This window comes from Erwinia typographi (assembly GCF_000773975.1).
GTDB lineage: Bacteria > Pseudomonadota > Gammaproteobacteria > Enterobacterales > Enterobacteriaceae > Erwinia > Erwinia typographi.
The window spans coordinates 1-115343 of sequence record NZ_JRUQ01000037.1 but is presented as its reverse complement, the minus strand read 5'-3'; the positions used below and the strand labels follow the sequence as shown (position 1 = coordinate 115343).

At 55.2% G+C, this 115343-nt stretch carries 112 protein-coding genes, 2 tRNA genes and 1 pseudogene (1 of these 115 running past the window's edge); 34 read left to right on the top strand and 81 right to left on the bottom strand.

Features of this window, described 5'->3' with window-relative positions; all coding sequences use genetic code 11:
- Positions 1-1294, bottom strand: partial view of a nitrate reductase subunit alpha gene (locus NG99_RS11970; RefSeq protein ID WP_034892728.1) — the 5' portion only. It extends 2468 nt beyond the left edge of the window; the window shows 1294 of its 3762 coding nt (coding positions 1-1294); the start codon lies at positions 1292-1294; the stop codon falls past the left edge of the window.
- A gap of 297 nt (positions 1295-1591) precedes the next feature.
- Positions 1592-2986: a NarK family nitrate/nitrite MFS transporter gene (locus NG99_RS11965; RefSeq protein WP_034892725.1), complete on the bottom strand. Its 1395-nt coding sequence runs from the start codon at positions 2984-2986 to the stop codon at positions 1592-1594.
- A 321-nt stretch (positions 2987-3307) separates the two neighbouring features.
- Here NG99_RS11965 and narL point away from each other — a divergent pair, with 321 nt between their 5' ends.
- Positions 3308-3955, top strand: a complete 648-nt coding sequence (gene narL / locus NG99_RS11960; protein WP_034892722.1) for a two-component system response regulator NarL — start codon at positions 3308-3310, stop codon at positions 3953-3955.
- Between the two features lie 102 nt (positions 3956-4057).
- Here narL and NG99_RS11955 read toward each other — a convergent pair whose 3' ends face one another.
- From NG99_RS11955 to NG99_RS11935, 5 genes are read right to left on the bottom strand one after another with little or no spacing between them, the layout of a single operon-like run.
- Positions 4058-5434 carry an NtaA/DmoA family FMN-dependent monooxygenase gene (locus NG99_RS11955; protein WP_034892719.1) on the bottom strand — a complete coding sequence of 459 codons (1377 nt, stop codon included), beginning with the start codon at positions 5432-5434 and terminating at the stop codon, positions 4058-4060.
- 21 nt (positions 5435-5455) lie between these two features.
- Positions 5456-7129, bottom strand: a complete 1674-nt coding sequence (locus NG99_RS11950; RefSeq protein ID WP_034892716.1) for a dipeptide ABC transporter ATP-binding protein — start codon at positions 7127-7129, stop codon at positions 5456-5458.
- On the bottom strand, positions 7129-8010 hold the full coding sequence (locus NG99_RS11945) for an ABC transporter permease (protein WP_034892713.1): 882 nt from the start codon (positions 8008-8010) through the stop codon (positions 7129-7131). The genes NG99_RS11950 and NG99_RS11945 overlap by 1 nt, the downstream gene beginning before the upstream one ends.
- Entirely contained in the window at positions 8007-9014 is a 1008-nt protein-coding gene (locus NG99_RS11940; RefSeq protein ID WP_034892710.1) for an ABC transporter permease, read from the bottom strand. Before NG99_RS11940 ends, NG99_RS11945 begins: the two co-directional genes overlap by 4 nt.
- Positions 9011-10636 carry an ABC transporter substrate-binding protein gene (locus NG99_RS11935; RefSeq protein WP_034892707.1) on the bottom strand — a complete coding sequence of 542 codons (1626 nt, stop codon included), beginning with the start codon at positions 10634-10636 and terminating at the stop codon, positions 9011-9013. Before NG99_RS11935 ends, NG99_RS11940 begins: the two co-directional genes overlap by 4 nt.
- A gap of 308 nt (positions 10637-10944) precedes the next feature.
- Between NG99_RS11935 and NG99_RS11930 the strand changes: the two genes are divergently transcribed.
- From NG99_RS11930 to NG99_RS27610, 6 genes are all read left to right on the top strand, one after another.
- Positions 10945-12174 (top strand): acyl-CoA dehydrogenase family protein, encoded by a 1230-nt coding sequence (locus tag NG99_RS11930; RefSeq protein WP_034892704.1) that lies wholly within the window; start codon positions 10945-10947, stop codon positions 12172-12174.
- Positions 12175-12252: 78 nt separating this feature from the next.
- Positions 12253-12735: an Hcp family type VI secretion system effector gene (locus NG99_RS11925; protein ID WP_034892701.1), complete on the top strand. Its 483-nt coding sequence runs from the start codon at positions 12253-12255 to the stop codon at positions 12733-12735.
- An 11-nt stretch (positions 12736-12746) separates the two neighbouring features.
- Positions 12747-13196, top strand: a complete 450-nt coding sequence (locus NG99_RS11920; RefSeq protein WP_034892699.1) for an STM2901 family protein — start codon at positions 12747-12749, stop codon at positions 13194-13196.
- A complete protein-coding gene (locus tag NG99_RS11915; protein ID WP_034892697.1) occupies positions 13181-13528 on the top strand; it encodes a DUF1493 family protein in 348 nt (115 codons plus the stop codon). The genes NG99_RS11920 and NG99_RS11915 overlap by 16 nt, the downstream gene beginning before the upstream one ends.
- Positions 13529-14203: 675 nt before the next feature.
- On the top strand, positions 14204-16765 hold the full coding sequence (gene mutS, locus NG99_RS11905; RefSeq protein ID WP_034892890.1) for a DNA mismatch repair protein MutS: 2562 nt from the start codon (positions 14204-14206) through the stop codon (positions 16763-16765).
- A 274-nt stretch (positions 16766-17039) separates the two neighbouring features.
- Complete coding sequence (locus NG99_RS27610; protein WP_157032618.1) at positions 17040-18380, top strand: hypothetical protein; 1341 nt, start codon at positions 17040-17042, stop codon at positions 18378-18380.
- 76 nt (positions 18381-18456) lie between these two features.
- On the opposite strand, the gene rpoS is transcribed toward NG99_RS27610, so the two are convergent.
- The 22 genes from rpoS to fliF all read right to left on the bottom strand — a co-directional run bounded on the left by rpoS (position 18457) and on the right by fliF (position 36241).
- The gene (gene rpoS, locus NG99_RS11895) at positions 18457-19449 is read right to left on the bottom strand and encodes an RNA polymerase sigma factor RpoS (RefSeq protein WP_034892693.1); all 993 of its coding nucleotides are present in this window, start codon (positions 19447-19449) and stop codon (positions 18457-18459) included.
- A gap of 51 nt (positions 19450-19500) precedes the next feature.
- On the bottom strand, positions 19501-20655 hold the full coding sequence (gene nlpD, locus NG99_RS11890) for a murein hydrolase activator NlpD (protein ID WP_034892690.1): 1155 nt from the start codon (positions 20653-20655) through the stop codon (positions 19501-19503).
- A 134-nt stretch (positions 20656-20789) separates the two neighbouring features.
- The gene (locus tag NG99_RS11885; protein WP_034892687.1) at positions 20790-21416 is read right to left on the bottom strand and encodes a protein-L-isoaspartate(D-aspartate) O-methyltransferase; all 627 of its coding nucleotides are present in this window, start codon (positions 21414-21416) and stop codon (positions 20790-20792) included.
- A complete protein-coding gene (gene surE / locus NG99_RS11880) occupies positions 21410-22171 on the bottom strand; it encodes a 5'/3'-nucleotidase SurE (protein WP_034892684.1) in 762 nt (253 codons plus the stop codon). Before surE ends, NG99_RS11885 begins: the two co-directional genes overlap by 7 nt.
- A complete protein-coding gene (gene truD, locus NG99_RS11875; protein WP_034892682.1) occupies positions 22152-23198 on the bottom strand; it encodes a tRNA pseudouridine(13) synthase TruD in 1047 nt (348 codons plus the stop codon). The genes surE and truD overlap by 20 nt, the downstream gene beginning before the upstream one ends.
- Positions 23198-23677, bottom strand: coding sequence for a 2-C-methyl-D-erythritol 2,4-cyclodiphosphate synthase (gene ispF / locus NG99_RS11870; RefSeq protein ID WP_034892679.1), 480 nt, complete (start codon positions 23675-23677; stop codon positions 23198-23200). Before ispF ends, truD begins: the two co-directional genes overlap by 1 nt.
- 12 nt (positions 23678-23689) lie before the next feature.
- Positions 23690-24394, bottom strand: a complete 705-nt coding sequence (gene ispD / locus NG99_RS11865) for a 2-C-methyl-D-erythritol 4-phosphate cytidylyltransferase (RefSeq protein WP_034892676.1) — start codon at positions 24392-24394, stop codon at positions 23690-23692.
- A 3-nt stretch (positions 24395-24397) separates the two neighbouring features.
- Positions 24398-24718 carry a cell division protein FtsB gene (gene ftsB / locus NG99_RS11860; protein WP_034892673.1) on the bottom strand — a complete coding sequence of 107 codons (321 nt, stop codon included), beginning with the start codon at positions 24716-24718 and terminating at the stop codon, positions 24398-24400.
- A 203-nt stretch (positions 24719-24921) separates the two neighbouring features.
- A complete protein-coding gene (locus NG99_RS11855) occupies positions 24922-25242 on the bottom strand; it encodes a DUF3561 family protein (RefSeq protein ID WP_034892671.1) in 321 nt (106 codons plus the stop codon).
- 181 nt (positions 25243-25423) lie between these two features.
- On the bottom strand, positions 25424-26206 hold the full coding sequence (gene fliR, locus NG99_RS11850; RefSeq protein ID WP_034892668.1) for a flagellar biosynthetic protein FliR: 783 nt from the start codon (positions 26204-26206) through the stop codon (positions 25424-25426).
- A 2-nt stretch (positions 26207-26208) separates the two neighbouring features.
- Positions 26209-26478: a flagellar biosynthesis protein FliQ gene (fliQ, locus tag NG99_RS11845; RefSeq protein ID WP_034892665.1), complete on the bottom strand. Its 270-nt coding sequence runs from the start codon at positions 26476-26478 to the stop codon at positions 26209-26211.
- Positions 26479-26489: 11 nt separating this feature from the next.
- Entirely contained in the window at positions 26490-27251 is a 762-nt protein-coding gene (gene fliP, locus NG99_RS11840; protein ID WP_052130675.1) for a flagellar type III secretion system pore protein FliP, read from the bottom strand.
- Complete coding sequence (gene fliO, locus NG99_RS11835; protein WP_034892662.1) at positions 27251-27655, bottom strand: flagellar biosynthetic protein FliO; 405 nt, start codon at positions 27653-27655, stop codon at positions 27251-27253. Before fliO ends, fliP begins: the two co-directional genes overlap by 1 nt.
- Positions 27655-28059 (bottom strand): flagellar motor switch protein FliN, encoded by a 405-nt coding sequence (gene fliN, locus NG99_RS11830; RefSeq protein ID WP_034892659.1) that lies wholly within the window; start codon positions 28057-28059, stop codon positions 27655-27657. Before fliN ends, fliO begins: the two co-directional genes overlap by 1 nt.
- Positions 28060-28065: 6 nt before the next feature.
- Positions 28066-29064 carry a flagellar motor switch protein FliM gene (fliM, locus tag NG99_RS11825; protein ID WP_034892656.1) on the bottom strand — a complete coding sequence of 333 codons (999 nt, stop codon included), beginning with the start codon at positions 29062-29064 and terminating at the stop codon, positions 28066-28068.
- A 5-nt stretch (positions 29065-29069) separates the two neighbouring features.
- A complete protein-coding gene (fliL, locus tag NG99_RS11820; RefSeq protein ID WP_034892653.1) occupies positions 29070-29585 on the bottom strand; it encodes a flagellar basal body-associated protein FliL in 516 nt (171 codons plus the stop codon).
- Between the two features lie 146 nt (positions 29586-29731).
- Positions 29732-31015, bottom strand: coding sequence for a flagellar hook-length control protein FliK (locus tag NG99_RS27605; RefSeq protein ID WP_052130669.1), 1284 nt, complete (start codon positions 31013-31015; stop codon positions 29732-29734).
- Positions 31012-31461: a flagellar export protein FliJ gene (gene fliJ, locus NG99_RS11810; protein WP_052130668.1), complete on the bottom strand. Its 450-nt coding sequence runs from the start codon at positions 31459-31461 to the stop codon at positions 31012-31014. The genes NG99_RS27605 and fliJ overlap by 4 nt, the downstream gene beginning before the upstream one ends.
- Positions 31462-31478: 17 nt before the next feature.
- Positions 31479-32852, bottom strand: a complete 1374-nt coding sequence (fliI, locus tag NG99_RS11805) for a flagellar protein export ATPase FliI (RefSeq protein WP_034892646.1) — start codon at positions 32850-32852, stop codon at positions 31479-31481.
- Positions 32849-33553, bottom strand: coding sequence for a flagellar assembly protein FliH (locus NG99_RS11800; RefSeq protein ID WP_034892644.1), 705 nt, complete (start codon positions 33551-33553; stop codon positions 32849-32851). The genes fliI and NG99_RS11800 overlap by 4 nt, the downstream gene beginning before the upstream one ends.
- A complete protein-coding gene (fliG, locus tag NG99_RS11795; protein ID WP_034892641.1) occupies positions 33540-34526 on the bottom strand; it encodes a flagellar motor switch protein FliG in 987 nt (328 codons plus the stop codon). The genes NG99_RS11800 and fliG overlap by 14 nt, the downstream gene beginning before the upstream one ends.
- Complete coding sequence (fliF, locus tag NG99_RS11790; RefSeq protein ID WP_034892638.1) at positions 34523-36241, bottom strand: flagellar basal-body MS-ring/collar protein FliF; 1719 nt, start codon at positions 36239-36241, stop codon at positions 34523-34525. The genes fliG and fliF overlap by 4 nt, the downstream gene beginning before the upstream one ends.
- A gap of 294 nt (positions 36242-36535) precedes the next feature.
- Between fliF and fliE the strand changes: the two genes are divergently transcribed.
- From fliE to NG99_RS11750, 8 genes are all read left to right on the top strand, one after another.
- Positions 36536-36862, top strand: a complete 327-nt coding sequence (gene fliE, locus NG99_RS11785) for a flagellar hook-basal body complex protein FliE (protein WP_034892636.1) — start codon at positions 36536-36538, stop codon at positions 36860-36862.
- A gap of 100 nt (positions 36863-36962) precedes the next feature.
- Positions 36963-37820, top strand: coding sequence for a CheR family methyltransferase (locus tag NG99_RS11780; protein ID WP_034892633.1), 858 nt, complete (start codon positions 36963-36965; stop codon positions 37818-37820).
- Positions 37821-37827: 7 nt separating this feature from the next.
- Positions 37828-38874, top strand: a complete 1047-nt coding sequence (locus NG99_RS11775) for a protein-glutamate methylesterase/protein-glutamine glutaminase (RefSeq protein WP_034892630.1) — start codon at positions 37828-37830, stop codon at positions 38872-38874.
- Between the two features lie 75 nt (positions 38875-38949).
- Positions 38950-39339, top strand: coding sequence for a chemotaxis response regulator CheY (cheY, locus tag NG99_RS11770; RefSeq protein ID WP_034892628.1), 390 nt, complete (start codon positions 38950-38952; stop codon positions 39337-39339).
- 5 nt (positions 39340-39344) lie between these two features.
- On the top strand, positions 39345-39986 hold the full coding sequence (gene cheZ / locus NG99_RS11765; protein WP_034892878.1) for a protein phosphatase CheZ: 642 nt from the start codon (positions 39345-39347) through the stop codon (positions 39984-39986).
- A 7-nt stretch (positions 39987-39993) separates the two neighbouring features.
- Positions 39994-41139, top strand: coding sequence for a flagellar biosynthesis protein FlhB (gene flhB / locus NG99_RS11760; RefSeq protein WP_034892626.1), 1146 nt, complete (start codon positions 39994-39996; stop codon positions 41137-41139).
- On the top strand, positions 41139-43235 hold the full coding sequence (gene flhA / locus NG99_RS11755; RefSeq protein ID WP_034892624.1) for a flagellar biosynthesis protein FlhA: 2097 nt from the start codon (positions 41139-41141) through the stop codon (positions 43233-43235). The genes flhB and flhA overlap by 1 nt, the downstream gene beginning before the upstream one ends.
- On the top strand, positions 43232-43633 hold the full coding sequence (locus tag NG99_RS11750; RefSeq protein WP_269745680.1) for a flagellar protein FlhE: 402 nt from the start codon (positions 43232-43234) through the stop codon (positions 43631-43633). Before flhA ends, NG99_RS11750 begins: the two co-directional genes overlap by 4 nt.
- A 68-nt stretch (positions 43634-43701) precedes the next feature.
- On the opposite strand, the gene NG99_RS11745 is transcribed toward NG99_RS11750, so the two are convergent.
- From NG99_RS11745 to fliD, 3 genes are read right to left on the bottom strand one after another with little or no spacing between them, the layout of a single operon-like run.
- Positions 43702-44049, bottom strand: coding sequence for a flagellar protein FliT (locus NG99_RS11745; RefSeq protein WP_052130667.1), 348 nt, complete (start codon positions 44047-44049; stop codon positions 43702-43704).
- Between the two features lie 20 nt (positions 44050-44069).
- Positions 44070-44450 (bottom strand): flagellar export chaperone FliS, encoded by a 381-nt coding sequence (fliS, locus tag NG99_RS11740; RefSeq protein WP_034892620.1) that lies wholly within the window; start codon positions 44448-44450, stop codon positions 44070-44072.
- A gap of 52 nt (positions 44451-44502) precedes the next feature.
- Positions 44503-45984: a flagellar filament capping protein FliD gene (fliD, locus tag NG99_RS11735; RefSeq protein ID WP_034892617.1), complete on the bottom strand. Its 1482-nt coding sequence runs from the start codon at positions 45982-45984 to the stop codon at positions 44503-44505.
- Positions 45985-46468: 484 nt separating this feature from the next.
- Here fliD and NG99_RS11730 point away from each other — a divergent pair, with 484 nt between their 5' ends.
- Complete coding sequence (locus tag NG99_RS11730) at positions 46469-47587, top strand: FliC/FljB family flagellin (protein ID WP_034892615.1); 1119 nt, start codon at positions 46469-46471, stop codon at positions 47585-47587.
- Between the two features lie 114 nt (positions 47588-47701).
- On the opposite strand, the gene NG99_RS11725 is transcribed toward NG99_RS11730, so the two are convergent.
- Complete coding sequence (locus NG99_RS11725; RefSeq protein WP_034892612.1) at positions 47702-48094, bottom strand: hypothetical protein; 393 nt, start codon at positions 48092-48094, stop codon at positions 47702-47704.
- Positions 48095-48189: 95 nt separating this feature from the next.
- Here NG99_RS11725 and NG99_RS29940 point away from each other — a divergent pair.
- Both NG99_RS29940 and NG99_RS29935 read left to right on the top strand, forming a co-directional pair.
- A pseudogene (locus NG99_RS29940) lies at positions 48190-48405 on the top strand (AraC family transcriptional regulator); the annotation flags it as partial.
- A gap of 93 nt (positions 48406-48498) precedes the next feature.
- Positions 48499-48960, top strand: coding sequence for a helix-turn-helix domain-containing protein (locus NG99_RS29935; RefSeq protein ID WP_232298276.1), 462 nt, complete (start codon positions 48499-48501; stop codon positions 48958-48960).
- 201 nt (positions 48961-49161) lie between these two features.
- Here NG99_RS29935 and cheW read toward each other — a convergent pair whose 3' ends face one another.
- From cheW to flgB, 19 genes are all read right to left on the bottom strand, one after another.
- Complete coding sequence (cheW, locus tag NG99_RS11715; protein ID WP_034892606.1) at positions 49162-49668, bottom strand: chemotaxis protein CheW; 507 nt, start codon at positions 49666-49668, stop codon at positions 49162-49164.
- Between the two features lie 34 nt (positions 49669-49702).
- Positions 49703-51655, bottom strand: coding sequence for a chemotaxis protein CheA (cheA, locus tag NG99_RS11710; protein ID WP_034892602.1), 1953 nt, complete (start codon positions 51653-51655; stop codon positions 49703-49705).
- A gap of 52 nt (positions 51656-51707) precedes the next feature.
- Positions 51708-52619, bottom strand: coding sequence for a flagellar motor protein MotB (gene motB, locus NG99_RS11705; protein ID WP_052130666.1), 912 nt, complete (start codon positions 52617-52619; stop codon positions 51708-51710).
- Positions 52616-53506, bottom strand: coding sequence for a flagellar motor stator protein MotA (motA, locus tag NG99_RS11700; protein ID WP_034892600.1), 891 nt, complete (start codon positions 53504-53506; stop codon positions 52616-52618). Before motA ends, motB begins: the two co-directional genes overlap by 4 nt.
- A gap of 104 nt (positions 53507-53610) precedes the next feature.
- On the bottom strand, positions 53611-54165 hold the full coding sequence (flhC, locus tag NG99_RS11695) for a flagellar transcriptional regulator FlhC (protein WP_034892597.1): 555 nt from the start codon (positions 54163-54165) through the stop codon (positions 53611-53613).
- 15 nt (positions 54166-54180) lie between these two features.
- Positions 54181-54522, bottom strand: coding sequence for a flagellar transcriptional regulator FlhD (gene flhD, locus NG99_RS11690; protein ID WP_034892595.1), 342 nt, complete (start codon positions 54520-54522; stop codon positions 54181-54183).
- A gap of 482 nt (positions 54523-55004) precedes the next feature.
- Positions 55005-55727: an RNA polymerase sigma factor FliA gene (locus NG99_RS11685; protein WP_034892592.1), complete on the bottom strand. Its 723-nt coding sequence runs from the start codon at positions 55725-55727 to the stop codon at positions 55005-55007.
- A 102-nt stretch (positions 55728-55829) separates the two neighbouring features.
- Entirely contained in the window at positions 55830-57494 is a 1665-nt protein-coding gene (locus NG99_RS11680; protein WP_034892589.1) for a methyl-accepting chemotaxis protein, read from the bottom strand.
- 132 nt (positions 57495-57626) lie between these two features.
- Positions 57627-58550 (bottom strand): flagellar hook-associated protein FlgL, encoded by a 924-nt coding sequence (gene flgL, locus NG99_RS11675; RefSeq protein WP_034892585.1) that lies wholly within the window; start codon positions 58548-58550, stop codon positions 57627-57629.
- Between the two features lie 50 nt (positions 58551-58600).
- A complete protein-coding gene (flgK, locus tag NG99_RS11670) occupies positions 58601-60268 on the bottom strand; it encodes a flagellar hook-associated protein FlgK (protein WP_034892582.1) in 1668 nt (555 codons plus the stop codon).
- A 106-nt stretch (positions 60269-60374) separates the two neighbouring features.
- On the bottom strand, positions 60375-61343 hold the full coding sequence (flgJ, locus tag NG99_RS11665; RefSeq protein ID WP_034892579.1) for a flagellar assembly peptidoglycan hydrolase FlgJ: 969 nt from the start codon (positions 61341-61343) through the stop codon (positions 60375-60377).
- Positions 61343-62461: a flagellar basal body P-ring protein FlgI gene (locus tag NG99_RS11660; protein WP_034892867.1), complete on the bottom strand. Its 1119-nt coding sequence runs from the start codon at positions 62459-62461 to the stop codon at positions 61343-61345. Before NG99_RS11660 ends, flgJ begins: the two co-directional genes overlap by 1 nt.
- 9 nt (positions 62462-62470) lie before the next feature.
- The gene (locus tag NG99_RS11655) at positions 62471-63169 is read right to left on the bottom strand and encodes a flagellar basal body L-ring protein FlgH (RefSeq protein WP_034892864.1); all 699 of its coding nucleotides are present in this window, start codon (positions 63167-63169) and stop codon (positions 62471-62473) included.
- A gap of 123 nt (positions 63170-63292) precedes the next feature.
- The gene (flgG, locus tag NG99_RS11650; RefSeq protein WP_034892576.1) at positions 63293-64075 is read right to left on the bottom strand and encodes a flagellar basal-body rod protein FlgG; all 783 of its coding nucleotides are present in this window, start codon (positions 64073-64075) and stop codon (positions 63293-63295) included.
- Between the two features lie 23 nt (positions 64076-64098).
- Positions 64099-64854 (bottom strand): flagellar basal body rod protein FlgF, encoded by a 756-nt coding sequence (locus NG99_RS11645; protein WP_034892573.1) that lies wholly within the window; start codon positions 64852-64854, stop codon positions 64099-64101.
- Positions 64855-64865: 11 nt separating this feature from the next.
- Complete coding sequence (gene flgE, locus NG99_RS11640; RefSeq protein WP_034892572.1) at positions 64866-66089, bottom strand: flagellar hook protein FlgE; 1224 nt, start codon at positions 66087-66089, stop codon at positions 64866-64868.
- 45 nt (positions 66090-66134) lie between these two features.
- A complete protein-coding gene (locus NG99_RS11635) occupies positions 66135-66851 on the bottom strand; it encodes a flagellar hook assembly protein FlgD (RefSeq protein WP_034892569.1) in 717 nt (238 codons plus the stop codon).
- Positions 66852-66862: 11 nt separating this feature from the next.
- Positions 66863-67258, bottom strand: a complete 396-nt coding sequence (gene flgC, locus NG99_RS11630; protein ID WP_034892566.1) for a flagellar basal body rod protein FlgC — start codon at positions 67256-67258, stop codon at positions 66863-66865.
- A gap of 8 nt (positions 67259-67266) precedes the next feature.
- Complete coding sequence (gene flgB, locus NG99_RS11625; protein WP_034892563.1) at positions 67267-67680, bottom strand: flagellar basal body rod protein FlgB; 414 nt, start codon at positions 67678-67680, stop codon at positions 67267-67269.
- A 316-nt stretch (positions 67681-67996) separates the two neighbouring features.
- On the opposite strand from flgB, the gene flgA reads away from it, so the two are divergent.
- The 3 genes from flgA to NG99_RS11610 all read left to right on the top strand — a co-directional run bounded on the left by flgA (position 67997) and on the right by NG99_RS11610 (position 69450).
- The gene (gene flgA, locus NG99_RS11620; protein ID WP_072017587.1) at positions 67997-68638 is read left to right on the top strand and encodes a flagellar basal body P-ring formation chaperone FlgA; all 642 of its coding nucleotides are present in this window, start codon (positions 67997-67999) and stop codon (positions 68636-68638) included.
- Positions 68639-68710: 72 nt separating this feature from the next.
- Positions 68711-68992, top strand: a complete 282-nt coding sequence (flgM, locus tag NG99_RS11615) for a flagellar biosynthesis anti-sigma factor FlgM (protein ID WP_034892561.1) — start codon at positions 68711-68713, stop codon at positions 68990-68992.
- A 14-nt stretch (positions 68993-69006) separates the two neighbouring features.
- The gene (locus NG99_RS11610; protein ID WP_034892558.1) at positions 69007-69450 is read left to right on the top strand and encodes a flagella synthesis protein FlgN; all 444 of its coding nucleotides are present in this window, start codon (positions 69007-69009) and stop codon (positions 69448-69450) included.
- Positions 69451-69509: 59 nt separating this feature from the next.
- Here NG99_RS11610 and cysC read toward each other — a convergent pair whose 3' ends face one another.
- Genes cysC through cysG form a run of 4 tightly spaced genes read right to left on the bottom strand, consistent with a single transcriptional unit; the run spans position 69510 to position 73890 of the window.
- Positions 69510-70118: an adenylyl-sulfate kinase gene (gene cysC, locus NG99_RS11605; RefSeq protein WP_034892555.1), complete on the bottom strand. Its 609-nt coding sequence runs from the start codon at positions 70116-70118 to the stop codon at positions 69510-69512.
- A 1-nt stretch (position 70119) separates the two neighbouring features.
- Positions 70120-71547 carry a sulfate adenylyltransferase subunit CysN gene (cysN, locus tag NG99_RS11600; RefSeq protein WP_034892552.1) on the bottom strand — a complete coding sequence of 476 codons (1428 nt, stop codon included), beginning with the start codon at positions 71545-71547 and terminating at the stop codon, positions 70120-70122.
- A gap of 9 nt (positions 71548-71556) precedes the next feature.
- Entirely contained in the window at positions 71557-72465 is a 909-nt protein-coding gene (gene cysD, locus NG99_RS11595; protein ID WP_034892549.1) for a sulfate adenylyltransferase subunit CysD, read from the bottom strand.
- A gap of 9 nt (positions 72466-72474) precedes the next feature.
- The gene (gene cysG / locus NG99_RS11590) at positions 72475-73890 is read right to left on the bottom strand and encodes a siroheme synthase CysG (RefSeq protein WP_034892547.1); all 1416 of its coding nucleotides are present in this window, start codon (positions 73888-73890) and stop codon (positions 72475-72477) included.
- Positions 73891-74145: 255 nt separating this feature from the next.
- Between cysG and NG99_RS11585 the strand changes: the two genes are divergently transcribed.
- Both NG99_RS11585 and NG99_RS11580 read left to right on the top strand, forming a co-directional pair.
- Entirely contained in the window at positions 74146-75168 is a 1023-nt protein-coding gene (locus tag NG99_RS11585; RefSeq protein WP_034892544.1) for an aminopeptidase, read from the top strand.
- Positions 75169-75179: 11 nt separating this feature from the next.
- Positions 75180-75464 carry a YciI family protein gene (locus tag NG99_RS11580; RefSeq protein WP_034892541.1) on the top strand — a complete coding sequence of 95 codons (285 nt, stop codon included), beginning with the start codon at positions 75180-75182 and terminating at the stop codon, positions 75462-75464.
- A gap of 96 nt (positions 75465-75560) precedes the next feature.
- On the opposite strand, the gene NG99_RS11575 is transcribed toward NG99_RS11580, so the two are convergent.
- From NG99_RS11575 to cysJ, 3 genes are read right to left on the bottom strand one after another with little or no spacing between them, the layout of a single operon-like run.
- Positions 75561-76292, bottom strand: coding sequence for a phosphoadenylyl-sulfate reductase (locus tag NG99_RS11575; RefSeq protein ID WP_034892539.1), 732 nt, complete (start codon positions 76290-76292; stop codon positions 75561-75563).
- Positions 76293-76304: 12 nt separating this feature from the next.
- Positions 76305-78020, bottom strand: a complete 1716-nt coding sequence (cysI, locus tag NG99_RS11570; RefSeq protein WP_034892536.1) for an assimilatory sulfite reductase (NADPH) hemoprotein subunit — start codon at positions 78018-78020, stop codon at positions 76305-76307.
- On the bottom strand, positions 78020-79825 hold the full coding sequence (gene cysJ / locus NG99_RS11565) for an NADPH-dependent assimilatory sulfite reductase flavoprotein subunit (RefSeq protein WP_034892533.1): 1806 nt from the start codon (positions 79823-79825) through the stop codon (positions 78020-78022). The genes cysI and cysJ overlap by 1 nt, the downstream gene beginning before the upstream one ends.
- Before the next feature lie 309 nt (positions 79826-80134).
- Here cysJ and queD point away from each other — a divergent pair, with 309 nt between their 5' ends.
- Both queD and NG99_RS11555 read left to right on the top strand, forming a co-directional pair.
- A complete protein-coding gene (queD, locus tag NG99_RS11560) occupies positions 80135-80494 on the top strand; it encodes a 6-carboxytetrahydropterin synthase QueD (RefSeq protein ID WP_034892530.1) in 360 nt (119 codons plus the stop codon).
- Positions 80495-80603: 109 nt separating this feature from the next.
- Positions 80604-81215 carry an inorganic diphosphatase gene (locus tag NG99_RS11555; RefSeq protein WP_034892527.1) on the top strand — a complete coding sequence of 204 codons (612 nt, stop codon included), beginning with the start codon at positions 80604-80606 and terminating at the stop codon, positions 81213-81215.
- 39 nt (positions 81216-81254) lie between these two features.
- Here NG99_RS11555 and queE read toward each other — a convergent pair whose 3' ends face one another.
- The 6 genes from queE to rlmD form a co-directional block, all read right to left on the bottom strand.
- The gene (gene queE, locus NG99_RS11550; RefSeq protein ID WP_034892858.1) at positions 81255-81926 is read right to left on the bottom strand and encodes a 7-carboxy-7-deazaguanine synthase QueE; all 672 of its coding nucleotides are present in this window, start codon (positions 81924-81926) and stop codon (positions 81255-81257) included.
- A gap of 256 nt (positions 81927-82182) precedes the next feature.
- On the bottom strand, positions 82183-83478 hold the full coding sequence (gene eno / locus NG99_RS11545) for a phosphopyruvate hydratase (RefSeq protein WP_034892524.1): 1296 nt from the start codon (positions 83476-83478) through the stop codon (positions 82183-82185).
- Positions 83479-83557: 79 nt separating this feature from the next.
- On the bottom strand, positions 83558-85195 hold the full coding sequence (pyrG, locus tag NG99_RS11540) for a glutamine hydrolyzing CTP synthase (RefSeq protein ID WP_034892521.1): 1638 nt from the start codon (positions 85193-85195) through the stop codon (positions 83558-83560).
- Positions 85196-85387: 192 nt separating this feature from the next.
- A complete protein-coding gene (mazG, locus tag NG99_RS11535) occupies positions 85388-86170 on the bottom strand; it encodes a nucleoside triphosphate pyrophosphohydrolase (protein WP_034892855.1) in 783 nt (260 codons plus the stop codon).
- A 97-nt stretch (positions 86171-86267) separates the two neighbouring features.
- Positions 86268-88496 (bottom strand): GTP diphosphokinase, encoded by a 2229-nt coding sequence (relA, locus tag NG99_RS11530; RefSeq protein ID WP_034892518.1) that lies wholly within the window; start codon positions 88494-88496, stop codon positions 86268-86270.
- Positions 88497-88528: 32 nt separating this feature from the next.
- The gene (gene rlmD, locus NG99_RS11525) at positions 88529-89845 is read right to left on the bottom strand and encodes a 23S rRNA (uracil(1939)-C(5))-methyltransferase RlmD (RefSeq protein WP_034892516.1); all 1317 of its coding nucleotides are present in this window, start codon (positions 89843-89845) and stop codon (positions 88529-88531) included.
- A gap of 126 nt (positions 89846-89971) precedes the next feature.
- Here rlmD and barA point away from each other — a divergent pair, with 126 nt between their 5' ends.
- Positions 89972-92698, top strand: a complete 2727-nt coding sequence (gene barA, locus NG99_RS11520) for a two-component sensor histidine kinase BarA (RefSeq protein WP_034892513.1) — start codon at positions 89972-89974, stop codon at positions 92696-92698.
- A 68-nt stretch (positions 92699-92766) separates the two neighbouring features.
- Here barA and NG99_RS11515 read toward each other — a convergent pair whose 3' ends face one another.
- The 6 genes from NG99_RS11515 to NG99_RS11490 form a co-directional block, all read right to left on the bottom strand.
- Positions 92767-93915, bottom strand: coding sequence for a glycerate kinase (locus NG99_RS11515; protein WP_034892509.1), 1149 nt, complete (start codon positions 93913-93915; stop codon positions 92767-92769).
- A gap of 74 nt (positions 93916-93989) precedes the next feature.
- On the bottom strand, positions 93990-94874 hold the full coding sequence (gene garR, locus NG99_RS11510) for a 2-hydroxy-3-oxopropionate reductase (RefSeq protein ID WP_034892506.1): 885 nt from the start codon (positions 94872-94874) through the stop codon (positions 93990-93992).
- 23 nt (positions 94875-94897) lie between these two features.
- Positions 94898-95668 (bottom strand): 2-dehydro-3-deoxyglucarate aldolase, encoded by a 771-nt coding sequence (gene garL, locus NG99_RS11505; protein WP_034892503.1) that lies wholly within the window; start codon positions 95666-95668, stop codon positions 94898-94900.
- A gap of 20 nt (positions 95669-95688) precedes the next feature.
- Positions 95689-97029, bottom strand: coding sequence for a glucarate dehydratase (gene gudD, locus NG99_RS11500; protein ID WP_034892500.1), 1341 nt, complete (start codon positions 97027-97029; stop codon positions 95689-95691).
- Between the two features lie 27 nt (positions 97030-97056).
- Positions 97057-98394 carry an enolase C-terminal domain-like protein gene (locus NG99_RS11495; protein ID WP_034892497.1) on the bottom strand — a complete coding sequence of 446 codons (1338 nt, stop codon included), beginning with the start codon at positions 98392-98394 and terminating at the stop codon, positions 97057-97059.
- A 9-nt stretch (positions 98395-98403) separates the two neighbouring features.
- On the bottom strand, positions 98404-99747 hold the full coding sequence (locus NG99_RS11490; protein WP_034892494.1) for an MFS transporter: 1344 nt from the start codon (positions 99745-99747) through the stop codon (positions 98404-98406).
- A gap of 522 nt (positions 99748-100269) precedes the next feature.
- Between NG99_RS11490 and garD the strand changes: the two genes are divergently transcribed.
- On the top strand, positions 100270-101829 hold the full coding sequence (gene garD / locus NG99_RS11485; RefSeq protein ID WP_034892491.1) for a galactarate dehydratase: 1560 nt from the start codon (positions 100270-100272) through the stop codon (positions 101827-101829).
- 112 nt (positions 101830-101941) lie between these two features.
- Here garD and NG99_RS11480 read toward each other — a convergent pair whose 3' ends face one another.
- The 4 genes from NG99_RS11480 to syd all read right to left on the bottom strand — a co-directional run bounded on the left by NG99_RS11480 (position 101942) and on the right by syd (position 104649).
- Positions 101942-102391, bottom strand: coding sequence for a flavodoxin (locus tag NG99_RS11480; protein WP_034892853.1), 450 nt, complete (start codon positions 102389-102391; stop codon positions 101942-101944).
- 25 nt (positions 102392-102416) lie between these two features.
- Positions 102417-103196: a tRNA pseudouridine(65) synthase TruC gene (truC, locus tag NG99_RS11475; protein ID WP_034892488.1), complete on the bottom strand. Its 780-nt coding sequence runs from the start codon at positions 103194-103196 to the stop codon at positions 102417-102419.
- Complete coding sequence (locus NG99_RS11470) at positions 103196-103522, bottom strand: YqcC family protein (protein WP_034892486.1); 327 nt, start codon at positions 103520-103522, stop codon at positions 103196-103198. The genes truC and NG99_RS11470 overlap by 1 nt, the downstream gene beginning before the upstream one ends.
- A 563-nt stretch (positions 103523-104085) precedes the next feature.
- Positions 104086-104649, bottom strand: coding sequence for a SecY-interacting protein (gene syd / locus NG99_RS11465; RefSeq protein ID WP_034892483.1), 564 nt, complete (start codon positions 104647-104649; stop codon positions 104086-104088).
- 92 nt (positions 104650-104741) lie between these two features.
- Here syd and queF point away from each other — a divergent pair, with 92 nt between their 5' ends.
- From queF to xni, 3 genes are all read left to right on the top strand, one after another.
- On the top strand, positions 104742-105587 hold the full coding sequence (gene queF, locus NG99_RS11460; RefSeq protein ID WP_034892480.1) for an NADPH-dependent 7-cyano-7-deazaguanine reductase QueF: 846 nt from the start codon (positions 104742-104744) through the stop codon (positions 105585-105587).
- A 190-nt stretch (positions 105588-105777) separates the two neighbouring features.
- Entirely contained in the window at positions 105778-107142 is a 1365-nt protein-coding gene (gene ppnN / locus NG99_RS11455) for a nucleotide 5'-monophosphate nucleosidase PpnN (RefSeq protein WP_034892477.1), read from the top strand.
- Positions 107143-107190: 48 nt separating this feature from the next.
- Positions 107191-107949 carry a flap endonuclease Xni gene (xni, locus tag NG99_RS11450; protein WP_034892474.1) on the top strand — a complete coding sequence of 253 codons (759 nt, stop codon included), beginning with the start codon at positions 107191-107193 and terminating at the stop codon, positions 107947-107949.
- A gap of 18 nt (positions 107950-107967) precedes the next feature.
- Here xni and rlmM read toward each other — a convergent pair whose 3' ends face one another.
- From rlmM to NG99_RS11430, 4 genes are all read right to left on the bottom strand, one after another.
- Positions 107968-109068 carry a 23S rRNA (cytidine(2498)-2'-O)-methyltransferase RlmM gene (gene rlmM, locus NG99_RS11445; RefSeq protein WP_034892471.1) on the bottom strand — a complete coding sequence of 367 codons (1101 nt, stop codon included), beginning with the start codon at positions 109066-109068 and terminating at the stop codon, positions 107968-107970.
- Entirely contained in the window at positions 109061-109456 is a 396-nt protein-coding gene (locus NG99_RS11440; RefSeq protein WP_034892469.1) for a DUF423 domain-containing protein, read from the bottom strand. The genes rlmM and NG99_RS11440 overlap by 8 nt, the downstream gene beginning before the upstream one ends.
- 58 nt (positions 109457-109514) lie before the next feature.
- On the bottom strand, positions 109515-110432 hold the full coding sequence (locus tag NG99_RS11435; protein WP_034892466.1) for a transcriptional regulator GcvA: 918 nt from the start codon (positions 110430-110432) through the stop codon (positions 109515-109517).
- Between the two features lie 345 nt (positions 110433-110777).
- Positions 110778-111002 carry a YgdI/YgdR family lipoprotein gene (locus tag NG99_RS11430; protein WP_034892464.1) on the bottom strand — a complete coding sequence of 75 codons (225 nt, stop codon included), beginning with the start codon at positions 111000-111002 and terminating at the stop codon, positions 110778-110780.
- 225 nt (positions 111003-111227) lie between these two features.
- Between NG99_RS11430 and csdA the strand changes: the two genes are divergently transcribed.
- Positions 111228-112433, top strand: coding sequence for a cysteine desulfurase CsdA (gene csdA / locus NG99_RS11425; protein ID WP_034892460.1), 1206 nt, complete (start codon positions 111228-111230; stop codon positions 112431-112433).
- Positions 112433-112885 (top strand): cysteine desulfurase sulfur acceptor subunit CsdE, encoded by a 453-nt coding sequence (gene csdE, locus NG99_RS11420; protein ID WP_034892457.1) that lies wholly within the window; start codon positions 112433-112435, stop codon positions 112883-112885. The genes csdA and csdE overlap by 1 nt, the downstream gene beginning before the upstream one ends.
- Positions 112886-112922: 37 nt before the next feature.
- On the opposite strand, the gene tcdA is transcribed toward csdE, so the two are convergent.
- Together tcdA and mltA are read right to left on the bottom strand one after the other, a co-directional pair.
- Complete coding sequence (tcdA, locus tag NG99_RS11415; RefSeq protein ID WP_034892454.1) at positions 112923-113723, bottom strand: tRNA cyclic N6-threonylcarbamoyladenosine(37) synthase TcdA; 801 nt, start codon at positions 113721-113723, stop codon at positions 112923-112925.
- Positions 113724-113772: 49 nt separating this feature from the next.
- Positions 113773-114918, bottom strand: a complete 1146-nt coding sequence (gene mltA / locus NG99_RS11410) for a murein transglycosylase A (RefSeq protein WP_034892451.1) — start codon at positions 114916-114918, stop codon at positions 113773-113775.
- A gap of 205 nt (positions 114919-115123) precedes the next feature.
- Here mltA and NG99_RS11405 point away from each other — a divergent pair.
- Positions 115124-115200 (top strand) — tRNA-Met (locus NG99_RS11405).
- A 66-nt stretch (positions 115201-115266) separates the two neighbouring features.
- Positions 115267-115343 (top strand) — tRNA-Met (locus tag NG99_RS11400).

The following is a 115343-nucleotide window of genomic DNA, read 5'->3' as shown; positions in this document are numbered from 1 at the left end:
CGTCGACCACCTCGTCATGGCTGCCCAGCAGGCTGAGCTGTAGCTCGACTTCCCGCTGATTTTTGCCTTCGCGGGATTCGAGGTTCCATTTGCCCTTCTCGCCCCAGCGAAAGCCGATCGAACCCTGCGGGGCCACCAGCTCGCCATCCGCCTCGTTGATGGCGACCGTTTTCCACTCGGGATTATTTTCCTGGCCCAGGCCATCGACCAGATCGCTGGCGCGCAGCTGGCGACCGGCGGCGTAAAAGCCCTCTTCGCGCGGCTCCAGCAGCACCAGCATTGGCATATCGGTATAGCGGCGAACGTAGTCGCGGAAATAGCCTACCTCACGATCGAGATGGAACTCTTTCAGCATGACGTGGCCCATCGCCAGCGCAATCGCGCTGTCGGTGCCCTGTTTCGGGTTCAGCCACTGATCGCAAAGCTTGGCGACTTCGGCATAGTCTGGGGTGATCGCCACCGTTTTCGTGCCTTTGTAGCGAACTTCGGTAAAGAAGTGGGCATCTGGCGTGCGGGTCTGCGGCACGTTCGAGCCCCAGGCAATGATGTACGAGGAGTTATACCAGTCGGCGGACTCCGGCACGTCGGTCTGCTCGCCCCAGGTCATTGGCGAAGCGGGCGGCAGGTCGCAATACCAGTCGTAGAAGCTCAGGCACGCGCCGCCAATCAGCGAGAGATATCGCGCGCCGGCGGCATAGGACACCATCGACATCGCCGGGATCGGCGAGAAGCCCATGATGCGATCCGGGCCGAAGGTTTTCGCCGTGTAGATGTTGGAAGCGGCAATCAGCTCGTTGACTTCCTGCCAGCTGGAGCGCACGAAGCCGCCGCGTCCACGGGCAATTTTGTAGCTTTTCGCTTTCTCAGGATCGCTGACAATCGAGCCCCAGGCGTCCACCGGATCGCTGTGCTGAACTTTCGCTTCGCGCCACAGCTTGATCAGCTTTTTACGCATCAGCGGATATTTCAGGCGGTTGGCGCTGTAAAGATACCAGGAGTAGCTAGCCCCACGCGGGCAGCCGCGCGGCTCGTGGTTCGGCAAATCCGGGCGGGTGCGCGGATAGTCAGTCTGCTGGGTTTCCCAGGTGACCAGGCCGTTTTTCACGTAAATCTTCCAGCTACAGGAGCCGGTACAGTTTACCCCGTGGGTTGAACGCACAATTTTATCGTGCTGCCAGCGGCTACGGTAGCCGTCTTCCCAGTCACGGTTAGCGTTAAGCGTCTGGCCATGCTGACCAGAAAAGGGTTCCGCTACCTGCTTAAAGTAACGAAACCGGTCAAGAAACTTGCTCATCCGGAATTCTCCTGAAGGCTTGATATTGTTAGAGGTGATGCAACGACATTGCTTAATCCGCGAGCAGAGTACTGAGCCCTCTCCGGCCGCAGATTGATGACGATCAACAGATAACCATGTTAAACCCAAGGGTTTCGGTCTAAATACCACTAAAGAGGCAGGGTAGATAACAACTACATCTTATTGAAAGATAAAGCTTAAATATAAAATCCTGCGTTCCTGTCAGGAGGATAACTACTCTCCTGACTTTTAAGGAGTACCCTTGCCCGGCCAGCCGAAACCGGCCGGGCAAGCCTCTCAGTTCGCTTTTTTGCGGCCGTAAACCAGCCAGGTAATCGCCACGCAGAGCAGGTAGAACCCAAGGAAGACTTTCATCGCGCCCGCCGGAGAGCCGGTCATCGCCAGCGAAGTGCCGAACATCTGCGGAATAAAGAAGCCGCCAGCGGCGCCAATAGCGGAGATGAAGCCAAGCGCAGCCGAGGTTTCGGTTACCGCTTCGCGCTGAGCATGCTCATCGCTGCCCCCCTGAGCCTTCACCCGATCCAGAGTTTGCTTACGGAATATCACCGCGATCATCTGGAAGGTGGAACCGCTGCCCAGTCCGGCATTGATAAACAGAATCATGAACACGCTATAGAAGGCGATAAATGAACCGGCATAAGTGGCGGTCGGCAGCGTCATAAACAGCAGACCGCTGAAAACGGACATCACGATAAAGTTGATTAACGTGACGCGTACGCCGCCAAACTTGTCAGAAAGCATCCCGCCAGCCGAACGGGCCAGTGCGCCGAGGAAAGGGCCAAAGAAGGCGTATTTGAGGATCACCACTTCAGGGAACTGGGTTTTGGAGAGCATGGCAAAGCCTGCCGAGAAGCCGATAAAGGAACCGAAGGTCGCCAGATACAGCACCGCCATAATCCACAGATGCCCGCGCTTCAGCACCGGCAGCTGCTCACGCAGCGAGGATTTGCTTGACGCCAGATCGTTCATGCCAAACCACGCCAGCAGCGTGCCGACGATCAGAAACGGCACCCAGAGCCACGCGGCGTTTTCCAGCCAGATAACCTCGCCGCTGGCGGCCGTTTGCGAGCCGCCGCCAAACAGGCTGAAAATGCCGAAGGAGATCGCCAGCGGGGCAAAGAACTGCATCACGCTGACGCCGAGGTTACCTAATCCGCCGTTAATCCCCAGCGCCCCGCCCTGCTGCGACTTAGGGAAGAAAAAGCTGATGTTGCCCATGCTGGAAGCGAAGTTTGCCCCGGCGCAGCCGCACAGCAGCGCGATAACCATAAAAGTAGAGAACGAGGTGCTGATGTCCTGCACGGCAAATCCCAGCCACAGGCAGGGAACCAGCAGGATCGCGGTGCTGAACGCGGTCCAGCGGCGACCGCCAAAAATGGGGATCACGAAAGAATAAGGCACGCGCAGCAGCGCACAGGCGACGGAGGGCAGCGCGGTTAACAGGAAAAGTTGTTCGGTCGTGAAGCTGAAACCAACCTTATTAAGGTTGACGGTGACGGCGCTGAACAGCATCCAGACGCAGAAGGCGAGCAGCAAACAGAACACGGAAATCCACAGATTGCGGCTGGCAATGCGCTTGCCGTGCTGCTGCCAGAATTCGGTATCCTCAGGCTGCCAGTCCTGAATCACCGTCCCACCTTTTACCGGCGGTGTTGAAGTATGTAACGACATAATTTTCTCATTTACAGAAGGTATTTCCAGACATCCTGCTTATCGCCTCCTGCTTCCAGGTTGACGCAAATCAACAAGTCAACGGGTAGTTGTCGCCGTGACTGGCCGGGAGACTCCCAAAGGAGTAGCCTGGAAAGAGAAAATAACTGCCTGTTAATTATCAGGTTTGTAAAATAAATCCTGCACTATACTTAACCCATGGCCTGACGAAGAAATAAATGATTACCCCTTAAGTGGTATAGGGATGCTCGCCAGGATACGTAAAATACAGTCCGCAACGCCCGCCTTGCCAGCCGACGTATTGACCAAAAGGATCGCCCTGTGAAAGAAGAAGCCGCCTCCATATTACTGATTGACGATCACCCGATGCTGCGCAATGGCGTAAAGCAGCTGATTGAGCTGGACGATCGGCTACAGGTGGTGGCCGAAGCCGGAAACGGCGCGCAGGGCGTCGCGCTGGCCGGAGAATACGACCCCGACCTGATCCTGCTGGATCTCAACATGCCCGGCATGAACGGCCTCGATACGCTGGTTCAGCTGCGAACCATTGAGCTGTCCGGGCGCATTGTGGTGTTCAGCGTCTCTAATCATGAGGACGACGTAGTCAATGCGCTAAAGCGCGGGGCCGACGGCTATTTGCTGAAGGATATGGAGCCGGAAGAGCTGTTGAAATCGCTGCACCTGGCCGCCGCCGGGCAGATGGTGCTGAGCGAAACCCTGACCAACGTGCTGGTCGCCAGCCTGCGTGAAACCCGTCCAGGCGAGGAACGGGACATTGAGCAGCTCACTCGCCGCGAGCGCGATATCCTGAGGCTGATCGCCCAGGGCATGACCAACAAGGCGATTGCCCGCAAGCTCTCCATCACCGAAAGCACCGTGAAGGTTCACGTAAAGCATTTGCTGAAAAAAATGAAGTTGAAATCGCGCGTCGAAGCGGCGGTATGGGCGTTGCAGAGCGGGCATGAGTGAAGGGTTGGCGTGCAATCAGAAAGGTTGCTCTCTGATTGCACAACGGGCGGCTATTTTTCAGCGCCAGCAAACATTCTTCTCTTTAAGGTCGCGGCGATAGCCCTATAACGAAAGTTTTCTTTGCGGATGTGAGGCTGCCAGCTGGCTGCCCTGACCGAAGATTTTCTCCCGCAGCGTGCCTTCCTTATAGTCTTTCTGTGCAAGGCCGCGCTTTTGCAATACCGGAACCACATGCTCTACCCACTCCTCCCACCAGCCCAGCGTGGTAATGGGCACCACGTTAAAACCATCAACGCCCGCATCAGCAAACGCCTGTACCTTGTCGGCAATCTGCTCTGGTGTTCCGGCAAAACGTCCTGGTAACAGTGCGTGTTTCAACAGGTATTCACGCCACGTCAGATCCCGGCCCTGACCGTAATCCGCGTCAACCGCAATGCGGAATTTGGAACGCATATGCTGGCTGAACTGTTCGCGTCGGCTTAATTCCTTCAGCGGCGTGTCGGGATCGATGCTGGAGAGGTCAATCCCCGAGCCGCCGCTGTAGAAGCCCTGCAGGGCATTGATATCAATGTTGTCGAAAAGGTATTGCTGTTTGCGCTTCGCCTCTTCTTCCGTTGAGCCAATCACCGTGGAAAGCATCACCAGCTTCTTCAGATCTTCTGGCCGACGCCCAAAATCAACGACGTCCTGATTTAAAATAGCGATGTCTTTCCTGGCCGTTTCAGGCGTTTGTGAAGGCAGGAAGGTCACTTCGGCATTGCGTGCCGCGAAGCGCCGCCCGGCCTCGGAGTTTCCGGCCTGGAAAAGCACCGGGCTGCGCTGGGGCGACGGCTCAACAATATGCGGTCCCTCAACGCGGTAGCGTTTTCCGACGTGGTTAATTTTGTGAATTTTATCGGCATCGAAAAAGCGGTTGCTCGCCGGATCGTGCAGTACCGCGCCCTCTTCCCATGACAGTTCCCAAAGTTTATAGGCCACGTCGAGATACTCCTGCGCCCACTCATAACGTTCGTCGTGGGGCACAATCTCATCGTAGCCGTAGTTGCGAAAACCGTTGGATAAATAGGAGGTCACGATATTCCAGCCGACGCGCCCGTGGGTGAATTCATCCAGCGAGGAGATTTGTCTGGCAAAGGAAAACGGGTGCGCCTGAATAACGTTGCTGGTCACCACGATACCGAGGTTTTCAGTCGCCAGGCCGAGTGCCGAGGTGATGGCGATCGGATCTGCCGCCGGAAACTGGGTCCCCGCCTGAATGGTGGTTTTTCCGTCGCCATAATCCAGGTCATAAACGCCGACAACGTCAGCGATAAACAGCGTATCGAACAGCCCTTTTTCCAGCGTTTTAACCGTCTTAACGTAGGCATCAAGCTGGTTATAGCCATACTGCACCTGCCCTTCCGGGGTGCGCCAGTAGCCGTGGCTGTGATGATTCGGGGTCAGGTGCAAAAAACCGTTGTAAATAAGTTCACGTAACATTATTACTCCGTTTTTCAGTCATTAAGCGAAGCTGGCCGCTTTCAGGCGCGGCAGCGAGTTGAGTAATTTCTGGGTATAGGGATGGCGGGGGTGATAAAAGACCTCGTCGGCCTCGCCCTGCTCCACGGCAACGCCGTTTTGCATCACCAGCACCCTGTCACTCATATGGTGAATAACCCCCAGATCGTGGGAAATAAAAAGGTAGCTCACGCCCAGCTGCGCCTGTAGATCCGCCAGCAAATCGAGGATCTGCGCCTGAACCGTGACGTCCAGCGCGGAAACCGCCTCATCAAGGATGATTAATTCAGGGTCGGTGGCGATGGCGCGCGCAATTGCGACGCGCTGCCGCTGTCCACCCGACAGGCGTACCGGCCACTGCTCCAGATGCTCCGCGCCAAGTCCCACCGCTTCCAGCAGGCTCACCGCTCTGCTCCGCAGAGACTGCTCATTGCCCGGCTGCCGGAGAGCAATCGCATCATAAAGAAGCGTGGAGACCCGCCAGCGAGGATCGAAAGAGGATAAGGGGTCCTGATAAACCACCGAGATATGGCGACGGATGGCCCGCTGCGCCTCTGGGGAGGCGTGGCTCCAGGGCTGTCCATGGAACAGGATCTCGCCGCTGTCAGGCTGTTCAAGGGCGAGCGCAATCCGCGAGAGGGTCGTTTTACCCGATCCCGATTCCCCCACGATCCCCAGCGTTTCACCTCTTCTCAGGCTGAAGGAGACATCGTCCACGGCGGTGCGGAGTTTACGGTCCGGCCCGCGAAACTGCTTGACGATATGGCGGGCTTCAAGCAGCAGTTCCGGTTGCTCTGTGGATGATTTTTGCGCCGGGGCAAAAAGCGGCCCGGCCGAAATCTTCTCACTGACTGAAAGCCGCTGCCCTCTGGTGTGCTCACTGGGGATAGCCTTGATCAGCGCCTGAGTATAAGGATGCTGCAGCCGCTGAAGCACTTCTTCAGCGGTGCCAGCCTCAACAATAGCCCCGCCCTGCATCACCAGTATGTGGTCGGCAATTTTCGCTACTACGGCAAGGTCATGGCTGATCAGAATCACGCTGGTGCCGCGATCGAGCATCTGCCTGAGCACGTCCAGCACCTGAGCCTGAACGGTTACGTCCAGCGCGGTGGTTGGCTCGTCCGCAATCAGCACGTCGGGATGCAGCGCAATGGCCGAGGCAATCAGCGCTCGCTGGCGCAGCCCGCCGGAAAGTTCGCCGGGGCGCTGTTTTGCACGCAGCGCCGACTCAGGAACGCCGACATCATTAAGCAGCGACAGGACTTTCTTTTGTCGGCTGGCGCGCGTGCCCCAATGGTGTACCGACAAAGCCTCAGCAATCTCATTCCCTACCGGGCGCAAAGGATCGAGTGAAACCAGCGCGTCCTGCAAAATAAAACCCACTTTTTTCCCCCGCACTTCCTGCCACCAGGCATCGCTGCGGTTCAGCAAGGTTTCCCCTTCAAGGGTAAGAATATCGGCCCCAACGCTAAGCTGATTCCCCGCCAGTCCCACCAGCGATCTTGCCGTCACGCTCTTACCCGACCCTGATTCTCCGACCAGCGCCACGCACTGGCCGCGAAAAAGATCCAGATCGACCTCTTTAACGATATGCCGACGCACGCCAGCCCTACTGTCATGCCAGACGTTCAGAGCGCGGACTTCGATAACCTTATCCGGTGCAGTAACGGTGTTCATTAATCCTGCCCTCCTTCAGAGCGCTGCTGTACGTACCGGCCAATCTGGGTAAATGAGAGCGCCACCAGCACAATCGCAATACCCGGCAGCACTTCCAGCCACCAGGCTACCGTCACGTTGATCTTGCCCGCTTCCAGCAGGGCCCCCCATTCAGGGGAAGGCGGGACAACGCCCAGTCCGAGGAAAGAGAGCCCCGATGCCCACACCACCGACTGGCCGATCCCAAGCGCCACCAGTGAGGAGAGCGGCCGGAAAACATTAGGCACGATATGCTGCAAAAAGAGTTTGCGCGGCGAATGCCCCAGGGCTCTGGCCGCTTCCACATACCCGGAGCCCTTAACCTTCAGTGCCTGCGCCCGAACCAGCCGCGCATAGCCTGGCGAAGTCCCAATCCCGACCGAAATCAGCAAACTGCTGGCCGAAGGGCCAAGCAAGGCCACAAACAGCAGCGCCAGCAGCAGAGTGGGAAAGGCCAGCAGGATTTCCAGCAGACGGTTGATCGGCCCGGCAATCCAGCGCGGGGCCAGCGCGGCGGCAAAGCCGAAAACGATCGCGCCGACCATGGCGATAGCCATTGCCCCTATCCCAATCAGCAGCGACTGGCGGGTGCCCCAGATAATCCTGCTGTAAAGATCGCGACCAATATCATCGGTGCCGAACAGGTGCCCCGCAGAAGGCTCCTGCAAAGCGTTGTACAAATCGGTGCTGAAAGGGTCATGGGTTGCCAGCAGCGAAGGCGTAATCGCTGCCACAATAAAGAAAAGCGCCAGCAGGATGGAAAGCAGAACCGAAAGCGGCGTGCTGATAATCGCCGTGAAAAAATGGCGCCAGAATGACGGTTTCACCGCGGTGCCAGCGTATTCAGAAAGATGTACGGTCATGATCTGCCTCGTAATCTGGGATCGACGATGAGATAAATTAAATCAACGGCCAGGTTAATAACGATGTAGAGAAAACTGATCAGCACCACGATGCCGGAGACAAGGGCAAAATCCTTGTTGCTGACCGCGTTGACCAGCACATTGCCCAGCCCCGGACGGGCAAAGACCGCCTCCACCAGCACCGCGCCGGAGAGTAAATTGCCGATAGCCCAGCCGCTGAGGGTGATCGCCGGGATCAGCGCATGGCGCAGAACGTGGGTCAGCCTGACGCCGCCCAGGCTCATGCCGCGGGCACGGGCCGAGAGGACGAAAGGCTCCTGAAGGCTGTGTTCAAACTCATCACGCAGGGCATGGCCGATAAAACCGGCGAGGGGAATAGCCAGCGTGATGGCTGGTAAAATAGTGCCCATCAGGCTGGTTCCGCCCACGACCGGGAACCAGCGCAGGCCGATAGCGAAAACGATCAGCAGCAGGATGCCAATCCAGTATTGCGGCAGCCCGGCCATGATGGTCTCAATGGCTGAGCCAGAGGCGCTCAGCCGCCTGCCGCGTCCCGCCGTCAGAAGGGTCCAGGGAATGGCGATCGCCCACGCCAGCACCAGCGAAGCCATCGCCAGGGTAAAGGTCGGCACCAGCTGTTCCACAATGACGTGCGCTACGGGCCGCTGCAGCTCAAACGAGAGGCCGAAATTGCCGTGCAGCAGCTGCCAGAAATACTGGAGATACTGTTCGCCAATCGGCTTATCGAACCCGTACAGCGCATTAATCGGCGCCAGTTCCTGCGGGGTTCGCTCGATAACCTGTCCGGAAGTAATGTTCAGCAGGATTGTGGCACGATCGCCGGGCAGAACCGACAGAACGACAAAGGTCACCGTTATCGTTCCCCACAGGACGAAAAGGGCGGAGACGATGCGCAGCGCAAGCGTACGCAATAAGCGGCTGGCTCCGCTGCCACTTGCCGAGCGGGTGGCGCGCTTAGCGAGCGAGGAAGAGGCTTCGGTCATGGCTTTTCCTTCACAAAATAGGCGTCGTTAAAATTCAGCAGTCCATTGCCCTGGTCCTGCCACAGCCCTTTGACGGTATGGGCCACGGCGACGTTATAGGTGAAGTTGTACCCCCCGATGGCGATCGCCTGATCGTCAAACCACTGCTGGAGCACGGCAAATTTCTGCTGGCGCAGCGCCGGGTCCGGCTCACGCTGGGCATCAAGGATCTGAGCTTCGATTTTCGGGTTATTGAAAAAGCTGGTGTTATTGCCATTGAACGCGCCGTTCAGCAGCGGGTTGTAAACGATGTCCAGAATGTTCGGGGAAGGCCAGACCCAGTAACCAAAGCTGATCTCCTTATCCGCAGGCCTGGACATCGCCCCGGCAAAGCCCTCGGTCTGCGTCAGCGGGATCAGATCAATCTTGATCCCCACCTGTTTGACCTGATCCTGCACCGCCTGTAGCATCAGCGCCCCTTCCTGGTCGATGATGGCCTGAATAAAGGGCAGGCGCCCTTCCAGCCTTTTCCCTTCTTTAACCCGATAGCCCTCGGCGTCACGGCCCGTCCAGCCAGCGTCATCAAGCAGCTGATTAGCCTTGGCAACATTCAGCGAGTAGCGATCGTCAACGTTGAGATAGAGTGGCGTGGTCTTGCTCAGCGAGCCGTTGCCTTCATAAGGCACCGCGCCTTTAAACACCGTTTTGATAATCTGTTTGCGGTCAAGAGCATAAGCAAAGGCCTGGCGCACCCGCTGGTCGGTGAACGGCCCGCGCTGCACGTTAAATGAGAACGCCTGGGGTCGACCTGTCGCCACAAAGGAGAGCGTCTGATACTCACGCTGCAACGCTTGCCACTGTGCGGAAGGCGGCTGGTAAATGACATCTGCCCCACCGCTAATCAGCGCTCCCCAGCGGGTGGTAGCGTCTGGCACAAACTTCCACTCAAGGTGTTTTATATAAGCCGGACCATTATGGTGTGCATTGGGAGGAGCCCAGCGATAATCATCATTACGCACAAAATCGATCTTCTCCCCGCGTGACCATTTCACCACTTTCCAGGGACCGGTGCCGACCGGCCTTAAGCATTTCTGTTCGCTGCTATTATGGATGAGTGAATCAGGAGACTGAAAACCGTAATGCCCGTTGGCGAGAATATTATATATTTCCGGATTCGGTTCGGACAAATGCAGCGCTACGGTATAGTCATCTATCCGGGTAAATCCGGTCATATAAGTGAAGCCGTGCCAGCCTATTCCTTTCTGCCAGGCTGGATAATTAGCGACTACCGCATCCGCATTGAATTTATCTCCATCGGTAAATTTCACGTCTTTACGCAGATGGAAAATAATGGTCTTACGATCTTCTGATTCCTCCCAGCTGGTCGCCAGCCACGGGCGAATCTGCCCGTTATCATAGCTGACCAGATAGTCGAAAACCTGGCGTGACAAATAGGCCTGCTGAACCCATCCGCCCCACAGGCAGGGAGGTTCCTGCTCATGCAGATAAACCAGTACGCCGCCGTCATCCGCTTGCCTGTCGCCTGTTGAAGGAGAGGCTTGTGCCTTCACCGGCGCGGTCAGGCATAGCGTCAGAGTTGCCAGGAGTGCAGTCAGCACTCCCGGCCTGAGTTGAAGGTTCATGTCGATTGCGATTTCCCTTGTAACAGCCAAAACCTCCCCTGACTCAAATGACAAGCGCAATAACGGGAGGAATGGGAAGCGTTAAGAATTATTTTTTAGAATATAAATCGAATAAAACACACTGAATAAGAGGTGGCAAATATCAATAGTGGAAGTCAATATGAGAAATTCAGATAGCTAAAGTTATACATTCAGCTGAATTAGCTTATAACTTAAAAGCGTTATCCTTGCAGGATTTGACATGTTACATCATCAAATTACTGTAAAGTCCTTTCCTTCATTGAGAATTAACCGATCGGGGTCGCGTAATGTCACAATTTGATTCAGGCTGGGGATCCGCACCTTCAACAAATTATGAACAGCTGGCGGAACGTTTTCGCCCTTTATTCGCCAGAATCCGGCAGGGGGCGATAGAACGTGAATTACAGCGTCAGCTGCCTTTTGAACAAATTGAGTGGCTCAAGCAGAGTGGTTTCACCGCGCTGCGGGTCCCGCCGGAGTATGGCGGCAGCGGCGTCACCTTGCCAGAGCTGTTCAATTTGTTAACTGAGCTGGCTGAAGCCGATTCTAATCTGGTGCAGTCAATTCGCGGTCATCTTGGCTTTGTGGAAAACGTCCTTAACGGCGAAAATGGACAGCGCCGTGAGAAATGGCTTCCGCTGCTTGGCAGAGGCGATATCGTTGGCCCGGCCTGGAGCGAAGCAGGCGACGTAAAGCAGCAGGAATTCTCCACCCAGGTGCGACGCAGCGGCAAGCAGTGGCGTCTTGACGGCACAAAGTTTTATACCACCGGCTCACTCTACTCCGACTGGATTGATGTCGGCATCACTGATGAAAAGGGCGAAACGGCGGCGGTCACCGTCTCCCGCACGGCGGATGGAGTTAGCGTTATTGATGACTGGAACGGCTTTGGTCAGACTCTGACGGCCAGCGGGACGGCGGTTTTCGACAATGTTCTTCTCACTGAAGATGAAATCTACTCTGAGAGCAAGTTCCGGTACGCTCCCGGCTTCTATCAGCTGATCCATCTGGCAACGCTGGCAGGCATTGGTCGGGCGCAGAGTAACGAGCTGGCCGGGCAGGTGGCGGCGCGTAAACGGACCTACAGCATTGGCAACGGCCCGCGCGTTGCTCAGGACCCACAAATCTTGCAGGTGGTGGGACGCGTACGCGGGGCGGCTTACGCCAGCGGGGCAATCGTGCTGAAAAGCGCCGAGGCGCTGCAACGCGCATTTGATGCCCGCTTTGCTGGAGACGAGCAGCAGGAAGTCCAGGTGAATGCCATCGCCGAGCTGGAGGTCTCCCAGTCCCTGAATGTGGTGAGCGACCTGATACTCAACGCCACGACGATTATCTTCGACGCGCTGGGGGCATCCGCCACTCTTAAACCTCTGGCGCTGGACCGCTTCTGGCGAAATGCCCGCACCCTCTCCTCGCATAATCCGCGTATTTATAAAGATCGCATCGTGGGCGATTTTGCGGTCAACGGCACGCTGCCCCCTGCCCAGTGGCGTATTGGGGTGGTTGATAAAGGCTAAATTAGGTTATTTACTCGCCAGCACGTAATAGTTACACTCCCTGTGTGGATTTTATAACAACACAGGGATAAAGAGAAAATGGCTATTCCAGGCAATATGTGGATCTATGATGACGGTGGCGCACTGATTAAAGGCGGCTGTGATGTTGTAAACAGGGAGTTCAGTATAGAGTTTAAAGGGTTTCACCATAATCTCTCCATTCCCACTGATAATGCCACAGGCAAGCCTACTGGCACTCGTCAGCACTCACCAATGATTATCGTTAAAGAATTCGACTATTCCAGCCCGTATCTATATAAAGCAGTTGCTACTGGTCAGAACCTGAAATCTGCTGAGATCAAATGGTACAAAATCAACTATGCTGGTCAGGAAGCCGAATACTTCAACATGCTGCTTGAAGGTGTTCGGATTGTATCCATATCCCCTACAATGGCTTCCCCAGAAGACAAGAACAACAACCATCTTGAATCTGTTGAGCTAAGGTATGAGAAGATCACCTGGAAGCATTGTGACGGAAATATAATTTTCACCGATGCCTGGAATGAGCGACAAACAGCATAATAGGTGATCGAATGGATACGACAGAAGAACTAAACGGAACCTACTTCTATCACGGACAATCCAACCTTTCGGCTGGTGAACTTTTTGATGTCATTTTTCTTGAACAATTTTGTGATGAGCTTGGCATAGGTATTGAATCAGGTGCTGCTATTCTTGCCGGGCAACCGTGGCTAAAAACCAGAACAAAGCCGGGAGAGGCAATTAAAGGAACAAGTATCGTTTCTAAGTACGGAAGAATGCTTCTGCGAAATGCTCGAACTCCATTTGGCATTAGGGTCTCCACACCTGTTGGTGTAAGAATGCGAAAAACAAATAGCCTTGCCGCTGTCATAGCTCGTTATGTTCCCTGGTTAGGTTGGATAGGCCTTGTAAACTCAATATATCAGGTGTCAAGGAAAACTCAGGAAAAATACAACCTGATAGCCCGTCCAAAAGACCGAATACAATGGACATCCTTTTAATGAAGAGTATTCAAGATCAGGTTTTAGACTTATTTAAAAATGAGATTTCAACCTGTTTAGATAAAAACTGGAAAGAAATCCCGTTGGAACTTGATTATGACTTATTTGATGCACCCGGTGATGATCTGCACGAGGCTTTGGATAAATTTGAGAAAAGATTTAATGTGGATTTATCAGGTATTAAATGGTCGTGTTATTACCCGTGGGAAAATACACCGCTACTAACGCGATGGTTCAAGGCAAAACGACGAGAGGTAGAGCGAACGCGTCTACCTTTAACCGTGAGAATGTTTGCTGAATCGGCAAAGGCAGGAAAATGGCTCTATGACTGAATAAAACCGCACAGCGCCACAATAAGAGCGAAGCCAGCAACTATCCTGGCTCTTCACTTCCCATCGTCCTCCTGAAACAGCTCTTTCGCTCTGTTTTTGAGCAGCACTTTTCGCTGCGGCAGTTCACCGTTGAGATAGTGAAAAGCTGCCCAGGCAAGAAAGGACGGTCAATATCAGCAATGGTGGCTTTATGTTTGCGAGCTCTCTCGCAGGCGCGATCAATATTAGTAAAATCAGATACATTTCCGATGGTTACTTTGATAACTTCAGGTGGCGTTTTCTCGCCAGAATACATCCTGACACCATTGGAGACACGCCTCTGGATGATACAGGGCTTTTTGGCAACACTGATTTCGACAGCAAAACCTACGGGTGAATCTCCTGGGTCGTCAGTGTTAAGATACGGCTTTCTATCTGGGTCAGGTAAGCAGACTCCTCACCCATCATGAGCGAGACCGGGCGTAACGTCGACAGATAACTTGTTGATTATAATCGACTGATTGGGTGTTATTTTCCTATAGTTATCCCTGTTGTATACCAGCAGTCTGCATGTGCATTTCAGCGAATGGCCAGGCTAGTTCTGGCATACAGGTTTGTAGATTTATGTGAGTTCGCAAGCGTTTCAGATGAGGCCACTTGAAGATACAAAAGACTTATAAAACGAGTAAAATCAATATGAAAGAGTCTACTGACAAGGATTTCACCAGCCACACCCCGATGATGCAGCAGTATCTTCGACTGAAGGCGGAACATCCGGAAATCCTGCTGTTCTACCGGATGGGGGACTTCTACGAACTGTTCTACGACGATGCAAAACGCGCCTCGCAGCTGCTGGAAATTTCGCTGACGAAACGCGGCGCCTCGGCCGGTGAGCCGATCCCGATGGCGGGCGTGCCTTATCATGCCGTTGAAAACTATCTGGCGAAGCTGGTCCAGCTTGGCGAATCCGTGGCTATCTGTGAGCAGATTGGCGATCCGGCGCTGAGCAAGGGGCCGGTTGAGCGCAAAGTGGTGCGCATTGTTACGCCGGGCACCATCAGCGACGAAGCGCTGTTGCAGGAGCGTCAGGATAACCTGCTGGCCGCCATCTGGCAGGGGCCGCGCGGCTTCGGTTTCGCCACGCTGGACATCAGCTCAGGGCGCTTCCGCCTGGCGGAGCCAACGGATCTGGAGACGATGGCTGCCGAGCTGACCCGCTCCAATCCGGCTGAACTGCTCTATTCCGAAGATTTTGCCGCGATGTCGCTGATTGAAAACCGTCGTGGCCTGCGTCGGCGCCCGCTGTGGGAGTTTGAGATAGAGACCGCCCGCCAGCAGTTGAATATGCAGTTCGGCACCCGCGACCTCAGCGGCTTTGGCGTTGAGCAGGCTCAGCATGGGCTACGCGCCGCTGGCTGCCTGTTGCAGTATGTGAAGGATACCCAGCGCACCTCCCTGCCCCATATTCGCTCGCTGAGCATGGAGCGCCAGCAGGATGGCATCATCATGGATGCGGCCACCCGCCGTAACCTTGAGATCACCCAGAACCTGGCGGGCGGCATTGAAAACACCCTTGCGGCGGTGCTGGATAAAACCGTCACGCCGATGGGCAGTCGTATGCTCAAGCGCTGGCTGCATATGCCGGTTCGCGATATCACTATCCTTGAACATCGCCAGCAAAGCATTGGCGCACTACAGGATTTTACCGCTGAAGTTTCCCCGCTGCTCCGTCAGGTGGGCGACCTGGAGCGGATTCTGGCCCGCCTTGCGCTGCGTACCGCCCGCCCGCGCGATTTGGCGCGTATGCGCCATGCCTTCCAGCAGTTGCCGGAGCTTGATGCGCTGCTGGCCGACGTCGCCACGCCTCATCTGCAAACGCTGCGCAAGCAGATGGGCCAGTTCGACGAGCTGCGCGAGCTGCTGGAACGGGCGATTATCGACTCCCCGCCGGTGCTGGTTAGGGACGGCGGCGTGATAGCGCCCGGCTACAACGCCGAGCTGGATGAGTGGCGTGCGCTGGCGGACGGCGCGACCGACTATCTGGATAAGCTGGAAATTCGCGAGCGTGAGAAGCTTGGGCTGGAGACGCTGAAGGTGGGCTTTAACGCCGTGCACGGCTACTACATTCAGGTCAGCCGTGGGCAGAGCCATCGCGTGCCGATCCACTACGTTCGCCGCCAGACGCTGAAGAACGTTGAGCGCTACATCATCCCCGAACTGAAAGAGTACGAGGACAAAGTTCTGACCTCGAAAGGTAAAGCGCTGGCGCTGGAAAAAGGGCTTTATGAGCAGCTTTTCGATCTGCTGCTGCCGCACCTGGAAGCACTGCTGCTGAGCGCCGCCTCGCTGGCCGAGCTGGATGTGCTGACTAACCTTGCGGAACGGGCCTGGACGCTAAACTACAGTTGCCCTACCCTGACCGATAAACCTGGCATTAAGCTGACCGACGCGCGCCATCCGGTGGTTGAACAGGTGCTGAAAGAGCCGTTTATCGCCAACCCGCTGTCGCTGTCGCCGCAGCGCCGGATGCTGGTGATCACCGGCCCGAATATGGGCGGTAAAAGTACCTATATGCGCCAGGCGGCGCTGATTACGCTGCTGGCCTACATCGGCAGCTATGTTCCGGCCGGGCAGGCGATTATTGGCCCCGTGGATCGCATCTTTACCCGCGTCGGTGCCGCTGACGATCTGGCCTCTGGCCGGTCGACCTTCATGGTGGAGATGACCGAAACCGCCAATATCCTGCACAATGCCACGGAGAACAGCCTGGTCCTGATGGATGAGATTGGCCGCGGCACCTCAACCTATGACGGGCTGTCGCTCGCCTGGGCCTGTGCGGAGAGCCTGGCGAACCGCATCAAGGCCATGACGCTGTTTGCCACCCACTATTTTGAGCTGACCACGCTGCCAGAAAAAATGGAAGGCGTGGCGAACGTGCATCTGGACGCCATAGAGCACGGCGACACCATCGCCTTTATGCACAGCGTGCAGGATGGCGCGGCCAGCAAAAGCTACGGCCTGGCCGTGGCAGCGCTGGCTGGCGTGCCGAAAGAAGTGATTAAACGGGCGCGGCACAAGCTGAAAGAGCTTGAGACGCTGTCGGGCAATGCCGCCAGCAGCAAAGCCGAAGGTCCTCAGCTGCCGTTACTGGTGGAGGAGACTTCCCCGGCGGTGGAGGCGCTGGAAGCGCTGGATGCGGATTCGCTGACGCCCCGTCAGGCGCTGGACTGGATTTATCGCCTGAAAACCATGCTGTAACCCGCTTTTCTCCGGCGAAAAAGTGGGGCGCGACTTCCCCCCTAAAAGGGGCGTCTGAAGGACTCGTTCATTCAGACAGCCCCTTGTCGCCAGCCTTACCAGTGCAGGCTCTCCGCCCATTCCTGCCATATTTCCCCCTGAATGGAACCATCTTCCACTCTTTCCCACGTAATGAGAGAGATAAAAGCGTTCAGTCAGGTCACGGCTGCCCTTTCCGCTGGCAGCGTGCGTCCGTTTTATCCATATCTGTTAACCTGGTCCAGTGGAGATTGTCATGAATATGAGAGTTAATCCCGGTGGGATGATGAATGAAGCCACAGGCGGTGTCGGGCAGTTCGCCAGCCGCTTTGGGGTAAAGCAGGATGGCAAAGGGAGCGATAGCGGCTCCGGCGCCATATCAGGAAAATCGAATCTGTTGCAGTATGGCGGCGCGTCAGGCACCACCAGCGAAAAATCGTCAACGTCCTCGCTGAGCTCCGATTACAAATCCGTGATCGACTCGCTAATTAAACAGGGACAGGAAGAGCTGGCAAAGCTGAAGGATCAGCTGTCTCAGCAGCAATCTTCCGCCAGCGGCGCTGACGGCAGCAGCGCGTCATCCGGCAATAACCAGATGTCGCAGCTCCAGGCGCTGCTCGACAGCATCACTAAGCTGATTAAACAGAGTCAGGAAAGCCAGCAGTCATCATCGTCCGGCAACAGTAGCTCTGGCGATGCTCAGCTTAATAATGTTATGTCGCAACTAAAGGATCTGCTCTCTTCTCTCAGCAGCGGCGCAGCCAGCGGAAGCGCGGCGACTTCCGACACGTCAGCGGCGACCGGCAGTGAAGGCAGCACCGCGCAGGCGATGCCGAAGGATGAGAAAGACACCAGCGTTCCCCCCTCCAGCGACACGTTGTTCAAAAACATGGACGGCGATAATCGTTCAGCCGACCAGATCATTAACGACAACCCGGTGCTGAAGAATCTGGGCAACCAGAAAGATATCAAGCAGGAGGATTTGAAGAAGCAGTTTGGCGACTGGACATCAAACAACCCGGATGAGAAAAGCCGGGCGCTGGCCGCCAAAAACATGTCGTACTTCCTGAATAACGTCAAGGGCCTGGATAACCGTGAAGGCGGCGATCGCGGCGATATTTCTACCAACGGCAAGATCGAAGGGCTGACCAAAGATGGCGATGCCCGCCACGGTACTGAAGCCGCCATTGTCAAAGACGTTGCCGAACAGGGTCTGGACAAGGCCTTCCCAAAAGATGGCAAGCTGACCCAAACCAAAGACGAAATGGTTAACCTGAACGGTACCAACAAAAGTGGTTTCCAGGGTATTTGCCTCAAAGTGGGAAAAGCGCTGGCGTTTATTCCAGTCATCAGTAACGTATTAACCGGTATGGGTAAATCAGAAAGTACCAACCCTTGGGATGTGATAAAAGGGGGTCTGAAAGGCTATATTAAGACGCCGATTGATGCACTGAAGGGCGTGGCGGAAGGCCTGATGAAAGGCAGGCTAACCCCGGTACAAATGCTGATGAGCGCTTACAAGGGCGCGGTGACGGATACCTACGCAGCACAGGACATAAAGTCTGACGTGAAGGACAAAATCAAGGATATCGTCTGATCAGGCTATTCAGGCCAATAAAAAAGCGGTGGTTTGCACCACCGCTTTTCGCATTCACATTTAAAAGTGCCTTCGCTTATTCGCGGAATAAGGCTTCAATATTCAGTCCCTGCGCCTGCAGAATTTCACGCAGACGACGCAGACCTTCAACCTGAATCTGACGCACACGTTCACGAGTCAGGCCAATTTCGCGACCCACATCCTCTAACGTAGCCGCTTCGTAGCCTAACAGGCCGAAACGACGCGCCAGCACTTCACGCTGCTTGGCGTTCAGTTCGAACAGCCATTTGACGATGCTCTGTTTCATGTCATCGTCCTGCGTTGTATCTTCCGGGCCGTTGTCTTTTTCATCGGCCAGGATATCCAGCAGCGCTTTCTCAGAATCACCGCCTAGTGGCGTGTCGACTGATGTAATGCGTTCGTTGAGGCGCAGCATACGGCTGACGTCATCAACGGGTTTATCAAGCTGTTCGGCGATCTCTTCTGCGCTTGGCTCATGATCTAACTTATGGGTCAGTTCACGAGCGGTACGCAGATAAACGTTCAGCTCTTTAACAATATGGATTGGCAGGCGGATAGTCCGGGTCTGATTCATAATAGCCCGTTCAATCGTCTGGCGAATCCACCAGGTAGCGTAAGTAGAGAAACGGAATCCTCTTTCAGGGTCAAATTTCTCTACCGCGCGGATTAACCCAAGGTTACCTTCTTCAATCAGATCCAGCAGGGCCAGACCGCGATTGCTGTAACGACGGGCAATCTTCACTACCAGACGTAAGTTACTTTCAATCATGCGTCGACGAGAGGGTACGTCCCCCCTCAGGGCACGACGAGCGAAGAACACTTCTTCCTCAGCCGTTAGCAGGGGAGAATAACCAATCTCTCCCAGGTAGAGCTGCGTCGCATCCAATACACGTTGCGTAGCGCCTTGTGACAACAGCTCATCTTCAGCTATTTCGTTATCAGCAGGTTCATTTCCGACAAGAGCCTTCTCATCAAAAACTTCAGCTCCGTTTTCGTCGAATTCCGCATCTTCATGTAACTCGTTCACTTTCAGCGTATTCTGGCTCATTAGCGGCTCCTACCCGTGATCCCAATGACAGAACACCAAGGTTCTGCCGGATTATCGCTGCGGTAAATAACGCAACGGGTTTACGGATTTCCCCTTGTAACGAATTTCAAAATGTAATCTAACAGAGCTAGTGCCGGTGCTTCCCATCGTCGCGATCTTCTGCCCCGCTTTCACTTCTTGTTGCTCGCGGACCAGCATCGTGTCGTTATGGGCATAGGCACTCAGGTAATCATCATTATGCTTGATGATAATCAAGTTACCATAACCGCGTAGCGCATTACCGGCATACACAACGCGCCCTGAAGCGGTTGAGATGACGGGTTGCCCTCGCGATCCCGCGATATCGATACCCTTGTTGCCCCCTTCAGAGGCAGAGAAGTTATCGATGATCTTCCCGTCTGTCGGCCAACGCCAGTTACCCACAGGGGTAGTGCTGTTCGTTGTGCTGCTGACGGTCGGAGCGGTAACCGGCGGTGTTGTCGTAGCAACACTATTTGTACCGGATGATGGCAACATTTTGCCTTCACTTGGTTTACCCGAATCCTCAGAATACGTAATAACAGGCTGCTGTGCAACCGCTCCGCCTTTGATTTGTGGTGCGGACGGCTGGACAGCTACGCCGCCAGCTTTGGCGTCCGCAGCGGTAATAGCATTGCCGCCGGTTAAGGTTCCACCGGAGCCGTTACTAACCTGCAACTGCTGGCCCACATTGAGCGCATATGGCGCAGCAACGTTATTTCGCTGGGCTAAATCACGGAAATCGTTACCGGTAATCCAGGCAATGTAGAACAGCGTATCGCCTCTTTTCACCGTGTAAGTTTCGCCGCTGTAACTACCTTTAGGAATATTCCCATAAGAACGGTTGTAGACAATGTGACCATTTTGGGTCTGCACGTTCTCACTGGCCGCGCTTGTCGCGCCGGTATTTGCACTGGTAGAGATGTTTTGCGGCGCGCTCACTACGTTCTGCGAGTTGGCAGAGATAGAAGCAGGCGGCGAAGTATAGCCGCCGTTGCCGCTGTCAGCGCTGCTCGCATTGCTGGTGGTGGTGCTGCTGGAACCCCCGCTCAGCATCCCGCCGCCGCCGCTCCCAACTGAACTGATAGGAGCCTGAGTGTTATCACTGGAACAGCCAGCCAACCAAAGACTAACAAGTGAAACGGCCGCAATCCGGCTTAACTTAAAAACTGGGCTTCCCGTGCTCATTTAACTCCCCCCTGAAGGCAAAACTGTGACCACTGCTGCGGCGCGCCGGCGGCAATAGATCGTGAAATTATGCAGATAGTAACAATTTCGTTACTCAGCCGCTATTTACAGATGTATGCAATTGCTAACATCCGTCAGGCTAAATCCCCTTTGACCAGCGGCACAAAGCGCACCGGCTCGACGGTATCGACCACGAATTCGCCGCCTTTACGGCGAATGCGTTTTAATTCCTGATGCTCTTCTCCCACCGGCAGTACCAGAATTCCGCCCTCGTCCAGCTGGGACATCAGCTCAACCGGGATTTCAGGTGGGGCGGCGGTGACGATAATCGCATCAAACGGGCCGCGAGCAGGCCACCCCTGCCAGCCGTCGCCGTGGCGCGTCGAAACATTATGCAAATCCAGCTGCTTAAGACGGCGTTTGGCCTGCCACTGAAGCCCTTTAATCCGTTCGACCGAGTAAACGTGTTCAACCAGATGCGCCAGGATCGCCGTCTGATAGCCCGATCCGGTACCGATTTCTAACACGCGCGATCTGGGGGTCAGCTCCAGCAGCGAGGTCATTTTCGCCACCATATAAGGCTGGGAAATAGTCTGGCCGGAGCCAATGGGCAGCGCCATATTCTCCCAGGCTTTATGTTCGAACGCCTCATCGACAAAACGCTCGCGCGGGACATCCTCAATCGCTTTCAGCAACCGTTCATCGTCAATGCCCTGCTGGCGCAGCTGCGCCAGCAGCGTATCAATGCGGCGGATCACCATTCGCTACTGACCTCGACGCTGGAGAGCCATGACGCCACCACGTCCTGCGCGGCATGGGCGGTTAAATCAACATGGAGTGCGGTCACCGAGACATATCCCTGGTCGACGGCGGCAAAGTCCGTGTCAGGACCGGCGTCCAGCTTTTGCCCCGGCGGGCCGATCCAGTACATCATATTGCCACGAGGGTCCTGCTGCGGGATCACCTGATCGCTGGGGTGGCGGCTGCCGCAGCGGGTAACGCGGATGCCTTTGATCGCCGAAAGCGGCAAATCCGGGACGTTGACGTTGAGTATGCGGCCAGTGCGAAGAGGCTCACGCAGCAGCGCGCGCAGCAGCGAACAGGTCACCGCCGCAGCGGTATCGTAATGCTTGTGCCCATCAAGGGAGACGGCAAGCGCAGGCAGGCCGAGATGACGCCCTTCCATCGCCGCCGCCACGGTGCCTGAATAGATCACGTCATCGCCCAGGTTCGGGCCAGCGTTGATCCCGGAAACCACAATGTCCGGCTTCGGCTGCATCAGCGAGTTGACGCCCAGATAGACACAGTCGGTCGGTGTACCCATCTGCACGGCGATATCACCATCAGGATAGGTGAAGGTCCGCAGCGGCGTCTCCAGCGACAGGGAATTAGAAGCACCGCTGCGATTACGATCGGGAGCAACAACCTGCACTTCGGCAAATTGCCGCAGCGCCGCAGCCAGCGTTTGAATGCCCGGCGCATGGATTCCGTCATCGTTACTCAGCAATATTCGCATCTTCACCTTCTTGTAGAAGAACTTCACGCACCAGAGTGGTGGCAAAACTGCCCGCAGGAAGCCAGAAACTCAGCTCAACGGTGACATCATCCCACCAGTTCCAGCACAAATCGCGCGGTTTCACCAACAAAGCACGACGGGCCGCGTCGACTTTTTCACGCTCAAGCAGTGTAATCAATTCTGCCTCGGCTGCCAGGCTTTGTTGTTCAAAAGCCAACGCGCAACCCAACGTTCCCCACGCGCCGCTGCCGGGAAGCGGTGCGGTAATACGCAGCTCGTCGTTAGCGACGCGCGCCTGCAACGTTTCCAGCTCGCCCTCTTCCGCCACGAACCAGCTTCCCCGTCCGGTAAGCTGTAGGGCATCACCGGCCATAATGGCTGACAGTTTTCCCTGCCCCAGCCTGTCGCTCGCAACCTGATTAAACAGCGCGCTGCGGGCGGCCGAGAGCAGGAAGCTGCGCTTGTTCCGCTCTTTGACGCGGATCTCACCGGCAGCCCAGCGGCGGGCCATCGTCAGGTTATTGCCGTCGTGACCAAAACGCTGCACGCCGAAATAGTTAGGTACGCCGGACGCCGCGATCTGGCGCAGGCGTTGTTCAACGGCATCACGGTCGGAAATCTGCCGGAGAATCAGGGTAAAAGCGTTGCCCTGTAGCGCGCCAGTACGCAGTTTACGACGATGGCGGGCGCTTTCCAGCACCTCGCAGCCTTCCAGCTGAAATGCAGATAAATCTGGCGTTTCTTTACCGGGAATACGCAGGCAAAACCACTGCTCGGTTACCGCGTGGCGGTCTTTCATCCCGGCGAAGCTGACGTCGCGCGGGTGTATACCGGCGAACTTTGCCAGCGCTTCGGCCACGAAGCGGGTGTTGCAGCCGTTTTTACGGATGCGCACCAGCAGCTGTTCACCGTCGCCGTCCGGGTGGTAACCCAGATCTTCGATGACGATAAAATCTTCTGGATTGGCCTTGAGCACGCCGGTCGCCGTGGGCTTGCCGTGCAGCCAGTGCAGGTCCTCAACGGCCATTACGCTTTCGCCCTGAAGATCAGCGCGACGGCTTCACAGGCAATACCTTCACCGCGACCGGTAAAACCGAGCTTTTCGGTGGTGGTGGCCTTCACGTTGACGTCGTCCATGTGGATGCCCAGATCTTCGGCGATATTGATGCGCATTTGCGGCACATGTGGCAGCATTTTCGGCGCCTGGGCAATAATCGTGACGTCAACGTTGCCGAGGCGATAGCCTTTCTTCTCTATCTGACGCCAGGCTTCACGCAGCAGTTCACGGCTGTCAGCCCCTTTATAAGCCGCGTCCGTATCAGGGAACAGCTTACCAATGTCGCCCAGCGCGGCGGCGCCCAGCAGCGCATCCGTCAGCGCGTGAAGCGCCACGTCGCCATCCGAGTGCGCCAGCAGGCCTTTTTCATAAGGGATCCGCACGCCGCCGATAATCAGCGGGCCTTCGCCGCCAAACGCATGAACATCAAAACCGTGGCCAATACGCATTATGCGTTCTCCTTAATTAGCTAATTGAGTCAGGTAAAACGCCGCCAGCGCGAGGTCTTCCGGTCTGGTGACCTTAATATTATCACTGCGTCCCATAACCAGTTCAGGGTGATAGCCACAATACTCGAGGGCCGAAGCCTCATCAGTGATCGTTGCCCCTTCGCGCAGCGCCCGTTCCAGACAGGTTCGTAGCAGCTCCAGCGGGAACAGCTGCGGCGTCAGGGCGTGCCAGAGCGCTTCACGATCCACGGTATGCGCAACCGCCTGGCGGCCCGCTTCGGCACGCTTCATGGTGTCGCGAACCGGCGTCGCCAGGATGCCGCCCACGCGACTGGTGGCGGTAATCGCCAGCAGGCGAGTGAGATCGTCAAGATGCAGACAGGGACGGGCGGCGTCGTGCACCAGCACCCAGTGGGCGGAACAAGCAGCCTGAAGCCCTGCCAGCACCGAGTCCGCGCGCTCTTTGCCACCGTTCACTACGGTGATGCGCGCATCGCTGGCTATGGGGAGCGTGGAAAAGAAAGGATCGTCAGGGCTGATAGCGACGATAATGCGGCTAACCGCCGGATGTGCCAGCAGGCTGTTGAGCGCATGCTCCAGCAGCGTTTTACCGTCCACGGAAAGATATTGTTTGGGGCACTCTGACTGCATCCGGCTGCCTATTCCGGCAGCAGGGACGACAGCAATGACGTCCGCAAAGGAGCCTGCGATGTTCATGGGTTATCGTTGCTGATGAGGTGAAGTAGCCTGCTGCGCGTTTCGTTTATTTTGATCCGGCACAAGGCGATAGAAGGTCTCGCCGGGTTTAATCATCCCCAGCTCGTTGCGTGCGCGTTCCTCAATCGCTTCAGAACCGCCGTTAAGGTCGTCGATTTCTGCAAACAACTGATCGTTCCGTGCTTTTAGCTTCGCGTTACCGCCCTGTTGCACCGCAACATCGTCTTTAACGCGCGTATAGTCATGTATGCCGTTCTTGCCGAGCCAGAGCGAATATTGCAGCCAGCCCAGTAAAACAAGTAACAGCAGCGTAAGTTTTCCCATCCCCGCCCCCTGAAAAACGGCTCAATCATCCCATAACTTTTCATCCGACTCCACTTTAGCGATGATTTAACCGCGTTTTGGTGAAATGGTGAGCGTTCTTCACCCTGAAATCAGGCCTGTGAGCAAAGTTTTGTAACCTCAGTGGGAATTCAGACATCAGACAGGGCCAGTCGGGCTGGCGACAAATCCGATCGAGAGACCGGTTACCATCCGGTCAGCAGAGTAAACAGCAGCCAGAACAGGCAGACCACTATCGCGGCGGTCATTAATATGGTCCAGATTAAATGACCGCGCAGCAGCACGCTGGTTGCGATGCCAATCAGCACCGAAACCGGCAGCAGCGCCAGGAAAAATGGCCAGGTATACAGAAAGAAAAAGAGCGTATTAGAGCCATACAGCACAAAGGGGATCGCCAGCGCGAGCCAGTATGAGGCGAAGCCAACCACTCCACCGGGGAATGACCAGGAGGGTTCTTCCTGGTCCCGATCGTCTTTGCGGGCGAGCATGGGCGTAACGTTATGCATAAGTATCCTGTTAAAGCATGATACGGCCCGCTCTGAGGCGTTTTGCCGTGGCTATCTCAGGGGTTGATAATATCGCGACCGCGCAGCAGATCTAACACTTGAACCAGCAATATTGTTACCAATTGTTCGGGGTCAATCCGTACCACAGGCAATACGCGCCAGCCTGCCAGTTGGCTTCAGGTCAGCCGCCCATTATCGCCAGCATTCTGACCGCCTGATCCAGCAACTGCGCCAGCAGGTTTTCAAAATAAGGGGCCAGCGAGTACATCATCATCGACAGAGCAAACATGCCCACCGTCAGCGTCAGCGGAAAACCAATGACAAAAATCGACAGCTGAGGGGTAAGACGGTTAATCAACCCCAGCGTGAGGTTAAGACAGAGCAGCAGCGTGACAATCGGCAGCCCCAGCATCAGGCCGCTGCGAAAAATAATGCCCGCACTCTGCGCGAAATAGAAAAAACCGTTGCTGCCGGGAAGCGATGGACTAATCGGGAGAGTGTTGAAACTGTCAACCAGCACGTTGAGCAACCACAGATGACCATTCAGCGTCAGGAACAGCAGCGTCACCAGCAAATTAAGTATCCTGGCAATTACCGGCATATTCTGACCACCTGAAGGGTCAAAAAAGGTGGCAAAGGAGAGCCCCATTTGCAGACCGATAATCTCCCCCGCCGTCCGCACCGTCACGAACGCTAACTGCATGGTCAGGCCGATCGCTACGCCGATAATCAGCTGCTGCAGGCTGACCAGTACGCCCTCAAGCGAAAAAATGGATACGCCACTATCAGGCAAACCGGGCGCAATCAGCAGCGAGATCAGCATTGCCATGCCGATCTTCAGCTTCCTGTTGATCTGTTTCTCATTAAAAACAGGCGAAGCCATAAACAGCGCCAGAATACGCAGCATCGGCCAGAAATAGTGGCAAAGCAGCGGATACAGCGAGGCAATATCAGGCGTAATCATGGTTATCCGATGATATTGGGCAGATTACTGTACAGCGTGGTCATATAGTCTAAAAAAAGTTTAAGCATCCACGGGCCGAGGGTGAGAAGCACCGTGACAATGACTAAGATCTTCGGAATAAAAGACAGCGTCATTTCGTTTATTTGCGTTGAGGCTTGCAGGATGCTCACCAGCAGACCGCTGATCAACGCCGCAAGCAGTAGCGGCCCGGCAATCATCAGCCCCACTTTTGTCGCCTGAAAACCAAGCGTCATCACACTTTCTGGAGTCATTTTGCTACCTTTCAGAGGAAGAAACTTTGTGCCAGGGAACCCATCAATAATTGCCAGCCGTCGACCAGCACGAACAGCATCAGCTTAAAGGGCAGAGAAATGGAGGCCGGTGGCACCATCATCATCCCCAGCGCCATCAGCACGCTGGCAATCACCAGATCGATGATCAGAAAAGGAATAAAGACGGTGAAACCAATCTGAAAGGCCGTTTTCAGTTCGCTGGTGACAAAAGAAGGCAGCAGAATGCGCATCGGCACCTCCTCTTTACGCTCAAACGCTTCTGTTTTCGCCAGCTTTGCAAATAAGGCTAAATCCGCTTCACGCGTCTGCTTCAGCATAAATTCATGCAGCGGGCCAATCGCCTGTTCCAGCGCTTTTTCCGCGCTGATTTTATCTTCCGTAAACGGCAGATAGGCGTTCTGATAAACCTTGTCGATAACCGGGGACATGACGAAAAAAGTCAAAAATAACGCCAGGCCCAGCAGAACCTGATTGGGCGGCGAAGAGGCCGTTCCCAGCGCGTTACGCAGCAGGCCCAGCACGATAATAATGCGGGTAAAACCGGTCATCATCAGCAGCACGGCGGGCAGCAAGGTCAGCGAGGTCAGCAGCACCAGCGTTTGTAAAGGCAGCGACCACTTCTCCCCGCTGCCAGACTGGCCGAGCAGGATATCGCTGTTGGCCGCCAGGGCGGAATGGGCAGGATAAAAGAGGCCCGCCAGCAGCAGCAGCAACGCGCACGGACCGAGACTTTTGAGTGGCTGAGGAACCATCATGATGGCTCCCCGGCCTTGCGGCCCAGCAGGTTTTTCAGCATCGCCTGAAAATCACCGTCGACGGCCGGGACGGCAGTCTCCACCAGCTCTTTCTTTTCAAGGGTGGTCAGCAGGGCGATACCGGCAGCGGAAACGCCCAGCACCAGCCACTGGCGATCAATTTCAACCACGACGACGCGTTCCCGCTGTCCAATAGCCAGGCTGCTTTTCACCGCCAGCAATTTATGTCCTCTGGCGGCTGCCGCCGTGAAACCAAAGCGTCGGGCGATCCACGCCAGCGCCACAATGAACAATAATACCAGCACCAGCGCCCCGCTGACGGTAAATAGCATCGAACCTGGCGTACCGGTGTCGTGTAGCGCGGCGGGGATCTGAACGTCGGTTTGAGTCTGGCTGTTCATTATCTACTCAGGCGCTGCATACGTTCTGAAGGCGTAATAATGTCAGTAATACGCACGCCAAATTTATCGGAAACGACCACCACTTCCCCCTGAGCAATCAGGAAGTTATTAATCAGAATATCCAGAGGTTCACCGGCCAGGCCATCCAGCGCGACCACTGAGCCCTGGCTCAGATGTAATAACTCTTTAATGGTCATTTTTGTACGGCCCAGCTCGACGGTCATTTTCACCGGGATATCCAGGATCAGATTCAAATCTTCGGAGAAGTTAACCACTGGATTCTCGCGCGCCGCCTGCGGAGCAGGTGTAGCGCTCTCAGCAGCGAGCTGTTCGCCCATAGCATCACCCCACAGATCTTCTGCGGATTCTTTTTCAGCACCAGCCAGGGGTTTGCTGTCACTCATCGGGAACTACTCCTTGTTATTTGATAAGAAAGCGGGGTTAAATAACGACTCAACTTTCAGGGCATACTGATTATTCAACGCGCCATATTTCGCGCTAAGCATAGGTACGCCATCAACCATTGCCTCGATATTTTCTTCGATGTCAATTGGAATAACATCACCCTCTTTAAGCGTCAGTATTTTTGACAGGCGGGTTTCTATTTCGGCGAATTTAGCCACCAGCTCCAGCTCGGTGTCCCTGACCTGCGAGGCCAGCGTGTCATGCCAGGCGTCATTCTCCTGCCTGGAATTTTCCATTGGCGGACTGGTCAGAAGTTCACGCAGCGGTTCAATCATGCTGAACGGAATACAGATATTAAAATCGCCACTGTGCGCGCCGATTTCAACATGAAAAGGGGCGGTGACGACAATATCATTCGGTGAGGAGGTGATATTGGTGAACTTAACCTGGATTTCCGCGCGGACATACTCCATTTCCAGTTTAAATATCGAACTCCAGGCCTGATCGTAAGCCTCAAGCGCCATTTCTAAAATACGATTAATAATTCTTTGTTCCGTCGGCGTAAACTCCCGCCCTTCCACTTTAGTAGGAAAGCGGCCATCGCCGCCGAACAGATTATCAATCGCCATGAAGACCAGGTTCGGTGAAAAAACCAGTAATGCCGTCCCCCGCAGCGGGTTCATATGAAACAGGTTCAGGTTTGTCGGCACCGGCAGATTACGCGCAAACTCATGGTAGGGCTGGATAATAACATTTCCCACGGTGACATCCGTGCTTCGACGCAGCAGATTAAACAGCCCAATGCGGAACTGGCGGGCAAAGCGTTCGTTAATAATCTCAAGTGAGTGCAGACGCTCTCTGACCACGCGACGCTGCGTGTGCGGATCGTAAGGTTTAATTTCATCATCCAGCGCCAGCGCGGCCCTGACATTTTCCTTATCATCGCCTGCCCCACCATTTAACAGGCTATCAATTTCAGCCTGAGATAACATACTGTCAGACATTTTAATTACCGTATGATAAATGCATTAAACAATACATCAGTAATAGTGGCGTTGAGGATACTGTTGAGATCTTTCCCTGTTTCACTTTTTATCTGTTCGATAAGCTGCGTCTTGCCTTCATCCGTAGCTAATTCCGCCGCGGTCTTCCTGGAAAATGTCACCAGCAAACGGCTGCGAACTTCCGGGAGATATTCTTCGAGAATTTTCTTATCACTCTCTTCTTTCAGCCGAAAAGTTAAGCCGATATATAATACCCGATCGCTATCGTCCGCCGTTGGCTTCAGGCTGACCGTAAAGGTTTCCAGACTGAGATATACCGGTGCGACGGGAACGGGCGCTTCCTGTTCAGGCTGCTTCTTTTCATCCGCATTGCCAGCAGCAATCTGCGATTTTATCCCTTTCATTTCATACCAGGTAAATCCCGCCATGGCTGAAGCCGCTACGGCAATCAGACTAATGAGGATAATACCTAAGGGCCGCTTTTTTGCGCCCTCCGGGCTTTCTTCTTTCTTTTTCGACATGGAGTTATTCATCCTGATAGAAATGACTCCGTGTTCATCATGATCACGGTCTTGTCTGAGCCATCTATTTTAGTTCAGGTTACCTGCGAAACAATTTCGCAATAACCTGAAATTAGTGCAGCTAATAGTCGCGTTCACTTTAAATGTTAAGCAAACGTGTTAATGCCGTTAGCCCCCCGGCTTTGACGCCCTGGCGCTAATTCAGCGTCACTGAGCGCTAAGCCAACGTCCTCGCCCTCACTGTCATTTTGGCGCTCTGAACCTCCCCGGCCAGATTGCCGGGATGACTGCCAGGATGAGGCTCCTTCGTCACCAACGCTACTCTGACCGAGATCGATCCCGGACTCGGCCAACGAGGTACGCAGATGCGGCATTGCGGCCTCCAGTGCGGCGCGAACCTGATGATTCTCGGTAACAAAATGCATCTGAGCCTGGTTGTTCACCACCCGCATAGAGATTTGCAGCGCGCCCAGCTCTTCGGGATGTAACCTTAGTTCGGCATTCTGAACGCCGTGACGATAGAATATAGCCAGCTGTTGGCTCATCTCCTGCTGCCACGCTGGCGTATTAACGGGCTGATTCAGCGCGCCCGCGGAAAGCGGCAGAGCTTTGCCGGGCGTCACCGCATGATGAGCGCTGATGGGCTGCGAGGCGTTGTCTTCAGCCATTTCAGCAATTCCACTCACCGGCGGAGCTTTGACCGCCAGCGGGGCGGCGTTGGAATCCGCTTTTATCATCGCCGGTTCCTGAGGCAGGCCAGAGACCAGGCCCTTATCAGGCTCGCCTGCGGGCTTTGATGCGGCAACAGCAGCGGCGTTGGTCGCTACCGCATTCGGTTGCGGCGCCACGTCTCTGGCGCTGGATTTGCTCACCGGGTTCCAGAGCGGTTCTCGGAGATTGGCTTTACCCCGCCCGACTGCCCCCGGCAGCATCGAATCATCAGCATTTTCCGCTTCGGGCAAGCGCTGTTGCGCAGCGGCAACAACCTCTGCGGCTATCCGCCTGCCAGCCTGCGGCAGCATTTGCGCTTTACCCCCGGTCAGCGCTGTTTCCCCTTTTTCAGGCAGCGCAGGCACCGTCTCTGGTGCCTGCTGAGCGGAAACCTGGGCCAGTAACTGCTGCATCTGCGGTCTGAGCCCCTCCTCCGGCAATATTACGCCGCCACGTTCTGCTGGAGGCGGGTTCAACCCAATGAGCACAGGGGCGATTGCCCCGGCTGCCACCTTATCTGCCGCATCATGATGCAGGTCGTTATCGGCCACAGGCTGATGCTCATCCGCGCTGGAAGCCTTGTCGACGGCGTCAGCCTTTTTATCCCGCGAGGTGAGGGTTCTGTCCAGCGTATCAACAAAGCGCTCTGACGGCGTTTCCGTCGACAGCGTTTTGTTAGTCTGGGTGAGGGCGACGACTGGTTTGGCCTGAATAATCATTTATTGCCTCTTCCTGAGCTGGCACGCTGGGCAAATTCGTCCATAAGTTTCTGATCCTGACGGCTGGCCTTCAGCGCCGCAACGCTGTCGGCACGGTTTTTCAGGGTGGTAAAAGCATTAAAACGCTTTTTATCCTGCCGCCAGGTCAGCAGCGCGAGATCGACAGACTGCTGGCATTCCGAGACGTAGTGATGCTGCTGCTCAATCGCTTTACCCAACGACTCGATAAATGCGTTTTGATTCAGCAGGCTGATGACCGACATTCCTTTACCTGCCACTGAGGTTTGCAGCTGGTTGCAATACTCCTGCTGGTAGCCGACTAATTGGTCATGCTGCTGGTTGGCGCTGGCATGGGCCTGACGCATTTTGCCGAGCGTACTGGTCGCTTCGTCCAGCGATTGCTCCGCCAGTTCACGAAGAACGGTCATTGGTGAGTGTGTGGCCATATCTTTCTTTCCCTGAGTTAGCTGGCTGATGCAGAAAAGAGCGCCGCCAGCTTGCTGGTGGCATCCTCGCAGGGGCTACATTCATGAATCCCCTGCTGCAGATAACTCTCCATCTGCGTGTGTAAACCAATGGCCTGGTCCAGTAGTGGGTCGCTACCCGCCGCGTAAGCCCCCACGCTGACCAAATCACGGTTGCGTTGCCAGGCCGACAGCAACTGCTTAAACTGACGAACCTGTTTATAGTGCGGCTCAGCAATCAGTTCGGTCATGGCACGACTGATTGAGGCTTCAATATCGATCGCCGGATAATGGCCGGATTCGGCCAGCTGGCGTGACAGCACTACGTGACCATCAAGGATCGCGCGTGCGGAGTCGGCAATAGGGTCCTGCTGATCGTCCCCTTCGGTCAGGACGGTATAGAAAGCGGTGACCGAACCGCCGCCTTTGACGCCGTTACCGGCACGCTCAACCAGCGCCGGTAATTTCGCAAATACGGAAGGGGGATAGCCTTTGGTCGCCGGGGGCTCGCCGATGGCAAGGGCGATTTCACGCTGGGCCATGGCATAGCGGGTGAGAGAATCCATAATCAGCAGGACATCCATCCCCCTATCGCGGAAATCTTCGGCAATGCGGGTGGTATAGGCCGCCCCCTGCATACGCAATAGCGGAGACACATCGGCAGGCGCGGCGATCACTACTGAACGGCTGCGCCCCTCGGCGCCCAGGATATTTTCGATAAAGTCTTTGACTTCGCGTCCACGTTCACCGATCAGGCCAACGACGATCACGTCGGCTTTGGTATAGCGGGCCATCATGCCCAACAGCACGCTTTTACCCACGCCGGAACCGGCAAACAGCCCCATCCTTTGGCCGCGCCCCACCGTAAGCAGGCCGTTGATTGCCCGGACGCCAACGTCCAGCACGTCCTTAATGGGATCCCGAATTAAGGGATTAATCGGCGGCGTGCTGAGCGATCCCCGGTGGCTGCTGTCCGGCGCTGGCAGGCCATCCAGCGGACGACCCGCCGCATCCAGCACGCGTCCCAGCAGCACTGGCCCCAGCGGCAGCTGCTTGCCCTGGGCCATGCTGGCGCCGCCATCGGGAGCATAGACGCGCGCGCCGGGCAAGATGCCGTCGACATTTTCCAGCGGCATCAGATAGAGGATTTGACCGTTAAAGCCGACCACTTCGCTCTCGACCTTTTCAATGCCCTTACCGCCGTCGCGCTCCACAATGCAAAGAGAGCCAATCGGCAGCTTCAACCCCACCGCCTCCATAACCAGCCCAGTCGCCCTGGTCAGGCGGCCATACTGTCGGTAAGCCGGCAGCTCGCTAAATCGCCGTTCACTGGCGTCAATCTCGCTTACCCAGCGGTTAAGAGCAGAGGTCATGGCTGGCGATCCTCACGGCTGAGGTGACACAGCGCCTGCCAGCGGGCATCAAGGGTGGCATCCAGTTCGCCATCCTCAGCGGTGATCAGGCAGCCGCCGGGCAGCATCTTCGCGTCGCCATGCAGCTCCCAGCCTCTTTTGGCCAGAATGCTGCCCAGGGTTTCTTCAACCCTCAGGCGGTCGTCCTCGCTCACCGTCAGCCTGAGCGGCCCTTTGAACAGGGAGTCCTGCTGAAGCAGTTGCTGAATGCGCTCAAGGACAATTTTACTGTCCGGCTGACACTGGCTTCCCACAATTTCGCGTGCCGCCGTCAACGCTATCTGTACCAGACGCGAAGGAATAACCCGATCGAGGCTATCCAGCGAATTTTGGAAATTTTCCAGCAATAATGTCAGGCGCTCCAGGCAGGCGTTTTGCTGACTTTCGGCTTCGGCAAGCGCCTGTGCTTCGCCCTCTTTGCGGCCGAGGGCCATCCCCTGCTCATAGCCCTGCTTTTTACCTTCCTCAACGCCCTGAACCACGCCCTGTGCAAAACCCTTTTGTTCGGCAAGCTGTTGATGATGCTTTAGCTCGGTCTGCGAGCGTTCGCTGGACGCCTTACCCGCCAGTATTTCTCCCTTGGGAGCGGGCGGTGACAGTTCTGCCAGCAGGTCCCTGGGTTGCCAGGCCTGCCATTGCTTTTGCTGGTCAGACGTAGACATCTTCGCTGCCTCCCAACACAATCTCGCCCTGCTCTGCCAGACGGCGCACAATCAGCAAAATGGTTTTCTGCTCTGCTTCCACCTGCGACATGCGAACCGGGCCGCGACTTTGCAGATCGTCCATCATGATTTCCGACTGACGCTTCGACATATTGCGGAAGAATTTGTCGCGTAGCGGCGGCTCTGCCGCTTTCAACGCCACGATCAGCGACTCGTTTTCCACTTCCTGAAGAATGCGCTGAATACCACGGTCTTCAATTTCCACCAGGTTTTCGAACAGGAACATCTCATCAATAATTTTCTGTGCCAGTTCGTTGTCGTAATCGCGAACGGCCTGGATAGCCGCCTCTTCCTGGGCGGATTTCATCAGGTTGAGAATTTCAGCAGCAGGACGTACCCCACCCATTTTGCTACGCTTAAGATTCTGACCATCCAGAAGATTATTCAGCACTTCGGTCAGCTCCTGGAGAGCCGCAGGCTGCACGCCGCTAAATGTGGCGATACGCAGCATGATATCGTTGCGCTCGCGCTCGTCGAATTTCGCCAGCACATCCGCGGCCTGCCCGCGCTTGAGATGAACCAGAATGGTCGCGATAATCTGCGGGTGCTCCTCGCGGATCAAATCGAAGACGGCCGGTGGCTCCATAAAGTTGAGCGCCTCAATACCGCCGCTGTCGCTCTGCGTATCCAGCAAATCTTCCAGCAGGCTTGAGGCCCGCTCCTCACCCAGCGCCTGTACCAGCACGTTGCGCAGATAATCATTGCTGTTCATGCTCATACCGGAGTATTCCGCCGAGTCGCGCTGGAATTCTTTCAGTACCGCGGCGTGCTGCTCGTGGGTATAGCCACTCAGGCTGACCATCGCCCCGCTGACCAGCGTCACTTCCTGGGTGTTGAGATGTTTAAAAACTTCCGCAGCCCGCGCTTCACCCAGCGTAATCATCAGCACTGCACTTTTTTCTGAAGCATTCATGACGGTTGTTGTTCCTTGTTTAACCACTGGCGAATGACCAGAGCGATAACTTTCGGGTCCTGCTCAGCCGTGTCGCGCAGTTGCTGGGCAATCACCTCTGCATCTACCCGCTGCTGCATTTTCGCCCGCTCCCTGCTCTCATTTTGGGCTTTAGCGGCATTCACTTCTTCCTCGCGGGCGGCCTTCTCAAGATCCAGACGCTCGCGAATGTAGGCCTGCTGTCGCTGCCAGGCTGGCTTCACGGCTTTACGCCACAGTGTCCAGGCCACCAGCGCGACCAGCAGATAGCGACCGGCTGACAGCATCAGATCGATAAAGGCCGGCTGCTTCCAGAACTCTTTTAATACGCTGTCTTCTTCCGCTACCAGGAAAGGCGAGTTAACGATGTTGAGGGTATCTCCGCGTTCAGCGGAATAACCAATGGCTTCTTTTACCAGCGCGTTAATCTGATCCATCTGCTCCTTACTCAGGGGCAGCGTTGTCTCTTCTTCGACCGCGTCTTCGCCTTCACCTTTCACTTTGCCAGGCTGGTAGTTCACTACCACCGCGACCGAGAGCCGCTTGATATTACTGGCGCTGTTTTTGATATGGGTCAGAGTACGATTGAGCTCGTAATTGGTGGTTTCGTCTTTACGATTGCTGAAAGGCGTAAGTTTGTCGCCAGCTCGCGCGGTGTTCTCACTCTTGCCCGATTTATCCTGACTGCTTTTCTCTGTCGGCTGAGCCTTGTCAATGGAGGCGGTGGCAGGAACCGGCGGCTGGTTACTTAACGCGCCAGGAACGCCGCCCTGCGCGCTTTTTCCGCCCTGCTCCGACTGGCTGGTCTGGCGGCTACGTACCGACATCTCTTCCGGTTTACTGTTGGGCTGATACTGTTCCTGCGTTTGTTCCTGCGCGGTGAAATCGATCTGTGCCGTCACCTGCGCCCGGACGTTTTCGCGTCCCATAATAGGCGCGAGGATCGCCTGGATGCGGTTCTGATAGTCGGTTTCGACGTCATTGGTATACTTAAGTTGTGAAGTCTGCACCGCCTGACTACCGCTCTGGGTCAGCAGATGGCCGTTTTGATCGAGAATGGTGACTTTATCCGCCGCCAGGCCGGGAATGGCGCTGGAAAGCAGCCAGCTGATTGCGTTCACCTGACCGGCATCGAGCGTCCGCCCGTTCAACAGGGTCAGGGTGACCGACGCCGAAGGCGGCTTTTGCTCGTGAACGAACAGGGAAGGCTTAGGTATGGCAAGATGAACCCTTACGCTCTGCACTGGACCCAGCGTTTCGATGGTTCTCGACAGTTCCCCTTCCAGCGCGCGTTGAAAGTTCACCTGCTCCCCAAACTGGCTGATGCCGAATTTTTCCCGATCGAGGAGCTCGAAACCCACGGCGCCGCCCTTAGGCAGCCCCAGCTGGGCCAGTTTAAGCCGGGTTTCATAGACCCTGTCGTCCGGGACCATAATGGTTCCACCATGCTGGAACTTATAGGGAACCTTCATCTGATCCAACTGCGCCACTACCGCGCCACCTTCCTGGTCGCTGATCGTGCTGTACAGCACTCGGTAATCGGGTGCTTTAGCCCAGAAAAACAGAGCGGCAACCAGCGATGAGACTGCCGCTACGGAGATAATCAGTACGATTTTGGGGTTAGCTCGAATACGCTCTAACATCGCCATGACGTTAGCCGCATTCTTATTATTGCTGCCGTTTGTTGTGGCATTCATGCCGTGATCCTGTCCAATAATAAATATAGGCTGCATTCAGAAAGCAGTACTTCAAATCTGCATACCGACACCACTTGCAGGTAGTTAAGACATTCCTTTACCTGAAGAACCGGCAGTCGCCATTATCGTTTATATTATAAAAATATTAATGCGTAATAAGTCGAAACTTCTGTCAGTTATTTGGGTCATCTGTTTTTTTAGCGCTCTGTTATGATGTGAATATTAAATTGTCGATAACATGAACATATCGCCGTTATATTTTACATTACGATAACCTTCATTGAGGAAGAGAAAATGGCAGTCACATCCATGGATGGGGTTTTAACTACGCTCGCCGCGCAGGCTAAAAGTTTGCAGTCCCCCCGCATGATGCCAGCGCCTCAGCAAGAGAATAGCGCAGGTTCGTTCTCCACAATACTCACCAGCAGCCTTAATAATATCAGCCAGTTGCAGGCAGAGGGGAAACAGCAGGCGGCCAGTTTACTGATGGGTTCCAGCGAGGTAGGGCTTAACGATGTTATGGTTTCATTACAAAAATCTTCTGTTGCGTTAAATCTTGGTGTACAGGTCAGAAACAAGCTGGTCAGTGCCTATCAGGAAATTATGAATATGGCGGTGTGATGAAGCTGGATAAAACAGCGCTTCATCCACGCAACCCTTAATATTCTGGCATTCAACTACTATTTCTGCATCATCAACAGAATTTAAGAAGTATTTTACTATGACATATCCCCGTGCCGATCGTCCCGATAGCAGTGAAAATACACCATCTAAGCTGGTGCTCTCTAATAATGATTTATCCCGCCTCAGCGAACTCATTTATCAGCGCGCAGGCATTGTTGTGACCAGTCAGAAGCACGATATGGTATTTAACCGGTTATCGCGCCGGCTGAAGATGCTGAATCTGAGCCATTTTTCTCAGTATATCGCGCTGTTAGAACAAAATCCGAACTCGGATGAGTGGCAGTCATTTATTAACGCGCTGACCACCAATCTGACGTCATTTTTCCGCGAGTCTTATCACTTCCCCGTGCTCGCTGAACATGCCCGCGCTCAGGTGCGCGGCGGAGAATATAAGGTCTGGTGTACCGCCGCCTCAACGGGGGAAGAAGCCTATTCCATCGCAATGACGCTGGATGAAGCGCTGGGGTCATCCCTTGTCGGCCCCCGCATCTGGGCGACTGACATCGATACAGAGGTCCTGGAGAAAGCCAACAAAGGCATCTACCGCGCCAGTGATATTGCCAGCCTGACCCCTGCGCAGAAAAAAAGCTGGTTCCTGCGCGGCACCGGAGAGCAGCAGGATTTCGTGAAAGTGAACAAGCAACTGCGCTCCACTATCCACTTTCAGCAGTTAAATTTGCTGGCGTCCAGCTGGAATGTACCAGAACCTTTCGACGCGATTTTCTGCCGCAATGTCATGATCTATTTCGACGTCAAAACCCAGCAACTTCTGCTCCAGCGCTTCGCGAAAATGATCAAGCCCGGCGGAATATTATTTGCCGGCCACTCCGAGAACTTCGGCCATATGACCAAACATTTCCGACTGCGGGGCCAGTCAGTTTACAACCTGGTTTGAGGTTAATATGAAAAAAATCAAAGTATTATCTGTTGATGATTCTGCACTCATTCGCAGAATCCTCACCGACATTGTCAACGACCAGCCCGATATGGAGATGATCGCCACCGCGCCGGACCCGATCGTTGCGCGTGACCTGATTAAGCAGCATATGCCGGACGTTCTGACGCTGGATGTTGAGATGCCGCGCATGGACGGCCTCGACTTTCTGGAGCGCCTGATGCGCCTGCGTCCGATGCCGGTGATCATGGTTTCCTCGCTGACTAATAAAGGGTCTGAAATTACCCTGAGCGCGCTGGAACTGGGGGCGGTGGATTTTATCACTAAGCCACAGGTCAACCTCAACGCGGGAATGCAGCAGTTCAGCGAGCAGATTGCCGAGAAAATTCGCATTGCCGCAAATATTCGCGTCAGCCGTTTGGGTAAACCGGTCGCGCCGCCAAAAGTGCTTGCTTCAAGCCTGGGGGGAAGCGGAAAAATTATCGCCATTGGCTCCTCAACCGGCGGTACGGAAGCCCTGCGCGAAATTCTGACCGTATTGCCGTCAAACAGCCCGTCGATTGTGATTACCCAACATATGCCGCCGGGCTTTACCCGCTCCTTTGCCGATCGGCTAAATAAAATTTGTCAGATCGCCGTTAAGGAAGCCGAGGATGGCGAACCGGTGCTGCCGGGCCATGCCTACATCGCACCTGGCGGCAAGCACATGGAAATTATCCGCGCCAACGCCCTTTATCAGATCAAGCTGAATGATTTGCCGCCGGTCAACCGGCATAAACCGTCGGTCGATATGCTGCTGCACTCGGTGGCAAAACACGCGGGCAATAATGCCGTCGGGGTGATCCTGACGGGAATGGGTCATGACGGCGCTCAGGGGCTGTTGAGTATGCATCAGGCGGGCGCGCCAACGGTGGCGCAAAGTGAAAAAACCTGCGTGGTGTACGGTATGCCCAAAGAGGCCGCGGCGCTGAATAGCGCCTGTGAAATTGTCGATTTAGGTCAGATTAGCCAGCGAATCCTTGCGCTGACCGCCAAAAATGTTCGTCGGTTCTGACCCCACAACGGTGCAGATCGGACTTAAGGAAAGCTGCTCACGGGCAGATTCAACTCAATCAGGAAGGGGAATAGCATGGCCGATAAAAATTTACGATTTCTGGTGGTAGATGATTTTGCCACCATGCGGCGCATCGTCCGCAACTTACTCAAAGACCTGGGTTTTGAGAATGTGGATGAGGCGGAAGACGGTAACGAAGCCTTGAGCAAAATTCGCGAAAGTCAGTTCGACTTTGTGATCAGTGACTGGAACATGCCCAACATGGATGGCCTGCAGCTGCTGAACGAAATTCGTAAAGACGAGCAGTTGAAAACCATGCCGGTATTAATGGTCACCGCTGAGGCCAAAAAAGAGAACATCATTGCCGCGGCCCAGGCCGGGGCAAGTGGTTATGTCGTCAAACCTTTTACCGCTGCCACGCTGGAAGAAAAGCTCGGTAAGATCTTCGAAAAGCTTGGGTGGTAAACATCATGGGAATGACAGAAAAGAAAAAATCCGACGACCATATCAAAGATATTTTCTCGCGGATTGGGGGGCTGACGCGTCTGCTACGCAACAGCATGAGCAGTCTCGGTCTTGACCGCGCGATCATGGAAGCCGCTGAGGCCATTCCTGATACCCGCGCCCGCCTGAACTATGTGGTGGGTAAAACGTCGGAAGCGGCGGATCGCGCGTTAACCTGCGTCGAAGTTGCCCGTCCATTGCAGGGCGAACTGACGGAAAAATCACAGGCGCTGACCGTTCGCTGGGACAAACTGCTGGGCGAGGCCACCGAGGTCCCGGAAGCCCGTGAACTGGTGTTTGATACCCGGGCATTCCTGAGTTCGGTACCAGACATCGCCGGAAAAACCGACCAGCAGCTGATGGAAATTATGATGGCTCAGGATTTCCAGGATCTGACCGGCCAGGTGATCAAAAAGCTGATGGATCTGATTGAGAGCATCGAGCGGGAGCTGATTCAGGTGCTGATTGAAAATATGCCGGAAAGCGCCCCGGTGCCTGCGGCAACCAAAGACAGCCTGAAAAATGGCCCTCAGGTTGATCACAGTAAAGCTGGCGTGGTAGCCACCCAGGATCAGGTTGACGATCTGCTGGAAAACTTAGGTTTCTGATTGACCTATGTCCGAAAGTAGCGATGCCGAAAAGACCGAGGCCCCCACCCCCCATAAGCTGGAAAAAGCCCGTAAGGATGGGCAGCTTCCGCGTTCGAAAGAGCTGACCTCGGTAATGATGCTGGTAGCGGGCTGTGCGCTGATGCTGTTTGGCGGCGAAAGGATGGCCCGTCATCTGCTGCAACTCCTTCATCACGGGCTGGAGTTTAACAACATGATGCTGGAAGACCCCTATTCCATGCTTCGTAAGCTGCATCTGCTGTTTTCCATCGCCCTGACGGCCCTGCTGCCTTTCGTGCTCGGCTTATTCGTGGTAGGCGCCACCACGCCGATGCTGCTGGGAGGGCTGCATCTCAGCGGCAAATCTCTTGGCGTGAAGTTATCACGCCTTTCGCCCCTGGCGGGTCTTAAGCGCATGTTCTCCGCGCAATTAGTTTCAGAATTGCTGAAAAGCTTGCTGAAAGTCACCCTGATTGGCTGCGCCAGCGCGCTTTACATTCTGGCTAACCGGGAAAATATGATCCAACTGCTGCACCAGTCCTATCAGGTGGCGATCGGAGATGCCTGTAAGCTGATCCTCTATTGCCTGCTGCTGGTGACGCTGGCGCTGATCCCGATGGTGGGCTACGACGTTCTCTACCAGATTTTCAGCCATATCAAAAAGCTGCGGATGACGCGTCAGGAAATCCGCGATGAGTTTAAAGAGCAGGAGGGCAACCCGCAGATCAAGGGGCGAATCAAGCAAATGCAAAGGGCTGTCGCCAGAGGCCGAATGATGGCGGATGTGCCGAATGCTGACGTCATCGTGAATAACCCTACGCACTATTCCGTCGCGCTCTCCTATAAAGAGGGCGATATGTCAGCGCCAGTGCTGCTGGCAAAGGGGACTCGCGAAATCGCCAGCCGCATCAGAGAAGTCGCCCAGGCGCACAATATTCCCATGTTAGAAGCGCCGTCGCTGGCCCGCGCCCTGTACCGACACGGTGAGATTGGGGAAACCATACCCGCCTCGCTGTATACGGCGGTGGCTGAAGTGCTGGCCTGGGTTTATGGCCTGAGGCGCTGGCGGAAAAGCGGTGGCATGATCCCGAAAAAACCCGAAAACCTCCCGGTGCCGGCGGCACTGGATTTTAACCCGGAGAGTCATAACTGATGGCAAATTTAGCCAGCAAACTACGCCTGCCTGGTCTGAAAGAGACCCAGTGGCAAATTCTGGCAGGGCCGGTGCTGATTATGCTGATTCTGGCAATGATGGTACTGCCGCTTCCAGCCTTTGCCCTGGATATGCTGTTTACTTTTAATATCGTGCTGTCACTGATGATATTACTGGTCGCCATGTTCACCAAAAATACGCTGGAATTCGCCGCCTTCCCCACTATTCTGCTGTTTTCTACGCTGCTACGGCTGGCGCTGAACGTGGCCTCCACGCGCATTATTCTGATGGATGGGCATAACGGCGCCGCCGCGGCGGGCAAGGTGGTGGAAGCCTTTGGTCATTTCCTGGTAGGCGGTAATTTTGCTATCGGCATCGTGGTATTCGCCATCCTGATTATCATCAACTTTATGGTCATCACCAAAGGCGCTGGTCGTATAGCGGAAGTGGGCGCTCGCTTTGTTCTTGACGGAATGCCGGGCAAGCAGATGGCGATCGATGCCGATCTCAATGCGGGACTGATTGGAGAGGAAGAAGCCAAGAAACGCCGTAGCGAGGTGACTCAGGAGGCTGACTTCTACGGCTCGATGGACGGCGCGAGCAAGTTTGTCCGTGGCGATGCCATCGCCGGGCTGTTAATTATGGCCGTGAATGTGATTGGCGGGCTGCTGGTGGGGATACTGCAACACGATCTCTCTTTTTCCGCCGCAGGCGAAACCTATACCCTGCTGACCATTGGTGATGGCCTGGTCGCCCAGATCCCGGCCCTGATTATCTCCACCGCAGCCGGGGTTATCGTCACCCGCGTTGCCACCGAGCAGGACGTCGGTGAACAGATTATCGTGCAGCTGTTTACCAGCCCACGGGTAATGGTGCTCTCGGCTGCGGTTATTGGCTTGCTGGGCATTATCCCCGGAATGCCGAACCTGGTGTTTCTGCTGTTTACTTCAGCGCTGCTGGGCCTGGCCTGGTGGCTGCGCGGCGATAACGCCGCCCGCGCCAGCAGCATGTCCTTCTCAGCGCCGGAGAGAAATCAGGCGAAAGAAGAAGCGGCTCAGGCTGCTGAGGCCTCATGGTCAGATGTGCAGATGGAAGACGTGCTGGGTCTGGAGGTGGGCTATCGCCTGATTTCGCTGGTCGACAGCGTACAGAATGGCGAGCTGCTGACGCGTATCCGCGGGATTCGTAAGAAATTCGCTCAGGACACCGGTTTTCTTCCTCCTCCCGTGCATATCCGCGATAATCTGGAGCTGGCCCCCACGGACTACCGCATTCTGCTGAAAGGGGTAGAGATTGGTCGGGGTGAAATTCAGCCGGAACGCTGGATGGCCATCAATCCCGGCTGCGGCATCGGTCATCTGGATGGCGAAGCCTGCCAGGAACCGGCTTTCGGCCTTCCCGCCGTTTGGATTGACGAGGTTCTGCGTGAACAGGCTCAGACGCAGGGTTTTACCGTGGTCGATCCCAGCTCGGTCATTGCCACCCACCTGAATCATCTTATTGGCCTGCATACTGACGAGCTGTTTGGCCGTCAGGAAGCGCAGATGCTGCTCGACCGGTTAAGCAAAGAGATGCCGAAGCTGATCGAGGAGCTGATCCCGGAGGTCATTTCGCTGACGCTGCTGCATAAAGTGTTGCAGAATCTGCTCTCGGAACAGATTGCCATTCGCGATATGCGAACCATCATCGAAACGTTAGCGGAATTTGCGCCGCTGCATAAAGACGCGGATGAGCTGACCGCACAGGTTCGCATCAGACTGGGTCGCGCCATCACTCAGCAATGGTTCCAGAATAACAGCGAAATCCAGGTCATTGGCCTCGACAGTCATCTGGAAAGAGTGTTGATTCAGGCTTCGCAAAGCGGCAATGCATTAGAACCAGGCATTGCGGAGAACCTGATTGCTCAGGCTGAAAATGCCATTCAGCATCAGGATTCACAGGGCTTCCCGCCGGTTCTGCTGGTTAATCAGCCTCTGCGCACCATGCTTTCGCGCTTTTTACGCCGGGTCTATCCTCAGCTGGTGGTGCTTTCGAGCCTGGAAATTACCAGCAATCGTACCGTACATATGAACTACGTTATCGGAGGCCAGCAGTGAGGCGCCTGCTGCTGACGCTGCTATTGATACCCGCGCTGGTCCAGGCGGGCAGCGGATCATGGAGTAAAAAGTCTGCTGGAGGAACGGTAAGTACAGGAGGGCAAATCATGATGAGTCAAGCCATTAACGCCCCGCTTTCGGTGCCTGACGGCGCCAGTACCAGCCGGATTAGCTGGCGAATTCAGTTGCTGAACCCGCTACCTCCGGGTCTGGAAATTAAACTCTGTGACGAGAGGCACTGCCTGCCGCTGGACGCGCTGAGTGGGCAGAAGAACCGTTCCGTTCCCTTCTCACCCCGCAGCCGCTATCGTTTTATCTATTCGGTGAACAGTGCAGGAACGTTGTCGCCTGCATTAAATGTGGTCAGTAACCAGCTAACGCTGAATTACCGCTGGTGAGCAACGCCGCCAGTACAGGCTTTTCCGGTACCGCGGCTGTTTTCACTCGTTACTGAAAACGGCCGCCCTCAGTGGGTCACTATTTTCATTTGTGATGAGTAGGCCTGGCTGCATTTCCTTCCCTTATTGAGGCCGGACATCTCACCTTTTAATACGCTGAGGCGCAGGCTTAACTTCTCCATTATTTCTTTTTCATTACTCAGCAGCTCCGCCCAAATCCTCTTCAGCTCACTCTTCTCCTCGCCGGATAAAATCTCACCGGCCAGATCCAGCTCAGCCGTACCGTGCAGCGCCACAAGGTAGATCTCTGCCTGTTCAATAAATTTGTCCCATTGCTCCAGCCGCACCAGCTCTAATAAATGGAGATTAGTCTGATGCAGCGCCTTGAAATGGGAAGTCGTGTCTTTTCTGACCATAAATTACTACCTGATAAAAGTTATTCAATTTCTTTCCACGCCGTTGCAATATTCATCAACAGCTCGTCGACATGCGTCACCAGCGTGGCGTCATTTTGCAGATTGGCCTGTAGCAAAGTGCGTGACATATAGGCATAAAGTCTTTCGAGATCTTCGGAAATGCCTTTGCCTTGCTCATGATTAAGCCCGGCACGCAGCCCGTTATCAATAATATTAATGGCTTTGGAAATCATCTCGCCACGTTCAGCGACCTTATTATTTTCCATATAAATCCTTGCCCTGGTTAAAGCATTGTGTGCGCCATCAAAAAGCATAGTGATCAACTGATGAGAAGTCGCCCCTGAAAGTTTACTTTGCAAACTTACCTGCTCATAGGCCTGGGTTGCCCGGCTGGAATACATCTGAACCCTCTTCTTTAATTAGCAGGGCGTAAATACCCTGCTGTTAATAATATTAATTAAGCCCGGTAAGCATGGCGGTGACAGAGTTGCTCATTCCGCTAAGCTTCGCCATAGTGGCGTCGAGATTCTGGAACTGCACGCGATAGCGCTCAACCTGGCCGTCGATCAGCTTCTGAGTTTTGGCTATCTGCGTTTCCATAATTTTAAGCTGTGAATCCAGGCCATCGGTGGTGTTTTTAATCTGCCCGTCAATGCTGGTTTTATCATCCCCGATAAAGCTGGTAATGATCTCGTTGAGCCGGGAAGAAATGCCCTGCTGGCCGTTACGATCCTGGAACATATTGGCAATTTGATCGGGTTCGCTGGCAATCGCCTCGTCCAGCTTGCTCTCATCCAGCGTCATCTGCCCGGTGGTGGGATCGATTTTGATGCCCAGATCGGCAAGCGCACTGTATTCAGCCGTGGCGTCGCCATACACGCTATTGACGGTAGAACGAATATCCCCCACCAGCCCCCGCAGCATGGAATCGCCTACCAGCGCGCCGTTCTGGCCGTTCTGCGTGGCAACATCGCTGTCTAACATTCCATTGGTATCGACAGGCACATATTTACTGGCCGCCGAGGTTTGAGTCAGTAACGCGTTATATTGCTTAACAAAATCCTTCATGCTGCTTTTAATCGCCGAGGTATCTTTGCTCAGCGTCAGCTGCTCCGATTTCAGGTTGCCGTCCTCATTCGCCTCTGAGGGACTTTTCAAATCGAGCGTAACGCCGGTAATGATATCGGAGATGGTATTGCTGGAACGGGTGAAGTCGCTGCCGTCCACGCGCAGTTTAGCGTCTTTGGCTTCGGTCACTATAGTCATGCGATCGTCATTGGTAGGCAGACCGTTTTCATCCTCTGCGGCGCCGCCGTTGTTACAGGTCATAAAACCGGCCAGGTTATCGTCGCCCTTCACGCTGACGCCAATCATCCCGTCGCTGCCGGTGGTTTTCGAACTTAGCACCAGCTGATAACCGCCATCGGTACGCTGCACGTTGGCCTTAACATCGCCCCCTTCTTTATTGATCGCCTTAGCGATATCGTTCAAAGAGGTTTCGTCATCCGCCAGCGTTACCGTAAACGACTTGCCATTTTCCTGCGAAATAGTCAGCGTGCGGGTGCCGCCGTCCGTCACGCCCAGATCCTTATTGGCGTCTTCAAAGGTGCTCGTTTTCACTTTGTGCGCGGTAGCAAGCTGAGACACGGTAATTTCGTGACTGTCAGCGCTTGCTTCAGAGGTGGCTTTTGCCGTGAAAGCCTTATTACTGCCAACATTCAGGGTGTTAAATGCGTCCGAGCTCATTTTTTTAACGCTGGTCTGGAGCGAAGACAGTGAGCTGGAAATCTGGCCCCATGAAGAGATCTTCGCCTTATAGCTGGCCTGAAGTTTGTTATAAGGTGAAAGGCGCGTTTGCTCAGCAGCTTTCAGCTGGCTCAGCATGGTTTCAAGATCGAGACCTGACCCAATACCGAGTGAAGTCATCGTAGCCATTCAATACTCCTTGATATGATTGTTTTCATTTTAATGCATTCTCTCTTTAATTTATAACGGGTTTGAGCCGCAAAAGATTAATCTTTTGCATCCTTTAATCCGCAGAATTCGCTGAAAAACGGAAAACAGGCTGAATTTCGCAAATAAAATCAGCAGGCTTTGCTGCACGCGCCTGCACACATTGATTGATGACCTGAATTAGCCTCATTTACTCCACTATTTTGTCGAATTAACCCAGAGCGGTCCGCTATCCTTCCTTTATGGTTATTTTAAGACTGGCGGCTATAACACCTCTTATTGGTGAAAGAAAGCCATCTTCTGCTCGAAGCTGTACCGCTCATATTTCATGCAAACAAGACTTTTTTGATAAAATACTATTTTAGAAAAAAACGTTCAGGCCGTTATTTAAACTGTGAGCGGAACAACTCATTACTAAATATGAATGCAATTGTGATGACGTCAGTCTAATTAATGGAGAATTAACATGTCACAGGTAATTAACACCAACTCATTGAGCCTGGTTGCTCAGAACAACCTGAACAAATCACAGTCTTCACTGGGCACGGCGATTGAACGTCTGTCTTCTGGTCTGCGTATCAACAGCGCTAAGGACGACGCAGCGGGTCAGGCCATCAGCAACCGCTTCACTGCCAATATCACTGGCCTGACTCAGGCTTCTCGTAACGCTAACGACGGTATCTCTCTGGCTCAGACCACTGAAGGTGCGCTGAACGAAGTGAACGACAACCTGCAAAACATCCGTCGTCTGTCCGTACAGGCTGCCAACGGCACCAACTCCGATTCTGACCGTCAGTCCATTCAGGACGAAATCGATGCCCGTCTGGCTGAAATTAATCGTATCTCTGAACAGACGACTTTTAACGGCGTGAAAGTGCTGAGCAAAGAGCAAACCCTGAATATTCAGGTAGGTTCTAACGACGGTGAAACTATCGGCATTGAGCTGAACCAAATTAACGCGCAGACGCTGGGAATGGATAAATACGACATTACCACTATGGGCGATATGGGTTACGGTAAGGCGATGGCTGCCGGTGTTGAGGTTGGTGACGGCACCAATACCGTGGCGATCGCTCAGGCTGATATCGATGCCGCAAAAGAAGCGATTTTTGGCGCTGATGGCTCAGGCGACATTTTTGCCAAAACGGATGAAGCTGGCGTAACCACCTACGTTGCAATCGGTACTGACGCTGCTGGCGAAAAAGTGCAGACTGCCGTAACCGGCACCGTCACCGCAGGGGCGCCAAATACCATTGCGTTTACTAAAGGTGCTGATATCACTGATGAAGACCTGGCGGCCATGAAACCTGAGGGCGAATTTACTTCCGTAGTGGACCAGGCGCTGGCGCAGGTTGATAAAATGCGTTCAGGTTTGGGTGCCTCTCAGAACCGTTTTGCTTCCGTCATCAGCAACCTGGACAGCACTGTTAACAACCTGTCTGAGTCTCGTTCCCGTATCCTGGACGCTGACTACGCAACAGAAGTGTCTAACATGAGCCGTGCAAACATCCTGCAATCAGCCGGTACTACCGTGCTGGCCCAGGCTAACCAGGTGCCACAGAACGTGCTGTCTCTGCTGCGTTAATTCGCTTGCGGTTCGACTCTGCCCGTCGTTACCGGGCAACATGCCAGACTTCCTGCCTCCGGGCAGGAAGTTTTTTTATTCTCCAGACCGGCACAGGCTGGTAGTTACAGTAGGTCATTTAGCACTGCCTAAATCGCGATCGCTCTCAGTCCCGGCAAGCATGAGCGTGGTTTCTTCGATGCGCAGGAAGCGTCCGACCGTATCCATCTCCGCGAACATATACACTTCCATAATAACCTCTGCTCCATCACGCTTGATGCCCTGAACGCGGTGTCTGGTAGCGTAGCGATGCCCGTCGCGCAGTTCATCGAGCACTGCCACCCTCGCAAAAGTGCAGACTTCGCGAAGCTTACGTGCGTGGCGAGCAAACCCTTCGCGATCGTCCCAGCAGCCATTAGTGCGCTGCCGGTAGTTGGGGCTAAAGTAGCGGTCAAGGACCTCTTCCAGCGGTAGTTCCTGCTGGTTGATCACTTCATCCAGAACGGTATCGATGGTAATGGCTTGCATGGCGTGCTCCTCTATGAATGTTGTGAGCATTTTATAATCGACCCGCTGGCGTCGATACGGTATAAATGACATTCAATACCCTTTAAACGCCAAATATGACTGAACCCCTGCTTCCACTAGCGCTGGCCTCCTCCGCAAAGGGGCCACCTTTGTTTGTCGTGATACGCCAATCGGGTGCGATACGGGAAACACCCCGCCATCACCATGCTCGTGGGCAGTTACTCGGCGCCGAACACGGACTAATTTCGGTCGATGCCGGAAGCAGTCGCTGGGTAGTGCCAGCGACACATGCGGCCTGGATTCCGCCAGCCATACAGCATGGCTTACGTTCGCATGGCCCCTACTCAGGCTGGAGTGTTTATGTCATAGCCTCCGCCTGCAATGAACTACCCGACAAGCCTTGTATCCTCGCGGTTACCGGCCTGCTGCGCGAGGCCGTAACGCGAGCGGCGAGCTGGAACAGGGAAGAACTTACCGCACCGCAGGAACGGCTGGCTGGCGTGATCCTCGACGAGATCCGCGCGCTTCCCCAGGCGAACCTCGGGCTTCCTATGCCGCAGGATGTCCGGCTCCTCAGGATCGCGCGAGCGCTCTCGGATCGGCCAGACGATGACCGCAGGCTGGAGGCATGGGCAGCCTGGGCCGGGATGGCGCCACGCACGCTCACGCGGCGATTCAGTGCCGAAACCGGATTCAGCTTCAGCGAATGGCGACAGCGCGTGCGGTTGCTTCGGGCCCTCGAACTGCTGGCGGCGGGCCAGCCAGTGACGACAATTGCGCTGGACCTGGGCTATGACAATGTGAGCGCTTTCATCGCCTTATTTCGCCGGGTATTTGGCACGACGCCGGGACGGTATAAGGTTTGAGAGTTTGCGAGAATTCGATCCATGCCGTCAGTTTGCGTACCGCCAGGTGCGAGTGTTGAAAGGTAAGATTGCAGGTGGCGGCGCGGCGCCGCAAGGAGGAAGGGTTTGTTAATTTACCAGGCAAATATCCGGCGGGGTGAAGGATGTCACCACGCCGGACAGGATTGAGAATAAAAACAGTAAGCGAGGCTTGCTTTCTGCTTAACCGTACGCCGACTCGGTGATGCTATCGACCAACTCCATCTCCTGGCTGTTAAGTAATTTTTCAATATCCACCAGGATTAGCATCCTCTCGTCAATCGCCCCTAGCCCCTGCAAATATTCAGTCGACAGCGTTACGGAGAATTCCGGCGCAGGTCTGATCTGCTCGGCCGCCAGCGAGAGCACATCAGAAACGCCATCAACAACAATACCCACCACCCGATTAGTCAGGGTCAGAACAATAATAACCGTGTCTTTGTCTAATACGGTGGTGTTGAAGTCAAACTTAACGCGCAGATCAACAATCGGCACAATGACGCCGCGAAGATTGGTCACGCCAGAAATGAAGTTCGGCGCATTAGCGATCCGGGTAATACGCTCGTAGCCACGAATTTCCTGCACCTTGAGGATCTCGATGCCATATTCTTCATCACCTAGGGTGAAGACCAGGTATTCATGGCCTCCTTTATCGTCAGCAAACCGACGTTCAGCGCTGGATAAACTCATATTATTTTCCTTCACAATTGAGAATGTAGGTCCGTTAGCTCGCTTTACGTTGCTCTTTCAGGATTTTTGGCAGCGCCTGCACATCCAGGATCAGCGCGATACTGCCATCGCCCAGAATGGTGGCGGCCGAAATACCCGCAACTTTGCGATAGTTCAGTTCAAGGTTTTTTACAACAACCTGGTGCTGACCAATCAGCTGGTCAACTAACAGCGCATAGCGAGTGCCGGCGCTTTGCAAAATGACCGCTATTCCGGCACCAGACTCCTGCGGCTTTTCATCGTTGATATTAAATAGCTGGCGGAGCTCAATGAGCGGCAGGTATTCATCACGAACTTTCAGCACCATCTCATTGCTGGTCATGTGGTACAGCGCATCTTCAGAGAGCGTCAGGGATTCCATCACGGTGCCTAATGGCAACACAAAAATCTCATTCCCTGTGCGAACGGACATGCCGTCCAGAATGGCTAAGGTCAGCGGCAGGATAATGCGTATTGTCGACCCCTTATCCTTCACGGAATGGACCTCAACGTGTCCCCCCATTTGCTGGATATTACGCTTCACGACGTCCATACCCACGCCACGCCCGGAAACGTCAGTCACCTTCTCAGCAGTGGAAAAGCCCGGTGCGAAAATCAGCATCCAGACTTCTTCATCACTCATGCTATCGCTAATGGCTAACCCCTGAGCGCGAGCCCTGTCGAGGATCTTTTCACGATTGAGGCCCGCGCCATCATCAATCACTTCAATGATGATGTTGCCGCCATGATGTTCAGCGCTGATCGTCAGGTTGCCGTTAGCGGATTTGCCTTTTGCAATACGGATTTCAGTGCTTTCAAAGCCATGATCCAGACTGTTACGGATCAGGTGAGTCAGCGGATCGATAATTTTCTCGATCAGCCCCTTATCCAGTTCAGCCGAGCCGCCAAGCAGCTTCAGCTCGACTTCTTTATTCAGCTTATTCGCCAAATCGTGGACCAGACGCGGGAAGCGGCTAAAGACATACTCCATCGGCATCATGCGGATAGACATCACCGATTCCTGCAAATCCCGGGCATTTCTTTCCAACTGAGCAATACTGTTGAGCAGCGTGTCGTTCAGCGAGCTGGAAAGCTGGGAAAGCATCGACTGGGTGATGATCAGTTCGCCGACCTGGTTGATGATTTGATCAACCTTCTCGATAGAAACACGGATGCTGCTGGCTTCAGCATTTTGCACTTTGCTGGGAGCTCGGGCTTTCGCTGCTGCGGTGTCTGCCGGCTTACGGGCTTCGGTTGCCGCATCGTCAGAAGCCACGACGGCAGCTGGCGCAGCCCGATCGGCTTTGGTTTCGGCGAAGGAAATTTGGCCGGGCTCCAGCACAAAGCATAAAACCGCGCTGATATCCTCAGCGGAGGCGGTGGTTTCAAGCTGGACGCAGAGGCTCTCTTCCTGCTGAGTCTGGCTGACTATCTCGCCGAGATTACCCAGTTCCTCAAGCAGTGGACCCTGCTGATCTTTTTTCACCTCAGTCAGGGTAATCGCCAGCAGTTCCAGGCCCTGCTGCTGAGGCGCTGGCGGCTCACCGTCTGTCGGTGCCGCCGCTGCCTCGCCAGAACCGCCTTTGCTCTCTTCCGCTATTTGCTTCAGCGCTTTGCAGATGTAGTCAAAGCTGTCGCGTGCCGGTTCTTGTGAGCTTTTATACGCATCAAGCTGCTCCTGCATAATATCTTTCGTCTCCAGAAACACATTAACCAGCTCAGGGGTTAATTTGAGATCGCCACAGCGGGCTTCATCTAATAAATTCTCCAGAATATGGGTTGTCTGCTGCAACAGCGTAAAGCCAAAAGTTCCGGCCCCACCTTTAATGGAATGCGCGGCGCGGAAAATAGCATTGAGCATCTCATTATCAGGAGAGTTGATATCCAGGGCCAGGAGATGATTTTCCATATCTGCAAGGAGTTCATCAGCTTCATCAAAGAAGGTCTGATAAAAATCGCTAACGTCCATACTGTTCACCTGATTGTTTTTTCACCGTTTCACTGGTGACATTATTTATCGTTTATTCACCGGTTTTGTTGCTGATGTTAAAGCCGGCATTATTTTTTTGATCCCCTGCGGCGGCGGAAAGATCCTGCAAGAGCGTATCTTTCTGCAAAATACTTTTTTCTTTATCCTGATATAACACCAGAATACTGATTCGCCGGTTAATGGGGTTGTCTGGCGTACTGTCCGCAAGGCTCATGGTATTAGCCATACCAATGACCCGAAGAAATTTATTGCCGTCCATGCCTCCAGCCATCAACGCCCGGCGTGAAGCGTTCGCCCGGTCTGAAGAGAGTTCCCAGTTACTGTAACCGGCTTCTCCCCGCGCGTAAGGCAAAGAATCGGTATGGCCGGTAAGATTGATGCGATTAGGAAGTTGATTAAGCACGGGAACCATAGCATTGAGAATATCGCGCATATAGGGCTCAAGATCTTTGCTGCCGACTTTGAACATCGGCCGTTCCTGGCTATCGACAATCTGAATAAGTAACCCATCTTCCGTCATTGAAAGACGCAGATTTGATTTAAAGTCGCTCAGGCGGGGATCTTTCTGGATAATCTGCTCAAGATTCTCACGAGCCTTGTTTAAGGACTTTCGGTCTCTGTTGCGTTCAATTTTTCTCAGATCTATTTTCTGAATTTCCCCTTCCTGTTTAACAACATCGTCCCCACCGCCGGGAATCGCACTCTCACTGAGGCTTGAACGGTTACCCTGTGACAAAGCCACATGGAGCGGCATATTAAAATATTCTGCGATGGAGTGACGCTGCTCCGGCGAAGACTGGGAAATCAGCCACATCACCAGAAAGAAGGCCATCATCGCCGTCATAAAATCCGCATAGGCAATTTTCCACGAGCCGCCGTGGTGGCCATGTCCATGCCCTTTTTTCTTGCGGACGATAATGATATTGCTGTTTTTCTTACTCATGCCGCGCTGTCCGTCCCGGAAGAGGAAGCAGAAGATTTAGCCTGACGGACATGCTCTTCCAACTCCTGAAAACCGGGGCGCTCCGTTGAATAGAGAGACTTACGGCCATACTCCACCGCAATTTGCGGTGCGCAGCCGTTCACAGCGGAGAGCAGCGTCACTTTAATGCACTCAAGCATTTTGATTTCTTCGGTGCTTTTCTGCCGCAGCAAGGTCGCCAGCGGTAAAACAAATCCATAGGCCAGCAGGATGCCGAGGAAGGTTCCCACCATTGCGTGAGCAATAAGTTCGCCCAGCTCGGCCGCAGGACGGTCAGCGGCAGCCAGGGCGTTAACAACGCCCATTACCGCCGCCACGATGCCAAAGGCCGGAAAGGCATCGCCGACGCTATTCAAACTGGCCGCAGGCACTTCGTGCTCATGCTCCAGCGTTTCCATTTCAACATCCATCAACGCTTCTAATTCAAATGCGTTCATGTTGCCGCCGACCATCAGACGCAGATAGTCACAGACAAAATTCATCAGGATGGCGTTACGCATCAGCCGCGGGTAAGCCGAAAAGATAGGGCTATTTTGCGGATCTTCCACATCCTTTTCCAGCGACATCATACCGCTCTGTCGTCCCTTATTAAGCAACAAATACATCATTGCCATCAGGTCCATATACAAGGCTTTGGTATAATGCGAACCCTGGAAAAGATGCGGCATCGCCTTCATTGTTGCCTTTATAGCTTTACCGTTATTACCTACAATGAAAGCGCCAACGCCAGCACCACCAATAATTAACACTTCCGTCGGCTGATACAATGCCCCCAGCTCACCGCCAGCAAGCACAAAGCCACCAAATACCGTAGCAAATACTACAAAATAACCAATAAGTACCAGCACAAGATATCCTTATTCATTTGAAAACTCATTTCCCTGTTTTTGATGATGACAGGCTCACCTTACGTCAGAAGGTCTCGGTTGATAAAAATTTCAGTTAACGGTCTTCACACCTGACTGGCATAATTCAGGGGGAAGATATTCGGATTCGTTTTCTTATTTGCTCGTGAAGGCGGCGAACATAAGCTACAGGTAAACGGATCCTTTGCTGACTGCGCGGTGGTCACGAAGCCGCCTTTACAGGCACAGCACTCGGTATGCACAATCATGCCGCAGTCAATAAAGCGCAGCAGGGTCCAGGCGCGGGTCAGACCCAGCACAGGCTTAGCGCCTGGCAGAATGGGGCACTGCTCCAGATAGAGACGGTAAGCTTTGATCGTCGCTTCGATAGGCCGACATTTTTCGGTTCTCTGAAAATAGAGATAAATATTATAAAACATGGAAGAGTGAATATTTTGCTCCCATGCCAGGAACCAGTCAGCGGAAAACGGCAGCATTCCTCTTGGCGGCGGGCACCCTCTCAACTCTTTATAAAGTTTTAACAGTCTGCGGCGGCTCAGGTTCGTTTCACTCTCCAGAACCTGTATGCGCGCACCAAACGAAATCAGCTCCACTGCGATCCTGATATCTTTGATTTCATCCAAAATACTTTTCTCATTCATTACTCGTTCCCTTGTTTATTGAGTATGCAGTTCCGACAGCGAATTGAGTAAGTCAGTGGATAAAAGGATGCCAGTATGGATTTGCTGCAGCGCATCGATACGGGAATCTTTTGTCAGGCAATTAATCACCATTTCATTATCAACGCGTAGGCGACAAATTAGCTGACTGGTGGTAGACAGTTTGATCAGTTGAAGTGAAGACAAATCTTTCAGCAGATCCATCGTCTCCTCGTTCAGGCCCAGACGGAAACCGGCGGCAAGTTTATCGTCCCGAATCAACTGCTGTGCCAGTAAAAGATAAGAAAGATTAAGACTATGGATACCCTGGAGCTGGTCGTCCCTGTTCGTGTTCATCATGCCCCTTACGCCTCTTGTACTTTATTGTGATCGAAATTAACAATTGGTAATTTTTTGATCGGCATGCCAGTTCATTTGCGAACATAAATAATATTGAATTATTGCATCGCCTTATTCATTCCGGAATTATCCTAAACAAAAGCAAACTATTCAAACGCCTTTACATAAAAAATGATATAAACAACCCAAAAACAACACAATTATTAGGAATATTACAGGAAAGAATGAGCGCCAGCGTTTAAAAAAAACTTAAAAGTTATGACGTTAGCCTGTTAGCTTTACCTGTTATTCGACCAGCAATTTATAACGTTATTAACCTGTTCTTTAACTGAGTGATAAATACAAACCGACTGATGACTGCTTACAACATTCAAAATTATTGAGACGCTTATGTTACACTGAACACTGCTAATGTAACGAGTGGTTAAGGGCGACCCAAAATGTTAAATCTAACAATAATAAACCATTAATATGTTACGTCATTACTGCCGGGGGAGCAGCCTTGCCCGAAGACGTTTCATGATCTGGCTATGTAACTGACTGACCCGCGTTTCGGTAACGCCAAGCATAATACTCACTTCTTTCATATTGAACTCCTGCTGATAATAGAGGCTCAATAATAGCTGTTCCCTTTCTGGCAACAATTTTATTTCGTTACTAATTTGCCGCTTCACGCAGTTCGCGGATAACTCATGCAGCGGGTCCAGCTTTTCATGACGGGTATCAACCTGCTCAATGGTATCACCGGCGCGTTCCATCAATTCATCCAAAGAACAGATGATGCTGCTGTTGCTGTCCGACAGCATTTGCTGATATTCCTGCAAGGTCACGCCAAGCTCTGCCGCGATTTCCGGCTCGCTGGCGGCGTTTCCAGTTCGCTGTTCGATGCGCTGAATAGCGGCGGAAACGCCCCTGGCATTATTACGCACCCGGCGAGATGCCCAGTCCCTCTCTCTCAGTTCATCCATCAGCGCCCAGCGAATACGCTGGGTTATCCAGCTGGCGAGTACAATACCTCGTTTGGGGTCATAGTCGTCAATGGCGTTGAGAAATCCTATTGAACCGGCCTGGATAAGGTCGTCAAGTTCGATACTGGGTGGTAAACGAACCTGTAAGCGTAATGCTTCTTTCCGTACCAGATAGCCATATTCTTTCCACAAACTGTTCTTATCGACCATACCCCCGAGGGTATATATTCCATTCACAATAACTATTCCAATTAGTAAGGTCCACGCGAGTATTATCGCCGACCTTACCTCATTCACATAGCCAGATAAGCGCTCAGGAATTCACCTAATTTGAGTTATTCAAAAGGTTTCCCACCGATCGTCATCGGCATGATCATGATGACTAATTTTTTTACTTTTTGGCAAAATAGTCGGCAGCTGAGTCTGTTTATAAATCTTGTCGGAAGATTTATTATTCAGCTCGCTTTCATCAACTTTGAATTGCGAAACCAGTTCGCCAAGCTGCTCGACCTGCTCTTCCATATTATTGGCCGCCGTGGCCGACTCTTCAACCATTGAGGCATTCTGCTGAGTCACCAGATCCATCTCATTCACTGCCTGAGCTATCTGATTAATGCCGGTACTCTGTTCATCCGAGGCGGAGGTAATTTCGGCCATAATATCGGTGACCTGAACGACGGATTTGACAATATCCTTCATCGCCATACCGGCTTTCTCTACCTGCTGAGACCCCGTATTCATATTCGCCACACAGGTGGTGATCAGCGCCCGACTCTCTTTCGCAGCATCTGCGCTACGTTTCGCCAGGTTGCGGACTTCTCCCGCTACCACCGCAAAACCTCTGCCCTGCTCGCCAGCTCTGGCGGCCTCAACCGCGGCGTTCAGCGCCAGGATGTTAGTCTGGTTAGCGATACTGTCGATCACGCTGTTGATATCGGCAATCTGACGCGAGCTTTCCATAATCTGCCGCATAATATCGTCAAGCGTGACCATCACATCGCCACCATGACGCGCACTGGTGCTGGCGCTTTCGGCAATTTGCCGTGCGGTATAGGCATTATCGGCATTCTGACGTACGGTGATTTTTAGCTCTTCCATGCTCGCCGCCGTCTGTTGCAGCGCCGAAGCCTGTTCTTCAGTACGGGAAGAGAGATCGGTATTGCCGCTGACAATCTCGCCCGAACTGCGATGAATGCGATCCACGCCGTTACGAATACCGGATACCGTCTCGGTTAACGCCTCACGCATATTTTCCAGCTCGTTCAGCATAATGCCGATTTCATTTTTGCGATCGACATGTACCTTTTCCGTTAGCGTGCCGCCAGCGATCAACTGTAGCCAGCCAGAGGTTTTCTGCAGCGGCACAAACAGCGCCTGCTTCAGCCAGATGCGCGTCACCACCAGTAAGACCAAGGAGACCACGCTGGCAAAGATAATGATCAGTACAATATTCTTATAATCCTGTTTTGCCTGCTGAACAAAGTCCTTACTCATCTCATCATTAAGCTTTGAATAAGCGGTGGCTTTTTCGTACAGTTCCTGACGATTTTTTATTTCTGAATGCATCTGGTCGGGCGATTGCGAAGGATTCAGCGCATAGTCCAGCTTGGTCTGACTGGCATCAAGAATGCGATAAATCACGTCCCGAATACCCTCAGCCATCGCTTTTTCATTATCGTGGAGAAAAGGTGAGTTCATGAAGGCATTAATATCGTTTTTTGCCGTAGAGAAGTATTCGCGGGCGCCTTTAACATCATCCTCTTCCAGTTCACGATTCAACGCAGACTGCAACATGATGGCATTAACCTGCGCCAGCCCCCGATTGAGGTCGGCCATAGACTGTTTAAGCGTAATAATATTGGCTGAGTTAGTAAAACTGTCGTTAAAATTATTACTTCCCTTCTGGCCCATGTAAAAACTCATGGTCATCAGCAACACCAGGAATAGCATAAACATTCCGATGATGGTGTATATTCCTGTTGATACTTTAATATTTTTAAACATAGAAATCCTTAACGTGCCGCCGTATTAACCGCATTAACACGGCAACTATCCTTATAAAACCTCACGAATCCAGACAGTAAAAATATAAACATTTTTGTCTGGGGGGATTAATGCATCATATTTATTAAAACGTTACTTCATAAGGGCGAAAATAGACATTTTTTGCATCGCCTGGAAAACCGTCATTGAGGCAGTCATGGCAAAATCAGACATTTTCGATTCGCCCACCAGCTGCGTCCAGGTATCGGGGTCCGATCCCACGGTTTGTTGCAGGCGGGTTTGCAGCTGGATTCTCTCCTGCGCGCTGGTATAGTTCAGGCGCTCCAACTGCTGCAAACTGGTGCCCACATCAGCCTGAACTTTACCGAGATTGTCGATTGCATTTTTAATAGAGACATTGGACTCGTCCAGGCTCTTTTGTAACGCTTCACGATCTTCGTCTGTCTCCAGCGGATTTTTCAGGGCGTTGATCGCCTTATCAAGCGCGGCAAACACATCATCCGACGAGCCACTGAGAAACACCTCGGCGCCGGTATGTCCTACCTGCATGGTGGTGCTATCCGCCACCCCCTGGCTGAGGGGCGTATCGCCACCTCGATACAGGCCATCGGCCTCGAAAGGTTTGGTGGCCGTTTTGTAGCCAGAGAAGATATAGCGGCCATTGCTGTTTTTAGTATTCCCCAAATCCATCAGGTTCTTACGAATACCTTCCAGTTCAGTGGCCAGCACTTCACGATCGGCCTGGGAGTACACGCCATTCCCCCCGGCAATAATCTTCTCCATCAGATTTTTGGTGAGAATATTGCTCATGGAGGTAAGAACCGTATCCTGCTGCCCGAGGGCATCCTGGGCGTAGGTTCTGGCCGTCTCATACTGATCCATAGTTGACAGCGCATTCTGATAAACGATGGCCTGCGAAGCGCCCGCAGGGTCATCCGACGGTTTCAGTAAGGTCTGCCCGGCAGAGAGGCTGTTATAGATCCGGTTATTGTTGGTCATCGCGTCAGACATGCTGGTGATGCTACGCTGAAACATATAATGGGAACTGAGTCGCATCGCAATTTCCTGTGATCGAATGAGTGACTTGCGCCCCACAGGGCGCGCTATTACCTGATGCTAAGAATGGTGTCAAACAGCGAGGTCGCCGTTTTTAAGACCTGAGCATTAGCGTTGTAATATTGCGAAAACATCTCCAGATTGACGTACTCCTCATTGAGGTCGACGCCAGAAATCGCCTGCTGCTGATTGATAAACTGATCCGCAGTGGTAGCACTGGTTTCCAGCGTCCCTTCCAGCGATGAAGTGGAAGACCCCACCGAGCTGGCCAGGCTGGCATAAGCATCGCTAAGGGTTGCTTTACCCACTACCGCCTCATTCTTGATGGCAATCAGCTCTTTGATGTTTTCATTATTACTTTCGTCATCAGGATCGGCAGAGCTGGAGGCGGCAATCTGATTTCCGTCGACGATCGCGACACCGATACTGTCAGCGGCGCCAGCGACCGGATTCAGCAGGAAGTTGTCGCCCACCTCCGGCGTGCCGGCCAGCTGGATGGAAAGGCCGTCAAATTCCAACTCGCCGCTCCCGCCGATGGTTGGGGTTACAACAGAGCCGTCGGCGCGAGTAATCTCCCAGTCACTCTGACCAGGGCCTTTAAACACCAGCGTATAATCGGTCGCCTTTATCCCGGTGATGTCGCTGAAGGTCACATTCATACTGGCGTCGCCCGCATTATTACGGTTAGCCAGCGCAACCGGATCGGCGAAGGAGAAGATATCGCCGCCCGCATCGCCATTCAGGTCATACCCCGCCTTATTGACTTCATTGAATTTATTCGCCATCTGCAATGCCAACTGGTTCAGCTGGTTGCGCGCATCCACCAGATCGTGATTGCGGAATTTAAACAATCCCCCCAGCTTACCGCCGCTCATTTTCTCTTCGTCGAGGGGAATTTTATTGCCGGAGGCATCTATATAGGAGACCACCGTTTTAGCCGGGTTCTCCACAGAAGAGGAGGCATCCAGCTGATAGGATCGTGAACCATTAACCAGCGGCATGCCGTTAGATAACGTAACGTTGACCGTACCGTTGCTGTTATTTTCATCCACTTTGATGCCGGTAATCTGGCTGATCTTAGTCAGTAAATTATCGCGGCGATCGAGCAAATCCGCCGGGAAACCGTCGGTCTGCGCATTGATTTTAGCGATGTCCGCATTGAGTTTCGCCAGCTGTTCCGTATAGGAGTTAAGATCGTCAACGTTCTGGGTAATCTGGGTATTGGTGCTTTTTTCCAGGCCATTGAGGGTCTTGCTACTGCTTTTAAACTGGCTGGCGATCGATTTAAACTGCGCCAGCGTTTCCTGGCGGGCAGCCTGATTCACCGGGTCACTGCTCATTTTCTCCAGCGCAGAGAAGATGTTGTTCAGTGAAGATGAGATATTCGAGGTATCATCGCCCAGCATATTATCGATCTGACTGAGCTGCTCATAGCGGCTATTTAATGAATGGTACTCCGTGGCAGCACCACGAACCTGATTAGTGATAAATCCATTATATGCACGCTGCACGCCATCCACCTGTACGCCATAGCCAAAGAAACCGTAGCTAGTGGTTTTACCGCCAGCCTGGCCGAGCATAATGCTCTGCCGACTGTAGCCACTGATAAAAGGATCCGTTGAGCTGCCGCTGAAGGCATTATTAATGTTATTACCGACAACATTCAGTGCTGCTTGTGCTGAGCTCAGCCCACTCTGGGCAATATTCATCAAGTTCATATTTACCGCTATTATTTATCGTGAAAAGGGTAATAAGATTCTTCTTAGGTAAATCAGCCATTCACTATATATATCGGTGAGTTCTGAGAAAACTAAAACCCTCAGATTAAAATAATGAATAAAGATCGCTGCTGTAGGATTTGGCGGTTCTGTTTAATTCATTCCTGACATTACTTATGATTGAGATCAATTTATTCGCATATTGCGGATCGGTAGCGTAACCGCCTGCCTGTAAGGCCTGCGCCCCCATTTCGGCAGAGGTTGACTGCAAAACTTTTTCATAGCGTGGATTACGCATCAATAATGCCGTGTAATCCGCTAATCCTTCAGAATAAGAGCTGTAGACCCGGAACGCCGCTTTTATTTTCGTGCGTACGCCATTGATATATTCGGTAGTCATTATTTCCGTGGTGGCCCCTTTCCAGTCAGGGGTCGCTTTAATACCGAATAAATTATGGCTCGGCGCGCCAGTGCTGGTTGGGATCTCGCGATGACCCCATCCTGACTCCAGCGCCGCCTGAGCAATAATCAACTGGTGCGGGATGCCGCTCTTCTGTGCCACTTCCCTCGCTGGCGCCGACATTTTGGCAATAAAGCTGGCATTATTGCGAACCGGCCCGGTTGGACGTTCGGCCGCGCTGTTTTCCTGTGCGCCTTCATCAGGTATAGCGCGGTTAAGGGCATCAAGAGGGGAATCGGAGAATCGGGCAAACATCTGCCTCTGTAGATCGTTAAGCAGAGGCGCGCCTGTCCTGGCCTGCTCAACGTTCTGGCTATCGCCGCCTAAACTTTTTAACATACTCCCGGCAAACCCCATCTTGCCCTGAGAGGCAACCGCCTGGGCCACCTGCTGATCCAGCATCGAGGTAAACATCTCTGACTGCTGGCTGTCGAACAGGCCGCCTTTCGGCATCGCCTGCCGCATACTTTTCAGCATCATCTGCACAAACAGCCCTTCCATCTGCTTTGCTGCCGCCTTCAGGCCGCTTTGCGGGTCCTCCCGCGCCACCCGCTTGATCGCCTCCAGCGAACGGGCATCAAAGGCTGCACCAACAGAGGATAAATTGTCGCTCATCAGTTAATCTCCAGCCTGGCGCGCAGGCAGCCAGCGCTTTTCATCGATTGCAGAATCGCCATCAGATCGTTCGGCGTTGCGCCAAGCTGGTTCAATGCCCGGATTACCTTGTTAAGGTCGGTACTGGTGTTCACCCGATGCAATGCCCCGCCCTCATCCCGCACCGAGACATCGGCGCCGGGAGCAACCACCGTCTGACCACCGGCAAGCGGCGTATCTGGCTGGCTGATCGTATTATTCGCCGCAACCTCAACGGTCAGATCGCCCTGCGCCACCGCACAGAAATCAAGTTTGACATGACGGTTCATCACGATTGAACCGGTGCGGGAGTTGATAATGACTCTGGCATCCGTCGCCCCTACATTGATCGGAATATCCTGCACCGTAGCCAGAAAACGCACGCGTGCGGCCCGGCTGAGCGGCGCCGAAAGAGTAATCACCCGGGCATCTTCCGCCTCGGCCACGTTCTGGCCCAAGCGGCGGTTAATTTCATCGCTAATTTGCTGCGCCACGCCAAAATCTTCATTATGCAACTGGAGCTTGAGCGTGGACTGTTCGCTGTAGTTCATTGGCACGTCGCGCTCAATCGTGGCGCCGCCGCTGATACGAGCGCCGTTCAACTGGTTAACCTGCACGCTGCTTCCTCCCCCCTGCGCGCCCGCGCCGGAAACCAACAGGTTGCCCTGCGCCAGCGCGTAAATCTGATTATCCACGCCTTTAAGCGGCGTCATCAGTAGCGTGCCGCCGCGAAGACTTTTGGCATTACCCATTGACGACACCACGACGTCGATTTTCTCGCCGGGTCGGGAAAAAGGCGGCAGCTCAGCGGTCACTATCACCGCCGCAACGTTTTTCAGCTGCATATTGGTGCCCGCCGGCACGGTGATGCCAAGCTGCGACAGCATGTTGTTCAGGCTCTGGGTGGTGAACGGCGTTTGCATGGTCTGATCTCCCGTGCCGTCCAGCCCCACCACTAATCCATAGCCCATCACCGTATTACTGCGGATGCCCTGGATCGAGGTTAAATCACGAATTCGTTCGCCATGAGCCGCAGGCAGGAATCCCCCCAGGCTGGTGAACACCAGTCCCAGGATTAATACGAGTGAGGATGTCTTCATTGTTTTCATTCAAAAAGGAGAGATATTAAGGAAGAAACGCTGCAACCAGCCCATCTGCTGCGACTCATTGATATAACCGTTGCCGACGTATTCAATCCGGGCATCCGACACTAAGGTAGAGACAACCGCATTGTTGCCGCTGATCGTGCGCGGATTGACTACCCCGGAAAAGCGGATGAATTCAGTTCCCTGATTGATGGCGATCTGCTTTTCTCCAACCACATTCAGATTACCGTTAGCCAGTACCTGATTCACCGTGACGGTAATCGTTCCGCTGAAGGTATTTTTAGCGGCGGCCCCGCCCTTGCCGGAAAAGTCGTTATTGCCGTTAATGGAGGTATTGGCTTTGTCGCCGCCAAACAGGCCGGAAAGAAGCTTGGGGACGGTTTCAAACGATAATCCGCTCTTCGCATCGCGCGAGGCGTTGGCTGACGAGCTTTTACTGGCGCTGACGTTTTCCTGCAAAATGATCGTCAGCGTATCGCCAACGTTTCTTGGGCGCCGATCTTCAAACATCGGCTGATAACCATAGTTCATCAGCTGCCCGCTCTGGAAAATAGAGCCGTGCGTGACCTCAGGTTGGTCAATCTGCATCGGGCTGGCCGTGGTAGCTCCCGCTACCAGTGGTTTGTGGGGTAAGTAAGCACAGCCAGACAGTAAAAATGTCAGCATCACGGCGAACCGCTGGCTTTTAACAAGTCCTTTCATCAGCGTATTACTGACGTCGTTACTCTCAGCACATTTCCCTGAGCAGAGGGTCTTTTTCATGTTTACACCAGGGTGAAATCGGTTACGCCCCGGCTTGATACCAAGCCGGGGTCAGGGCAATGATTAGAGTTGAGACAGACGTTGCAGCATCTGATCGGAGGTTGAAACCGCTTTGCTGTTAATTTCGTAGGCGCGCTGAGTCTGGATCATATTGACCAGCTCTTCGGCCACGTTAACGTTGGAGGTTTCAACATAGCCTTGCTTCAGCGTCCCGGTGCCGTTCAGACCGGGCGTTGACTCATTTGGCGCACCGGAAGATTGCGTTTCGCGATACAAATTCTCACCTATGCTTTCCAGCCCGGAATTATTGATAAACGAGCTTAAGGTCAACTGGCCTACCTGCTGCGGCGCGGTCTGTCCGGCAATCGTCACGCTGACAATGCCATCATTGCCCACCGTCAACGTTTGCGCATCCTGAGGGATAGAAATAGCCGGTTGGATCTGATAGCCGTTGGCGGTAACCAACTGCCCATTCTGGTCGAACTGGAACGAGCCATCGCGGGTATATCCTGTGCTGCCATCAGGCAATAGCACCTGGAAAAAGCCTTCCCCCTGAATCGCCACATCCTTACTGTTATTGGTCTGAGTCAGACCGCCCTGGCTGTGAATGCGCTCGGTGGCGACAGGCCTCACGCCGGTGCCCAGCTGTAAGCCAGAGGGAATAGTGGTTTGTTCAGAAGACTGAGCGCCCGGCTGGCGTAGCGTTTGATACAGTAAATCTTCAAATACTGCCCGCTGACGTTTAAAACCATTAGTACTGACGTTAGCGAGGTTGTTGGATATCACATCCATATTGGTCTGCTGAGCTTCCAGACCAGTTTTAGCAATCCATAAAGAACGGATCATAACGACTCTCTCCTTGCTGAGAATTAACCTAAGTTCAGTAGCTGATTAGATTTTTTCTCGTTGTCGTCCACCGCAGAAATGATCTTCATATTCATATCAAAGCCACGGGCATTGGCGATCATTTCGACCATTGATTTCACTGGGCTGACGTTGCTGCTTTCCAGCGCGCCAGGCGTGAGCTTCATCTGAAGATCGGCGGGCAGCGTTTCCCCCCTTTCAGCCGCCGCGCTGGCGGTAACGTGAAACAGGCCATCGTCGCCGTTTTGTAACGTATAGGGTCCGGCATTAACTATTTTGATCTTACCTACCAGCGCCAGCGCAGAGGGTTCATCCCCGGCGCCCAGCGCGGTGATGGATCCATCTGGCGCGATGGTTAGCTGCGCCTGAGGCGGCGCAGCAATCGGGCCGCCATCGCCGAGTAGTGGCAAACCGCGAACGGTCAGCGCTCCTTCACTGTCGATTTCGATGTTGCCGTTGCGGGTATAGGCTTCCCGGCCATCCGACATCTGAACCGCCAGCCAGCCATCCTGCGGCAGCGCCACGTCCAGCGACCGCCCGGTGGTATTAATCGTGCCAACGCTGTAGTCGTTGTAGGGGGTGGACGCCGTCACCAGCGTCCTGGTTGGTATTGAGTCCCCCTCCACCGCTACCGCGCGAAATGCGGCGACCTGTGCACGAAAGCCGCTGGTGGAAACGTTCGCCAGGTTGTTGGCGGTAACGGCCTGTCGGTTGAGCGAGGCGTTCGCTGCCCCCAACGCGGTATAGATGGCATGATCCATACGATGAATCCTTAACGCAGGTTGACGAGCGTCTGCAACAGCTCAGACTGGGTTTTAATCGTCTGGGAGTTGGACTGATAGTTGCGCTGATAAATGATCATACTGACCATCTCTTTGCTCAGATCCACATTCGACGCCTCCAGCTTGTTGCCGTACAGGCTACCGAGGTTGCCTGTACCGGCCAGGCCTTCAACCGGCTGCCCTGATTCTGGCGTCTCCTGCCAGCAGTTGTTGCCGGAAGAGGAAAGGCCGCCCGGATTGGTAAAGTTGCTCAGCACGACCTGGCCCAGAATCTGCTTTTCGCCGTTATCATAAGACGCGATGATCTGGCCGCCATCCCCGACGGTGTAGCCGTTCATCAGTCCCGGCGGATAGCCGTTAGTGGACGGGCTGGACATGGCGGTTTCGGTAGCCTGCTGAGTCATCCCGGCCATATTCAGATTAAAGTCCAGCGGATTGGCTCCTTTCCAGCTGTCGCTCTGCACGTTCAACGAAGCGGGAGTGGTCGTCAGCTGGCCGGAAGCATCAAACGTCAGGTCCAGCTCACCATAGGTGACGTCACCGCCCGCCGTAGCCGGAGAGGTGGTGTCGCTGGAGTAGGCTTTCCAGGTGTTATCGCCGGTTTTAACGAAATAAACGTTGACCGTATGCTCATTGCCGAGGCTGTCATAAGCGGTCACCTGGTTAACCGAACTGTAGCTGTTGGCGTCAGAGGGATCGAACGGGTTTGCGGTCTGATCAACCACTTCGGTGCCGGAATCGAGGTTGCCGCGCATGGTGCCGCTGTCAGAGGCTTTCGCCATCATCTCGCCGGTTGGGATCTGAATCGGGCCAATAGCCGCGCCGGCCTGGATAGACGGCGGCGTACCGGTAGCCTGATAGCCGGTTAAGAACATATTCTGATTATTGATGATGTAGCCGTTAGCATCGGTTTTGAACTGGCCGTTACGGCTGTAAAAGGCCCGTCCGGCTTCATCGGTCAGACGGAAGAAACCGTTGCCCTGAATCCCCATATCCAGGCTGGTATTGCCCTGCCCCAGCACCCCATCGCTGAAGTTCTGATTAACGGAGGAAACCTGAACGCCCATGCCAATCTGTGAACCGGCAAAGACATCCGCGAAAGCGATAGAACCAGATTTGAACCCTACGGTCTGCGAGTTGGCGATGTTATTACCCACCACGTCCAGAGCCGATAAAGCAGCATTTAAGCCACTAAGACCTTGTGAAAAACTCATTACTTTTTCCCTAAGTATTAAATGTGTAAAACAGCGTTGTGGGGGTTACTCAATCATGTAAACTTCGCCCAGTGACGCAGTACCGTCCAGGCCCAGCTGAAGTTCCGCGCCGGATTGGGTAAAGGAGACGCCTTCAACTTTGGCTTTTTTCAGGGCGGTGATTTCAGGTTTAGAGCCATCGTCATTGACGGCAGCGTAAGTTACCGTGAAGCTGGCGCCATCCATGTCGCGAGGATCGGCTGGCTGGAAATTGCTCAGATCGGACAGGGAATATTTATTCACCCCCGCTTTCACCTCATTCAGCTCGGCGGTATAAGCATTGCCCGCGCTGTCCGTTAAGGTCACCGTCACTTTGTCGACGCCGCTGTTTACCGAGAAGGCAAACTCTTTATTGCCATCTTCCGCGGTAGAAACTACGGAGTCGCCCTCAATCAGCACATGACGTCCTACCCAGTCGGCGGCATTCATCTGCTGCATACTGGTGACCAGCATCCCCACGCCGTTTAAGGTGCCGTTCAACTGCTGAACGCCTGCCGCCGTATTGAACTGCGCCAGCTGCGTGGTCAGCTGATTGTTATCCATCGGATTAGTCGGGTCCTGGTTTTGCATCTGGGCAACCAGCAGCGTCATAAAATTATTCATTAACTCGTCAACGCTGGACCCCATCCCCACCCCTCCTGAGGAGGAGGTACTTTCGCCGCTGGTTGTTTTCGCGACGCTGCCTGACTGTGTCGTGCTGTTCATTACCGCTGAAACTGCCATGTCACTGCTCCTTACTGGCCTAACGTCAGGGTTTTCAGCATCAGTGATTTCGCCGTATTCATCACCTCAACATTGGCCTGATAGCTGCGAGAGGCTGAGATGGTATTGACCATTTCACCTATCACGTCGATATCCGGCATCCGCACATAGCCTTTATCGTTCGCCAGCGGATTACCCGGCTCATAGACCAGCTTGCCCTCAGACTGGCTCTCAACCACTTCACTGACATGGACGCCGCCGATCCCCTGGCTGCTGCTTTGAAAAATGACGTGCTTCGCCCGATAGGGCTGACCATCCGCGCTGGTAACGCTTTCTGCGTTGGCCATATTGCTGGCGCTGACATTAAGTCGCTGCGACTGTGCGCGCATCGCCGAACCTGAAATATCAAATACATTGAAAATTGACATTACTATCCTTATCCCTGGCTGAGGACGGTCATCATGCTTTTAAATTGCGCGCCGAGAAAAGTTAAGTTGGACTGATATTTAACCGAGTTATCAGCAAAATTAACGCGCTCGCGATCCATATCTACCGTATTACCATCCGCGGAGGGCTGATCGGGAACACGATAAAGCAATTCACTGTTGGCAAAGGGGGCAGCCTCCGCTTTAATATGACGACTGGAAGTCATATTCAACGTTAATGGCCCGGCGACATTTTTCTGTTGCTCTAATACATTTTTAAGTGATTGTGAAAAATCGATATCCCGGGCCATATAGCCTGGCGTATCGGCATTAGCAATATTAGAAGCTAATATTTCCTGACGGTGATTGAGGAGTTTTAGCGCTTCCTGCTGAAATCGTAAATCATTATCTAGCTTATCAAGCATGATTTATCCTTAACGCTCCCTTTTAACAAATCATGAGATCAGTCTACGTGCAGAAGGCATTTTTTTAAACTGCAAAGTCAGCACAAATACAGTGGCATTTCACGGCTTAATTTTTTCTGGCGTTATTAACCGGCTAACGATACATATAGCCTCAAAAATGCGCGTTTCAAACCACATTGTTTACTTCTCCTCTCCTGTATACTTATCTCTCATCGGAATATTTACTGTTTATCTTTCTTTCAGGATGCTGTTGAGTATGGCAACGCCGCGAGTCTTATTTTTGATTATTAGCATACTGTTACTGATAGTAAATACCATGATATCCCATGCTAAAACGCCGGTTATAAATCCGTTAACGATTCGTATTGCCGGGATGTTAAATACCGCCAGCAGCGCGTCAGGTAATAATATTGTGCAACACGTTACCCTCCTTACGCCGCCTGAACAGCTGGCTACGCTATGTGAAAAGCCAGACATAACCCTGCCTGCGGGGAACCGCCTTGCCGGCAAGCGCAGCGTTGCCGTACGCTGCGGCGAAAAAAAACGTTTCATCCAGATTCATATTGCGGCTGAAGGGAGCTACTGGGTCACCAGTCGGCCGCTAAAAAAAGGGCATGTTCTGACCTCAGAGGATATTCGTCCTCGCAGGGGGTCGCTGGAGCATTTGCCCAGCGGGCTGCTCTTTTCCACCAACGCGGTGACTGGCGCTGTCATTACCCGCAACATGCAGTCCGGCCAGCCGCTGACGGAAAATGTGCTGCGCAAACGCTGGAAAGTGGTGAGCGGTGCAAAAGTGGATGCGATCACGACCGGTGAAGGCTTCAGGATCCGCGCCCAGGGGAAAGCGCTGGACAATGCGACGCAGCACGGCACGCTGCGGGTGCGGTTGAATTCAGGCAAAATCGTTGCCGGAAAAGTGAACGAAAACGGCGATGTGCTAATTAATCCGGTAAATTGATTTTAGTTTTTTCTGCTTTGTACCGTTATTACTAGCATTGGCGGATATAACAGCAAAATGATGAGGATCACCATGACTATCGAACGGGCACAACCCACTTCGCAAATCACCAGCCTGGCCCAGCGCGATCTCAGGCTGCCTGGCAAAGCCCAGCCGCAGACGGCAGAACCGGTTCAGAGTAGCGAAAAAGGCAGCACGGTGAAAATCAGTGCCGAAGCGATCAATATCATGCGCGACACATCGCAGGATGTGGACTTTGAGCGCATAGAACAAGTGACTCAGGCCCTCGCCTCAGGGGAGTATCTGATCGACAGCGATAAGATCGCGGAAGCTATGTTGCGGGATGTTTATTGATTCACGGGTTCCCGATGGAAAACTTACACACCACGTTGATGACGTTACAGAGCACGCTGGAGAGTTTGCTGGTCACCTTGCAGGAAGAGAATAGCCAGCTTAGCGCACTGAAGATTAATCCGGTGTCGCTACAAAGGGTTTCGGATGCAAAAAGCCGCTTATTATCCACCGTTGCCTGGCATGATGCGCAACGGCAACAACAAGAAGGAGCGATGGCGATAGCGGCCCCTTACGCGCGGCATCCCCGGCTGGCAAGCTGCTGGCATGAAATCACCCAGGTAGTGATACGTTCAAATGAGATCAATCATAAAAATCGTATGCTGCTGGAGAGACATATGAAAACGTCTCGCGAAATGCAGGAAGTCATTGTTAAAGCAGGAATCAATAATACGTTGTATGGCTCAAAGGGGCAGGCTACGACCTCTTTATCTGGCAGAGCCTGCAATCTTAAAATCTAGCCAACTTGTCTTTATGTGCCTCTTGAGCTTTCCGCAGGGAAAGCTCTTTTTTTTTGACTTCAGGATGTCATCACGCCGTCACTGCGCAGCCGTTTCAGCACCTGTACCAGCAGAGCGGGGACCGCCTGCTCGCCATCAAGATGAATTTCAGCCTGCGCGGGCGCCTCATAAACGCCATCAATACCGGTAAAATTACGCAGCTCGCCAGCCCGCGCCTTCTTGTACAGCCCTTTCGGATCGCGGGCTTCACAGATCGCCAGCGGCGTGTCGACAAACACCTCGATAAAACGCCCTTCTCCCAGCATATCCCGCACCATCTGTCGTTCCGCACGGTGAGGAGAGATAAAGGCGCTCAGCACCACCAGCCCGGCATCGACCATCAGCCTGGCCACTTCGCCCACCCGGCGGATATTTTCTTTACGGTCATCATCACTAAAGCCGAGATCACGACACAGGCCGTGGCGGACATTGTCCCCGTCCAGCAGATAGGTGCTGACGCCCAGCTGGTGCAGCGCCTGCTCGACAGCGCCGGCCACGGTGGATTTTCCAGAGCCCGAGAGGCCGGTAAACCACAGCAGCACGCCTTTGTGTCCGTGCTGCTCCTCGCGCTGCGCACGCGTTACCGCGTGCGAATGCCAGATGACGTTTTCATCGTGTTCCGCCGCCATCTTATTTGCCGCCCAGAAGATCGCGTGCGCCCCAGTGCGGGAAGTGACGGCGAACCAGCGCGTTCAGCTCCAGCTCAAATGCGCTGAAATCACCGCGATCCTGTTGCACATCATGCTGCGGCTCACGGACCATGCCAGCGCCTACGGTCACGTTGCTCAGGCGGTCGATTAAGATCATCCCGCCGGTAACCGGGTTTTCCTGATAGTTATCCAGCACCATCGGCTCATCAAACGTCAGGTCGACCAGGCCGATACCGTTCAGCGGCAGGCTCTCCGTGTCATGCTCAGCCAGGCTGTTAATCTCAACCTGATGGCGGATCTTCTCCACTCGAGCGCGGGTTTTCTTACCGGCAATCTTAATATCGTAGCTCTGGCCCGGCACCAGCGGCTGCTCGGCCATCCATACCACGTCGACCAATGCGGCCTGCACCGGCTTCAGTACGGCGTCGGCGGCGACCAGCAGGTCGCCACGGCTGATATCAATCTCATCCTTCAGCACCAGGGTAATCGCTTCACCCGCCTGCGCCACGTCCAGATCGCCATCAAAGGTGACGATGCGGGCCACGGTGGATTCAACGCCTGAAGGCAGCACCTTGACGCGCTGGCCGACGGTCACCAGGCCCGAAGCCAGCGTACCGGCATAGCCACGAAAATCCAGGTTTGGCCGGTTAACGTACTGCACCGGGAAACGCATCGGCTGATTTTCCACCACGCGATGCACTTCCACCGTCTCCAGCACGTCCAGCAGCGTTGGGCCGGTATACCAGCTCATCGCCTCGCCTGGGGAGGCAACATTTTCGCCTTCCAGCGCCGACAGGGGTACAAAGCGGATATCGAGATCGGCTGGCAGCTGACCGGCAAAGTCCAGGTAATCCTGTTTGATCTGCTCGAAGGTAGCTTCGCTGTACTCAACCAGATCCATTTTATTGATCGCTACAATCAGGTGTTTGATGCCCAGCAGCGTAGAGATAAAGCTGTGGCGGCGAGTCTGATCCAGCACGCCTTTACGCGCGTCAATCAGCAGGATAGCCAGATCGCAGGTTGAAGCGCCGGTCGCCATGTTGCGGGTGTACTGCTCGTGCCCTGGCGTGTCGGCGATAATAAATTTGCGCTTTTCGGTAGAGAAATAGCGGTAGGCCACATCAATAGTGATGCCCTGTTCGCGTTCGGCCTGCAGGCCATCCACCAGCAGCGCCAGATCCAGCTTTTCACCCTGCGTCCCGTGACGCTTGCTGTCATTATGCAGCGAAGAGAGCTGATCTTCATAAATCTGACGGGTATCGTGGAGCAGGCGGCCAATCAGCGTGCTCTTGCCATCGTCGACGCTGCCACAGGTCAGAAAGCGCAGCAGGCTTTTATGCTGCTGAGCGTGGAGCCAGGCTTCGACGCCGCCCTGTTCGGCAATTTGTTGTGCAATGACGGTATTCATCTCGGCTCCTTAGAAATAACCCTGGCGTTTCTTCAGCTCCATTGAGCCGGACTGGTCGCGGTCAATTACGCGGCCCTGACGTTCACTGGTGGTGGAAACCAGCATCTCTTCAATGATCGAAGGCAGCGTCTGCGCTTCGGATTCCACCGCACCGGTCAGCGGCCAGCAGCCAAGCGTGCGGAAACGCACCATCCGCTGTTTAATCACTTCGCCAGGCTGGAGATCAATACGATCGTCATCAATCATCATCAGCATACCGTCACGCTCCAGTACCGGGCGCTCTGCGGCCAGATACAGCGGCACAATCTCAATGTTTTCCAGGAAGATATACTGCCAGATATCCAGCTCAGTCCAGTTGGAGAGCGGGAACACGCGGATGCTTTCGCCTTTGTTGATCTGGCCGTTATAGTTGTGCCACAGCTCAGGACGCTGATTCTTCGGATCCCAGCGGTGGAAACGATCGCGGAACGAGTAAATACGCTCTTTGGCCCGCGATTTTTCTTCATCACGGCGGGCACCGCCAAAAGCGGCGTCGAAACCATATTTATTCAGCGCCTGCTTCAGGCCTTCGGTTTTCATGATATCGGTATGCTTGGCGCTGCCGTGCACAAACGGGTTGATCCCCATCGCCACGCCTTCCGGGTTTTTATGTACCAGCAGCTCAGCGCCGATGTTTTTCACCGTGCGGTCGCGGAACTCGTACATTTCACGGAATTTCCAGCCGGTATCCACATGCAGCAGCGGAAACGGCAGCGTGCCGGGATAAAACGCTTTGCGCGCCAGGTGCAGCATCACGGAAGAGTCCTTGCCGATGGAGTACATCATCACCGGGTTGCCAAACTCCGCCGCCACTTCACGGATGATATGGATACTTTCCGCTTCCAGTTGACGCAGGTGAGTGAGTCGTTTTTGATCCATAATCTTTCCTCAAGCCAAATTCACAACGGCGGAGTCACGTCCGTCTCGCTGTGCTGAATGTTGAAACCATGCCAACTGCTGGTGCAGGTTGACCACTTCCCCCACAACCAACAGCGCCGGCGTCGGGGCGCGCTGCGCTAATGCTTCTAATTCTTCCAGCGTCCCGGTCAGCACCTGCTGATCCTGACGTGTCCCGCGGCCAATCACCGCCACCGGCGTTTGGGCGTTACGACCATGCGCGATAAGCTGCGCGGAAATCTCCGCCGCCTTCACGGTGCCCATGTAGATAGCCAGCGTCTGGCGGCTGCGCGCCATCGACGGCCAGTCGATACCTTCGCCGTCAGTGCGGCAGTGACCGGTAATAAACATCGCGCTCTGCGCATAGTCACGGTGGGTCAGCGGGATGCCCGCATAGGCAGTAGCCCCGGCGGCAGCGGTCACGCCGGGCACCACCTGGAAAGGAATACCGGCCTCAACGGCCGCCTGTAGCTCTTCGCCGCCGCGACCAAAAATAAACGGGTCGCCGCCCTTCAGCCGCACCACGCGTTTACCTTGTTTCGCCAGTTCCACCAGCAGACGATTGGTCTCTTGCTGGGTAACGCTGTGCGCACTGGCGCGCTTACCAACGCAGATGCGATCGGCGTCGCGCCGCACCAGGTCCAGAATTTCGTCGCTGACCAGATGGTCATACAGCACCACGTCCGCCAGCTGCATCACCTGCAAGCCGCGCAGCGTCAGCAGCCCCGGATCGCCAGGGCCTGCGCCAACCAGGATGATCTCGCCTTCGCCGGCGTCCGGGTTCTCCAGCTGCGTATCCAGCGTGCGTTTTGCGCCCTCGATATTGCCGGAGGCGACCTGGCTGGCAAACAGACCGTTGAAGGCCGCCTCCCAGAAGCGGCGGCGTGCTGACATCTTGTCGAACCGCTGCTTCACTTTATGCCGCCACTGACCGGCGATAGACGCCATCTGGCCAAGGTTCGCGGGCAGCAGGGCCTCCAGCTTCTCGCGCAGCAGGCGCGCCAGCACCGGCGCGGTGCCGCTGGAGGAGATCGCCACAACCAGCGGCGAACGGTCAACAATCGAAGGGAAGATAAAGGAACACTTGGGCTGATCGTCTACTACGTTGACCAGCAGCTGACGCTCGCTGGCTTCGGTATACACACGGGCATTAAGCGCGCTGTCGTCCGTCGCGGCAATCACCAGCCAGACGCTATCCAGCAGCGAGGTTTGATAGGCTTTGGCGACCCAACTGACGGAGCCGATGTTTTCCAACGCGGTCAGTTCCTCGCACAGCGCTCGGGCAGCAATCTGCACCTTTGCACCCGCACGACGCAGCAGCTCAATCTTGCGAGCAGCCACGTCCCCGCCGCCGACAATCAGCACCGGTTTGTTTCGGATGTCAGCAAAAATTGGGAGATAATCCACGTCGGCCTTTTTCGTTATTTACACAATGTTAACGAGACTATACGGCCCTGGCTTAAGCCTTATGAAATTACTAATTGGAATGAGTAGTTACTGAATGGAATAACGTTTTGGCAAAGCATCAGACAAAATGTGCTTAACGGATGATATTTAGGACATTTCAGAGAGATTGAAATTGTGCAATCGCCATCACACTTTCATACTGTTCGCGTAAATCTTTTCGCCAGAACGTCACAGGATGACGACTAAGGATAAGCCATGTTTTCCCGACTCCGCCTGCGCGCGCTAGCCGTGCTGCTCAGCTGCGGTGCTATTTTTCCTCTTCAGGCCGCCAGTCAGCCTGAAGGCCACTTCGCTGAACAGCAGCTGCGCCATATCGCTACCTATTTTCCAGGCCGCATGGCGGGCAGCCCGGCAGAAATGCTGGCCGCAGACTACCTGCAACACCAGTTCAGCAGCATGGGCTATGAGAGCAACAAACGCAACTTTAACGCCAGCTATCAGTACCGCTCTCAGGATGGCCGCCTGACGCCCGGCAACGTCACCGCCACCTCTGTTATCGCGGCGCGGGCGGGCAAAGTGCCGCAGCAAATCGTCATTGTGACCCACACGGATACTTACCTGCCGCTGAGCGACAGCGATCGCCAGCATAACCTGGGCGGCCTGACGCTGCAGGGAGCGGACGATAACGCCTCCGGGCTGGGCGTGATGCTGGAGCTGGCGCAGCGGCTGAGTAAGGTTCCTCTGCACTACAGCCTGCGCTTTGTCGCCCTGAGCGGCGAAGAGTCAGGCCATCAGGGCGAGCAGGATTATCTCGACCGCCTGAAGCCGGAAGAGAAGAAAAATACCCTGCTGGTCATTAGCCTGGACAGCCTGATTGTGGGCGATAAACTCTATTTTGACAGCGGCAGCGCCACGCCAAAAGCCGTAGCCAGACAAACGCGCGATCGCGCGCTGGCCATTGCCCGCCAGTACGGGCTGGCCGCCACCACCAGCGGCGAAGCGCGCAAGCCGCCAGCGGAAGATCTGTTCGATAAGGCCGGTTTCCCGTTGCTTAGCGTACGCGCCGCTAACTGGGATCTGGGCAACAAGGATGGTCAGCAGCAGCGTGCCGCCAGTCGCCACTTCCCGCAGGGCACCAGCCGCCATCAGGCGTCGCTGGATAACCTCGCCTGGCTCGACCGCTGGTTACCGGGACGCATCACCCAGCGCACGCGCACTACCGTTAAAATTCTGCTGCCGCTAATCAGCGAACTGGCAAACCCTAAATCTGCAATCTAGCTGGAGTCACTATGTATATTGTTAGCCTGACCTATACCCGCCCGATGGACGAAGTGGATGCCGTACTGGATGCGCATTTAGCCTGGCTGGATAAATATTTCGCCGCGGGCGTTTTTATTGCTGCCGGCCGCAAAGATCCCCGCACTGGCGGCGTGATCATCGCGAACGATATCGATCGTGAACGGCTGAACACCGTTCTGCTGGAGGATGCTTTCCAGGCCGTAGCCGACTATGAGGTCACCAGAGTGAATGTGACCAGAGCCGCCGACGAGTTCTCCGCGCTGGTGGGCAGCTGAATAAAGCCGCGCTGCAGCGTGGGAAAGACCGGCTGGTAATAAAACGGCTCGCGTCATTGATGACGCGAGCCGTGTCTGGATCGTCAGGCGGGAGAGCTATTCATGCAGCCCGCATTCACGCTTCAGGCCGAAGAATCGGGTCTCTTCTTCTGCCATCCCCGGCTGCCATTTGCGGGTGGTATGCGTATCCCCGACGGAGAGGTAGCCCTGATCCCAGAGCGGATGATAGCCGAGGCCGTGCTCCTTCAGATACTGATGCACCTGGCGGTTATCCCAGTCGATGATCGGCAACACCTTGAAGACGCCGCGCTGGATCGCCAGCACCGGCAGATGCGCGCGGCTGCTGGACTGATCGCGGCGCAGGCCGGCGAACCAGCTCTGCCCGCCTAAACTTTCCAGCGCGCGGTTCATCGGCTCCACTTTGTTGATCTGGTTGTAGCGCTCAATCCCTTCCACGCCCTGTTCCCACAGCTTACCGTAGCGAGCCTCCTGCCAGGCCGCGCTGTGCTCAGCGCGAAACACCTTCAGGTTGAGCTTAAGCCTGTCGGTCAGCTCATCAATAAACCGGTAGGTTTCCGGGAACAGATAGCCGGTATCGGTGAGGATCACCGGGATATCCGGTTTCAGCTGGGTCACCAGATGCAGGCTGACCGCCGCCTGAATGCCGAAGCTGGAAGAGAGCACCGCTTCCCCCGGCAAATTCTCCAGCGCCCAGAGCACGCGCTGCTGGGCGGAAAGTTTCTCCAGCTTATTGTTCACTTCCGCCAGCGCCATGATGCGCTCAACTTTGGGTAATGCGTTCAGTGCAGAGAGATCGAGTACAGACATATCACGCCTCCGTCATGCCCAAAAATCGCGGGCCGGATCGACAACCGGTTTCACCACGCCCACGCGGACGGTGAAATCGCCAAAGCCTTCGTCGGCTTCGCGCTCTTTTGACCAGCGGCCCAGTAGTTCATCAAGGGTAGACAAAATTTCGTCTTCGGTGATGTTTTCACGGTACATTCGTGGGATGCGCGTACCGATGCGATTACCGCCCAGATGCAGGTTATAACGCCCCGGCGCCTTGCCCACCAGGCCTATCTCGGCGAGGAGCGCGCGACCGCAGCCGTTCGGGCAGCCGGTGACGCGCAGCACGATGTGCTCATCGCCGACGCCGTGCGACGTCATCAGGCCTTCCACTCGGGTAACAAAATCTGGCAGGAAGCGTTCTGCTTCGGCCATCGCCAGCGGGCAGGTCGGGAACGACACGCAGGCCATTGAGTTTTCACGCTGGGCGGTGACGCTCTCCATCAGGCCATGGCTGCGGGCCAGCGCTTCAATTTTCGGCTTCTCCGCTTCCGGCACGCCCGCCACGATCAGGTTCTGATTGGCGGTCAGGCGGAAATCACCCTGGTGAATTTTGGCTATTTCGGCAATGCCGGTTTTCAGCGGACGGCCAGGATAGTCCAGCAGGCGGCCGTTTTCGATAAACAGCGTGAGGTGCCAGCGATCGTCAATCCCCTTCACCCAGCCGATACGATCGCCACGCGTGGTAAAGGCATAAGGACGGATCGGTTCAAATTTAATCTGCGCACGCCGCTCAACTTCAGCCTTAAACGTCTCCACGCCGACGCGTTCCAGGGTGTACTTAGTCTTGGCATTTTTACGATCGGTACGATTACCCCAGTCGCGCTGGGTGGTTACCACCGCTTCGGCGACGGCCAGCGTCTTGTCGAGCGGCAGGAAGCCGAACTCGCTGGCGGTGCGGGCATAGGTCGCTTTATTGCCGTGATCGATTGACAGACCGCCGCCCACCAGCAGATTGAAGCCAATCAGCTTGCCGTTCTCCGCGATGGCTATAAAGTTCAGGTCGTTCGCGTGCAGATCCACGTCGTTGTGCGGCGGCACGACAATGGTGGTCTTGAACTTACGCGGCAGGTAGGTTTCACCCAGAATCGGCTCTTTGTCGGTGGTGGCGACCTTCTCCTGATCCAGCCAGATTTCAGCATAGGCGCGCGTTTGCGGCAGCAGATGCTCGGAAATTTTCTTCGCCCACTCCCAGGCTTCCTGATGCAGTTCAGACTCAACGGGGTTGGAACTGCACAGCACGTTACGGTTGACGTCGTTCGCGGTCGCCAGCGAATCCAGGCCGACTTCGCTCAGCATCTGGTGAGCCGGCTTGACGTTGCCTTTCAGGATACCGTGGAACTGGAAGGTCTGACGGTTAGTCAGGCGAATGCTGCCGTAAATCGTGTTGTCTTCGGCAAACTTGTCGATGCCCAGCCACTGTTTTGGCGTAATGACCCCGCCCGGCAGGCGGCAGCGCAGCATCATCGCATGACGCGGCTCCAGCTTCTGCTCCGCGCGCTCGGCGCGAATATCACGGTCGTCCTGCTGATACATGCCGTGAAAGCGGATCAGTAAAAAGTTATCGCCAGTAAAGCCACCGGTCAGACCATCCTGCAGATCGTCTGCGATGGTGCCGCGCAGGTAATTGCTCTCTTTTTTCAGGCGCTCTGCGTCGGTGAGTTTGCCTTCAACCACCAGCGGTCCAGGATGTTTTTCATTGCTCATTAGTAAACGTCTCGCTGATAACGGCGCTCAATGCGCAGCTCACTTAAAAATTCGTCGGCGGTCTCGGTATCCATGCCGCCGTGCTCGGCAACCAGCTCCAGCAGAGCCTGTTCCACATCTTTCGCCATGCGGTTTGCGTCGCCGCAGACGTATATATGCGCGCCCTGTTCAATCCAGCGCCACACCTCCGCTCCTTTGGCGCGGATTTTGTCCTGCACATACACCTTCTGCTGCTGGTCGCGGGACCAGGCCAGGTCGATGTTGGTCAGCAGGCCATCCTTCACGTAGCGCTGCCACTCGACCTGATAGAGGAAGTCGTCGGTGAAATGCGGGTTGCCGAAGAACAGCCAGTTTTTGCCTTCGGCTCCGTCGTTATCACGCTGCTGCATAAAGGCGCGGAACGGCGCGATGCCGGTGCCGGGCCCAATCATGATCACCGGCGTTTGCGGGTCAGCCGGCAGGCGGAAGTTGTCGTTGTGCTCGATAAACACGCGAACCTCGCCATCCTCTTCCAGCCGGTCGGCGAGGAAGCTGGAAGCGCCGCCAGCGCGAGCCCGACCGTCAATCTCGTAGCGCACCGCGCCGACGGTGATATGGACTTCGCTTTCGTTCTCGGCCTGTGAGGAGGCAATGGAATACAGGCGCGGCGTCAGCGGACGCAGAATGCTTGTCAGTTGCTCAGCAGTCAGCTCAACCGGCGCCTGGCGAACCATATCGACAATCGGCGTGCTCTGCACGTAATGCTGAAGCTGCGACTTCTCGCTAATCAGCCCCAGCAGCGTTTCATCACGGCACAGCTTGCCGTAGTGCTCAACGATCTGCGGCGTGTTCACCGTCAGTTCAAAATGCTTTTGCAGCGCCTCCGCCAGCGGCAGCGTCTGTTCGTTTACCGTAACCGGCTCATCGCCTTTCAGCCACAGCAGCTCAAGCAGCTCCTGCACCAGCGCCGGATCGTTCTCAAACCATACGCCCAGCGCATCGCCCGGCAGGTAGCGCAAGCCGGAGTCGCCCAGGTCGATTTCAAGGTGGCGCACGTCTTTATCCGAATCGCGACCGGTAATTTTCTGATTAACCGCCAGGCTGGCGGTCAGCGGCTGTTCTTTACTGTACGGGCTGCTGAACACCTCATTGACGGCGCCAGCGGCAGTCACAGCGGCAGCGGCAGGCGCTTCCGTCGGCACACGCGCCTTGAGAATATCGACAATCTGCTTGCGCCACTGTTCGGCGGCGACGGCATATTCCACATCGGCATCAACGCGGTCGAGCAGGCGCTCACCACCCATCTCCGCCAGCTTGCCGTCGAAGTCTTTCCCCGCCTGGCTGAAGAATTCATAAGAGGTATCGCCCAGGCCAAAGACGGCGAAGGCCGTCTTATCAAGCTTAGGCGCCTTTTTCGACATCAGGAACTTATGCAGCGCCACCGCCTCTTCCGGCGGTTCACCCTCGCCCTGGGTGGAGGTCACCACGATCAGCAGTTTTTCCTGCGCTATCTGCTTAAATTTATAATCACCGGCTTTCACCAGGTTGACGTTCAGCTTCGCCGCGAGAAGGTCGTCACGCAGCTGTTCGGCCACGCGACGGGCGTTACCGGTCTGGGAGGCTGACAGCAGCGTAATCGTCGGGACATCCGCTGGTGCGGGAGCGCTCACCGGCGCTGCGCCAGGCGCCTGGTTAACCTGGCCCCAAAAATAGCCGGAGAGCCATGCCAACTGCGTGGCGGATAAATCCCCGGTGGCCGCCTGCAAACGGGCGAGTTGTTCCGCATTCAGTGGCAGCAGAGAGCCTGGAGGTGCCTGAGTCGTCATTGCGTTGAAAATTCCAGTATCGAAGGTCCGGGCCGTAAAAACAGCAAGATGAGAGTAGGTTAGCGACAAGCATAATAACCATTAAATAAGGGTTGGTAATAATAAATAACCAAAACGACTAAACGGTTTTATGGGTAAGACATAGCGACAAAACAGGTTAATTAACTTACCGGGAATCAACAGGTTACCCTCAGGGGGTGATTTCCATGCGCCCAGCGGCGCCGAATCGTCAGGGAAACGGGTGCTAAAAAAGGCTTTTTCGGGTAGACTTCGCCGGTTTTTTCAAGAAATGCATACTGAGACTGTCATATGGCTACCACGCTGTTTAAAGATTTCATGTTCGAAGCGGCTCACCATCTGCCTAACGTTCCGGCCGGGCACAAATGCGGCCGCCTGCACGGGCACTCTTTCCTGGTGCGGCTGGAAATTACCGGCGAAGTGGATGCGCATACCGGCTGGATCATCGACTTTGCCGAGCTGAAAGCGGCCTTCAAGCCGATCTACGACCAGTTGGATCACTACTATCTCAACGAGATCCCAGGGCTGGAGAATCCTACCAGTGAAGTGCTGGCGAAATGGATTTGGGATCGGATGAAGCCGAGGCTCGCGCAGCTGAGCGCGGTGACGATCAAAGAGACCTGTACCGCTGGCTGTATCTATAAAGGCTGATCGTAATCAGGATCGGTTCAGGCCGATCCGCCCCTCCCCGCTGTCATCTTGCTGTCATCCCTGCTCATTACGTTGTTGTCTCCTTCATTAAAGATCGAGAGAATCAACAATGAATTTGTTTAAAAAGTTTTCTACTGCTGCCATTCTTATTGCTGCCTGCCATCAGGCCAATGCCATCAACATTCTGGATTTTCCACAGCCTGAAAATACCCCTGATGAGTTCTATGCGCTGACCGAAATCCCCGCTGGCGGCATTATTAAGTATGAAACGGATGCCAAAACCGGTTTTATCGTCGCCGACCGTTTCCAGTCGATGCCGGTTGCTTACCCGGCAAACTACGGTTCACTGACGCAATCGTTGGGCGGTGATAACGATCCGCTGGACGTCATTTTTTACACTCGCGCCCCTATGGCACCAGGAACGCTGATTAAGCTGCGGCCAATCGGCGTGCTGAAGATGATTGATGGCGGCGAGTCGGACGATAAGATCGTGGCCGTTCCAGCCAGTAAAATCGACCCGACCTATGATGAAATTAAATCGGTAGACGATTTGCCCAATCTGGAGAAAGAGCGTCTTGCCGCCTTCTTCCGCGTTTATAAGCAACTGCCGGACGGTCGCAAGAAGGTTGAGCTGAACGGCTTTACCGATGCGGCCGCCGCGAAAGCCGAGATCAAAACGGCTTTCGAAGCCTATAAAGCCAGGGGAACTAAGGCAGATTAACGCTTTTCGTCAGGCGGCAGGGACGCCGCCCGCTTACCGTCAGGCTATATTGAGGTATTTATGGGTCTGCATCGACAGCCGCCAGTTGTGCTTAATACAGGTTTCAATGCAGAGCCTGGTGGCATCGTCTTTCTGACTGATCGGCTGAAGGGCGACGATCCGCGCCTTCTCATCGCTGAGCGTAGCCAGCAGCGCCTGTAAGGCTTCAACGTCCCGCTGGCGGGCAACAGGATGCTTCACCTCATCGGCGCGCACCAGCGCCTGATGCAGCACGTCATAGCCCCCGCGCATATTCACTTTGGGCGATACCGTGACCCAGGTTTCCGCACTACAGCGCACTTCATGGGTGCCGCTGGTTTCGATCTGGCAGCTGAACCCCTGCTGCTGAAGCGTATCCGTCAGCGGCGTCAGATCGTGGATGCAGGGTTCCCCGCCGGTGATCACCACATGGCGCGCCGTCCAGCCCTGGGCCGCAATCACCTTTAGCAGAGCGCCGGCATCCGCCGCGCCCCACGCGTCGCTCTCGATCGTTTTCAGCAGAATATCCCCCAGCGAGGTTTCCCGATCGGCCAGCTTATCCCAGGTGTGCTTAGTGTCACACCAGCTACAGCCTACCGGGCATCCCTGCAGGCGGATAAAAATTGCCGGAACGCCGGTATAAAAACCTTCGCCCTGCAACGTCTGGAACATTTCATTAATCGGGTACTGCATGACCATCTCGACTGGAAGTGAATTTAAGGGCGCAGAGTATGGCAGATCGGCGCTGCTTAGCCAAATCGCTTTCTGCGGGAAACCGACGCTCTTTTTGCGCCAGACAATAATATCGCTCGTTTTGGAGGAATTCCCATCAATAAGCAGCACGAATCCGCGCCGTGAAAAAGGCAAAAAAAATCAGGCCCGGAGATCCGGGCCTGATACGGTTACTGCTGAAGTTCCTCTGCCCGCTACGGGCCGGGAAATCAGGTCATTACTGACCTTTAACTTCTTTCAGACCGTTGAATGGCGCACGGCTTCCCAGCGCTTCTTCGATACGGATCAGCTGGTTGTACTTAGCTACGCGATCAGAACGGCTCATAGAACCCGTTTTGATCTGACCCGCTGCTGTTCCTACCGCCAGGTCAGCGATAGTAGCATCTTCAGTTTCACCTGAACGGTGAGAAATCACCGCCGTGTAGCCAGCGTCTTTCGCCATTTTGATCGCAGCCAGCGTTTCGGTCAGAGAACCGATCTGGTTGAATTTGATCAGGATGGAGTTAGCGATGCCTTTCTCAATACCTTCTTTCAGGATTTTGGTATTGGTAACGAACAGATCGTCACCAACCAGCTGGATTTTGTCGCCCAGCACTTTAGTCTGGTAAGCGAAGCCAGCCCAGTCAGATTCGTTCAGACCGTCTTCGATAGAGACGATTGGATACTGTTTGGTCAGGTCTTCCAGGAAGTGGGTGAACTCTTCAGAAGTGAAGGCTTTGTTGCCTTCGCCAGCCAGCACATATTTGCCGTCTTTGTAGAATTCAGAAGCCGCACAGTCCATCGCCAGGGTAACGTCTTTGCCCAGCTCGTAGCCCGCCGCTTTTACCGCTTCAGCGATAACGGCCAGCGCTTCGGCGTTGGAGCCCAGGTTTGGCGCATAGCCGCCTTCGTCACCTACCGCCGTGCCCATACCTTTGGACTTCAGTACTTTCGCCAGGGTGTGGAACACTTCAGAGCCGATACGGATGGCTTCTTTCAGGGTTTTTGCGCCAACAGGCTGGATCATGAATTCCTGGATGTCGACGTTGTTGTCGGCGTGCTCGCCGCCATTGATGATGTTCATCATTGGCAGAGGCATAGAGAATTTGCCCGGGGTGCCGTTCAGCTCAGCGATGTGCTCGTACAGCGGCATCCCTTTGGCAGCGGCAGCGGCTTTAGCCGCAGCCAGAGAAACGGCCAGGATGGCGTTTGCGCCAAACTTGGATTTGTTTTCGGTACCGTCCAGATCGATCATGATCTTATCGATGTTGGCCTGGTCTTTCGCATCTTTACCGGTTACCGCGTCAGCGATAGGACCGTTAACCGCAGCAACAGCTTTAGTCACGCCTTTACCCAGGAAACGTGATTTGTCGCCGTCACGCAGTTCCAGCGCTTCGCGAGAACCGGTAGAAGCGCCTGATGGCGCAGCGGCCATACCGACGAAACCGCCTTCCAGGTGTACTTCAGCTTCAACGGTCGGGTTTCCGCGAGAGTCGATGATTTCGCGACCGATGACTTTAACGATTTTGGACATTAGTTTTTTCCTCAGTACAAGTTATCTTTAAACTCAGACAAACAACGCCCTGAAAGTTCGGGCGTTGTTATGAAAATACTTACTTAGCCAAACGCTTCTGATGATCGCTGGCGGCTTTAACAAAGCCAGCGAACAGAGGGTGGCCGTCACGCGGCGTTGAGGTGAATTCCGGGTGGAACTGACACGCAACGAACCACGGATGCTCAGGCAGCTCAATCATCTCAACCAGCTGGTCATCGCCAGAACGGCCTGCCACGCGCAGCCCCGCCGCTTCAATCTGCTTCAACAGCATGTTGTTCACTTCGTAGCGGTGACGATGGCGCTCAACGATGGTATCTGAGCCGTACATCTGGCGAACCAGGCTGTTCGGGGTCAGCTGACATTGCTGGCTGCCGAGGCGCATGGTGCCGCCCAAATCGCTCTGCTCTGAGCGCTGCTCAACGTTGCCTTCTTCGTCGCGCCATTCGGTGATCAGCGCCACCACCGGGTATTTACAGTCTGGCACAAATTCCGTTGAGTTTGCGCCTTCCATCCCCGCCACGTTGCGCGCGAACTCCATCAGCGCAACCTGCATTCCCAGGCAGATGCCCAGATAGGGAACGTTGTTCTCACGCGCGTAGCGCGCGGTCATCACCTTGCCTTCCACCCCGCGGTAGCCGAAGCCGCCAGGGATAAGAATAGCATCTAAATCTTTCAGCAATTCGACGCCGCGCGATTCAATGTCCTGCGAGTCGATCAGCTTGATGTTGACCGTCAGACGGTTTTTCAGGCCGCCGTGCTTCAGGGCTTCAATCACTGATTTATAGGCATCCGGCAGCTCTACGTATTTGCCGACCATGCCGATAGTCACTTCGCCGCCCGGATTGGCTTCTTCATAGATAACCTGTTCCCATTCGGCCAGGTTAGCCTCCGGCGCGTTCAGATTGAAGCGCTTGCAGATATAATCATCCAGCCCCTGGGATTTTAACATGCCAGGAATCTTATAAATGGAATCAACGTCTTTCAGAGAGATAACGGCCTTTTCCGGCACGTTACAGAACAGGGCGATTTTGGCCCGTTCGTTGGCTGGCACCGCGCGATCGGAGCGGCAGATCAGCACGTCCGGCTGAATCCCGATGGAAAGCAGCTCTTTTACGGAGTGCTGAGTCGGCTTGGTTTTCACCTCGCCAGCCGCCGCCATATAAGGCACCAGGGTCAGGTGCATATACATGGTATGTTCGCGGCCAACGTCTACCGCCATCTGGCGAATAGCTTCAAGGAACGGCAGGGATTCGATATCGCCGACGGTGCCGCCGATTTCCACCAGCACCACATCGTGGCCTTCGCCGCCTTCAATGATGCGCTCTTTGATAGCATTGGTAATGTGCGGGATAACCTGAATGGTCGCGCCCAGATAGTCGCCACGACGCTCTTTGCGCAGCACTTCTGAGTAGATGCGGCCAGTGGTGAAGTTGTTACGACGGCTCATTTTGGTACGAATGAAGCGCTCATAGTGCCCCAGATCCAGATCGGTTTCAGCGCCGTCATCGGTGACGAACACTTCGCCGTGCTGAGTAGGGCTCATGGTCCCTGGATCCACGTTGATATACGGGTCCAGCTTCATGATGGTCACATTAAGACCACGCGCTTCGAGAATGGCGGCCAGGGAGGCTGCGGCAATGCCTTTACCCAGAGAGGATACGACCCCGCCGGTCACAAAAATATAGTTCGTTGTCATGCTGAACCTGAGAAAGTAGGTTTAAAGACGATGGAATAACCAGGACGGGAAAACAGTCTACCTGAATCCCCGCAGTGCCACAATTAATCGTTTCCTGATTATCTGCTGCCCATCGTATTGACCGCCAAAATCTTAGCGGATTTGGCGGCGAGGGAGGTTGATGCAAGTCACACTTTTGTTGAATCGAGTCAGCTACTCTTTTGCCTTTACCTGCTGCCAGGCGGCTTCCATCTGTTCGAGGGTGGCATCCGGCATTGTCAGGCCGCTGGCGGCGATGATTTGCTCGACCTGGCGAAAACGGCGCTCAAATTTATCATTGGCTTTTTGCAGGGCGATCTCCGCCTTGCTGCCCAGATGACGCGACAGATTCACCGTGGCAAACAGCAGGTCGCCCATCTCCTCTTCCAGCTTCTGCTGATCGATTACCGCCTGCTTAGCCTCGACCATCACCTCGTCGATCTCTTCATAGACTTTATCCAGCACCGGCCCCAGCGTGTGCCAGTCAAATCCCACGCTGGCGCAGCGCTTCTGGATTTTGTGCGAACGCATCAGCGCAGGCAGCGCGCGGGGAATATCATCCAGCGCCGAGTGCTGAGCTTTGTCGGCCCGCTCGCCGGATTTGATCTGCTCCCAGTTCGCCAGCACTTCCTCAGTGCCGCTGACCGTCACCTCACCGAAGATATGCGGATGGCGGCGCTCCAGCTTGTCGCTGATGCTGTGGCAGATATCGTCGAAAGTGAAACGCCCTTCTTCATTCGCCATCTGCGCATAGAACACCACCTGGAACAGCAGATCGCCCAGTTCACCCTTTAGATCGTCAAAATCTTCACGATTGATGGCGTCCAGCACCTCGTAGGTTTCTTCCAGAGTATAGGGCGCGATGCTGGCCCAGGTCTGCTCGCGATCCCACGGGCAGCCGCCCTCAGGGTCGCGCAGGGTTTTCATGATGCCCAACAGGCGATCGAGTGCGTTCATATCCGGTTCCATTTTAACCTTCAGGGAGCATAAGCTAAGCGTGTGGGCAGGAGGCCATGGCGCAAAGTGGCCGGTAAATCACCGGCCACTTGCCATCCTAGTGCAGTCTGCGGGCGTCGATGATATCCGGGACCTGATTCAGCCTCGCTAATACCCGGCCCAGCACCTGCTGATTGTAGATTTCAATATCCATGTCGATGGTGGCCAACTGCTTTTTGGTGTCGCTCCTGCTGGACACGCCGAGCACGTTAACCTTCTCATTCGCCAGGATGGTGGTGATATCGCGCAGCAGGCCGCTGCGATCGTTGGCGGTCACCCGCACCACCAGCGAGTAGCCGCTGGAATAGCTCTCTCCCCAGACGGCGTCCACAATGCGCTCTGGCGCATGGGAAATCAGATCCGTCAGCTGATCGCAGTCCGCACGGTGAATCGAGATCCCACGCCCCTGGGTAATAAAGCCCACGATATCATCGCCGGGGATCGGCTGGCAGCAGCGCGCAATATGGTGCATCAGGTTACCTACCCCTTCCACCACCACCCTGCCGCTCTCTTTGCTGCGCGGCGCGGCCGATTTCTGCGTCAGCTGGCGCAGCGCTTCGCGATCTTCTTCCTCAGCGCTCGGCTTATTTAACCTGGACTGTAGAAAGTTGGTCATCTGGTTCAGGCGGATATCACCGCCGCCAATGGCCGCCAGCAGCTCGTCCAGCGTGTTGAAGTTATAGCGCGGCAGCAGCAGTTTCTCGGCTTCCTTCAGGCCGATATCCAGCTGGTCCAGCTCGCTGTCGAGGATTTGTCGCCCGGCCACGATGTTCTTGTCGCGATCCTGCTTGCGGAACCAGGCGTGAATTTTTGAGCGCCCGCGGCTGGTGGTGACGTAGCCGAGGTTCGGGTTCAACCAGTCGCGGCTAGGATTTGGCTGCTTTTGCGTGATGATATCGATCTGATCGCCCATCTGCAGCTGATAGGTGAAGGGCACGATGCGGCCGCCGATCTTGGCGCCAATGCAGCGGTGACCGATATCACTGTGAATATGGTAGGCAAAGTCGAGCGGCGTCGAGCCGGCAGGCAGGTCCACCACGTCGCCTTTCGGGGTAAACACATACACCCGATCGTCAAAGACCTGGCTACGGACTTCGTCGAGCATTTCGCCCGAGTCGGCCATCTCTTCCTGCCACGCGATTAGCTTGCGCAGCCATGCGATACGCTCCTCATGGCCTGCCGCGCCGCGCGGGTTGCCGCTGGTGCCGCCCTCTTTGTATTTCCAGTGCGCGGCCACGCCCAGCTCGGCATCCTCATGCATCTGGCGGGTCCGGATCTGCACTTCGACCGTTTTTCCCTTCGGCCCCAGCACTACCGTGTGGATCGACTGGTAGCCGTTAGGTTTCGGGTTAGCCACATAGTCGTCAAACTCGCTGGGCAGATGGCGATAGAGCGTATGCACGATCCCCAGCGCGCCGTAGCAATCCTGCAGGCGCTCGGCGACAATACGCACCGCCCGCACGTCGAACAGCTCGTCGAAGGTCAGCGACTTCTTCTGCATTTTTCGCCAGATGCTGTAGATGTGCTTGGGGCGGCCGTACACTTCGGCCTTCACGCCTTCTTTGACGATCTCGGTGCGCAGGGATTGCACGAAAGTGTCGATGTACTGTTCGCGATCGATACGGCGCTCGTGCAGCAGCTTAGCGATGCGCTTGTATTCGTCAGGGTGCAGATAGCGGAAGCAAAAATCTTCCAGCTCCCACTTCAACTGCCCGATACCCAGCCGGTTCGCCAGCGGGGCGTAGATATTGGTACACTCTTTGGCGGCCAGCACGCGCTCATCTTCCGGCGCGTCCTTCACTTCACGCAGGTGGGCGATGCGCTCCGCCAGCTTGATCACCACGCAGCGGAAATCCTCCACCATCGCCAGCAGCATACGGCGGACGTTATCCACCTGTTCCGGCTCCATCGAATCATTATGGGTGGCTTTCAGCTGACGAATAGCGTCCATATCGCGCACGCCGTGCACCAGCGAGACGATGGCTTTACCGAACCGCTCTTCCAGCAGCGCTTCAGAAACCACACCGCTGTTGGCTAGCGGGAACAGCAGCGCCGCGCGCAGGCTTTCGCTGTCCATGCTCAGCATGGAGAGGATTTCAACCATCTCGACGCCGCGCCACAGCAGCAGCGCCGCATCGGGATGATTGCGCGTCGCTTCTTCACAATAGCGCCAGGTCTCGGCCAGTCGTTCACATGACTGCTGGTTAGAGATCCCCAAACTGGCGATCCATTGGTCGAGAGCAAACTCGCCAGCCGTGTTCAAATGTGCGCTTCTTACCGCAACCATATCCTCTCCTGGCTTAGCCCCTGTCCGGGGGCTTATTTTCGGCCAAATAACACCATGGATTCCACATGCCCGGTATGTGGAAACATATCAAGCAGGGCAATCCTTTCCAATTGGTAGCCGGATGCCAGAAGATTCTGACTATCCCGGGCAAGTGTAGACGGATTACAGGAAACGTAGACCACGCGTTGCGGAGCAAGTTTAATGATGTGATCCATCACACCTGCCGCTCCAGCGCGGGCCGGGTCCAGTAACACTTTGTTAAATCCTTCGGCAGCCCAGGGCTGCGCCGTCACGTCCGCTTCCAGATTGTGCTGAAAAAAGGCCACATTATGCAGATCGTTCAGAGAAGCATTATACGCACCCTTTGCCGCTAATGCTGCAACGCCCTCCACACCCGTGACATTTTCAACGTATTTTCCGACAGGCAGCGTAAAGTTTCCCATACCGCAGAACAAATCCAGCACCCGATCGTCTGGCTGAAGGTCCAGCCACGCCAGCGCCTGGCTTACCATCTTTTCGTTCAGCCCGCCGTTGACCTGAATGAAGTCGCGCGGGCTGAAGGTCAGCGTCAGGTCGTGAATGCGGTAGAACGGCATCTCGCCGTTAACCTGCTCCAGCGTCTCGCTGTCCGGAGCAAGATAGAGCATCAGCTGATACTTATGCGAAAACTGTTCCAGTTTGCGCCGGTCTTCCGCAATTAATGGCTCCAGGTGACGCAGCACCAACAGCGGACCGTTGTCGGCCAGCACCAGTTCGACGTGCCCCAGACGGCTCACCGCCTGCAGCGAACTCAGCATCTGATGCAGCGGCGGGATCAACGCATTAAGTTCGGGCTTCAAAACAGGGCACTGGGTCAGCGACACCAGATCGTTGGAGCCAGCCTGACGAAATCCCATTTGCAGGGTTTTACTGCGCGGCTGATAGCTGAGGCCCAGCCTGGCACGCCGACGATAGCCATAGGGCTCGCCAGCTATCACCAGGTCAACCTCAGCTTCCAGACCGGTTTGCTGGCTTAACAGCCGCGCCAGTGCCTTCGCCTTGCTGCTCTGTTGCAGGGCTGGCGAAACGTGCTGCTGCTGACATCCGCCACACTGGCTAAAGTGCGGACAGCGGGGCGTGACCCGCTCACTGCTTTTCGTGATAATGCGGCGGGTTTTCCCCCGCGCCCATGCGCGCTTGTCCTCAACAATATCCACTTCTACCTGCTCACCCGGCAGCGCGCCGCTGATAAACAGCGCTTTGCCGTTGTGTCTGGCCACGCCCTGTCCCAACCCGTCAAGGTCGTGAACCGTCACGGTGACGATCTGGCGGGTCGTCACGCGCCGTTTTGCAGAGTAGAATTGTGCCATTATTCGTTTATCCCGAAAGTTGTTAGCGGTGTCAGCAACCAAAAAGCGTGCGTAGCCTACACCAGCATCTGGATTAATTCGACCCGCATGACCGCCCGGCGGCAGAGATTTCGCTACAGGAAGATTATGACCAAATACAGCCTGCGGGCCCGTATGATGATTCTGATTCTGGCCCCCACCCTGATGATAGGGCTGCTGCTGAGTACCTTTTTCATTGTGCACCGCTATAACGAGCTACAGCGACAGCTGGTAGAAGCAGGCGCCAATATTATCGAGCCGCTGGCGGTATCCAGCGAATACGGCATGACTTTTCACAGTAAAGAGTCGATTAGACAGCTGGTCAGCCTGCTGCATCGCCGCCATTCGGATATCGTTCGGGCCATTTCAATCTTCGACGCGCAAAACCAGCTGTTCGTCACCTCGAACTACCATGTTGATAATGACGTGCTGCGCGTTCCCACCGGGGAGAAAAATCCGCACTCGTTCAGATATGAGCGACTGGGCAACTCGGTGATCCTGCGCACGCCGATTGTCTCCGAGAGCTATTACCCGGATGAATCCCCTGGTGAAGACGCCAAGCCCAACGGCAATCCGCTGGGCTACGTGGCGATTGAGCTGGACCTACAGTCAGTGCGTTTGCAGCAGTATAAGGAGGTGTTTGTCTCCACGGTGCTGCTGCTCTTCTGCCTGTGCCTCGCCATGCTGTTTGCTTACCGCCTGATGCGCGATGTCACCGGCCCAATCCGCGATATGGTCAGCACCGTTGACCGTATCCGCCGGGGTCAGCTGGACAGCCGGGTCAGCGGCTTTATGCTGGGCGAACTGGATATGCTGAAAAACGGCATCAATTCGATGGCGATGTCGCTGACCGCCTACCATGAAGAGATGCAGCAAAATATTGACCAGGCAACCTCCGATCTGCGGGAAACGCTGGAGCAGATGGAGATTCAGAACGTGGAGCTGGACCTCGCTAAAAAGCGCGCGCAGGAGGCGGCAAGAATTAAGTCCGAGTTCCTGGCAAACATGTCTCATGAGCTGCGGACGCCGCTGAATGGCGTGATCGGATTTACCCGCCAGACGCTGAAAACGTCGCTGAACATCACTCAGCGCGACTATCTGCACACCATCGAGCGTTCGGCTAACAACCTGTTAAGCATCATCAACGACGTGCTGGACTTTTCGAAGCTGGAAGCGGGCAAGCTGGTGCTGGAAACCATCCCCTTCCCGCTGCGGGACACGCTGGATGAAGTGGTTGTGCTGCTGGCCCAGTCGGCGCACGAAAAAGGGCTTGAGCTGACGCTGAATATCCAGCCTGACGTGCCGGACAACACCATTGGCGACCCGCTGCGCCTGCAGCAAATCATTATTAACCTGCTCGGCAACGCCATCAAATTTACCGAGCGCGGCAATATCGACGTCCGCATTGAAATGCGTTCGCTGAGTACTAACCGCGTGAATCTGGAGGTGCAGATTCACGACACCGGCATCGGCATTTCCGAAAAACAGCAGTCACAGCTGTTCCAGGCCTTCCGTCAGGCCGACGCCAGCATCTCCCGTCGTCACGGCGGCACCGGGCTTGGGCTGGTTATCACCCAGAAGCTGGTGAATGAGATGGGCGGCGAAATCTCCCTGCACAGCCGCCTCAACCAGGGCTCCACCTTCTGGTTTAACATCAATCTCGCGCTCAATCCCAATGCGAAAAGAGATCTCCGCGCGACGGACTGCCTGACAGGCAAGAGCCTGGCCTACGTCGAAGCCAACGGGGCGGCGGCGAAAGCGACGCTGGAGATGCTGGGCGCCACGCAAATGAACATCAGCTACAGCACCACGCTGGACGGACTGCCCGCCGGGCACTACGACGCGCTGCTGATGGGCCTTCCGGTGACAAAGGAACCGGACCGGGAACTCTCGCCGGAGCTGCTGCTGCCCGCGCTGAAGCGCGCCGACAGCCTGATTATGGCGCTGCCCTGCCAGATGCAGATTTATGCCGAGGAGCTGAAGCAGCGCGGCGTCAGCGCCTGCCTGATCAAGCCGGTCAGCCTGACTCGCCTGCTGCCGGTGCTGATTGAGAACCATACGCGGGAAACGGACGATCTTCCTGCCCGCCAGCGGCTGCCGCTGACGGTGATGGCGGTGGATGATAACCCGGCTAATCTCAAACTGATTGGCGCGCTGCTGGAGGAGCAGGTGGAAAACATCGTGCTGTGCGACAGCGGCGAAGCGGCAATCCAGCAGGCCAAAACGCGCAGTCTGGATATTATCCTGATGGATATCCAGATGCCGGACATCGACGGGATTCGCGCCAGTGAAATCATCCGCAGCTATCCGCAGCATAACGACACGCCGATTGTGGCGGTTACCGCCCATGCGCTGGAAGATGAAAAAGAGCACCTGATCCAGGCCGGGATGAACGATTACCTCGCCAAGCCGATTGACGAGGCCAAACTCGGCCAGCTGCTGGCGCGCTACACCCCCGGTTTACAAACGGTCGCCGCGAAACTGCAGGAGGTGTCGGTTTCGCTGGACTGGCAGCTGGCGCTTCGTCAGGCCGCTAACAAGCCCGACCTGGCCCGCGATCTGCTGCAAATGCTGGTCGACTTTTTACCGGAGGTTCAGCAAAAGGTGGACAGCTATATGGCCTCCTCAGATCCGCTGGCGCTGCGCGACATCATCCATAAGCTTCACGGCAGCGCCAGCTACAGCGGCGTACCGAGACTTAAGCAGCTCTGCCAGCAGATTGAGCAGGCGCTGCGCACCAACAGCAGTATTGCGGACGTGGAGCCGGAACTGTTTGAGCTGCTTGATGAGATGGAGAACGTGGCAAGGCTGGCGAAGGAGCGCCTCAGTCGGTAGGCGCTGTCCCCGATAAGATAGTCAGCCAGGGGCGGAAACAGCTCCGCCCCTGGCTGAGAGAAATGGGTTTAGTCGTTTCGCATCCGCTGTCCGATAGCCAGCGTTGAGGCAATATTTCGCGCGCTCATCCTCACGTTTTCGGCGGCATTATCCAACGCCTCCTCCAGCGTGCAGATGCTGAAAATCACGCTGAAAACCGCATCCAGCCCGTGCTGATGCACGATTCCCACGTCTTTGGTCAGGCTCCCCGCAATGCCAATCACCGGCTTGTTATAGCGCCTGGCGACCTTTGCCACGCCAATCGGCACCTTACCGTGAATGGTCTGGCTGTCAATTCTCCCCTCGCCGGTAATCACCAGAGTGGCATCTTTCACCAGCTCATCCAGCCCTAACGCTTCGGTGACAATTTCAATTCCCCGGCGCAGTTCAGCCTGGCAAAAAGCGTGCAGCGCTACGCCCATGCCGCCTGCCGCTCCGCCGCCCGCAATCGTCAGCACGTCGATATCCAGATCGCGACGGATCGCCTCGGCATAGTGCGCCAAGGCCTGGTCCAGCTGATTAACCAGCTCAGGCGTCGCGCCCTTTTGCGGACCAAAAATGGCGGAAGCGCCCTTATCGCCCAGCAGTGGATTAGTTACATCGCAGGCGACCTCAAAGCGGCAGCGCCGGATGCGCGAATCAAACTGGCTCATATCGATACTGACCAGGTTAGTCAGCTGGCCGCCGCCGAAGCCAATCTGCCTGCCGTCTTTATCCAGCAGCCTGGCGCCCAGCGCCTGCACCATCCCCGAGCCGCCATCATTGGTGGCGCTGCCGCCGATGCCGATAATGAAGTGCTCAACGCCTTTATCCAGCGCGTTGCGGATCAGCTCTCCCGTGCCATAGGAAGTGGTAATCAGCGGATCGCGCTGCGCGGCGGGCACCAGCTCAAGGCCGCTGGCCGCCGCCATTTCAATATAGGCGCAGCTTTCATCACCGGATAAACCGTAAAAGGCGTTCACGGTTTCCCCCAGCGGGCCGGTAACATCAAGCCTGATTATTCTTCCATTAGTCGCCGCCACCATCGCCTCGACAGTTCCCTCTCCGCCATCTGCCACCGGCAGTTTGACGTAGTGCGCGTCGGGAAAAATCTCGCGAAATCCCAGCTCGATCTGCGTGGCGACCTGCTGAGCCGACAGGCTCTCTTTATATGAATCCGGTGCGATTACTATTTTCATACGGTATCCGGGCGCGTTGAGCTGGCCTTAACCAGAAGTGCAGATACCGGCCTGCTGACAAGCCGGGCCAGGGACTATTTGCTGATTTCGACTTTCGCTAACTTCTCATAATAGCAAGCCAGCGCGCTATGGTCGGCCGTTCCCAGCCCGTCTGCTTTCAGCGCCTGCATCATCTCCATCACCGCCGCCGTCAGCGGTAGCTGGGCGCCGACGCCGTGCGAGGTGTCCAGCGCATTAGCTAAGTCTTTGATATGCAGATCGATGCGGAAACCCGGCTTGAAGTTACGATCCATCACCATCGGCGCTTTGGCGTCCAGTACCGTACTGCCCGCCAGGCCGCCGCGAATGGCCTGGTAAACCAGCTCAGGGTTAACGCCAGCCTTGGTGGCCAGGGTCAACGCTTCGGACATCGCCGCAATGTTCAGCGCAACGATCACCTGATTCGCCAGCTTGGTAACGTTACCGGCGCCGATTTCGCCAGTGTGAACCACTGAACCCGCCATCGCCTTCATGATATCAAAGCATTTATCAAACACCGCCTTATCACCGCCGACCATCACCGACAGCGTACCTTCGATCGCTTTCGGCTCGCCGCCGCTGACCGGCGCATCCAGCAGCGCGATGTTTTTCTTCGCCAGCTGCTCATGAATTTCGCGGCTCGCCAGCGGGGCAATCGAGCTCATATCGATGACGATGGTGCCCGGCTTAGCGCCGAGGATCACGCTATCCTCACCCAACAGCACCTCCTTCACCTGCGGCGAATTAGGCAGCATGGTGATGATCAGATCGCTCTGCTCGGCCACCTCTTTGGCGCTGCCCGCCACGGTAGCACCGGCGCTGACCAGCTCGGCTTCGTTATCCCGATTGTTATCGCGCACAACCAGCGAATAGCCTGCTTTAAGCAGATTTTTACTCATGGGTTTGCCCATGATGCCCAGCCCAATAAAGCCAATTTTCATTTTATGTTCTCCAGATTCGGTGATTACTTTTTGAAGCGGTCGCACAGCGCCTGCGTGGCCCCGCGGAAGACACCCAGATCGCTGCCAACGGCAACAAATCCTGCGCCCCACTCCAGATAACGGCGAGCATCGGCCTCTACCGGCGCGAGAATGCCGCTCGGCTTGCCAGCGGCCTGCGCCCGCTCGAACAGGTATTTGATCACTTTCAGCACTTCCGGATGCGCTGGCTGGCCGAGGTAGCCCAGGGCCGCCGACAAATCGCCCGGCCCGACGAAAATCCCGTCCACCCCGTCAACGGCGGCAATAGCGTCAATATTGTCGACGCCCTGCTGCGTCTCAATCTGCACCAGTACCGTCACGTTATCGTTGATGGTGCCGTTGTAGTCCGGCACGGTGCCGTACATGTTGCTGCGATGCGAAACGGACACGCCCCGGATCCCAGCCGGTGGATAGCGGGTAGAAGCCACCGCGCGGATCGCTTCCTCTTCGGTTTCCACAAAAGGAATCAGGAAATTTGAGAAGCCAATATCCAGCAGCCGCTTGATGATCACCGGTTCGTTGGTTGGCGGACGCACCACCGGCGCGCTGTGGCTGCCCTTCAGCGCCATCAGCTGCGGTATAAAGGTTGAGATGTCATTCGGCGCGTGCTCCCCATCCAGTACCAGCCAGTCAAACCCGGCCAGACCAAGAACCTCGGTAGTTAAAGGGTTGGCAAGCGCACACCAGCTGCCAATCAAGGTTTCCCCGGCCAGCAGGCGCTGACGGAAGCTGTTGGGGTTGTTTACGTAGCTCATCGGTAACTCCTGTGAAAAAATTAGCGCACCAGACAAGGGCGTTTATTATCAAAGGCCCAGTTCGGGATCAGGTACTGCATGGCCTGCGCATCATTGCGCGCGCCCAGCCCGTGCTTCAGGTAGCGCTGATGGGCCTGCATCACCTTGTCCATGTCCAGCTCCACGCCCAGCCCTGATTTCTGCGGCACCTGCACCCTGCCGCCTTTGATTTGCAGCGGTTCCCGGGTCAGCCCCTGGTTTCCTTCCTGCCAAATCCAGTGGGTATCGATAGCGGTAATTTTTCCAGGCGCGGCGGCGGCCACATGGGTGAACATCGCCAGCGAAATATCAAAGTGATTGTTAGAGTGCGAACCCCAGGTGAGGCCAAAGTCATGGCACATCTGCGCCACGCGGACCGAGCCTTGCAGGGTCCAGAAGTGCGGGTCGGCCAGCGGAATATCGACCGACTGCAAAGACAAAGTATGGCCCATCTGCCGCCAGTCAGTGGCAATCATATTGGTCGCCGTCGGCATACCGGTCGCCCGACGGAACTCGGCCATTACTTCGCGTCCAGAGTAGCCCTGCTCCGCGCCGCAAGGGTCTTCGGCATAGGCGAGCACGTCTTTCAACTGCTTGCCAAGCCCGATGGCCTCATTCAGCGACCAGGCGCCGTTAGGATCGAGGGTGATCCTCGCCTGCGGGAAGCGTTTGGCGAGTGCGGTGACCGCCTCGGCCTCTTCGCTCCCGGCCAGTACGCCGCCCTTCAGCTTGAAGTCGTTAAAGCCGTATTTTTCAAAGGCGGCTTCAGCAAGGCGCACCACCGCCTCCGGCGTCAGCGCCTCTTCATGACGCAGGCGATACCAGTCGCAGCGGTCATCAGGCTGGCTCTGATACGGCAGGCCCGTTTTACGGCTGTCGCCGACGTAGAACAGGTAGCCCAGCATCTCAACCTGATCCCGCTGCTGACCGTCGCCCAGCAGCGTCGCCACGTTAACGCCCAGGTGCTGGCCCAGCAGATCGAGCAGCGCCGCCTCAATCCCGGTGACCACATGGATAGTGGTGCGCAGGTCAAAGGTCTGGTTTCCCCGGCCAGCCGCATCGCGGTCGGCGAAAGTCTGACGCACATGGCTGAGCAGGTTTTTATACTCGCCCAGCCCGTGACCAATAATCAGCGACGCCGCTTCTTCCAGGGTTTTACGGATTTTTTCGCCGCCGGGGACCTCGCCAACGCCGGTGTGCCCGGAATTATCTTTGATAATCACAATATTGCGGGTGAAAAACGGCGCGTGCGCCCCGCTAAGGTTCAACAACATGCTGTCGTGGCCAGCCACCGGAATAACCTGCATTTCGGTGACTAGCGGAGTGCCTGTAATCGCGTTCATAGCATCATCCTTCTGGAGGAGTAAATTTTAGCGTCCAAAGGCGGGGCGTTTACGATCGAAAGTCCAGCCGGGGATCAGATACTGCATCGAGGTGGCGTCGTTACGCGAGCCGCCGGGCAGCGTTTTATACAGCTCATGGGCCTTTTCAATCTGCGCCCAGTCCAGCTCAATGCCCAGACCTGGCGCCTCCGGCACGGCGATTTTGCCGTTGCGAATTTGTAGAGGATTTTTCGTCAGGCGCTGCTCGCCCTCCTGCCAGATCCAGTGCGTGTCGATGGCGGTTGGTTTGCCCGGCGCCGCCGCGCCGACGTGGGTAAACATCGCCAGAGAAATATCGAAGTGGTTATTCGAATGGCAACCCCAGGTCAGACCCCATTCATCGCAGAGCTGCGCCACGCGAACCGCGCCGCTCAGCGTCCAGAAGTGCGGGTCGGCCAGCGGGATATCTACGGCATTGAGCATCACCGCATGATTCATCTCGCGCCAGTTGGTAGCGATCATATTGGTCGCCACCGGCAGGCCGGTAGCCCGACGGAACTCGGCCATCACCTCACGACCTGAATAGCCTTGCTCAGCACCGCAGGGATCTTCTGCGTAAGTCAGAATGCCATGCAGGTCTTTGCACAGCGCGATGGCCTCATCCAGCAGCCAGGCCCCGTTTGGATCGACGGTGATCCTGGCGTCGGGAAAGCGCGCCTTCATCGCTTTGACCGCTTCAATCTCCTGCTCGCCTGGCAGCACGCCGCCCTTAAGCTTGAAGTCTTTGAAGCCATATTTATCCTGCGCGGCCTCAGCCAGACGAACCACGCTGGCGCTGTCCATCGCCTTCTGGTGGCGCAGGTGATACCAGTCGTGCCCCGCCTGCTCACCGGCAAGATAAGGCAGATCGGTCTTCTCACGGTCGCCCACGTAGAACAGATAGCCCAGCACCGTAACCTCATCACGCTGTTTGCCCGGACCGAGCAGCTCCGCCACCGGCACATTGAGGCACTGGCCGAGCAAATCCAGCAGCGCGGCTTCGAGCGCCGCAACGGCGTTCACCCGCAGCTCAAAAGTCCAGGCGCCTTTACCGAAGGTATCAAAGTCTGCCGACTGGTTGCCTTTGTGCACCTGCTGCACCAGGCTGTTCATCCTGGCGACCTCTTTTCCTTTCACCAGGGGAATGGCGTCCACCAGCGTCTGATAGATCGTCTCTCCGCCTGGCGCTTCACCCACGCCGGTGTGCCCGGCGCTGTCCGTCAGAACCACGATATTACGGGTGAAGAAAGCGCCATGTGCGCCGCCAATGTTCAGCAGCATACTGTCGTGGCCCGCCACCGGGATAACTTTCATCCCGGTAATCACGGGACTACTTTGCGTCGTCATATCTCGTCCTTACAGATGTTTTAATTCGATTCGCTTGATGTCCTGCACCAGCACCAGGTAGCTCAACACCGCCACAAAAGCATGGATACCGACGTAAACCAGCGCGCCGTTATAGGACCCGGTAGAAGCGATGATGTAGCCAATGGCTATCGGGGTGATGATGCCTGAGAAATTGCCGAACATATTGAACAGCCCGCCGCTCAGGCCGCTGATCTCTTTCGGCGCCGTATCCGCCATCACCGCCCAGCCCAGCGCACCGATACCTTTACCGAAGAACGCCAGCGCCATAAAGAACACCACGACCCATTCTGTATCGACGTAGTTACACACCACCATCGAAATGGAGAGCAGCATGCCGAGAACGATAGGCGTCTTGCGGGCAATGTTCAGCGATCCGGTTTTGCGCATCAGCCAGTCAGAGATAACGCCGCCCAGCACGCCGCCAAGAAAACCACAGATAGCTGGAATCGAAGCGACCATCCCCGCTTTAAGAATCGACATGCCGCGGGCCTGTACCAGGTAGACCGGGAACCAGGTAATAAAGAAGTAGGTCAGGGCGTTGATGCAGTACTGGCCCAGATAGATGCCCACCATCATCCGCGAGGTGATGAGCTGGATGATCTGGTATTTTTTCTCCGCCCAGCTTACCTTACGCTCCTCTTTCTTCTGATCCATATTGATCAGCGCCCCGCCCTGCTCCATATACTCAAGCTCGGCTTTGTTGACGCCCGGATGATCGTTCGGATCGTGGATCACTTTCAGCCAGATGAAGCTGAGGATGATGCCGAGGCCGCCCATAAACCAGAAGACGTGCGCCCAGCCGACGGAAGAGACCAGCCAGCCCATAATCGGCGCGAAGATCACCGTAGCGAAATACTGCGCGGAGTTAAAAATCGCTACCGCAGTGCCGCGCTCCTGTGCAGGAAACCAGGCCGCCACAATGCGACTGTTGCCGGGGAAGGAAGGCGCTTCGGCCAGCCCAACCAGAAAGCGCAGCATAAAGAGCGTGACGAGGATGGTGAAGCCGCTGAATAGATCAACGAAGCCCTGGAGTAGGGTAAAGAGCGACCAGAGGAAAATACTCCAGAAGTACACTCGCCTGGAGCCGAAGCGGTCCAGCAGCCAGCCTCCCGGGATCTGACCGATCACATAGGCCCACGAGAAGGCCGAGAAGATGTAGCCCAACCCAACCGAGTTGAGGCCGATCTCTTTGGACATGGCAGATCCGGCAATGGCGATGGTCGCCCGGTCCCCATAATTGAATGAGGTGACGATAAATAACATCACCACTATCCAGTAGCGAGCATTTGTTCTTTTTTGCACGGCGCTCGCAGCACTGCTGATTGAATTCATGATGCACTCCTGAAATATAGCGGTCAGGCAAACTCACTCTGGACTGCATACACATCGCGTTGGGTATCAGAATGATGTTGGGTTAAACACAGCGATTATTTAGCAGAATAGTTAATACGCAGCGTGGAAATATCTCATCGTTCCGTTCGGTGAAAAGTATAGAAACTGTCGAAAGGGAACACATCGGTAATAAGCCCTATAAAAATGCAATAAAGCCCTTATTATTATGGCAATTGCACAATAGATTGCGGGGTAGCTCACGGAACGTAACCTTTCTGCGGAAGCGGTCACAGTCCGGCGGCTTTTCCCTTGCCTTTGTGAGCGTTCTCACTGATATCTGTACTTATGCCAGAAAAAGCAGGCGATCGCGGGGCCATATGTCTGACATCTGCATAATGTTTTTGCCGGAGCGCGCTTTTATACTGATCGGCAGCAGAATACTTAGTACCCGCAAAAAGGACGTATCATCAGTCAGGGAGAGACAGCCACTCTTTCATGAATTATTTCAGGACTTTTCGAGCAATGAACAGACAAAAAAACGATCCGGCCCTTTATATAAAAGTGCATGAGAACGATAACGTTGCCATCGTGGTCAATAATAATGGACTGACAGCGGGAACCGAATTTCCTTGTGGCCTGATATTAAAAGAACATATTCCTCAGGGCCACAAGGTGGCCCTCAGCGATATTGCTAAAGGCGGCGATATTATTCGTTATGGCGAAGTGATTGGCTACGCCGTGCGGGACATCGCGCGCGGCAGCTGGATAGATGAGTCGCTGGTGGTGCTGCCCGAAGCCCCGGCGCTGGCCAGCCTGCCGCTCGCCAGTAATATTCCCCCCGACCTGCCGCCGCTTACCGGCTATACCTTCGAAGGCTATCGCAATGCCGATGGCAGCGTTGGCACCCGCAACCTGCTGGCCATCACCACCAGCGTGCACTGCGTGGCGGGGGTGGTGGATTACGTGGTGCGCATTATTGAGCGCGAACTGCTGCCGAAATATCCCAATGTGGATGGCGTGGTGGCGCTGAATCATTTGTACGGTTGTGGCGTGGCGATCAACGCGCCTGCCGCCGTAGTGCCGATCCGCACTATCCACAATCTGGCGCTGAATGCGAACTTTGGCGGCGAGGTGATGGTGGTCGGATTAGGCTGCGAAAAGCTCCAGCCTGAGCGCCTGCTGGAAGGCACGCCCGACGTGCAGACCATTTCGCTGGGCGAGGAGGATGTGGTTCGCCTACAGGATGAAAAACATGTGGGTTTTGAATCTATGGTGCAGGATATTTTGCAGGTGGCGGAGCGCCATTTGCAGCGGCTGAATCAGCGCCAGCGCGAAACGGTTCCCGCTTCAGAACTGGTTATCGGGATGCAGTGCGGCGGCAGCGATGCCTTCTCTGGCGTCACGGCAAACCCGGCGGTCGGCTTTGCTTCAGATCTGCTGATTCGCTGCGGAGCCACGGTGATGTTTTCTGAAGTCACCGAAGTGCGGGACGCCGTGCATTTGCTGACGCCGCGCGTCGCCAGCGAAGAGGTCGGCAAACGCCTGCTGGAAGAGATGGCCTGGTACGACGACTACCTGAATATGGGGAAAACCGACCGCAGCGCCAACCCCTCTCCCGGCAATAAAAAAGGCGGCTTAGCCAACGTGGTGGAGAAAGCGCTGGGATCGATAGCCAAATCAGGACGCAGCGCCATTGTTGAAGTGCTTTCGCCCGGCCAGCGCCCGACGAAACGCGGCCTGATTTACGCCGCGACGCCAGCCAGCGACTTTGTCTGCGGTACGCAGCAGATGGCCTCTGGCATTACGCTACAGGTGTTCACTACCGGGCGGGGAACGCCGTATGGCCTGGCGGCGATCCCGGTGATCAAAATGGCGACCCGCACCACGCTGTCCGACAGGTGGCACGATCTGATGGACATCAACGCGGGCACCATTGCGACCGGCGAAGAGAGTATTGAGCAGGTAGGCTGGAGGCTGTTTGAGCTGATTCTGGACATTGCCAGCGCCCGCAAGCAGACCTGGTCCGATCGCTGGGGCTTCCACAACGCGCTGGCGGTATTTAATCCCGCGCCGGTTACCTGAGGCCCAAAGATCTCATGGGGTGTGGCCGCCCCATTCAGTGATTGCGGCGCTCCGGCCAGGAACTGAGTTTTTTACAGCACGGTAGCGCCTGAAGTCAGGCGCTACCGCTGGCTCAGCTAATCTGCTTTGCCCACGCATCAACCCACGGCGAAGTGATTTCTTCCGGCTCCGGGTTCTCTGTCGCATCCACCAGCAGGACTTCGCCGACGCGCTTAGCGCCGTGCTCCTGGAGCAGGTCGTCAAACTTTTTGCCGCCGCCGCAGAAATCATCATAGCTGCTGTCGCCCAGCACGATCACGCCGTATTGCAACGTTGGCTGATGGCCCAGCCGATCTTTGATGGCGTGGAACAGCGGCGCAATGCTGTCGGGCAAATCGCCCTGGCCAGTGGTCGAGGTGACGATCAGGGCGACGTGGTCCGCATAGCGCTGCCAGTCATCCAGCGTCGGATCTTCGAAAATCTTCACCTGATGCCCTGCGTCTGCCAGCAGGGGTTCGGCCTCTTCCGCCACCAATAGTGCGTTACCGTAAACGGTGCCAACAAAAATACCTACCTGAGCCATGCTTTTCTCCATTCATTGCCGGGGCTTAATCGGATGCCCTATCCTGAGGGTTAGCCGCGACAAACTCAACCCTTTGCACCTCAGGGAGGAAGGCTTCCCAGCCAAAGGCCGTCATACAGCCCTGCCAGACCGCGTCCAGCCCGGCTCGCAGCCGCAGCGGCTCGCCGGTGACCGGGTGCGTCAGGCTCAGTTCGCTGGCGTGCAGCATCAGGCGTTTCATGCCGAAATGCTGCGCGGCGCTGCGATTTTGCTTGAGATCGCCGTGAGCGCTGTCACCAATAATGGGATGACGAAGATGGCGTAAATGGCGGCGCAGCTGGTGTTTGCGCCCGGTATCAGGCTTTAGCTCCACCAGGCTGAAGCGCGAGCCTGGATAACGGCTTACCGCAACCGGCAGCTCGGCTGTAGCCAGCGCCTTCCAGTGAGTGACCGCAGGCTGCGGGGCTTTGTCAGGGTTGCTGAACCGATCGGCGATTTTATCCAGCTCTTCGGTCAGCGCATAGTCGAGCGTCTCCTCGCCTTCCATCCAGCCCCTGACCACCGCGTGGTAGGTTTTTTGCAGCGAATGCTGCTCAAACTGTTGTGAAAGCAGGCGGGCAACCTCACTCGAGAGCGCCAGCAATAAAACGCCGGAAGTGGGGCGATCGAGGCGATGCACGGTAAAGACATGCTGACCAATTTGATCGCGCAGCGTCTGCATCACGAAGACGGTTTCATGGCGATCCAGCCAGCTCCGGTGCACCAGCCAGCCGGAGGGCTTGTTCACGGCGATCAGCCAGCGATCCTGATAGATAATTTCCAGCATCAGGTATCGTGCTCGAACAGCTGGTCAAACAGGCTCAACGTTCGCAGCAGTTCTGTCCGCTCGGGCATATCCTCAGGCAGCGCAACTTCGTAGTAAGGCGCGATAGCCAGCTTTACCGGCAGCGCGCTGCCAGCATCAAGCAACGCGTGCATTCGGGGCAGGAAGATCCACTGCAACCACTGCAACGGCGCCATCGTATCCACGCAGAATGGCTCCTGGCTGTTAAAGGCCTCGCTGGGCGGGGCGCTGGACTGCCATAGCCCGGCGTCATGAAGTAGTTGTTCAATCGCCTGAAGGCGGTACAGAACCTGGTTTTCGCGGCTCATCGGCAGATCCTCTTATCCCGTTTGCGAAAGTCCGCAAGCATACCACCCGCACGCGGAGCTGGGAAAAGTATGGACAAAAAAAAGGAGCACTGTGTTAACAGTGCTCCCGGTTCGTTTGCAGCTATCCCGCCACGCTTATGCTCCCTGCTCGTCCGTGATAACTTTGTCCTGAGTGTTCCCTACAACTCACCTTTCTGGTGAAAATCCCTTGCATCCCTGACACGCTGTCTTCACTGACCGCTCACTTCTCCATCCTGGAGGTGTCCCTGCTCTCATCCTGAGACGTCCTTTCTTCATCCTGAAGACTTTCCCTGCACCCTCTTCCTGAGGTGTCCTGACTCATCCAATGAGCCACAGCTTCCTTTCTGTTGCCGCCATTCTGCCTTAATGTCATAAGCAAACAATATGGCTGACAGGAAAATGTGAGCGGCGGGGAGAGAAAAATGTGAGAAAAATAAAATAACTCATTGATTTGTATTTAATTACACCATCAGCATGACGTTATCTCTCTCGATTTACTAGCGATATCTCACAGCCAATGTGAGAGATCGCTTACAGGGAAATCAGCGCTTCAGCCCCACCGGCAAAGCGACCTGTAGCGCCTCAATAAATTGTTGCAGGTCAGGTGCTAACACGCTGCGTTTTTGAGTGCCGAGCTGCTCCAGAATCACTTCGCCACTCAGATTGCAGACGGAAATCACCTCCAGCTCCGACTCGGTGGTCGCGATAAACAGGGTTGGCGACTGTTTCAGGCGGCGCTTCATCACCAGGTGACCAATCAGATTTTCCTGCACGCGGAGGAAATCTTCCTCGCTCCAGGTTTGCAGCAGCGTACAGGCCGTGTTGCCAAAAGTCGCCGTCATATCTCCGGCAAACTGCGAACTATACCAGGCCGTTACCGAAGGCTGGAGGCGCAGTTCGATAGCGCGCTCAACGGCCTCCAGATTCTGTGCGAGGGTGAAAGGCTGCGGCAGCCAGTACACCTGATCCGCTGTCGTTTGCTGAATGCAGGGCGAAGGCACGCCCAGCAGTTCGCTGCTGGCCGGTGAGTGCCCGCATTCGCGGCTCCAGCTGTCGCAATATTTACGGGTAAACTCGGTTAAAGCACGGGTGGTTTCTTCAATCATTCTTTTTTCACTCTCTGTAGCCTGAGTTACACTAAGGCTATCTCTGCACCATGCACTACAGCCCGCAAACCGCAGGCCATAAGGTAATTACGATGTCTTCAAAGGATCCGCATCAGGCGTTAAGCAACCTGACACTGGGGAAACCAACAGAGTACCACGATAAGTATCAACCCTCTTTACTGCAAGCCGTTCCGCGCAGCATGAACCGCGAACCGCTGGGCCTTTATCCGCACAGCCTGCCCTTTCACGGTGCGGATATCTGGACGCTTTACGAGCTTTCCTGGCTGAATCAAAAAGGGCTGCCGCAGGTGGCCCTGGGTGAGGTCATCCTCAATGCGGACAGCGTTAATCTGATTGAGTCTAAGAGCTTTAAGCTCTATCTCAACAGCTTCAACCAGACCAAATTTGCCGACTGGGGCGAGGTGCGCGCCGTGCTTGAACGCGATCTTAGCGCCTGCGCGCAGGGTGAGGTCAGCGTCGCGCTGTTCCGGCTTCAGGAAGTGGAAGGCCAGCCGATTGGGCATTTTGCTGGATACTGCATCGATGAACAGGATATCGACATCGACAACTACCGGTTCACTACCGACTATCTTGAGCAGGCGACGCAGCCCGACATCGTGGAGGAACAGTTGGTCAGCCATCTGCTGAAATCCAACTGCCTGATTACTCATCAGCCGGACTGGGGATCGGTGCAGATTAGCTATCGCGGACCGCGCATTCAGCGCGAAGCGCTGCTACGCTATCTGGTCTCTTTCCGCCATCATAACGAATTTCACGAGCAGTGCGTCGAGCGCATTTTCAACGATATTCTGCGTTTCTGTCGGCCGGAGCAGCTAAGCGTTTACGCCCGCTATACTCGCCGCGGCGGGCTGGATATTAATCCGTGGCGCAGCAATGGGCAATTCAGGCCGGGGCATTCGCGCCTGGTTCGCCAGTAATCCGGCCTGTTTTGCGCGGCACGCCGCAAAGCCGACTCGATCCCTTGTTAAACCCCTGCGGACAAGGCTACTCTGGTGTGGGCGCAGGTCATCGCCTGGCCCAGGGAATTTACTCTCCCCGCAGACCTGCCGTAAGCCGGTGGGCCAATTGGGGAGTGACGACCACCCAAATGGGTGAAAAGGAGTTAATTTGATTACACATGTCAGCCCTTTGGGCTCAATGGATCTGCTGTCTCAGCTGGAAGTCGATATGCTGAAGCAGACGGCCAGCAGCGACCTTTACCAGCTGTTTCGCAACTGTTCTCTTGCCGTTCTTAACTCGGGCAGCCAGACCGATAGCAGCCATGAGCTGCTCTCTCGCTTTGAAAATTTTGATATCAACGTGCTGCGCCGCGAACGCGGCGTAAAGCTGGAATTGATTAACCCGCCGGAAGAAGCCTTCGTCGACGGCCGCCTCATCCGCTCGCTACAGGCGAACCTGTTTGCCGTCCTGCGCGATATTCTTTTTGTCAACGGCCAGATTGACAGCGCCGAGCGCTTCCGCGATCCGGACGGTGACAACTCGGTACACATCACCAACATGGTGTTCTCTATTCTGCGCAACGCCCGCGCGCTACACGTCGGGGAAGAGCCGAATACCGTGGTGTGCTGGGGAGGCCACTCCATCAACGCCGTGGAGTATCAGTACTGCCGCAGCGTTGGCTCACAGCTGGGCCTGCGCGAGCTGAACATCTGCACCGGCTGCGGGCCGGGCGTGATGGAAGCGCCGATGAAAGGGGCTGCGGTGGGCCATGCGCAGCAGCGCTATAAAGAAGGCCGGTTTATTGGCCTGACCGAGCCCTCAATTATTGCCGCCGAGCCGCCGAATCCGCTGGTGAACGAGCTGATTATCATGCCGGACATTGAGAAGCGCCTCGAAGCGTTTGTGCGTATCGCCCATGGCATCGTTATCTTCCCCGGCGGCGTGGGAACGGCCGAAGAGCTGCTCTATTTGCTGGGCATTCTGATGAACCCGCACAACCACGATCAGGTGCTGCCGCTGATCCTGACCGGACCGAAAGAGAGCGCCGACTACTTCAAAGTGCTGGATGAATTTATTGTCAGCACCCTGGGTGATGCCGCTCGCCAGCACTACAGCATCATCATTGACGATGCGGCAGAAGTGGCGCGCCTGATGAAAAAAGCGATGCCGAAGGTGAAAGAGAACCGCCGTGAAACCGGCGATGCTTACAGCTTCAACTGGTCGATCCGCATCGCGCCGGATTTGCAGGTGCCGTTCATGCCGACGCATGAAAATATGGCTAACCTCAATCTGCACCCTGACCAGCCAGCCGAACAGCTGGCGGCCGCGCTGCGCCGTGCCTTTTCGGGCATTGTGGCGGGCAATGTGAAGGATGTCGGGATTCGGGCGATCGAGGAAAAAGGCCCGTATAAGCTGCACGGCGATCCGGAAATGATGCGCCGCATGGACGATTTGTTACAGGGATTTGTGGCCCAGCACCGCATGAAGCTGCCGGGTACGGCCTACATTCCCTGCTACGAAATCATTAAATAATGCTCCCTGCCGGAGCGGCTCTCGCGCCGTTCCGGCCTGGCGGTAACTATGACTATTCATTTGCTGATTGTTGATGCCCTGAACCTGATCCGCCGTATTCATGCGGTGCAGGGTTCCCCCTGTCAGGAGACCTGCCTCAGCGCGCTGCACCAGCTGATACGGCACAGCGATCCGACTCATGCGGTGGCGGTGTTTGATGATGACGATCGCCATGAGGGCTGGCGTCACCAGCTGCTGCCCGGCTACAAGGCGGGCCGTTCGCCGATGCCGGAAAATTTGCAGCAGGAGATGCCGCAGCTGCGCGCTGCGTTTGAAACCGCAGGGGTTGCCTGCTGGCAGGCTTCAGGAGAGGAGGCCGACGATCTTGCCGCCACGCTGGCCGCCAAAGTGGCGACGGGCGGCCATCGGGCAACCATCGTTTCTACCGATAAAGGCTACTGTCAGCTGCTGGCTCCCTCAATCCAGATCCGCGACTACTTCCAGAAGCGCTGGCTGGACGTGCCGTTTATCGATGCGGAGTTTGGCGTCTCTCCGGCGCAGCTGACCGATTACTGGGGACTGGCGGGGATTAGCAGCAGTAAAATTCCCGGCGTGGCCGGTATCGGCGCGAAAAGCGCGGCGGAACTGCTGAAGGAATTTGGATCGCTGGATGAAATTTATCAGCGGCTCAGCTCAGTGCCCGCGAAATGGCAGAAAAAGCTTCAGGCGCATCGGGAGATGGCACAGATTTGCAGACAGGTCGCCACGCTGAAAACCGACCTGCTGCTGGCGGGGAACCTGAAGGACCTGCGGCTCCCCGCGCGCTGAAAAACGGATGCTGGGGTTTTATCGCTCGTCGCGACGCCCCGGCGAGGCACTCCAGATGCGACGGATATGCACCGTCACCTCTTCGCGATCGTGATAGAGCTGACGGGCCTGAAGCTGGGCGTTAATCCCGTTGGCCCGTAGCTTTTCATCAATCATCGCCAGGTTCTGCGACACCTCCTCATAGCGCTTCTTCATCGGCAGCTTGAGGTTAAAAATTGCTTCCCGGCACCAGCCGTTCACCAGCCAGTCCGCCATCAGGTTGGCTACCCGAACCGGTTTTTCCACCATATCGCAGACCACCCAGTAAATATTGCTGCGCGTTGGGCGATATTTAAAGCCATCTTCCTTGTGATGGAAAACCTGGCCGGTATCCATCAGGCTCGGCGCCATCGGACCATTATCAACCGCATGTACCATCATACTGCGCTGCACCAGTTGATAGGTCCAGCCACCGGGGCAGGCGCCTAAATCAACCGCATACATCCCGCTGGCCAGACGCTCATCCCACTCGTCGGCAGGAATGAACACATGAAACGCCTCCTCCAGCTTCAGCGTTGAGCGGCTTGGCGCATCGGAAGGGAATTTCAGACGCGGGATGCCCATAAAGAACGGTGAGTTATTCTGCGGCAGGGAGTAACCAACGTAGCAGTGTCCCGGCGCGATAAAGAAGACGTGAACCACCGGGCGGCTGGCGCTTTCATACTTCAGCAGGATACCCGCCGCCCGCAGGCTGCTGCGCAGCGGCACGGTAAATTTGCGGCAAAACTTCAGCAGCTCTTTGCTCTCGTTGGTGTCCGGGACCTCAACGCGCAGCTCGCCGCCCTTCTCGACAAAACCGGTCAACATGCCGGTCACCGGCGTTACCCGGTCTTCCTGCGGCAGATCGCGCAGCAGCTCGCCCACGACGATCATCTGCCGGGAGAAAATCAGCTGGCTAAAAGGCAGCGCGGCGATCAGTTTTTCGGCCTCTTCCGGCTGGTAGCACTCAAACAGCACGTAGCCAGAATCTTCTTTAACCCGCGCGAAGCCGAACACTTCACGCTCTGCGGCCTTTGCCGTTATCTCTGCCGCACACTCTTTCTCAAAGCCCTGACGACAGTAGAGCAATATTTTATTCATGGCGTTCTGCCCTTTTTTTCAGACGCAGTGCGCCAACCAACATCAAAACCCAGCCAATCAGGAAGCAGGTGCCGCCGATCGGCGTAATAAACACCCATAGCTTCAGGTGTGAGAGCGCCAGGCAATACAGGCTACCGCTGAACAGCACCGTCCCCAGCGCCAGCAGCGCGCTGCTCCAGTAAAACCAGATATTCGCCCGGCGTAACATTGCCGCCGCCAGGCCAAGAATCGCCAGCGTATGGAAAGCCTGATAGTCCAGGCCGGTTTTTATCCAGGCAAGTTCTGCTGACCCCAGCGACTTGCTCAGCACATGAGCGCCAAAGGCGCCGAGCATCACATAGACAAACCCGCTTATTGCTGAAAAAATCAGCATCGCACGACTCGACATGTCCTTTATCCTCAGAGGTTGCGCGCGCCGCTTGATAGCCACGCGTTGAAATCAGATCTCAGCTTTCGTAGCGAAAGCGGAATTTTTCTTGTTCACTGGCCGCTTTTGCCAGTATCCACTGGCGAAAGGCGGCTATTTTACCCAGTTCTGCCTGGCTGTCATGACAAACCAGATAAAAAGCATTTTTACTGACTAATACGTCGTTGAACGGGCAAACCAACCGCCCCGCCTCAATCTCCGTCTGGGCCATCACGTTGTTCGCCAACGCTACGCCCTGCCCGTGGATTGCCGCCTGGAGCACCATCGCGCTGTGGCTGAAAATCGGTCCCTGCTGCACGTTGATATGTCCAACCCCCAGCTGTCGCGTATAAGACTGCCAGTCGCGCCGGGAGGCGTCGTGCAGCAGCGTCTGGCGGGAAAGATCTTCCGGCGTCTTTAGCGGCTTGTCGCCGGTCAGCAGCAGCGGCGAACAGACCGGCAGCAAATACTCAGCGTAGAGTTTTTCCACTCTCAGCCCCGGCCAGTTGCCTCGCCCGTAGAAAATCGCCACGTCGACATCGTCAGCCAGCTTCTCCTCATCCCGGTCCACCGCGGAGATGCGCACGTCAATACCCGGATAAGCTGAATTAAAGCTGGTCAGCCTCGGCACCAGCCACTGAATGGCAAAGCTCGGCAGCAGACTAACCGTCAATGCCCCTTTAGCGCTACGCGCCTGAAGCTTGCGCGTGGCGTCATTCAGCGCGGTGAAAATCTCTTTGATATCGAGGTAATAGCTTTGCCCCTCCTCGGTCAGCAGCAGGGAGCGGTTGCGCCGCCGGAACAGCTTAAGGCCCAGAAAATCCTCCAGCGACTTAATCTGATGGCTCACGGCGGCCTGGGTAACGAACAGCTCTTCTGCGGCTTTAGTAAAGCTGAGGTGGCGCGCTGCGGCGTCAAAAACCCGCAGGGCGTTCAGGGGGGGAAGACGTTTTGACATGGTTACCGGATACGTTATGACATCATCGAAAGAAACGCTCCTGTCGGAGCTATATGTATTAGTTTATTTTATCCGAGACATTATAATTTGTCCGTTGAGGATGTACCAGCAAATACCTATAGTTGCCGCACTTCCTGAGCCGGAACGAAAAGCAGTTTGAAATTTGAGCGGAAACGCAGAGTTTTAAAAGGCTTTTGGCTTGTGGTCGTGATGTTGTGTTTGCGATTGATCTGACGATTTTCAGATCCGATAGCCTGGCTATCATTTATTCCTGTAGATTTACCCTGTCTGTCCATAGTGATTTAGTAGCACCGCAAATTGCGGTGCTTTTTTTTTGCCTGAAGCTTACTGACCCATTTCAACCATTTCTTTCACATCAGAACGGTTGATCTGCTGTTTGTTGCCATTGGCATCCTGATAGCTGATCATACCGGTATCTTCATCTACCGCTGGTTTGCCGTCGGCGACAATGGTACGGCCATCGTTAGTGTGCATAACATAATTGCTGGAACATGCGGCCAGCGTAAAGGTCATGGCACAGGCGGCCAGTATTGCAGCAAATTTTTTCATCTTTTATCTCCTTGCAGACTGTAATGCGATAAACCACCTGCAGTGCATGACCTGATGGCAAAATGCGGGTAAATTGCCTGCCAGAGGGATGCTTTTCTGCGGGTAATAGTTTAAACCTTGCATAAATCAGCATAACGCGCTTTTGTCACTTTGCCAGAAAAAGGCCGGTAATTCAGACTGGTCCTGAAAGTAACCGCACCAATCCATCATTTGTCTGAGGAAGGTATGACCGCATTTAATCCCGCAGATTTTCGCCGCCATTTTCCAGCGCTGGCCGATGCCGGCGTGTATCTGGACAGTGCGGCCACGACGCTAAAACCGACGGCGGTGATTGAGGCAACCCAACAATTTTACAGCCATGGCGCTGGCACCGTACACCGCAGCCAGTTTGCTGCCGCGAGGGCGCTGACGGACAAATACGAGCAGGCTCGCGAGCGGGTCGCCCGCCTGCTGAATGCCCCGCTGGCCCATAATATCGTCTGGACCAGGGGCACCACTGAGGCGATTAACCTGGTCGCCCAGGGCTATTTTCGTCCCCGTTTGCAGCCGGGGGATGAAATTCTGGTCAGCGAAGCCGAGCACCATGCCAACCTCGTGCCGTGGCTGATGGTTGCCGCTCAGACTGGGGCGAAGGTGGTGAAATGGCCATTGGGTAAAGATTTACTGCCCGAAAACGCCGCGCTGCCTTCCCTGCTCTCCTCGCGTACAAAAGTGCTGGCGCTGGGGCAGATGTCCAACGTCACCGGCGGCTGTCCCGACATTGCCCACGCCATCGCCCTTGCCCACCGGGCGGGCGCTAAGGTGATGATTGATGGCGCCCAGGGCGTGGTTCATGAGCCTGCGGATGTACAACAGCTGGATATCGATTTCTATGCCTTTTCCGCCCATAAGCTGTATGGCCCAATGGGCATTGGCGCGCTTTACGGTAAAACCAGCCTGCTTGCAGAGATGCAGCCCTGGCAGGGCGGCGGAAAAATGCTGACCAGCGTCAGTTTTGACGGCTTCAGCCCGCAGCCGGTGCCCTGGCGCTTTGAGGCGGGCACGCCAAACGTCGCGGGCGTGATTGGCCTTAGCGCCGCGCTTGGCTGGCTTGACGACGTTGATTTGCCGGCGGCGGAAAGCTGGAGCCGGGGCCTGGCGGACTTAGCCGAAGAGCGTCTGTCCCTGCTGCCCGGGTTCCGCAGCTATCGGGCCAGCCGTTCCAGCCTGCTCTCCTTTGACATTGCGGGAGCTCACCATAGCGACGTGGTGACGCTGCTGGCGGAGAGCGGCATTGCGCTGAGGGCCGGTCAGCACTGCGCGCAGCCGTTAATTCAGGCTTTAGGCGTCAGCGGCACGTTGCGCGCCTCGTTTGCCCCCTATAATACGCTCAACGATGTTGAAGCGCTGGTCAAAGGGATGACCACCGCACTGGAACTATTAGGCGATTAATAATGACTTCTTTACTGGCTCCCCATCCGTTTGGCGACAGCATCACGCCGGAACAATTAGCGCAAAAATTCTCAGCGTACAGGCAGTGGGAGGATCGTTATCGTCAGCTGATCCTGATGGGAAAACAGCTGCCCGCCTTGCCAGACGAGCTGAAAACGCCAGAGATTGAGCTGAGCGGCTGTGAGAATCGCGTCTGGCTCGGGCATCAAGTTCGCCCGGACGGCAGCCTGCATTTTTATGGCGATAGCGAAGGAAGAATCGTGCGTGGTCTGCTGGCGGTGCTGCTTACCGCCGTGGAGGGACAGCAGCCCAGCGCGCTGCTGGCGGGCGATCCGCTGGCGCTGTTCGATCGCCTGGGATTACGGGATCAATTGAGTTCTTCACGTAGCGCCGGACTTGCCGCACTGGCAGAGGCCGTGCTCAGGGCCGCCAGGGAAGCGCGTCACGTTTAAAACTGGCCAGAAGCGAACTCGCTCCCGGCTTCAACCTTCAGGCTCGCGCGGCTTTCGCCATCATCTTTTTCAGTACGTGAGAGACGGCAACAAATCCAAAGCTTGCGGTGACCATGGTTGCCGCGCCGAATCCTGAAGCGCAATCCATCTTTTTCGGCCCTTCCGCCGTATTGCGCGAGGCGCACACCGAGCCGTCCGGCTGCGGATACATCAGCGCCTCGGTTGAAAATACGCAGTCGATCCCCAGCTTGCCCTTGCTGTTTTTCACGATATTAAAATCACTTTTCAGGCGTTCCCGCAGCTTCGCCGCCAGCGGGTCCTGAATGGTTTTAGCCAGATCGGCCACCTGGATCTGCGTAGGATCGATCTGACCGCCCGCGCCGCCGGTGGTCACCAGCGGAATTTTATTCCGTCGGCAGAAGGCCAGCAGCGCGGCTTTAGGCCGGACGCTGTCGATAGCGTCAATCACGTAGGTAAAGCCCGCGCTCATCAGCCTGGCGGTGTTTTCGGCGGTGATAAAATCGTCCACGCAGGTGACTTTACACTCCGGGTTAATTGCCCGGATACGCTGCGCCATCACTTCCGTTTTCGCCTGGCCGACCGTTTCTTTCAGCGCATGGATCTGGCGGTTGGTGTTGGTGACGCAGACATCATCCATATCAATCAGGGTGATCGCGCCAATTCCGGTACGCGCCAGCGCCTCAGCGGCCCAGCAGCCCACGCCGCCAATGCCCACTACGCAGATATGCGCGTCGGCAAACAGCTGGAGCGCAGGCTGCCCATACAAACGCGCGGTGCCGCCAAAGCGTTGCAGCCAGGCAGCGGAAAGAGAAGTCATGCTTTACCTCAATGAGTGACGGGCTGGCGAACCAGCCCGCTGGCGGCGGCTACTGAAAGATCGGCGCCGAGCCGCCAGTGCTATTTTGTGCAGAAGAGAACAGCGGCGCACCGGCGCCAGGGGCTGATTTCAATACCCAGACGCGGCCATAATGGTTGAACCAGCCCGCCATATGGCCAGCCTGCTCGCCAATTCCCTGATAGATATCAAAGTGCTGGCCTTTAATGGCGCCGCCGACGTCCAGCGAAACCATCATGCGCATCTCATATTTTCCCGTAAACTTACCGTTGTTGTCCAGTAATGGCACCTCCGCCAGCAGCGCGGTTCCCGGTGGGATCAGCGAACGGTCGGAGGCGACGGAAGCTTTCGCCACCAGCGGAACGGCGCTGGCACCGCGCACTGGCGCAAAGTTCTCGGGCTTGAAGAATACAAAGGAAGGGTTCTGCTCCAGCAGCTCACGCACCTCTTGCGGGCTGTGTTCTTCGCCCCATTTGCGGATCGCCTGCATCGACATATCTTCACGCTTCACTTCGCCCCGATCGATCAGCACCTTGCCGATGCTGCGATAAGCGTGGCCGTTCTTGCCACCGTAGCCAAAGAACATCAGCGGACGGCCGTCGCCGTAATCCACGTAGCCGCTCCCCTGAACATCCATAATAAAGTTATCCATCAGCGAGTTGCTGTAGCCGACGACATAACTTTCGCTCAGCGCGCCACTGTAAATTTCCGCACGGCTGGGCAGGCGGCCCCCTCTGGAGCGTGGCGGCATACGGTATAAGGGATACTGGAACTCGCCCTGACGGGTATATCGCGCGTGGATCACCGGCGTGTAATAACCGGTAAACTGCACGTTGCCGTAGTTGTCGGTGCCTTCCATCTGGTAGGCATCCAGACCGAACTGGCGCAGCTGGCGGGTATCGCCCCCGGCCATCAGCCAGGCTTTGATTGAGCTGTAGGTACTGGTTTGACGGGAATACATACCGGGCGAAGCGTACTGAATTTCAATCAGCTGATCGCCAAAGTCTTTACCGTTAACCGGTCGACCTTTCGCGTTGGGCTGATTGACCAGCCCCAGCGGCTGTTCCAGCTTACCATCTTTATACTGCTGACCCCGATCGGTCGGTTTTGAGGAGCATCCCGCCAGCAGAGCAAGCAGCACGCCCGTTATTGCAAACTTCGCCCAACTTCCTTTCATTATGTTACTGCCCTCTCTGCGGAATTCCTCGCCGAAGATAGCAAAGCCACCAGCAGAATTAAACGCCCCAACGGTAAAGTTCGCCTGCTGGTATAGAAGAATACGCCAAATGGGGAAGAAGTGAGCAGCAAGCGCTATTTTTATGACTTTCTTGCAGAAAGAGGTTGCAACCAGACTCACTCAGAGTATAGTGCGCTTCCACAGACGCGGGATGGAGCAGCCTGGTAGCTCGTCGGGCTCATAACCCGAAGGTCGTCGGTTCGAATCCGGCTCCCGCAACCAATTCTCTTCAGAGAACGCGGTAAATTAAAGAAATATCTGTTGTGATGGAAGCAACAGTATTTCGGACGCGGGATGGAGCAGCCTGGTAGCTCGTCGGGCTCATAACCCGAAGGTCGTCGGTTCGAATCCGGCTCCCGCAACCA

Coding starts and splice junctions, on each gene's coding strand:
- NG99_RS11940 (WP_034892710.1), bottom strand. CDS start 9,014: ATGACCGAAGCCTCTTCCTCGCTCGCTAAGCGCGCCACCCGCTCGGCA.
- NG99_RS11930 (WP_034892704.1), top strand. CDS start 10,945: ATGTCACAATTTGATTCAGGCTGGGGATCCGCACCTTCAACAAATTAT.
- NG99_RS11575 (WP_034892539.1), bottom strand. CDS start 76,292: ATGTCTGTACTCGATCTCTCTGCACTGAACGCATTACCCAAAGTTGAG.
- cysN (WP_034892552.1), bottom strand. CDS start 71,547: ATGAATACCGTCATTGCACAACAAATTGCCGAACAGGGCGGCGTCGAA.
- fliL (WP_034892653.1), bottom strand. CDS start 29,585: ATGTCGAAAAAGAAAGAAGAAAGCCCGGAGGGCGCAAAAAAGCGGCCC.
- csdA (WP_034892460.1), top strand. CDS start 111,228: ATGACCGCATTTAATCCCGCAGATTTTCGCCGCCATTTTCCAGCGCTG.
- cysD (WP_034892549.1), bottom strand. CDS start 72,465: ATGGATCAAAAACGACTCACTCACCTGCGTCAACTGGAAGCGGAAAGT.
- mutS (WP_034892890.1), top strand. CDS start 14,204: ATGAAAGAGTCTACTGACAAGGATTTCACCAGCCACACCCCGATGATG.
- NG99_RS11635 (WP_034892569.1), bottom strand. CDS start 66,851: ATGGCAGTTTCAGCGGTAATGAACAGCACGACACAGTCAGGCAGCGTC.
- fliD (WP_034892617.1), bottom strand. CDS start 45,984: ATGGCTACGATGACTTCACTCGGTATTGGGTCAGGTCTCGATCTTGAA.
- garD (WP_034892491.1), top strand. CDS start 100,270: ATGAACAGACAAAAAAACGATCCGGCCCTTTATATAAAAGTGCATGAG.
- flgJ (WP_034892579.1), bottom strand. CDS start 61,343: ATGAGCGACAATTTATCCTCTGTTGGTGCAGCCTTTGATGCCCGTTCG.
- fliP (WP_052130675.1), bottom strand. CDS start 27,251: ATGGTTCCTCAGCCACTCAAAAGTCTCGGTCCGTGCGCGTTGCTGCTG.
- NG99_RS11800 (WP_034892644.1), bottom strand. CDS start 33,553: ATGTCTACGTCTGACCAGCAAAAGCAATGGCAGGCCTGGCAACCCAGG.
- fliF (WP_034892638.1), bottom strand. CDS start 36,241: ATGAATGCCACAACAAACGGCAGCAATAATAAGAATGCGGCTAACGTC.
- queF (WP_034892480.1), top strand. CDS start 104,742: ATGTCTTCAAAGGATCCGCATCAGGCGTTAAGCAACCTGACACTGGGG.
- NG99_RS11925 (WP_034892701.1), top strand. CDS start 12,253: ATGGCTATTCCAGGCAATATGTGGATCTATGATGACGGTGGCGCACTG.
- NG99_RS11950 (WP_034892716.1), bottom strand. CDS start 7,129: ATGAACACCGTTACTGCACCGGATAAGGTTATCGAAGTCCGCGCTCTG.
- NG99_RS11935 (WP_034892707.1), bottom strand. CDS start 10,636: ATGAACCTTCAACTCAGGCCGGGAGTGCTGACTGCACTCCTGGCAACT.
- rpoS (WP_034892693.1), bottom strand. CDS start 19,449: ATGAGCCAGAATACGCTGAAAGTGAACGAGTTACATGAAGATGCGGAA.
- NG99_RS11555 (WP_034892527.1), top strand. CDS start 80,604: ATGAATTTGTTTAAAAAGTTTTCTACTGCTGCCATTCTTATTGCTGCC.
- NG99_RS11965 (WP_034892725.1), bottom strand. CDS start 2,986: ATGTCGTTACATACTTCAACACCGCCGGTAAAAGGTGGGACGGTGATT.
- NG99_RS11430 (WP_034892464.1), bottom strand. CDS start 111,002: ATGAAAAAATTTGCTGCAATACTGGCCGCCTGTGCCATGACCTTTACG.
- NG99_RS11725 (WP_034892612.1), bottom strand. CDS start 48,094: ATGCAAGCCATTACCATCGATACCGTTCTGGATGAAGTGATCAACCAG.
- cysJ (WP_034892533.1), bottom strand. CDS start 79,825: ATGACGACTCAGGCACCTCCAGGCTCTCTGCTGCCACTGAATGCGGAA.
- nlpD (WP_034892690.1), bottom strand. CDS start 20,655: ATGAGCACGGGAAGCCCAGTTTTTAAGTTAAGCCGGATTGCGGCCGTT.
- truD (WP_034892682.1), bottom strand. CDS start 23,198: ATGGCCGTTGAGGACCTGCACTGGCTGCACGGCAAGCCCACGGCGACC.
- NG99_RS11610 (WP_034892558.1), top strand. CDS start 69,007: ATGGAAAACTTACACACCACGTTGATGACGTTACAGAGCACGCTGGAG.
- flhB (WP_034892626.1), top strand. CDS start 39,994: ATGTCCGAAAGTAGCGATGCCGAAAAGACCGAGGCCCCCACCCCCCAT.
- NG99_RS11730 (WP_034892615.1), top strand. CDS start 46,469: ATGTCACAGGTAATTAACACCAACTCATTGAGCCTGGTTGCTCAGAAC.
- flhD (WP_034892595.1), bottom strand. CDS start 54,522: ATGATGAACACGAACAGGGACGACCAGCTCCAGGGTATCCATAGTCTT.
- queE (WP_034892858.1), bottom strand. CDS start 81,926: ATGCAGTACCCGATTAATGAAATGTTCCAGACGTTGCAGGGCGAAGGT.
- NG99_RS11655 (WP_034892864.1), bottom strand. CDS start 63,169: ATGAAAGGACTTGTTAAAAGCCAGCGGTTCGCCGTGATGCTGACATTT.
- motB (WP_052130666.1), bottom strand. CDS start 52,619: ATGAGTAAGAAAAACAGCAATATCATTATCGTCCGCAAGAAAAAAGGG.
- flgE (WP_034892572.1), bottom strand. CDS start 66,089: ATGAGTTTTTCACAAGGTCTTAGTGGCTTAAATGCTGCTTTATCGGCT.
- NG99_RS11915 (WP_034892697.1), top strand. CDS start 13,181: ATGGACATCCTTTTAATGAAGAGTATTCAAGATCAGGTTTTAGACTTA.
- truC (WP_034892488.1), bottom strand. CDS start 103,196: ATGCTGGAAATTATCTATCAGGATCGCTGGCTGATCGCCGTGAACAAG.
- flhA (WP_034892624.1), top strand. CDS start 41,139: ATGGCAAATTTAGCCAGCAAACTACGCCTGCCTGGTCTGAAAGAGACC.
- fliQ (WP_034892665.1), bottom strand. CDS start 26,478: ATGACTCCAGAAAGTGTGATGACGCTTGGTTTTCAGGCGACAAAAGTG.
- syd (WP_034892483.1), bottom strand. CDS start 104,649: ATGATTGAAGAAACCACCCGTGCTTTAACCGAGTTTACCCGTAAATAT.
- NG99_RS11580 (WP_034892541.1), top strand. CDS start 75,180: ATGTATATTGTTAGCCTGACCTATACCCGCCCGATGGACGAAGTGGAT.
- eno (WP_034892524.1), bottom strand. CDS start 83,478: ATGTCCAAAATCGTTAAAGTCATCGGTCGCGAAATCATCGACTCTCGC.
- cysI (WP_034892536.1), bottom strand. CDS start 78,020: ATGAGCAATGAAAAACATCCTGGACCGCTGGTGGTTGAAGGCAAACTC.
- fliO (WP_034892662.1), bottom strand. CDS start 27,655: ATGAACAGCCAGACTCAAACCGACGTTCAGATCCCCGCCGCGCTACAC.
- rlmM (WP_034892471.1), bottom strand. CDS start 109,068: ATGAATAAAATATTGCTCTACTGTCGTCAGGGCTTTGAGAAAGAGTGT.
- cheW (WP_034892606.1), bottom strand. CDS start 49,668: ATGAGTTTATCCAGCGCTGAACGTCGGTTTGCTGACGATAAAGGAGGC.
- xni (WP_034892474.1), top strand. CDS start 107,191: ATGACTATTCATTTGCTGATTGTTGATGCCCTGAACCTGATCCGCCGT.
- fliS (WP_034892620.1), bottom strand. CDS start 44,450: ATGTATTCCAGCCGGGCAACCCAGGCCTATGAGCAGGTAAGTTTGCAA.
- NG99_RS11440 (WP_034892469.1), bottom strand. CDS start 109,456: ATGTCGAGTCGTGCGATGCTGATTTTTTCAGCAATAAGCGGGTTTGTC.
- cheA (WP_034892602.1), bottom strand. CDS start 51,655: ATGGACGTTAGCGATTTTTATCAGACCTTCTTTGATGAAGCTGATGAA.
- NG99_RS11480 (WP_034892853.1), bottom strand. CDS start 102,391: ATGGCTCAGGTAGGTATTTTTGTTGGCACCGTTTACGGTAACGCACTA.
- flgG (WP_034892576.1), bottom strand. CDS start 64,075: ATGATCCGTTCTTTATGGATTGCTAAAACTGGTCTGGAAGCTCAGCAG.
- NG99_RS27605 (WP_052130669.1), bottom strand. CDS start 31,015: ATGATTATTCAGGCCAAACCAGTCGTCGCCCTCACCCAGACTAACAAA.
- relA (WP_034892518.1), bottom strand. CDS start 88,496: ATGGTTGCGGTAAGAAGCGCACATTTGAACACGGCTGGCGAGTTTGCT.
- NG99_RS11775 (WP_034892630.1), top strand. CDS start 37,828: ATGAAAAAAATCAAAGTATTATCTGTTGATGATTCTGCACTCATTCGC.
- flhC (WP_034892597.1), bottom strand. CDS start 54,165: ATGAATGAGAAAAGTATTTTGGATGAAATCAAAGATATCAGGATCGCA.
- cheZ (WP_034892878.1), top strand. CDS start 39,345: ATGGGAATGACAGAAAAGAAAAAATCCGACGACCATATCAAAGATATT.
- fliJ (WP_052130668.1), bottom strand. CDS start 31,461: ATGGCCACACACTCACCAATGACCGTTCTTCGTGAACTGGCGGAGCAA.
- cheY (WP_034892628.1), top strand. CDS start 38,950: ATGGCCGATAAAAATTTACGATTTCTGGTGGTAGATGATTTTGCCACC.
- flgL (WP_034892585.1), bottom strand. CDS start 58,550: ATGCGACTCAGTTCCCATTATATGTTTCAGCGTAGCATCACCAGCATG.
- NG99_RS11955 (WP_034892719.1), bottom strand. CDS start 5,434: ATGTTACGTGAACTTATTTACAACGGTTTTTTGCACCTGACCCCGAAT.
- fliI (WP_034892646.1), bottom strand. CDS start 32,852: ATGACCTCTGCTCTTAACCGCTGGGTAAGCGAGATTGACGCCAGTGAA.
- NG99_RS11780 (WP_034892633.1), top strand. CDS start 36,963: ATGACATATCCCCGTGCCGATCGTCCCGATAGCAGTGAAAATACACCA.
- fliG (WP_034892641.1), bottom strand. CDS start 34,526: ATGAATGCTTCAGAAAAAAGTGCAGTGCTGATGATTACGCTGGGTGAA.
- cysC (WP_034892555.1), bottom strand. CDS start 70,118: ATGGCGGCGGAACACGATGAAAACGTCATCTGGCATTCGCACGCGGTA.
- NG99_RS11745 (WP_052130667.1), bottom strand. CDS start 44,049: ATGGTCAGAAAAGACACGACTTCCCATTTCAAGGCGCTGCATCAGACT.
- fliR (WP_034892668.1), bottom strand. CDS start 26,206: ATGATTACGCCTGATATTGCCTCGCTGTATCCGCTGCTTTGCCACTAT.
- NG99_RS11515 (WP_034892509.1), bottom strand. CDS start 93,915: ATGAAAATAGTAATCGCACCGGATTCATATAAAGAGAGCCTGTCGGCT.
- NG99_RS11920 (WP_034892699.1), top strand. CDS start 12,747: ATGGATACGACAGAAGAACTAAACGGAACCTACTTCTATCACGGACAA.
- flgB (WP_034892563.1), bottom strand. CDS start 67,680: ATGCTTGATAAGCTAGATAATGATTTACGATTTCAGCAGGAAGCGCTA.
- queD (WP_034892530.1), top strand. CDS start 80,135: ATGGCTACCACGCTGTTTAAAGATTTCATGTTCGAAGCGGCTCACCAT.
- ispD (WP_034892676.1), bottom strand. CDS start 24,394: ATGAACATCGCAGGCTCCTTTGCGGACGTCATTGCTGTCGTCCCTGCT.
- NG99_RS11885 (WP_034892687.1), bottom strand. CDS start 21,416: ATGGTGATCCGCCGCATTGATACGCTGCTGGCGCAGCTGCGCCAGCAG.
- flgC (WP_034892566.1), bottom strand. CDS start 67,258: ATGTCAATTTTCAATGTATTTGATATTTCAGGTTCGGCGATGCGCGCA.
- NG99_RS11680 (WP_034892589.1), bottom strand. CDS start 57,494: ATGTTTAAAAATATTAAAGTATCAACAGGAATATACACCATCATCGGA.
- NG99_RS11435 (WP_034892466.1), bottom strand. CDS start 110,432: ATGTCAAAACGTCTTCCCCCCCTGAACGCCCTGCGGGTTTTTGACGCC.
- mltA (WP_034892451.1), bottom strand. CDS start 114,918: ATGAAAGGAAGTTGGGCGAAGTTTGCAATAACGGGCGTGCTGCTTGCT.
- pyrG (WP_034892521.1), bottom strand. CDS start 85,195: ATGACAACGAACTATATTTTTGTGACCGGCGGGGTCGTATCCTCTCTG.
- NG99_RS11660 (WP_034892867.1), bottom strand. CDS start 62,461: ATGAAGACATCCTCACTCGTATTAATCCTGGGACTGGTGTTCACCAGC.
- tcdA (WP_034892454.1), bottom strand. CDS start 113,723: ATGACTTCTCTTTCCGCTGCCTGGCTGCAACGCTTTGGCGGCACCGCG.
- surE (WP_034892684.1), bottom strand. CDS start 22,171: ATGCGAATATTGCTGAGTAACGATGACGGAATCCATGCGCCGGGCATT.
- NG99_RS11945 (WP_034892713.1), bottom strand. CDS start 8,010: ATGACCGTACATCTTTCTGAATACGCTGGCACCGCGGTGAAACCGTCA.
- fliM (WP_034892656.1), bottom strand. CDS start 29,064: ATGTCTGACAGTATGTTATCTCAGGCTGAAATTGATAGCCTGTTAAAT.
- NG99_RS11495 (WP_034892497.1), bottom strand. CDS start 98,394: ATGACGACGCAAAGTAGTCCCGTGATTACCGGGATGAAAGTTATCCCG.
- flgM (WP_034892561.1), top strand. CDS start 68,711: ATGACTATCGAACGGGCACAACCCACTTCGCAAATCACCAGCCTGGCC.
- NG99_RS11470 (WP_034892486.1), bottom strand. CDS start 103,522: ATGAGCCGCGAAAACCAGGTTCTGTACCGCCTTCAGGCGATTGAACAA.
- rlmD (WP_034892516.1), bottom strand. CDS start 89,845: ATGGCACAATTCTACTCTGCAAAACGGCGCGTGACGACCCGCCAGATC.
- fliN (WP_034892659.1), bottom strand. CDS start 28,059: ATGAGTGACAGCAAACCCCTGGCTGGTGCTGAAAAAGAATCCGCAGAA.
- barA (WP_034892513.1), top strand. CDS start 89,972: ATGACCAAATACAGCCTGCGGGCCCGTATGATGATTCTGATTCTGGCC.
- NG99_RS27610 (WP_157032618.1), top strand. CDS start 17,040: ATGAATATGAGAGTTAATCCCGGTGGGATGATGAATGAAGCCACAGGC.
- gudD (WP_034892500.1), bottom strand. CDS start 97,029: ATGAACGCGATTACAGGCACTCCGCTAGTCACCGAAATGCAGGTTATT.
- garR (WP_034892506.1), bottom strand. CDS start 94,874: ATGAAAATTGGCTTTATTGGGCTGGGCATCATGGGCAAACCCATGAGT.
- NG99_RS11645 (WP_034892573.1), bottom strand. CDS start 64,854: ATGGATCATGCCATCTATACCGCGTTGGGGGCAGCGAACGCCTCGCTC.
- flgK (WP_034892582.1), bottom strand. CDS start 60,268: ATGAACTTGATGAATATTGCCCAGAGTGGGCTGAGCTCAGCACAAGCA.
- fliE (WP_034892636.1), top strand. CDS start 36,536: ATGGCAGTCACATCCATGGATGGGGTTTTAACTACGCTCGCCGCGCAG.
- flgA (WP_072017587.1), top strand. CDS start 67,997: ATGATATCCCATGCTAAAACGCCGGTTATAAATCCGTTAACGATTCGT.
- garL (WP_034892503.1), bottom strand. CDS start 95,668: ATGAGCTACGTAAACAACCCCAACAGCTTCCGTCAGCGCCTGCTGGCC.
- NG99_RS11585 (WP_034892544.1), top strand. CDS start 74,146: ATGTTTTCCCGACTCCGCCTGCGCGCGCTAGCCGTGCTGCTCAGCTGC.
- mazG (WP_034892855.1), bottom strand. CDS start 86,170: ATGAACGCACTCGATCGCCTGTTGGGCATCATGAAAACCCTGCGCGAC.
- NG99_RS11490 (WP_034892494.1), bottom strand. CDS start 99,747: ATGAATTCAATCAGCAGTGCTGCGAGCGCCGTGCAAAAAAGAACAAAT.
- NG99_RS11855 (WP_034892671.1), bottom strand. CDS start 25,242: ATGCATAACGTTACGCCCATGCTCGCCCGCAAAGACGATCGGGACCAG.
- ftsB (WP_034892673.1), bottom strand. CDS start 24,718: ATGGGAAAACTTACGCTGCTGTTACTTGTTTTACTGGGCTGGCTGCAA.
- ispF (WP_034892679.1), bottom strand. CDS start 23,677: ATGCGTATTGGCCACGGTTTTGATGTTCATGCGTTTGGCGGCGAAGGC.